Genomic DNA, 115,343 nt, shown 5'->3' on the forward strand with positions numbered 1-115,343 from the left:
GAGTTCTAGGTTTAATTGCATGGATAATTGGTGGTCTAATGGCTCTCTTATTTGGATTATCATTTATGGAAATTTCATCAGCAAAACAAGATTCAAATTCAGGTATTGCTTTGTATGCAAAGATGTTCGGGGGAAAATGGTTTGGTCGTGTAGTGAGAAACGCTATGAACCATATTTATATTCCGTTAACAACTTTTACTGTTGCTTATTATACAACAAAAGCTTCAATTTGGGCTTTTGGTGGTGGTTTGACCGCAGAAATCGTATTTAGTGAAAAAGTTGGAGGTTATGCTAATTATCAATTAATTTTAACGATTTTTTCAATTATTTATACTGTTTTATTAATTTATATTTGTACTTATTTAGAAAAAACAGGAAAATATATTCAAATGACAACCGTTGTTTTAAAATTAATTCCATTAATTTTAATTGGGTTAATTGGAATGTTCTTTTTTAACAACGACCCTAATGCATTAAGTAAGAGTGGTTTAGGTGATCTTGATAAATATAAATTAATTGCAAATAAAACTGGATTGGAAATGATTTTAATGGCTTTGCCAGGGATTCTATTTTCATTTGATGGTTTTTTATCAACAACATATATCCAAAAGGATGTTAAAAAACCAGAGCGAAATATTCCATTAGCTTTAGTATTAGGTTTAGCATCAGTAACAATATTTTATTTACTTGTTTCAATTGGAACTTTAAATTTAGATGCTAAAGGAAGTGTTGTTGCTGCTGCGGGTAAAATTTTTAGTGATCCGATTATTAATAAAATTTTTGAACGAATTATTTTCTTCTTTATTTTAATTAGTGCTTTTGGAACTTTAAATGGATATAGTTTTTCTTTAGTTAAGCTAAGTCATTCATCAATTGAAGATAATTTTATTATTGGTGCAAAACTATGGAATAAAATTATGAAAAAATATAGTATTAATTTTGCAATTTTTTTAGCATCAGTTATGATTACATTAATATGAGGACTAATTATGGGTATTCCAACTATTTTTGCAAAAGAAACTTATAATTTTTACGATTTTATTAGTAATGCAGGTGTTGTGATGGCATTTCTAATGTATGGAACAATTATTGCTTTGGGAATATGAAATCGTTATCATCAACGGATTGCAACAATTAAAAATTGATATTTTCTTCCAGCTGCAGTTATTAGTGTACTTTGTATTATTGCTATTATTGGATATAATATCTATTCATATTTTTTAAATGCTATTGTAATGCCAGAAAAAACTGGTTCCATTTTAGCAATTGCATTATTATTGCTAATTTTAGTTTTGCCATGATTTGGGATATGAATGAAAGATAATGATACAATTAATAAAAAGTTAACTATGACAATGCCATTTAATGATAAAAATTCTAGTAAGGATTTAAAAAGAAATTTAGTAGAAAAGTCAGATACAAAAGAAAAGGATAAGACATAAATAATTTATTAAATGCTATAATGTTTTATTAATGTTCAACTTTGTTATAATAAAATAGTATTAATTTAAAGTTATATTAAAAAGAGAAAGGATATTATTTCATAAAAAAAATACTAGCTTTTTTAGGAACAATTAGTATAATTCCTAATGTAAATACCTGTAATAGGTGCTGTAAGTATGTATGATAAACTAACAAGTTTAGCACAAACTAGTAGTAAAAGTAGCATAAATAAAATTACATATTCTTATAATTTTTTTTACGGAAACAACAATTTTATATGCTGTTTTTGAACCCTCATTTTAAGAACATATTAAAGTTAATTATAGTATTAATAGCAAATTAGGTTTTAATAATTTGTTGATAAATAGAATGTTTAAATCTGTTGAAATTGATTCAAATGTTAATGAAGAAAAATATCTTCTTGGATTAACAGAACAAATATATGATAATTGAGAGACTATTAATTCTGTTTGAAATAATAGTGATAAGTTGTCTCCTATTAAAATAGAAGTTTCAATTGCAAAACGAATGAATTCAGATTGATTTGACCTCCATAACATATTTTATGTTTCAAACTATATTTCTACTACAATACAATCTAATTAACCAGTTTTTATTGTTAGGTTATTAAAAATAAGAGTACTAAAAATTTTAATGTATTCTTATTTTTTTATTAATTATGTTTTATTTAAATTATTTTCGTTATAATTAACATAAGAATAAAATTATGAGAGGCTAAGGTGAAATTATTTAAAAAGGATAAAAAATATTATTGATTTAGGAATTTTATTACTTTAAGTCTTATTTGATTTATAAATTGTTAATGTATGTGTTAAAAGTCTTAAATTTATAATTTAGGTAAAAATATTTTTTAAGAAAGGGGTCTTGGAATGGCAAAAATAATAACTAAATTTAAGGGAAATAATAAAGAGTTTAAGGAGCGAAAAAAAGAAATTGGTTTTTTAAAAACTGATGAGATTAAACAAATTTCCCATTTTTCTCAAAGCGAAATTTTAGAACATTTTGAACTTAAAAATTTTGGTTTAACTTATGATGAAGCAGAAGAAATGGGTAAAAAATATGGTGATAATTCACAAGAAAAAATGAAATTTCATTGATTTAAACATTTTTTAAAAGTATTGTTAAATCCTTTTAATATTGTTTTGGCTTTAATTGCGACCTATAATATAATTAGTTATTTTACTTTAGGTGGCGATAGTTTTGAAGTTATTGGAGTGATTATTATTGCTATTATGATTATTATTAGTACTACAATTGCATATGTTCAAGATATCCGCAGTTTTTTCGTGACAAAAAAACTAACAGATTTAGTTAGTAACACAATTACAGTAATTCGATTAGAATATGATGAAAAAGTTTCTGAAGTATCAGTTAAAAATAATACTAGTTTAATTCGAGAAGTAAAAGAATTAGAAATTCATGAATTAGTACCAGGTGATTTAATTTATTTATCAAGTGGGGATATGGTTCCTGCTGATGTTCGAATATTATGAAGTAATGAACTTTTTATTAATCAATCCAGTTTAACCGGTGAGTCGTTACCTGTTGAAAAACATGCTAGTTATAACCGTCATAAAGCAAGTTTACTAGAGTTAGAAAATATTTGTTATACGGGAACAAGTGTTGTTTCAGGTAGTGCAATTGCAGTTGTTATTGGTGTGGGAACAGAAACATATTATGCGACAATTTCAAAAACATTACAAGTTAAACCACCAGAGAATAGTTTTAATCGTGGAATTAAAAGAACGACTTGATTATTATTATCATTTATGTTTGTAATGGTTCCCATTGTTTTTATTATCAATGGAATTACAAAAAATGATTGGTTATCTGCTTTATTATTCGCTATTTCAGTTGCTGTTGGTTTAACTCCAGAAATGTTACCAATGATTGTGACTTCTAATCTTGCTCGTGGTGCCAGTCGAATGAGTAAAGCCAAAGTAGTTGTTAAAAAATTAGAAGCAATTCAAAATTTAGGGGCAATTGATGTTTTATGTACAGATAAAACAGGAACTTTAACAAATGATAAAATTGAATTGGTTGATTATCAGTTATTAGATAATAAAAAAGATGATCGTTTATTAACATATTTATATTTAAATAGTTATTTTCAAACGGGATTAAAAAATCCTTTAGATAAAGCAATTATTAATTATATTGATAATCATCATTTATCTAGTTTTAAGGATGATTATCAAAAAATTGATGAAACCCCCTTTGATTTTAATCGGCGTAAATTAACGGTTGTTGTTTCAGGTAAAGATAAGCATCACACTTTAATTTGTAAAGGGGCAATTGAAGAAATTATTAAAAATTGTACAAGAATTGAATATAAAGGAAAAGTTGAAAAGATAACAGAAGAACATTTACGAATGATTTCTGCAACAGCAGAACGAATGAATAGTGAAGGATTAAGAGTTATTGGATTAGCATATAACCATGGTCATGATGCCGATACTTATTATTCAACAAAAGATGAGAAAAATTTAATTTTTTATGGTTTTGTTTCTTTTCTTGATAAACCAAAACCTTCTGCAGCAAAAATGATTCAATTATTGCGAAAAAATGGAGTACAATTAAAAATTTTAACGGGTGATAATGAACAAGTCACAAGAGCAATTTGTGATCGAGTTCATTTAAAAATTCGTGGTGTTATAACTGGCGATTATATTGAAAAATTAAGTGAATTTGAACTCCGTGATGTTGTTGAACAAAATAATATTTTTGTTAAATTAAATCCATTACAAAAAGCAAAAATTATTATAGCTTTAAAACAAAATCAACATGTTGTCGGTTTCATGGGTGATGGAATTAATGATGCACCTGTTTTACGCCAAAGCGATGTTGCAATATCTGTTGATAATGCAACTGATATTGCAAAAGAAGCATCAGATATTATTTTATTAGAAAAGTCCTTATTAGTTATGGAAAAGGGAATTATTCAGGGACGACAAATTTTTGGAAATATTTTAAAATATATTAAGATTACAATAGCTTCTAACTTTGGAAATGTTCTGAGTATTTTAATTGCTTCAGCATGATTACCATTTCAACCAATGATGCCAATTCAAATTCTATTTCAAAATTTATTATATGATATATCCCAATTGGCAGTAGCATTTGATAAGGTTGATGTAGACTTTTTATCAAAACCACAAACTTGAACAACAAAGGATATTTTACCGTTTGTTTTTGTTAATGGACCTGTCTCCTCAATTTTTGATATTTTAACTTTTGTTGTTATGGGCTATTATTTTGGGGTTCTTGCCAATCCACAACACATCACAGCTGAACAAATTACTTTATTTCAAACAGGTTGATTTGTTGAAGGATTAGTGACCCAAACCTTAATTGTTCAAATGTATCGAACAAGAAAAATTCCATTCTTTCAATCAATGCCATTATGGCAATTATTGGTATCCAGCATTGCCGTCATTTTGATTGGAATGACCTTACCATTTACATCATTAGGGCCAAAACTAAGTTTAGTACCATTACCTGCAATGTATTTTGCTTTCTTTGCTGCATTAGTGATTGGATATTGTTTAATGAGTCAAGGAGTCAAAGATTTATATATTAAAATTTTTAAGCGATGATTATAGATTTACTTTTAGTAAATCTATTTTTAATGCAAAATAAAAAAAACATCTTGCTTTTACAAGATGTTTAAAATTATTCTTTAAATAATTCAAATAATGTTTTAATCATTACTCCAGTTCCACGCCCATCTTTAGTATCCGCTGTCCCAGCGATGTCTAAATGAATATATGGTTTTTCTTCTACAAATTCACATAAAAAGGCAGCAGCAGTTGAACTACCAGCAAAGCGTGAACTTTCAGCATTTGTTAGATCAGCAATTGGTGTTTTACGCATTACAGCAGTATGTTCTTCTAAAATTGGCATTCTTCAAATTCCTTCATGAGCTTTAGAAGCTGCTTGTGCAAATTGTTCATATCATGCATCATTATTAGCAAAAACACCAGTTAATCATTTTCCTAAAGCTACTAGAATTGCACCAGTTAATGTTGAGGCTTCAATTAATTTATCCACATTTAATTTACGTATAGCATAAGTAATACCATCAGCTAGAACTAATCTTCCTTCAGCATCAGTATTATCAATTTGAACAGTTTTTCCGTTCATTGATGTAATAACTGATTCAGTTAAAGTTGCTTTTCCTCCAATTCGATTTTCTGTTAAACAAGCCACCGCAGCAATATTTGTTTTAACTTGTGCTTTTGCTAAAGCTAATACTGTTGAACAAACAATAGCTGCTCCTGACATATCAAATTTCATTCCAGTTAATGCTGTTGATGGCTTTAAGTTATATCCACCACTATCAAAGGTAATTCCCTTTCCTATTAAGCCAACTTTTTCTTTTTTATTACTATCACCTAGATATTCTAAGATAACAACTCGCGGTTCTAAATAGCTTCCCGCATTAACAGCTAAAAGTAAACCCATTTTTTCTTTTTCAATTTCTTTTTTATCTAAAACTGTTACTTTTAAATTTGGGATTCCTTTTGCCATTGTTGTAATTTTTTCAGCAAAAAATTCTGGATACATTAAATTTGGTGGTGTATCTTGTAACATACGAGCAAAATTAACAAATTCCATTTTAATTTGAATTTCTTTAAAAATAGTAGGTGCCTTGTCACAGTTATGGATTAAATTAATTGTATAAACTGATTTTTCTTTTTTATCTGTTTTTAAATTATAATTATCATTTAAAGCATATAATATTCCTTCTGCTAGTGCTTTAAAAATATGAGTATTTGCTTCAGCACCTTTTTTGAAAGTGTTAATATCAATATTTAAACTATATTTAATTGTTTTCATAAAATTTTGGATAAAATCTTCAACATTTTTAAAAGTTAATGCTTTTTCGAAATAAGCATAAATTGTTTTTTCTTCTGAAATTAAAGTTGTTGCACCGTTTTCTTGGACAACTAATGGGTTGATTTCATCACCCTTAAAAATTGCTTTTAGTGTTAAATCTTGTTTTTTGTCATTTAATAATACCATTGTAAAATTCCTTCTTTCTATATAGATAATTATATACACAATATTATAACATTATCTAGAATAACAATAAAAATATTTTGTTTTCCGTTATAATATAAAAAGGTAAATTTAGAAGAAAGAGGAGAAAAGAATGAAACGAAATGAAGCACCAGCACAATATAAATGAGATTTCAATCATTTATATTCCAATCATGAAGCATGGAAAAAAGATTTAGCAAAAATTGTAAAAAAATTAGAAGAAATTATCACCTTTAAAGGAAAATTAAATCAAATGGCTGTTTTTAAAAAATATATTTTTTTAGATGAAGAAATTGATTTAATTGCAAATAAAATGGGACAATATTTACATATGGGTGATATTAATACAACTGATTTATCATATCAAGAATTAGCAGGAACTTATTCAAATACTTTAAATCAAATTTCAAGTCAATTAGCTTTTGTTGCTCCCGAATTAAAAACAATTGGTGAAAAAACAATTATGACATGAATTAAAGAAGATTCTGCATTAAGTGCATATGAATATAGTTATCGTAAGTTTTTTAAAAATGCAAAATATATTTTATCAGAACGTGATGAAGAAATTTTAGCTTTAGTAACACTGTCACGAAGTGTAGCTTATGAATTGTATGATTTATTAGCATATGCTGATAAAAAGCCAACTTTTATTGATTATCAAGGAACAAAAACAGAATTAACAAATACTGTATATAGTGAAATTATGGAGAAATCTGATCCATTAGGTGAACAAGAATTTCGAATTAAAACAGCACAATTGTTTTCTGAACATTTAGTTGATAAAAAACATTCTTTTGCACGAATTTATGAGGGAATCATTCAATATAGTGTTGAATCTGTTCGCTTACGTGGTTATAAAAATACTTTACAAGCATCATTAAATAATGATGATGTATCTGAAGAAATTTATGCAAGTTTAATTAAATATGGTCGTGAAAATAGTCATTTATTTGTTCAATATAATGAGTTATTAAAAAAACATTTTAAATTTAAAAAGTTTTATCTAACTGATCGTAGTTTGAAGTTAGTTAAAAACATTGCATCATTAGATAAGAAATATACTGTTGAAGATTCAAAAAAAATGATACGTGAATCCCTACAACCATTAGGAAATGAATATTTAACCCAATTAGAGTTAGTTTGAAGTGATCATCGCATTGATTACTTTGAAGATACTAATAAACGTAGTGGTGCTTATTCATCTGGTGGTTCAGGAGTTCAACCAATTATTTTAATGAATTGAGATGATACAATTGGTTCAGTTAATACATTAGCACATGAAGCCGGTCATTCTGTTCACACATTATTAGCAGATTTAAATAATAAATATCCATTAAATAGTTATCCAATTATTTTAGCAGAAGTTGCTTCAACAGTTAATGAACACTTATTATTTGATTATTTATATAAATATGCTGAAAGTAAAGAAGAAAAAATTTATTTATTACAAAATCGAATTGATGAAATTATGGCAACTTTCTTTCGCCAAATTCATTTTGCTGATTTTGAATTATCTGCGCATAAAATGGTTGAAAATAATGAGCCATTAGATGCTGATAAATTAGCAAATCTTTTTGATCAAAAATCTAATGAATTTGGTTATACTGTTTTTGATAAACATGAGTTACAACAAAAGACATATAGTTGACCACGAATTTTACATTTATTTCATTCACCATATTATGTTTATAAATATGCAACTTGTATTGTTGCTTCATTTAAACTTTATAATGATGTCATTAATGGCCATCCAGAATATTTACTAAATTTTTTAAAACAAGGTGGTCGTAAAGAACCATTAGCAATTTTAAAAGATATTGGAATTGATTATACTGATGCTAATGTTTATAATGGCTTGATTACAAAATTAACAGAAATGATTAATAATCTTACTCAGTTATTAAAATAACGTTATATTAGTTATATTATATAAAAAAATTTATTATATTAAAAATAAAAATAAAAAATATTTTGTCAAATTATTTTTAAAAATATTTGTTTAAATTATAAATAATTTGATAAAAATTAATTTTATTTTTTTTTTGTAAATTGTAAATGCAAATGCATCACTTTATTGAAAAAGAATAAAGTGCTTTTTATTTTGTAAAAAATACTTATATTTATTGGATTAATCGTTAGATAGTATCTTTTACACTTAATAAAATATGTTTTTTCAGAAAAATCCATCCTTTCTTTTCTTAAAAAATTTTGAATAATTGTTTTATTTAGTTGTTAGTTAATTGTTAAATATAGTTACTAAAAAATATATTTAATAAACAAAGAATTAAAAAAGATAATGAGATAAAAAAATAAAGATACTATCTAACGATTAATCCAAAATTCAATCTTTAAAACTTAATATTTTTTGATGCTTAAAGATGGATAACTCATCTATGGCACGAAGTTTTAAAGAAAGTGTGAAAGCGATTGGATTTACTACTCCTATTTATTTCTTTTAATTCTTAGCAAGATTAATCACTTGTGAAATGTCAGAGCATGTGTTTTTTGGCTTGTTTTCATAAAAAGAGTGCTGTTAAACCAAAAAAAACAATATCGGATACTAAAAAACAAGAGGGAGGAGCTCCAAAAGGTTATTTTCTTTATATAAAGTTGTGTAGGGATGGATGAAGCGTAATTAATAACTAGGTAATTTTTTTTGTTTATTTCCGTATGGGGTAAACTCTATCAAAATATCCTATCCGCCCCCGCTCACCTTCAAAGTGAAGCGGGCGGCGAAGTAATTAAATACTAAAATAAATTATTTACTAAATATCAAAATATTAACTAATAAGGGAATATTATGTTTTTTTACAAAAAGGAAAATATTTGATGAAAAAATGAAATAAAAAAATTAAAAATAAATTACAAGAATTAATGATATTAGCTTATCCAGTAATGGTAAATAATATTAATGATGAAATTTGATCAACAAATAAAAAAATTAAGAAGTATATATAATGACAGAATATAAAAGTTTGTATATTAATAAAACTTGAAATGAAATAACAACATCTTTTGATTGAGTTAATTGTCAACCTATTAATTGTCGTATTTCACATCATAAAAAGCATTATGATTTGCAATGTTTAGAATGAGCAAAAATGTACTTAATTTTATTTGAAAACAAGTGAGATATTATTGCTTCTTATATGCAACATTACAAAATTAACGATATTTTAGATTTAGCATCAGATGGATGAAAAATATTACAAATTGACAAAAAAATAAACCAGATAAATTAAAATATATTATTGCAATTGACCCTGCTGGAATTGGTCAAACTGGTATTATTATTTATAATGTTTTACAAAATAAAATAATTAATAATATTACTTTTAATTCCAAAAATGAAGAAGAAGCAATAAATAATATGTATTTAATATTAAATGAGTTTAAAAATAAAATTTGTTCTTATTTAAATAAAGTTATTGTAATAATTGAAGATTTTCAATTTCACAAAGGTTTAAAAATAAAAAATCCATTATCTACTCCTAAATTCATTGGTGGTTTAAAAGTTTTATGCAAATATCTATTTAATTTAAATTATGTTTTACAATCACCAGTTGTTAAGAAAAATTATATTTATAAAGGAAATATTAAAATGACAGAGCACGAATTAGATGCTTGAAAACATTTACAATATTTTTTAAAAAAGGAAGTGATAAATAATGACAATAACAGAATCAATTAAATTTAACAAACTTAAAGAAGAAAATGAAACACTTAAAAAAGAACTTGCTGAAAAAGAGCAAGAAATAAATAGTTTTAAACAACAAATAGATATGGCACATAATTTTAATCAAAATTTAGGTAGTGAAATTGAAGAATTAAAACAACAACAATTATATAAATAATATTTTTACAAAAATCCATATTCAACAGGTTCTATCGATTGAATATTAGTTGACAGTTCAAAATATGACAAATTATCTAATAAGGATGTTAAATAATGTCTCAAACAAAAAGTAATTTACTTAAAAAATCAATAACTAATAAACCTAAAATAAAAAATAAAAAAGTTAATAAGTTAGAATTAACTGTTAGATTACATGAAAATCCTATTAAAACAAAAATTAAGGCTCTTGTTGCTGGTGGCGTTGAAGTTGATTCTTGTTTGGCTAAATGTCAGTTAGAAGGATTAAATTACTCAACATTATCAATATATAACCCATCTGTTTTAACTGAGTTTTTGAAATTAAAAAAAATAATGAGATAAAAATTAAAGGCTCAGTATTTAATCAGTTAAATATAAAAACTAAACGCTATTTTTTGTCTTTTAGAGTAGATAGTTTTGAAATTATACAAAAAGCGATTAGAAAAAGAACAAATACAAATATTAAAAAATAGGAGGAAAAACAATGGCATTAAAAAATGTAAAATATGTTCTTATTGATGAAAATAGTGAACCTATTAAAAATGAAGATGGTAGTTTAGATATTAAAACTGCTGAAATTATTTTAGAAAATACTGCTGAAGTTGAAGAATTTAATTCAAGTAATTTAGAAAATAATAATCAGCAAATCAACGAACTACAAGCAAAAAATACTGAGTTAACTTCACAAATTGAACAACAAACAATTCAACTAAAACAAATTGAAGTAATTGATTTTATTAATTCTTTAACTGATAATGAAGATTTTAAAAATGTTTTATTAAAATTTTATGATATTACTGATGATATTGAAATCATTAAAACACAATTGCAAAGTGTTTATGATGAATTAATTAAGGTACAAACAGTTAATACGGGGGCGTACCAAAAGTAGAAAACAAAAAAAACAATATTTTAGATACAGACAATGTATTTAATAAATAGAAAGAAGGAATAAAAATATGGATCCAAAAAGAATTTTTGGCGATATTGTTAACCAATCAACAGTTAATGATAGAGAAACGTTTGAAACTTGATATTTACAAACTTATCAACAAAAATTAAGTTGAGAAGCTTTATTTGCGTGAAAAGAAGAAAATAAATTTGGTTTAACATATAAAAGAAAGAAAAATATTAAATATAATGAAGGTTTGGGAAAAGATGGACAAGTATTTAATATCAATGATAATCTTCTAAAATATTCAACAGTAGAATTTGAAGATGGAGTTGTTGAATTAGATATAATTTTAACTTTTGCTCGTAAATTAGACCCTGTAGAAAATGATTTTAATCCTAATCTTTGGGCTGCCGATATTGAGCAAGTAATGGATACTGAGGTTGCTTATAAACGCAATAAAATTTTAGAAATTATTAATAAAGGAACAGTTACAACTATTCAAGGCAAAAAAGCAGATGATACAAATGCTTTACAAATTCATGATGAAATTATGGATAAAATATATGAAAACGGCTTTACTCCATCAGAAACAATTGTTTTAGGTTCGGCTGATTTTATTCGTGGAATTCGTAATAAATTACAGTTACAACTTGGAGCAAACGACCAAATAAATAGTGTAATTAAAACAAGTGGAGCAATGAAAACTGTTGAAGAAACAACATACTATATGGTTCCTAAAAAATTACCAATTATTAATAAAGATGGTTCAGAAGGAACAATTGAATTATTATCAGATGGTGTTAATGCAATTACCCTTAAGTTTAGCAAAAAATATGACCCTCTTATTTTACGCAAAAAAGATCATACTCCGTTAAGAGTTGGTGCTGCTGCGTTAGGTACTGGAATGGGTAATACTTTAATTATGGAAAGAGTTTTATATTTAGGTGGAGCAGTGGTTGAACCAAAAGGAATTATTAAACATATTGTTTCAAAAATTGATATTAGTAAAATTAATAAATTAGATAAACCAACTATTCATGTTGCAGACCCAACAAAAACAACAGCCGAACAGTTAAAACCACAATTTAAAGATGTTGTTTTAAAAGCAGTAAAAGCAGTAAATAGTTCTTTAACTGAAAGTGATTTTGATTACTTTATTGAAAGTGCTGGTGTTGATTGACCAATAAATATTACAAATGATACCAATCTTTTTGTCCAAATTGAAAGTAAAAACAACGCTACTGGTCAAACAAATCCGATTGATGTTAAAATTAAAAATTCTTAATAGTACTAAAAAATAGTAATTTTTCGTTTGATAAATGATATGCCAATTGGAACATCTAAAACAGCCCTTATTTATGCTGTTAAAAAAATCCAACTAGATTGTCAATCCAACAACAAGAAAAAAGTTTTGGTTTACAGTTATTAGAATTTTTAGGAATTCAAGTTTTAGTTCTTGGTTTATCAGTTTTAACTGGTGGTATTGTTTCGGCTGTTGGTCTTGGTGCGGGATTATCTAATTTTGCCGCAGCATTTATCTCGTTTGGAGTAGAAACAGCAACCGATTTTGCCGTAAATCAAATATATGATAAATTAAAATCAGAAGTAACAGCAAAAAGTACCGCCTTAAATTTATTACCAGCAATTGGTGGAATTGGTAAATTAACGCGTGCTGTTCGAACAACTAGAATTTTAAAATTAGCAAAAGAAACTAAACTACTTGAAAAATTAGGTGTAATAACTGCTAATAATTTAGAAGATGTTGTAAGGCAAGTTACAGGTAAAAAGATTTTATCTGATAAATTAATATTTGATTTTACAAAGCAGGATAATAATTAAACTTTATTATATACAATTGGAAAATTAGCCCGAAATGATTTTTATAAAGGTTTTAAAGTTTCTAATTTAGAAACAATTAATAATTTATTAAAAATTGAGAAAAATATTCAAAAAATAAGTCCTAAATTAGTTCAAAAAATACCACGCGTGAATGAAAAAAATGCTAATAAATGATTGTCTGAATATGGATTAAATATTGATAAAATAAGTAAAATTAATACTAATGAGTGATATAACATTATGACTAATCTTCATAAAAAAGGTGTTGGTAAAAATCTACTATTAAATGCTAATTTAATGCGTGGTAGCAAAGTATACAATAATAAATTATTAAATATCTTGCACCAAACACCAATTAAATTAAATAAAATTTTAAATCATTTAAACCCAAATTTTTATATTCAAAAATTAACTAAAAAATTATTAGCCCAAATTGAAAAACAAATAATTACTATTAAACAAAAAGTAATTAATAAAATTATTGATAAAACTAAAAAATATTGTCTAAATTTAAAACTAAGGCTATTAAAAAAGGCCAATTATTACCTTTTGCTTATGGTTTTGATGTTTTTTAGCAGTAAAAATTGTTCCTTTATCAGTTGCGGGTGAAGTTGCTTTAACAATATATTATAAAAATCCTAAATATGCCCCATTGTAGTTATGACAACTTTAATCAAAGCAGAACAGTTTGTTTTGGCTCCTGAACCGTTTAAATTCTATATGAACAGTGAATGGTTTATTGGTTGGGGATTTAAAAAAACAAGTTTGTTTAATTTAGTTTCTTTTGTCCCGCTTGCTTATCAGCAAGTAATAAAAGATAGTTTTAAAATATATCGGACAATTGCTAAGATATTAAAAATGCAAGAACAATTTAAAAATAACTTTAATAAAGATAAATTGTTAAATACGCTAGAAGATAGTGCGGTTACTAGTTTATTGGGTAATGGACTAGTATTTCAAGCATATAAACAACTCAGAACAAAACAAGATTTAAACAAAACAATTAAAACAAAAACACTATTAAATAGTAAAAAGTTTATTTTAAATAAAATATATTCTAAAAAAATAAATGATAAGGAGATGATTAAATGTTAAATGAATTATGACAAAATGTTACTTTGGAAAATTATAATAATTTTATTCCAATAACAGGTAAAATTACACAAGTTCCAGTTCGTTATAATAAGTTCTTTAAAGGTGATGTAGAATTATGATTTAAAACATTTGCTTTAAGAGCCCAAAATATGATTAATTCTTACTTAAACTATCCATTTTCAAAACTAAAGTTTGAAACATTTAAAGATCTATTATTAAAGAAAATTTGTATTAATATGGTGTGTTTATTACGATTGAGCATTGAACATTTAACCGCATTCCAATTGAATTTTTTACTTCGGCAAATATGAGTGTTGGTGATATTAATTATTCATCGCAAAATGACCATATGATTACTTGACAAGGTTTATTGCCTACCTATGCAAAATCATTGGCTAATTTAACAACTTTAAAGAAAATTTTTCGTACTTTTCAAGAAGAAGGTATTGATTTAACTATGATAGATTTAGAAGCATATTATATACAATTAGAAGTTGATGCTTTATTAGAAAAAGAAAAAACTGAAAGAATAGAAAATGATGATAAATTAGATAAAAAAATTGATAATTTATCAAATGAAACAAAAGAAAATTTAGATAAAAAACAAGATAAATTAACAAAAAATTCTAATATAGAAATTGATTATATAACTTGTAAAAGATATGTTAGTTCTAAAAATATATACATATATGGTGATTTAAGTTTTTATAATGACCTAAAACCCGAAGATATACCAAGATTTACAAAAATAGTCAGAGAAGTACAAAATAATATTCAAGTACCAATAACAAAAATCATTAATGATAAGTCAATAGATGAAGAAGTACCAACATCAAAAGCAGTCTACAATTCCATTACATATGATAATAATCATTTATGGAAAAAATTATTAATCATACCATGGAATTAATTAATGATAAATTTTATGTAATAGTATTAAAAGAATTAAATTGAATTAAATTTTCTGGTTTATTTCAGAAAAATTCAAAATTTTGAATATCATATTTATCTTGTAAAACACAACCATTTAGCGAATTAATGTTTGGTATCGCTCCTAATTCTTTATATTTTAAATTTAGTAATGATAATGGCAAAACTTGAAATGATTTATCTGGTTTTGACCCTAGCATTTATTAATATCATAGTGAAGGGACACCTATATAGAAAGGAGATGTTATTATGTCAAAATTAGAAGTTAAAGATGTAATTATGTTTTTGAAAATCTTTGGAGTTTCATTATTGTTTTTTATCGCAGGAATTATTATTTGTTTTATAGGATCTACTAAATTAGGAATTGGTTGACCCGCATATGTAATTATTGGTTCAATTCTTAATGGTTTTGGAGTTATTGTTTTAATTATTGAAACAATTAGATTTATCAAAACACATAACAAACAACAAAAACAAGATAGTATTGAAGATGTTATTAAAAAAGAAGATACAAAATAAAGAGGTGTTATAAATGGAATTATTACCAGCAAAAAAGAAATTAAAAAAAAGAATATGATATTGATAGTTATTATCTTAATTTAGCATCAACGATTACTAATCGTAAAAATGTTACTGTTCAAAAACATAATGAGATTTTAGAAAAAAGAATTTGTGAAGATAATGCTAATTTTTTAAATCCGCGAGATTTAGAAATTAGCATTTATAATCCACTTACTAATCAAAAAATAGATACTAAATTAATTAATAGCTTTTTAAAAATGCAGGACTTTACCAATAAGAATTGATATAACGAATATAAAATTAATAAGAATGGTAAAGGTGCATATTTTATTTTTGCTAATAATTCAAAACTTAATTTTATTACTATTGATTTTTACAATGACCAATATGATGAATTAGGTAATTTAGTATCTTGTACTTTTGATTATGACCCTTATATTAAAAATGACCAGAGTATTTTTATTACTGAAAAATTAGAAATTGATTATGTAACTAAACAAGTAAAAGTTATTAGAAAGTTAAAAACACAATTATACAGTACTATTACCGACTTATATATTGATGATGCTAAATGAAATAACTATACAACTTTACAAAGAGAAGAAATATTACCACTTAATTTTATCCCGATTGAAATTATTCCTAATAACCCTAATTTTGAACCTTCTGCTCATTATGGTAAACAATTTGCTAGTATTTTAGATATTATTGCTGAAAAAATAATGCTACACTCATTATTAAATAGTGGTAAATTTACCATTAATACTAATGGAGTGACTGGTGTTGTTGACCAAGAAATTAGTAAAATGTTAGCTTCATTTATTGAAAATGACTTGTTATTAGTTGAAGGAGACCCTGATAGTAATTTTTAACCAGTAGACTATATTGCTGGTAATTTTAAAGGTGAATAATTAACCAAAATATATGATTGATTATTAACAAATTACTATAAAATAAATCGTCATCATGTTTCCGCAATTGCTAAGGGAGTCCAACAAACACAAGCTGAAGTTGCTGGTGTAAATATTTAAACAAACGCATCATACGAACAAATGATATATATTAGAGAAATTAAATTAACTGAATTTATTATTAAGTTAATTAAATATGATAATGCTATTTTAAACAGTAGAACATTCAATATTAAAAATATTGATGAGTTAATTATTGATGTTCGCTTACCAGTAAATGCTACTTTAAACAGACAACTAAAAAACAACGAAACTATTATCAATATGCCCAACGAAGAAGGAAAACAAAAATAATGTTAAAACCATCTGAAAAAATGTTAGCACAATTAGCGGAAAATGATGAACCAATTGACTATTCAATCGATAGTATTCCGTTAGATTTTGCTAATCAATCTCAGTACAGCGATCCTGATTTAGCACAATTATTTAGTGAAGACCGTGCCAGAACCTTATATATTTATAAAATTAATAATCTTGTTAAGACAAAGCAAAAACCAATCTTAAACTACTCTTAAAATAGCGTTAAAATAGGTTTTATTGATAAAGATAAATATATTAAGATTATTGGTTATGAAATTAGTGACTTTAACTTTAAATTACAAGTTCAACAAAATACCACAATTCAAGACAATAGCACAAGTTATGTAATGATTGATGAAAAAGATATTTTAATCAATGATATTTCAAAACAAGACAAAGAATTTTTAGAGTCTTATGACTTAAAAATAGTTTCCATTAATGAACCAATTAGCGAAGACAATAAAAATGAATGTTACATCATTGAAAAATATAAACATCCTTATTCACCAGACGGGGTTGATATTATTAAATCTACTCATTTAGTTAAGGTGACTGATTTTAAATGAAAAAATCAAAATAACATTCATTTAATATTACAAAAATCATTACCAGAAGATACAATATTTACTGGGATTGAAATTAAATATCCTAAATCAATGTTATTTGGTAATATTAAATGTTGAGGCAATGTCAATGGTGTTTATTCTTATCCATCATCAAATATTGAAAATGCTAGTTTAGTACCATTGTTATCAATGCCAATTCAATTGAAACAAATCCTACTTTAAGAGTATTTCAATATTGATTTACCGAAAGTTTTTTACCGTGAAACATTGCCAAAAACTATATTCAAGGAAAAGATATTTTAGATTTATTAGATATTAAAGAATTAAATATTGTTTTGTTAAATTATTTAACATATCGTTATAACTATGATCGAAAATTTCAAGGGGCAAAATACGATGAAAAAGATAATCCTACTAATAAAGCAGCAGAATTACGCCAAAAATTTGAAGGACAAAAACAAGAAGATGTAATTGATGGTTTATTTGAAAACTGAAAATTAGACAATCCAACCCTTATTAATGATAATATTGTCAAAAGATTTAAACAAATTATTTATATGTTATTAAATTACACATATAGCAAATATGCAATTAATAAAGGTTATAATGATGATGTTAAGTTACTTTCACCTTATTATTTTGAATTAATTTCATCACCAAATCCAAAAGAAAATAGATATTGAGAATTTGAACATTGTAAAGTTAAATTAAATTCATCATATTTTAATTTTTCAGGTTGAATAGGACCACCACCTGAACCAATAAATTATTGAAAAGAAGTTGAAGAAAGTGATAAATCATTTATAATTGACAGTAAATATTATATAGTTGTTGCTCGAAATAGTTTAAATAGTGATTGAAAGATATTTAAATTAAAAAATAATGGTGAAAAAGGTAGTGGTTTAAAAACAGATTGATGTGAAAGACCTGTTGGCTGGATTTTTACTTCTAATGGTATTTATTTAGCTACAGGTAATTTGCTAGATACTTCAATGGAATATGTATGAGGTAAAAATAAAAAATATGAAAGTTATATTAAATCAGTTTACCGCTGAGATGCTATAGATGAACCAAACACACCATTTATTTCACCTAAAACAGAACAAATTACTGATTGAAATTTAAAACAACAACTAAATGTTAATAACAACAAAGATAATAAAATTAAAGTAAGTTTTAAAAACAAAGATATTTCAGAAAACCCAATTTATCAATTAGAAGCAAATTATTTTAATTGATTATCCATAACAAATGAATTATAAACAAATAACATTCCTTCCCTTATTCCTGCTGAAATTAAATTATCTGATGGTGAATATGGCAAGTATTTAACTAATTTAATTGTTTCTAATGACAAAATAGAAGAATATTTAAACTATTTTTCACAATAATATAGTTTGCTTTATTCTAAGGCAGTTTGAATAAATATAACTAAAAATTTAGTTGAAGATAATATTAAAATAACTTATGATGAAAAACTATTATTTTTAAATCAAATTGAAATATCGGGTATATGAGGTTATGGAAACTATGATATTAATATTTTTATTGAAAAATCAAATGAAAAAATTATTGAAGGAAAAGATATTAACTTAGAATTAATTAAAAATTGTCCTATTTTAACTAAGGCCAGTGAAAAAGATAGAAATACATATTTAGAATTAATAAAAGATGATACATGATATTTGTATAAAAATGGTGTTGAAGATGAAAAATCTTATTCAAATAAAGCGGTTGCTGATTTTTTAAAACAATCAAATAGTATAATATTTTCCTACCCACCCACAAAAGAATAAATTAATATTAATAATTTACAACTATTTAATATAAATAATGAAAAATTATCATTAATTACATTAGAAATATAAAAAAATTTTTAAATCTTCTAAAAATTTTTTATTAAAGTGTTATTTCACCAGTTTTATTATTTACAGCTAAACTAGGAATATTTTTATTTAAATTTCAACGGTAAACTGATTTAATATAACTTTCATATTTTTTATTTTTACCTCATACATATTCCATTGAAGTATCTAGCAAATTACCTGTAGCTAAATAAATACCATTAGAAGTAAAAATCCAGCCAACAGGTCTTTCACATCAATCTGTTTTTAAACCACTACCTTTTTCACTATTATTTTTTAATTTAAATATCTTTCAATCACTATTTAAACTATTTCGAGCAACAACTATATAATATTTACTGTCTACTGTATTAAATGGTTTTTCTTGTGGTGCTATTCATTCTAAGTTATTTTTAATTTCTTGATTAACAGTATCTATTTTATGTTTTTCTTTTTCTTTTTTTTAAATCATCTTCGCTATATTGTGTTTTATTACAAGCAACTAAATTTGTTGTACTTGTTCCGATTAAAATGATTGTTCCAATAAAACTTAATAATCTTTTCATAATTAATTATTATATAATCTAATACCATTACCTAATTTCATGTGACAATTAAGTGATGCACCAGAAGCTCATCATTCACAATATTGTAATCCGAATACTTTTAAATAATATTTATTATTTTCTCAATATCAAGTTAATCCAAATCTTTGATTAATTTCTATTTTTGCTTCACCATCTTTATCTCAAAATTTTTGTAATTCTTGTTCTTTATTTTGTGGTACGTTATTTTTTGTGTTTTCAATTATATTTTTAAAATTGTTATTTTTATCTTTTAAAAATCTATTAATATCTTGACCTTTTAATTTTTTAACTTTTCCTCAACTTGCTTTACAATTGTTTGTATAAACTCAACTTCCTTAATTTACCGTAGTTCCTCAACAATTATTATCGGTATCTCCTAAAAATTCTATTTTATTAAAATTTTCAACAGGGTTAATTTTATCTAAATTTAGTAAAAATGATTTTGTATTTCAATAATTATGTAATGTTGATTCAAAATCTAACTTTTTATTTTCTTTATTTTTATCATAATATAATTTTAATTCTTTTTCTAAGTTAGAACTTTCAGCATTTCACAATATTTCTCCTATAATATGTTCATCATTTATAAGTTTTGTATTTAAAAAATAAACTTTTTCGTTATTTGTAGAAACATAAAAATTACCGTTGTCAAATTCTTTTATACTTGTTATTTCGGTATGGTAATTTTTATCATTATCAATATTATCTACTTTTAAAACTACTCCATTTTTGCGAATAAAATAAAGTCCTTCAGTTGTTCCAACAAAAATATCTCCACTTTTTAAATTGTCACCTTTATTATTTTCATCTAAAATTTTAACAAAAGTTATTTTTTTATTTTTTAAAAGGTAATTTTGTTCTGTCCCTTTAATCGCATCACAATATTCATTTTTTATATTGTTATTTATAATTCTTGTTCTTCTATCACAATTTAAAGTTGGTTGCATAAGTAACCCAAGAATAATTCTAACATCTGTATTTGCAAGAGCCTGAGCAATTGTATTCAATGGTAATTGTGATAATAAATTATAAAATGATTCATTAATAACTTCGTTGATATTACCAAATCTTGCTTGAATATTATTAATTGCGTCAATAATATTATTGCTTATAGATTGTCAATTTGTTACAATAGCACGAACATTGGTATGACCACTATTTTCTGCAGGATTTCAATATATATTGCTATAACCTTCGATTATTTTATTTAAAATTAAATTAAAAACACTTCTAAATCTTAAAGCTTCTGAAGTTACTAAAATTATATATCCTAAAGCTTTTTTTATTAAATTATTATTACTATTATTATTTCTTCAATTATGTAGAGTAGTAAATGCATTTTGAATAGAAAATCAATTAATTGAATGACTACTATCGGCACCTCCTAAAAGAATATTATAATGTCCATCAAATTGGAGAGGAAAATCAGCTGCAATAGTATTATCTATATGTCTTAATTCTAAATTGGAGTGATCAGAGTCGGATAATCAATAATAATTTATAATAATATTTTCTTGAAAAATACCTATAATGTTAATAAAATCAACAATATAAAAATAGTTTAATCTAATAACTAACTCAATTTCACCTCCCGCTTCATTATCAATTATAGAAACAGGCAATATAATATAGTGATTACTATTTAAATAACTACTATTTAATGCATATATTTTTGAACTATTATTTTCAAAAACTGATATTAAAATGTTTTCATTTATTAAATAATTAATAATTTCATTTAAACTCGATTTATATTTTTTTTGGATCATTATTATCAATAATTAGTTTTTTATTATATTTTATAAAATTATTATTTTGTCTTTTATTTCTATTTAAAGTTTCTAAATTATTTTCTTGATTTTGATAAGGACTAGCGGCAATTGTTGTTGGTATTGCGCTTCCACTAATTGTTAATACACTTAATAAACTTAAAAGTTTTTTCATTTTGTATAATTTCCTTTCTAATCTTAAAACTTTTTATCAAGATTTATTGACATTATATATATATATATATATGCAAACACTTTTTAAGCATATTTTAGAAAGGAAGTTATTTAAATGATTATTATTGTGATTATATTGTATTAATCTGGGCTCGCGGTGATTTTCATAAGTTTGTGAAAAATGCCTTAAAGTTTAAAAAACTTTTGCCGCGCTTTTCAAAATAATTGGAAAAATTCTAAGCGTTAAGCGAAGAATTTTATAAAGGTTCCCAAATTTGTTTGAAAGAACCTCAAAAGTTTTTTAAACTTTAAGGAATTTTATCACAAAAATTTAAGAAAATCAACCACTAACCCAAAACCTCAAAAAACTATATAAGTAACTTTGTATATAAAAGAAAGGATTTTTTAAAATGGATAAAACAAAGCATCATTTTACTTTTAAAGAAAGAGTAATGTTAAAAGATTTATTAGAACTTGATTTTTTAAAAAGAAAAAATGGTAAACCCAATATATCTAAAATAGCAAAAATATTGCATAAAAATCGCAATACAATTAGATGAGAAATAAAAAGGTTAAAAGATAATGAATATGATGCTAAATTAGCACACGAAGATTATTTACAAAAACGACAAAAATGTTTTAAAAAATCATCATTATTGCTAAATATTTTAGAATGACTAGATGAAAAATATAACAAATTTCATGATTCACCAGAACAAATCTGTAAAAAATATGAAAAAGAGTTTGGTATTAAATTTCCGGTATTTTTTAAAACTTTATATAAATATATTCATTTGGGATTTTTAAATTTCAAGAAAGATAATTTGTATTTTCATGATAGAAAATATAAAACAAAAAATAGAATTGATAACCGTGGAAAAATAAGAAATTTTAGAACTATTGAAGAAGCAAAACATGATAAATATGAATTTGGTTGATTTCAAATGGATACTATGATTGGTAAAAACAATAGTGTTTGTTTAGTTTTAATCGAAGAATTAACCTAATTTAAAATCATTGAATCATTAAAAGAAAAAACAACAAAAGAAGTTACAAACGCAGTAGAACGAATTTTTTCTAACAGATTTTTCAAAGATAGATGCAAAGGAATAATAAAAGATCAAGGCAAAGAATTTGCTGATTGAGAAAAAATTGAAAAAATAACAAATGCTAAAGTATATTTTTGTGATGCTGGAACTCCAACACAAAAACCCAAAGTTGAAAGAGCAATCCGCGATTTTAGACATTGATTTTCCAAAGGAATTGATTTAAGTATTTATTCAAGAAATTATTATCAAGAAGTTGCTAATATAATAAACTCTAAACTTAAAAAATCTTTACATTAACTATCTTCAAAAGAAGTTTTTATAAAAATGTTTAATTTTTAATCATTTTATTTTTCAGTGTGCCAAAATTCATAAATTTAAAACAAAACTACTAAATTTTTTTAAAATAAATTATATTGAACATTTATTTTATTGGTGTTATAATGAAATCAAATAAAGTGCTACACTTCATAGTACAATTTACAAAAATATTATCAATATTTTAAGTATTAATTTAATTATTAAGTTTTAGAAAAGGGAAAAATACTGAAAAATGAAAAAATTATTAAATATTTTAGGAATATGTGGATTAATTAGTACACCCGGAGGAAGTTTAACTGCTTGTAGCGATAATAAAAAACTGCAATATTTAGAAGAAACAATTCCTGAAACGACAAATCAAGAGCAAGAAGATAATATCAATAATGTTGAAACAACAATTCATCTATTAAATGATAAAATTAATATTTTAAATCAAAAAATAAACATAGAGAATCAACAAATAAACATAAAAAAAATCAAAAAATTACAAAATAATATTTTGCAACTAAAAGAAAAAATTAAAGAACTTGAAAAAACATTGGAACAAGCTGACCTTAGAAATATCAAGGAAATTAATTTGTTAGATTTAAAAATTAAAGTTGGTGATATTGAAAAAGTAAAAGAATCAGAAATTAGACCATATTTACAAGCAGCAATTTTAACAGCAATAAGACAACAATTAAATGCGACAATAACAGAAAATGATTTTTCTTTTAATTTCAATGATTACTTTAATCAGAATCAACCGCAAACAATTAATTTAGCAAAGACTGTTAATAATTATGTTATTAATATTGTAGGATATAATAATGCTAAGAATAGTATTAAGTTAGAAATTTTATTTCCAAAGGCAGTATATAAAATTGTTGATTTTACAAGTTTTACAAAAATTGAAATTCCAAGTCCTGAAGATAGATTGCCAAAATATCCAAATGATTATTTTACAGCATGACTTTTAGAAGAAAAAATTAGAACACAATTTTTAAAACAAATTCAAAAAATTGATCCTAATTTAAGTGAAAATGATTTTACGATTGTTTTTGAAGCTGAGCCTTATAAGAGTCGCATGTTTAATTTAAGAAAAGTTTTTATTAATGATGCTTCTAAAAATAAAACATTTGATATTACTATAATTGGTCACAAAAATGCTAAAGGTAAATTTACAACAACAATTAATTTAATAGATTTTTATAGTATAGAATAATTGTATTAATAAATAAAATTGTATTTAAAATAATGGTTGTCTAACTACCATTAAATTATTTAGTACTTTTTTGAATACTTATTTTTAAGTGAATGTGAAAATTAAAAATTAATTTAAAATAAGTATAAAATTATATCGAATAAGTAATATTTTATTCATATATAACTTTGCTTACTAAATAAAAAAGGACTGATTAAAATGACAAAAAATTCAAAATATAGTTTCTTAAAAGGGAATCTGACCAACAACTGAACTAGAAGTTCTAGAAATCCACATTATAATTTAACAATTACAGATCAAAATGAAGAAAATTATCAAGTAAATATTAATGTGCGGTCAAGGATAGCACCTTATGATGTTGAATATTTTATTAAGGAAAATATTAATCATCCAATTGTTGAACGCTGTTTTCAACTTATAGATAAAATGCATGTAGATTTAGAAACAGGTATTGATGGTTATTGTATTGATTATTTAAGTGGTAATTTTTTTGATTGCAATTATAAAACTATTTTACCATTTGTTAAAGATGATGAATTATCAAAACTTGAAACTATTTTTAACAAAATAGTAACTCCAGCATTAAATAATTCAAAATACAAAATTGGGTTTTGAGGAATGTTCTATGTTAATAATGGAATAAAAGGCATGCATGACATTCATATGAATTAAGGTAATGATACTAAATTTAAATCTGAAAACGGAATTTGACAAGATGGTGCATTTGCAATTTATAATGAGGAAAATAAGATTGTTGAACATATGATTTTTATAATGTTTCAATCTCAGTGTACAAATACTGACAATTCAGGAAATTGTATAAAATAATTTGATATTAATTTAAATATTGTAAAGCATAAATAACATTGGAAAAAAGATAATATTATTTCTTATTATCTTTTTTTTTATTTTTTATCAATTTATTGCTTTTTAGTCCAAAAATTTTCATAATTATATTTGCTTTTGCATTGTTATGAACATATTTTTTATCCTTATGTTGATTAAATATGTAGTGTCAATAACGATATTTTAAAAAAGTTATATGATTTCTACTGATTGATATATAGTATTTATTTTATTTAACTATATTTTTTCAAGTTTTAATTTACTGATTATATTCTTATCAAATTAATTGTAAAAGATTTTTATAATTTTACAACTAATTTGATAAAGACTAAATTTGTTTTAATTTTTTCAATTTTTTTATAAGATATTAGCTATAGTTTAATTTTTAATTATACTATTAAAATTTTAGGAGAAGTTAAATAATAAAATGAAAAAAATTATTTAGTATTTTAAGTGTAATAACATTAATAGAATCTGTTTGTTTAAATATATCATATCTTGTAATAATTAAAATACTGAAAAAAATAAAGAAAATATTTATTTACAAATATTGAACTAATAAATAAAATTAAAACAACAATTTATGATATTAATAAATTATTATATTTAATAAAAAATGTATCTTAAATAATAACAAAAATAAGTTATTAGTAATTTTAAGATTAAAGAGAACATTGGATTTAAAAAAAATACTTTAGTTTTAGAATTAAATTTTACTTTATTAATATGTGTACAAATTATTTACTTAATTTAATAATATTTTTTCATTTTAAAATATAAGTTTTATTTTATAGAAGGGAAAAAATATGAAAAAAAAATCAAAAAAGTGATGAATATTAAATTTCAATTTAATTTTTCTGGTTGTTTTACTTTTAAGCTTTATTTTATATGTATTATATTCTACTTATGGAAATTCAAAATTAATAGCTGAATCAGTAAACCATCCTATTTTATTAAGCTCAATGATTACTGAAAATGATTTAGGAACAATTAATACAAATGGGTTTCCTGTTCCAACAGAAAATCATATAAAAGATAAATTAAAAACAAAATATCATGATTTAAATATTGATGATATTAACGTAACAAATATTACGCAATGAAATGCAATAATTACAGCAAAAGATAGTAGTCTTTATAATGGGGAGTTACCAATTAAATATGCATGTAGTTGATGTAAAAAAAATGGCGAGTTGTTAATTAAAGACTATTGCTAATAACTTTATTTTTAATGTAGTTGTATCTAAAATTTTTAAATAGCATAAAATTTTAAGTATTTGCTTATGACAATTAAGAAAATATTATGAAACTATTAATTTATCTTTTTAAAAAAGTTAATTTAATATTCAATTCCTTTACGAGCAGGAACTTTTTGATAAAAATAATGTTTTGTTGCTTGAACATGACTAACTAAGTCAACAGCATTAATTAAATTATTAGTAATATGATGACCAGAAAAAGCCATTTCAATATTTGGAACTTTTTTTTTAATAATGCAGTATACCACACACATTTTGAAGATTGCAAGAAAACAAGAAAAAATAATAAAAAATATAATTTAAAATATAAAAACATTATTAAAAATGATATATATAAATAAAAATTCTAAAATTAACACACTAAAAAATAGTTTAAATAAAACTTTATAAATTTAAAATTATTTAATTAAATTAGTTAAAAATTCAAATGGTGTCTGAAAATTTAAAGATTTGTGCACTCTTTCAAAGTTATAAAAATAATAGTATTCATTTATTTTATTTTGTAAACCAACTGCATCCAATATTTTTTCTTCAAATACAAATAACTTAGTATAATTTTGATGAAATCTTTCAATTTTACCGTTTGACTGCGGAGAACGAACGGGTGTTGTTTGATGTAAAATATTTTTATCTGTTAAAAATTGAGTAAAAGTAGTTTCTTTAACGCTACTTTTTTGATTATTCCGATAACTATTAATAAATTCAGAACCGTTATCAGTCCTAATTTGTGTTATTTTAATGCCAAATATTTTTTTTAAAATCACTGATTGCTCTTTTAACAGCATCAATAGCATTCTTGGTGCTTAATTTATCATAAATATAACCGAATACTCCTCTTGTTCTTTCATAAATAAAATCATAAACATAATACTTTTTATCAACTGGAAATTTACTTGGCATAAAATATTTTGCATCCATTTGTAATAATCCTAATTCTTTAACTTCATATCTTGGATGTTGTCTTTTAATTTCTTTAATTTTATTTTTTATTTTTAATCAACACTTATCTTTTTTAAATCAACGAAAAAATGTTTTTAAATTTTTAGGTGCTTTATTTTTTAATTCTTCGCCATGAATTCCTTTTTTTAAATTATAAAACAATGATAAAACACCCCCAGCGTGTTTATCACAATATTCAAAATATAAATCATAGATATTTTCACGAACATCATTATTATATTGATAATTAATATTATTAGGAACTGTTGATTTTAATAATAAATCTTCAAAATTATTATTTGCATATGCAACTAAAATTTTATTCGCTCAATAATAAAAAGTTGAAAATTTATTTTTAAAATATTTTTTAATTAAGTCTTTTAATAACAACTTAGTTTCAAGAAAAAACTCCTTACATAAATTAATATATGCAAATATTTTCTTTTTTATTCTTTTATAATATTTATTTTGATAGTTTTTACTTAAAAAATCTTGCAATTTTGCTTGTAGATCGCTTAAATTAGAATCATTAATAATATATTTCATTAATTCACCTCATTTTTTTAAAAAAATAATATACTATAGTTATATCATTTAAATTAATTTTTATAAAACTTCAAACTTTTTTAAACAATCACAATAATAAGTAAAATATCGTTTCTAAAATATATTTAAAAATGCTTGTATATATAATGTCAATAGAATTTAATAAAAAAGGAGTAAAATATGAAAAAATGACTTAGTATTTTAGGAGCAATCGGATTAACAGCAACAAGTACAACATCATTAAAATTAGTTGTGATAAACCAAAATCAGATAATAATAATGAAAACGGTAAGGATAATAAACCTGAACCTACACCAGAACCAAAAAAACCACAAGAACCACCAAAAAATAGTAATTGAAAATTAGTTAATGGTTTTGTTAATGAAAAAAATAATAAAAATAAAAATTATATTGGTATTATAAAATTTGAAAATGGTTGAAAAATTATAAAATGAATTGGTAAAAGAATAGATTATAAATATCAATATAAAAATATTTATCGTTGAAACGGTGAAAGTATCCCATCAACCCCAAATATTAATAAAAATACTGGTGAAATTACAGATTGAAAAGGCTAAAAAGGAACTTAAAAATAGTTCCTTTTTAGCCTTTTCAATCTGTAATTTCACCAGTATTTTTATTGATTGTTGGTATTTGTGGTTCGCTAATGTTATCTCAACGATATAAACCTTTAAAATTATTATTATTTATATAAGTTTGTATACCCATATCGTATTTACTATTGTGTTTAAATTTTTTTATTTCTCATTCTTTTTCATTATAATGTTTTCAAATAACAAAATAATATTTATTATCAAAATTATTTTTAAGTCAATTAAAATTATTAAATAATTTTCAATTACTATTTTTTGGTGGTTGTTGTGGTTCTGGTTTATTATTTCCGTTTTCACTATTATTATTTGGTTTAGGTTTATCACAAGCAACTAAATTTGTTGTACTTGTTGCTGTTAATCCGATTGTTCCTAAAATACTAAGTAACTTTTTCATATATTTATTCCTTTCTGTAAAATGTTATAATTATTTTAATTATACTATACATTAACGAAAGGAAATAATAAAATGTTTAATTTTAATAAATTTAGTGCAAATATTTATGAAAATGCTTTAAATCAGTTAAAAGAAAAGATAGAAAGAATTGATAATATAATTTTTAAAAAACGAGATAAAATAAAATATTTTGTAAAAGAAATAAAAACTAGAAAAATTAAAACAGAATTTGGAATATTAATTTATAATAGAAGAATTTACAAATATCTTTATAAGGGTAAGTGAAAATATGTTCCTCTTGTTGATAAACAATTTGGAGTTGAAAAATGACAAAGAATAATTAATGATTTAAAATTAAAAATAATTGCTGAAATAGTAAAAAATAAAAGATATAGTGATATATTAGATATGTTTAATTGTAAATTGCATTTTTCATCTGTTTTGCGTATTTTACGAAAAGCATTAATAAAAAGAAAAGATAAAAAAATAGATTTAAAAAATTGATAAAATTTATATATCAATTTGGATGATGCACATGTAACTTTAAAAAATAAAAATAATAAATCTTTAAATAAAAAATATTGTTATTTTTTTCTTAATAAGAAAACTCGAGGAGCAGAATTTAATGCTTTATTTATTAAAAAACAAATTCAAAAATTTTTTAAAAATTATGAAAATATTAAATTAATTATTGGTGGGGATAGTGCTAAATGAATTAAAAAAACTGCTAAAATTTTAGATGGTATGTTTATATTTGATAGATTTCATGCAATAAGAGAATTAAAGAATAATATATATTGTGGTAATTGTAGTAAAGAATCCTTTAAAAATTATTTACACGCGAAGGAATTATTTTTACAAGGAAAATACGACGAATTTATAACTTTTTTAAAATCATTACAGAATGAAAGAATTAAATTAAGGTATTTTATTAATTTAAAAAATGGTATTTTAAATCAAAATAAAGAGTGAAATATTGGCGTATCTGCTGAAAGTGATGTTTCAAGAGTTGTAAAATCTTGTTTGGGATATGGGAATAAAACATTTTCATTTTCAACATTTAAAAATATTTTGGATTTAAAAATTATGAGATTTAATTTTAGTTTTTAAACTATTTTTTAATATTTTAAAATATGAAATTATTTTTTGTATTTTTATTTTTTTGTGTTATTATTTTTTTATAAAAGAAAAAAGTTTCTTGTTTTTAAATAAATTAAGTAATATCCGTTTATATGCAACACTCCCTTTTTTATAATGGAGAATAAGGCGATAGATTAATTTTGAAAAATTATAAATATAGTCTTAATTAAATAAGTATCAATAATGTTATTCAAAAGAAAGAGAAGGAATTACTAATGTTTACTGCTTATATTTTTAGATACTTATATGATATAGTTATTAATTTTTTTACTACAAAATGAATTTATCTATTTATTAAACAAAATAATCCTCCTCCGGCACTATTTTAATTTTATTCTAAAATAAAAAAATTAAAGTGCAAGAAATAGGAGAAAAAACATGAAAAAATTATTAAGTGTTTTAGGTGCTGTAACTTTAGTCGGCACTGGTGTGTCAAATATTGTAACATGTCATACAAAGACTAAGACGAAAAAAGAAGATACAACTGCGCGTGATATTGAAGTATTATCTGAAATTCAGAATAAAGCAGTTACTGCAATTACTGAGAAAATAAAAGAAAAGATGTATGTCGATAGTGGCAAAAATAATTTAGCAAAAATTTATGCAAAAGTTGACAATGTTAATTCAATGTATCAATTGAATTTAAACAATGCTGAAGATAAAAAATTAGCAAATTATTTTATTAATGATTTTACGAAGATTTTTGAAACAGTAAATTATAATTTACAGAATGAATATTCAAATTATTTTCCTAATAGTATGCCATTAAATTTTGATGAAGAGCGTAGTGTTATTAATGTTAATTTTGTAAATGTTGAAGCGATAAAAAATAAATTTCCTGTTGATATTAATCCAGAACCATTTAGTGCTGTTCGAATTGATTTTAAAGCTGTGGTAAGTATTAATTTTAAAACATTATTTTCAAGTTTTGAAATTTCTACAATCTATAATGTTACTGAGAATACAACCGCATTAAAAGTTCTTTCTGACAGAGCAACAACTTTTTTAATTAAAAATATTCAAGAATATTTTAATAACTTAGAAAACGCTGATTTTAGTACAAATGATATTTTTAAGCCTTTATATGATAATGTTCAATGAGATTTTTCGGAAAAAACTACAGCTTTAGATGAAAGATTAAAGTTTTCATTTAAAGAATATATTAGTAGTAAAAAAGAATTTCAGAATATAGAAATAACTTATAATGCTGTATCTTTGGTTGACCAACTAACAAAAGGAACTTTGTCTGTTCAAAAGAAAGGTTATGATATTATATCGGATAGTAGAAATATTCATGACTTGGAATTATCACAATGATTTAAATATGCGGACAAAAATGGTTGAAAAACTAATAGGGGTGTAACAGAAAGTGATTTTGTTAATTTTTATAAGAATAAAATTGGTACTGGTTTAAATATTAATGAAACAGATTATTTAAGTTTAGGAACTTTTAAAATTAATTTAACCTATATTAATATTTATGGTATATGTTTGTCAGGTTATGCCAAAAATAATGATGGTGAGGATTTAATGGTAAGTTTACAATTGTCAAAGGCGGCAATTGATAAAAAATTAAATAATTGAGGGAAAATTATTATTGCTTTTTGAAAATATATTACCAATAATGAGTCAATGTATGTTCGTTATGGAGTAGTTCACGTGGTAGTACCAAAATTATTATTTCAAAAGTTATTAGATAAAAATCAAAGAGATGGATTAAAAGGAACTTTGAAAGTATTAGTAGATAGTTTTAAAAGTTCTGAAGAAGCAACGGATTTAGAAGACATTGAATTATTTAATTTAATATCACATCCATTATTTGAAAGAGTAAAAGGAACGAAAAATAGTGCGAACAATAATCTTTTAGAATGAGTTCATCTATATTTGAAACAAAATTGAGCTGCTTTATTTACTTTTGGTGAAAAATTAGAGCATGGTTTATATTATTCGTTTGTAGGAGAAAAAGAAAAAAATGGGGTATATTTACAAATATGAAAGCAAAAGTAAATAATTAAATTTATAAAAAATAGGAGAAAAAAACTATGAAAAAATTATTAAGTGTTTTAGGTGCTGTAACTTTAGTCGGCACTGGTGTGTCAAATATTGTAACATGTCATACAAAGACTAAGACGAAAAAAGAAGATACAACTGCGCGTGATATTGAAGTATTATCTGAAATTCAGAATAAAGCAGTTACTGCAATTACTGAGAAAATAAAAGAAAAGATGTATGTCGATAGTGGCAAAAATAATTTAGCAAAAATTTATGCAAAAGTTGACAATGTTAATTCAATGTATAAATTGAATTTAAACAATGCTGAAGATAAAAAATTAGCAAATTATTTTATTAATGATTTTACGAAGATTTTTGAAACAGTAAATTATAATTTACAGAATGAATATTCAAATTATTTTCCTAATAGTATGCCATTAAATTTTGATGAAGAGCGTAGTGTTATTAATGTTAATTTTGTAAATGTTGAAGCGATAAAAAATAAATTTCCTGTTGATATTAATCCAGAACCATTTAGTGCTGTTCGAATTGATTTTAAAGCTGTGGTAAGTATTAATTTTAAAACATTATTTTCAAGTTTTGAAATTTCTACAATCTATAATGTTACTGAGAATACAACCGCATTAAAAGTTCTTTCTGACAGAGCAACAACTTTTTTAATTAAAAATATTCAAGAATATTTTAATAACTTAGAAAACGCTGATTTTAGTACAAATGATATTTTTAAGCCTTTATATGATAATGTTCAATGAGATTTTTCGGAAAAAACTACAGCTTTAGATGAAAGATTAAAGTTTTCATTTAAAGAATATATTAGTAGTAAAAAAGAATTTCAGAATATAGAAATAACTTATAATGCTGTTGAATTAATAGAACAAGTTATGAAGGGAGATTTATCTGCTAAAAATAAAGGCTTTGATAGTTTGAAAGATAATCGAAATATTAATAATTTAACTTTAGCTAATTGATTTAAAGGCGATGAAGGATCAAAGACTATTGAAAATGTTACAGAAGGTGATTTTGTTAATTTTTATAAGAATAAAATTAGTCCTGGTTTAAATATTAATGAAACAGATTATTTAAGTTTAGGAACTTTTAAAATTAATTTAACCTATATTAATATTTATGGTATAGGTTTATCAGGTTATGCCAAAAATAATGATGGTGAGGATTTAATGGTAAGTTTACAATTGTCAAAGGCGGCAATTGATAAAAAATTAAATAATTGAGGGAAAATTATTATTGCTTTTTGAAAATATATAAATAGTTTAAAAATTACAACTCAGGAAGTTGAACTTAAAGTTTCTAATTTACTATTTAAAAAATTATTAGATAAAAATCAAAGAGATGGATTAAAAGGAGTAACAAAAATTTTATTGGATGATTTTAAAAGTTCTGAAGAAGCAACGGATTTAGAAGACATTGAATTATTTAATTTAATATCACATCCATTATTTGAGAGAGCAAAAGGAGAAAAAATAGTTGATATTAATAAACGAGAAGGCTCATTTTTAGCATGAAAATATTCTGAAAACAAAAGTTGAGCTACTTTATTTACTTTTGGTAAAAATTTAAATAGTGGTTTATATTATTCTTTTGCTGGGATTGGGAAAAATAAATTACCAAGTAATTGTGTTTTATTTCTAATATATCCAATAGTGAAATAAATGATTAAAAAATATATTAAGAATAATTTATTGTTAAAGATAGATAAATTTAAAAACTTAATCTTTTAATTGATCTTTTAATTCAGATAGGACAATAAATTATGAAAAAGAACTTAGAATTATTATTACCTAGATTTTTTTGTTAAATACTAATTCATTTTATAAAATAAGAAAAAATAGAAAAAAAATAAATTTAATAAAAAGAAAAAATAATATAAGTAAAAAAATATTATTTGTGAAAAAATTGAATTAAAAACACCTGTAACTAAAGTTGATGGTTTTGCAAGAATAAATTCTAGTTAAAATGTATTTTTTGAACTAAAGAATTATTCCCTAAAAATAAATACTCATTATTTCAAATAAAAGAATTATCAAATAGTTATGAAGGATGAGCAGAAGGAAGTAGTTTTGACTCACAAACTAGCACTGGTTGGGTGAATTTATTTTCATTTGACTCTTCTGATAAAATAGTATTGGGAATACCTTTAGTAAGCGAAATAAAATTAAAAAGAAAAAATATTGGTAATATTTGATATACAGCTGATAAAGATACATATGTTATCGCATATGGCGAATTATTTTTAGATTTTGAATATGTTAATAATACTATTAATGTTAAATTAACAGCTAAAGCAACTGCTGCTAATCCGACCTTCTTGGGTTGAACCAAGACGCAGACAAAATTTTACTTTGAAATTATAATTTCTTAATTACATTATTTAAAAACAAATTATTAACTTAATTACAATGTGTTAATAAATCAAAATAAAAACTAAGCATTTTAAAGTTTAGTTTTTTCTTAGTATATGATATTATGGCAAAAGAATTAACTATGAAAATATTAAATTTATAATAAAAAAATTAAAGGAAAACATAAATGAAAAAAATATTATGTTTAATAAGTGCAACAGCAATTGGAATTAATGGGATGTCTTTTACAGTTGCTAATAATTCATATGAACATATAACTACTAACAAACAATTAGAAAAATTAAAACCAAACCAAATTATTAATTTAACTAAATATGATGATCAAAAATTAAGCAGATCAGAAAGAAAAACACTAGAAAAATTTGAAATAGTTTCATCTTCGGCACGCCCTATTGTAGAATTAGAATTAGATAAACAATTAGCAAGGTTAGTGCCAAAAGTAATGCCAAAATTATTAACTGCTAACCAGTATTCTTTTCAAAAAAATGCTCTTGAAAAATATTATAAATTTTTGTCATCGGAATTATTAAAATTAACACTAACAGCTAAGACTTGAATGTAAATAGTTGTTTTATTTATGTTAAATTTAAAAGAAGATTTTATAATTAAATTGAAAAATGGAATTGCTAATTTTCATAGAGAAGATCATAGTGCATGATAAAATTCAATTACAGACAATGATATAAATTCTTTTGCTGATTTAATTTGAGAAAATTTTCCTTACTATTATGACTTATTTCTTAATTTAGACCTTGATTATCAAGCTGTAAAAATTACTTCTTATTCTGGATATACATATTATTGAGATCAACAAAATCCTTGAAAATATAATGATATTTTTGGTAAAAGAACAGAACTAAAAAATAATCAAGACGACCTTACCTTCCAGCAGGAATTGAATACAACTGTTCAAGAAAGATATAGATATAATAATAACCAATGTATTGGAAAAAATAATGTTGTTGAATGATCAACAAGAACAAAAATTAAAATTAAAATTAACAAAATTATTTGAGAGAAAATAAATACAATTTTCTTTTCCAATGGTAAATATGATTTTATTAGTAAATTAACAAATTTATTATCAGTCTTTCCTCCTGTATATAATGATACTAAATATAAACTTAATTTAAAAGAGTTAAATTCTTTTGCTGATTTAATATGAGAAAATTTTAGTTATTATTATAATAGTTCTTTAAAATTAAAAAATAATGAGTCAATTCGAATAACTTCATATATTGGATATAAAGGTGGTTTTTGACAACGTGATTATTTTGAATATTATAATGAAATTGTTGATAGCAATAATGATATTGTTGAATGAAAAAAATTAATGGAAGAAAAATACAAAATAGTCAAGTTAAAATAATAGTGAAAATACATGATGAATTTTGGAAAAAAAGACAAACAACAGAGTACCCTGATATGACTACTCCTTCAACTAGTGGGATGACACAGTCAAACTTAGATGAAAAATTAGCAAAAGTGTTAACAATGACAATAAATAAGTCATTAAGTGCAGAGCAAAGACCTTCAACAAGTGGAACTTCTTCAATTTTAAATAAAATTGATAATTATTTAGATTAGACAGAAACACAAGAGGATAAAGGATCAAATGAATTAGAAGATTCTATGCTTCCTTTAATAATAAGTGAAATTGATAAATATTTTGAAAGTTCTGAATGTGAGTTGGTATTATTAAAAAATGAAATTAATAAAAATTTTGATAGAAGAGAAAGGATTGAGGCAGGCTTAAAAAATGAAATTGATAATTACTTTCGCAATAGAGGGAGTGTTTCAGCTTCACTACGAGATAAAATTAATCAATATTTTAGTGATAAGGAAATCCAAAGTAAAAGTATTTGAAAAAAAATGTATAAAAATATGAAAAAACCATTTAAAACTATAAAAGAGTTAATTTCAAGAACAAATCAAGAATATGAATCAATGAGTTGCAGTTAAAAATATTTTCGTCAACATGAAAAGATTGAAATTAAAGATGACATAACGCCATTGTTACCAGTAAGAAATAATTTTATTTTAAAATTTATAATATTAGCTATCATTAGTGATATATTAGGTGCCAGAGTATTAAAAGATTTAAATTTGATTTAAAAAATAATTTAAAATAGTTAATAGAATATGCATCTAAAGAAGTCAGTATCCTCAAAAAATTTTACGAACTTTTTAAAAGAGATGCATTTTTATTTGGAGAAAATTAATTACAATAATAATTTGATTATATTAATGTTACTTATTAAATTTATATAAAAAAAGTTAAAAAAGTTTAACTTTTTTTATGTTTAGTGTAAGATATAACTAATAGTTTTTAAATAAAAATAGTATTATAGTAAAAAAGAATGGATTAGGGAAGTATAAATATGGCAGATCAGGTTACCACAGATCAACAGTTATTACAAAAAGAAAAAAATGTAAAAAATGAATTAGATACTATTCGTACAAAACGCCGCATTATTCTGGGAATTATGTATGGATTAATTTCTGCAGTTGGGTATTCTATTGTCCTATTAATGCTATATATTATTCCAGAACAAGGACCATATGGTAATTTAGCAGCGCCAATTAATGCCACTTTTTATGTGACAGTTCAAGAAATAATGGCAACTTTTGTGATGTTTATTTTTTATAAGCCAAAAAATTTTATTAATTTTTTAAAATTACTTCGTCACAAAGAAACTTGACTAATTGTATTATATGGTTTTTTAGGTGGTCCGGTTGCAATGGTATTTTTTCAGTTATCAGTTTTATTAACAATTAATCATCAAGGTGGTACAGATGGAACTGTTCCAGGATTATTGTTAAATTTAAATGTTATTTTAACGTCAATTGGAAGTGCTATTTTCTTTCGTGCTCGTCAAAGTAAGTATACCTGAACTGCTTTAGCAATTTCTACATGTTTAATTTTAGGAATGTCAATTCATTTTGCAATTAAAGAAGGATTAGCTTGATCATCGATTGGAGGGATGTGTTTAGCTTTAGTGACCGCTGGCTTTTATACAATGGAAGCATTAGGAATGTCCCATTTAATGAGTTCTTCAAAAATTAAATTTACAAATCATGAAACAGTATCAATTAAAACTAGTTCTTCAGCGATATTAATGTTATTATTAGGGACACCAATTGCCGCAGTTTTTTCCTATCAAAGTTTCTTAGATGGTTATAAAATTTTTGCTAATTTTCAATATTATGATTATGCATTAATTGTTATTGCTGGAGGAATTATTATGGGTAGTTCTCGAATGCTATATTATGCATGTTTAGCAATGTCTGGACCCACTTATACAACTTCAACCCAATTATTAATGTTTTTTTGAACCGCAATTTTTCAATATATTTTTATTGCAGTAAATGTTCCAAATAAAATTTCAGAACCAACATGATATTATTGAGTGTATGTTATTCCAATTGTCTTTTGTACTTTTATTATTTCTAGCAATGAATTTTTAGTTCATGCTAGTAAAGTTGGATGAAAGCGGGTCTTTCATGAATTATTTGGTAAGATTCCAAAACAAAATACAAACTAAGGTTAATAAAAAATAAAAATGTAAGGTATTTTACATTTTTATTTTGGAAATTATATGATTAAATATTAATAGCAAGCAAAGGAATGAACAATGGAAACAAATAGTCTTTTATTTTTACGTGCGGTCCAGTTAGCTGTGATTGCTTCATATGAATTGGTTGGTAAAAATGATAAAAATATGTTAGACCAAAAAGCAGTTGATATTATTAATAAATTGTTAACAAGTAATGATGTTAAAGCAAAAATTGCAATTGGCGAAGGTGAACTTGATGCAGCACCAATGTTATATCAAGGGCAAACTTTTTCTCATCAACAAGCAATTACGATTGATATTGCAGTTGACCCCATTGAAGGGACAATACAGGCTAGTAAAAATGAACCGGGTTAAATTTCATGTATTGCTGTTGTTAAAAATAATACAATGTTACAAATCCCAGAAATGTATATGGAAAAATTGTTTTTATCATAGGACTTAGCTGTAATAGTTGATTTTAATCAACCAATTAAAGCAATTTTATTGACTTTATTAAAAATTAAGCAAAATTTATCATGTATTATTTTAAATAAACCGCGTCATCAAAAAATAATAAAAACAATGCGTCAATTAGGCATTAAGGTTGAATTAATTAATGAAGGAGATGTATTAGGAGCAATTGATGTTGTTTTAAAGAAGGCTGATTTTTTGTATGGAATTGGTGGTGTACCAGAAGGAGTTCTAATGAGTGTATTAGCAATTGCAACTAATTATAAAATGTTTGCACGTTTAATTCGGTATGAGCAAATTTGACCAAATGAAAAAGAAACAGCATTACGAATGAAAATTGAACAGCAAGGTTTAGAACAGAAAAAAATTAGTTACAACACAATTTTTTCTGAACAAAATTTAGTTGCTGATAAACAAGCAATGTTTTTTGCCGCTAGTTTAACAGGTGGAACAGTTTTAAAACCATTACAAATTATTGAGAAAGAATATGTTGTCCATTCTTTTATTGGTTATAATAATATTTATCATCAAATTATATCAAAATATCCAATAACAGATAATGTTGAAGAGTTATTAAAACAATATAGTAAATAATTGGTCGTATAAAGAAAATTGGGGTTTTTTATAAAAACAAGAAAAAAATGTCTTTATTTTATTGAACTAAATAATATTTAAAAACAAAAACCCAATCTTTTACATGCGACCAAATAATTTTAGAGGAGGTTAGAACAATGCCATTTCGCTTAGAGAAAATTTCATTTGGAACTTTATTTTTTAAAAAAGAAGAGGCGATTATTAATGCTTTACAAAATGGTTATAAAATTATTGATACTGCTAAAGTTTATCAAAATGAAGAAATTGTTGGACGAGCAATTAAAAAATATTTAAATTCTAATAACCAAAGGCGAGAAGATATTACTATTGAAACAAAAATTTGATGTGATGATATTGAGGCAGAAAATAATATCAATGCTGTGTTAGAGTCGTTAAAACGATTAAATGTTACTTATTTAGATATTGTTTTAATTCATCGCCCAAATTTAAATTTTTACAAAACTATCAAAGCCTATACCGAATTGCTACAATGCAAAGCGAAAGGGTTAATTAATGTTGTTGGTGTAAGTAATTTTGATAAGGATATGATTGAAATTTTGTTTGAAGAAACGAGTATTTATCCAAATTTAAACCAAATTGAATTTAATCCTTTTAATCAAAGATGAGATCGTGTACAATATTGTCAAAATAAAAACATTTTGGTACAAGCATATTCCCCAATTGCTAATACAATGGAAAATCAAATTCTAGTTGCCGAAGCTAAAAAATATAATTGTACTGTTGCTCAATTAGAGTTTTAGCTTGAATCCAATATTTTAGTATTCAACCAATTGTTAAAGCAGAACTATTACGTCATATCCAAGAAAACAAGCATAGTGAAAAGATTAGACTAACTAAAAAAACAATTCAAATCTTACAGAGTCTCAATATGTATGATAATATTTATCTCGAAACATTTGATAGGTTTTAATGAAAAATATTATTATTTTTATAAAATAATAAAAAACAATAATATAAATTATTTTTTTTATTTATAAATTTAAGTATATTCTTTCTTAGTGCAAAAAAATTGAAAGAATTTTTAAATAAATTATTAATTATTAGTGTTTTTTCGTTTCTTATTAAAAAGTTTGTTATTTTAAAGGATTGTAACATTTTTCCTTGGTGAAGTATTTAATTTTTGTCATTTTTTGAATTTTTGTTATCTGTATTTGTTTTATCTTTTTTTTAGGTCTTTTGCGGTATTTTGAGTTTGCTCTGGTTTTTTACAAGCTGTTAAACTTGATGCTGATACACTAAATATTCCAATTGCACCTAAAAATACTAAATAATCTTTTCATAGATTTAAAATGGGACATCCTTTCTAAAAATAATAGTTTAATTAAAAATTAAACTATTAGTAATATCTTATAAAAAAATAATAAAATCAAAAGTAAATTTTGTTTTTATCAAATTATTTGTAAATTAAATTTATAATTTTAAAAATAATTTGATATTTTTTTTAAATATCTTATTTTTAAATTTCTATACTAAAATTCACAATGGTAATGAAAACTTAAAAAATGTTATAATATAAGTATAGGTAAATAGGTCCAAAATGAAGGTCTAGAAAATGGCAGAAAAAACAATGGCTGAGATTTTAGCTATAGCTAAAAGAGTTAAAACATCAATTGATTCTCCCCAAACTTTAAATAAAGAAGAACCTTTTGATTTTAGACATTTAACCCTTGAACAAAAGTTAAAATTAAGACAAGCGGCTAATAATCCAAAAAATCCAAATTATAAAATTTGACTACAATTAAATCACGAAAAACAAGCGTATAATTGAATTAAAATTGATAAAAAGAAAATAAAAGATTTAATTGAAGATGATAATAATTGATGATAATAATTAATAAAATTTTATTAAACTAAAAAATAGTTTCTAATAAGGTAATGTTATTATCAAGTTGGTTATTAGAGAGATCCTAATAGTCATAATCATCTTGTTAGTATTAATATTTTAACATCCGTACCTCACGGATGTTTTTAATTAGAATTAAATGAATGTAATTTTTAATTTAGATAATATTTTGTTATAATATAATGCTCTAGTGCGATGTAATATTTTATTAACTTTAAATTATGAAAAAATATTTTTATACCTATCAAAATTAATTTTATTTAAGGAGAAAGGTTATGAAAAAAATGAAGATATTACAATAATTATTATTTTAATAACTAGTGTAATAATTATCTTTTCTATTGGAGGATTATTTTTATGTGTTTTAAAAGGCGATAATGAAATTGACTATGCTAAACATAGTGATTGTTTACTATACCGTAATTATTATAGTAAAGAAAAAATAAATTTATCTAATTTAAATAATAACCAATTAGTAAAAGGAACATTACAATCTTTTAATAGTAAATTTTTAAAAAAAAGATATCGTTAACTGATGAAGATTTTGCATTTATTCATCATTGTGAAAATAATATGACTTATCAAGCAAGCCAGATGTCAATTAACAATTTTAACAAAAAGAAAAAATTTAACCATTTTCAAACATTTGATAATGTTGTGCATGGAGTAACAAATAATCAAGTTTATTCTTATCAATTTGCGGAAATGGTTACTGCTGTTGCTTCTGATAGGCAAAAGTTATTTATTAATAATTTAATTACTTTTGCTAATTTATTTGTTAATATTTATGGTTTTCCAATTTTTCAAAAATTATGATATAGTATTGAATTTAATAATGATATTATTAAAAGTAATGGCAATAACCCTTTAGCAGTAACAAAGTTAAAAAAGAATGGCCATTATTTAGCCCAATGTATGATTATTAGTGGCCGAACATTGCAAGAGCATGTAAACAAAAAACAATATGAAATTGGTTTTTATTCAACAGCAGATAATATTTCAACAATTATTCATGAAATAGGATATGCCATTGCAAATTATGCATCAGTTTGGCCCTCTGATCGAATTTATTTTAATCATAATATTAATGTTGATACTGGTAAATGTATTTGTGAATCTAGTAGCGAGCAACTAAATATTCGTGCATTTATTACTAATCCTGGTGATTTATTAGTTCAATATTTAGGACATCAAGTTGGAATTAGCAATAATACTCCGTTTCAACAACAATTATCAGCATAGTTGTTTATTCAATCTGGTTATGGACGAACTAGTGATAATGATGAATTATTTGCAGAAGGATTTGCCCAGTGAATGTTAACACCTGATGAAGAAAAAGGACTTAATTGAGAAATTTTAAATGAATTTTATAGTACGTACTTTAGAAATTATTATTATTTAAATTAAAAACCAACTCTTTCTAGAGTTTGTTTTTAATTTACAAAAATCATAAAATAATTTAGTTAAATCCTAAAGGTTTCTAATAATATATAAGGAACTTTGGTCTCAATAGTCGTTAGTTGTTGTTGATAAAACTAATTCATCGTTTTCATTCATTTGTTGATATTTTGTATGAAAATCAGAATAGTGCTCATATATTAGATTAGTAATAGTTTGAATATTATCATTTGTAATTGATCCTCCCGCACCAGAATGATCTTCTTCTGGGATATTTCAAATAGTTGCATTTAATCAAGCCATAAATTCTGACTTATCTTTATTTTCAAATTTATTTATTATTTCTTCAACTTGGTAAAAACTTAATTTAACTTTTAAAACATCGGGTGCTAAAAATTTATATCATTTTTCAAAAATTTCATCTTTCATCATTTTGTTTTTGTTTATTAATAAGTAAATATCATCAAAATATTGTTGAATATAAATATTATTATTTATTTTATCAAAATAATTTTTTTTATACCTTTTTCTGTTATTGAATCTAATTCAATAATATTTACTTCGTTATTTTTTAAATAATAAATCATATCATTTTCACCAACAAGATAAAGAATATTGTTTGCAGTTGTTATTAATGAGATTTTTCCTCTTACCTCATTTATTTGCTCTGGATTTGTTTCGTCATTTTTTAATACATAAGCACCAAAATCAGTTCCAAAATAAATATCATTGTTGATAATTTAAATTGTTCAAACATTTTCATCAATACCATTTATTTTAGTGGTAGTTGTTTCCCCATTTTTTAAAACATAAAGACCCTGATTCGTTGCAAAATATACATTATGATTTTTATCAATTTCTAATAAATGAATACTTACATAGTCAAGTACATTTATTTTAGTGGCGGTTGTTTCGCCAATTTTAATATTATAATTACCAATATAACTGTAAACATAGATTTTATTATTATCAATTTTTAATTCATGATTAGTAAAAAAAATAAAATTATTTATTTTAATAGCGGTTGTTTCCCTATTTTTTAAGATATAAGCGCCTTTCTCAGTTCCGATGTAAGTAATATTTTTATGAAAAGTAATAGTTTTAACCAATTCATTAATTACATTAATCTTTTGTTTTTTTGTATTCTTATACTGCAAATAATAAAGTTCATTTTTAGTGCCTATAAAACTATTACCTTTATCGTCAAAAGCAATAAATTGTACTGTTTCTGTATTAATTTTTATTAACTTAGCATATTCAGTTTCAGTATTAATAAAGTTTGTTAAAATTTCATTATTATTAGGTTTAATAGCAGTAATTGTGCTTATTCCATTTAAAATAGCTGTTGATATTGTTAAGATACTTAATATTTTTTTCATATAATTTTCTGCCCCTTTCTTTTGCTATATTAATCAAAATTATTTTTAAAAAAGTAAAAATAACAAATTATTTTCATAGAAACAAAAATGATATAGGTGTTATTATAAAATTTTATTATGAAAATATTTATTATTCTTAAATATTCAATACTTCCAATTTTAATTTAATTAATATAACAGCCTAAATCATTTTTCTGATTTAGTAATTGTATTTTAGCATTAAAAAAATGAAAATATTTTTTAATTGTTTTAAAGATAAAAAAAGAAATGTTTTTAAACATTTTCTCCTTTTAATAGTTTTTGTAAATAATCACCAACGCCGCCTTCATCATTAGTTAAGTGTGTAATTCCCCGAGCATTAGTTTTTAAATTGTCATTTCCATTTTTCATTGCGATTCCATAACCAACATTTTGCAATAGTTCTAAGTCATTCATTTCATCACCAAAGGCAATAACATCACGAATATCAACGTTATAATATTGTGCTAAAATATTAGCTGCAAATCCTTTTGAAACAAGTTTATTTGTAATGTTAATCATTATTTGCACCTGACCGCTACTATAATGCCTAATGTTAACTTGGACAGAGTTTTTAAAATTTTCAAAAATTCGTAAAATTTGATCTTTTTCATTAACATTTTTTAAATATAAGGCCATATTACTAGCTGGACCTTTTCAAGCAGTATAAGGATTGGCAATAAAATATTCATCATCATCCACATCATCAAGATGAAAGTAATTTTCAATTGCCTCATCTTTTTTTCAACAAATTGCTTTATCATAATGTTCAATTAAGACATTTGCAACAATATTTTTTACATCAGGATGGTTGATAATACTCATAATAACATCATAAGAAATTGGAAAAACTAAACGTTTAAACTCTCGTTTTAATGGGTCATGAATGTGACCACCATCAAAGTTTGTTAATAAGTTGTCTAACCCTAATTCACGATAAAAGCGAATACTTGCTCGATGAGGGCGACCAGTTGTAATACATACTTTATGCCCAGCTTTAACAGCTTCTTTGATCACATCTTGTGTTTTTGGATGGATTGTTTTGCCATCATTCATCAATGTTGTACCATCTAAATCAATTAGAATTAAACGTTTTTTATTTAGGTGTTGTAATTTCATGGGACTCCTTTCTAAAAAAATAATTATGTTTCTAATCCCTGTATCTCTTATTATATCTAATATTTTTATATTTATATTATTTTTAAAAATTTAGCAGTATTTAATTGACTTTGCTAATTAGTATGATAATATATAATTGTAAAATTAGCAAACAAGCATATAGAGTGCTAAAAATTAAAGGAGGCAAAAGTATGGATTTAACACAACAATATGAACCAGGTAAAGATCCAAAAGTTCTTGAAAAATTTGCCAAAAATCTTAATAAAGAGGCTCTTGCTGGAAAATTAGACCCAATTATTGGACGTGAAGATGAAATTAATCGAGTAATTCGAATTTTATCACGAAGAACAAAAAATAATCCGGTTTTAATTGGTGAACCTGGTGTTGGAAAAACAGCGATTGTTGAAGGACTAGCACAGCGAATTGTTAAAGGTGATATTCCTAGTAATTTAAAAAATAAAACAATATATGAATTAGATATGGGAGCATTAATTGCTGGTGCGAAATTTCAAGGTGAATTTGAAGAACGTTTAAAAGCAGTTTTAAATAAAGTTAAAGAATCAAATGGCGATATTATTTTATTTATTGATGAGTTGCATTTAATTGTGGGAGCTGGTAAGACACAAGGTAGTATGGATGCTAGTAATTTATTAAAACCAATGTTAGCGCGTGGTGATTTGCATTGTATTGGTGCAACGACTTTAGATGAACATCGTTTATATATTGAAAAAGATGCTGCGTTAGAGCGACGCTTTCAAAAAGTAGTTGTCAGTGAATCAACCATTGATGAAAGTATTTCAATTTTACGAGGTTTAAAAGAACGATTTGAAACCTTTCATGGGGTTAAAATTCATGATAATGCTTTAGTTGCATCAGTTAACTTATCGTCTCGGTACATTACTGACCGGTTTTTGCCAGATAAAGCAATTGACTTAATTGATGAAGCTTCTGCAACAATTAAAACAGAAATTGCATCAGTTCCAACCGAATTAGATAATTTAAATCGGCGAATTGTTCAGTTAGAAATTGAAAAAGCAGCTTTGCAAAAAGAAACTGATAAGGCATCTAATGAACGGTTAGTTGATATTGAAAATGAATTGAAACCATTAAAAGCAAAACAACAAAAATTAGATATTCAATGAAATTCAGAAAAAGAAAGTATTACTAAATTAAAAAACTTAAAATCACAAGTTGAACAATTAAAAAAAGAGTTAGAGCAAGCGCAATTAAGTGGTGATTTTAATCGTGCTGGTGAAATTCAATATGCTTTATTACCAAAACTAGAAAAACAATTACATGAACAAGAAAAACAAGCTTCAGGTTCACATCTTTTGAAAGAAGATGTAACTGAGCGTGATATTGCTGCAATTGTTGGAAAGTGAACTGGTATTCCAGTTGACCGTTTAATAGAAACAGAAAAGGCAAAATTATTAAATTTAAGTAAGATTTTACGACGTCGTGTTCGTGGTCAAAACGAAGCAATTCAAGTAGTTGCTGATGCAATTATTCGTAGTCGAAGTGGAATTAAAGACCCAAATAAACCAATTGGTAGTTTCTTATTTTTAGGACCAACAGGAGTTGGGAAAACAGAAGTTGCCCGTAGTTTAGCATATGTTCTTTTTAACTCAGAAAAACAAATGGTACGATTAGATATGTCTGAATATATGGAAAAACATTCAGTAAGTAAATTAATTGGGGCGCCACCAGGTTATGTTGGTTATGAACAGGGTGGACAATTAACCGAGGCTGTTCGTCGAAGCCCATATTCAATTGTTTTATTTGATGAAATTGAAAAAGCACATCCTGATATTTTAAATATTTTGTTGCAAATTTTAGAAGATGGTCGTTTAACTGATTCATTAGGTAAAACTGTTGATTTTAAAAATACAATTATTATTATGACTTCTAATATTGGGTCAGAATATTTATTAAATGAAAATAATGATGGTGTTGGTTTATTAATTCAAAAAGAATTAGCTAGAAAATTTAAACCAGAGTTTTTAAATCGAATTGATAATGTTGTGACCTTTAATGCTTTATCAAAAGATGTTATTAAAGAAATTATTGAAAAAGAATTAGCTGAATTAACACAACGAATTGAAAATAGTAAAAACATTTGTATTAGTTATTCTGAAAAAGTATTAGAAAAAATTTTAAACGAAGGATATGATCGTGAATTTGGAGCACGACCAATTAAGCGATATATTCAACGAAATCTTGAATCGTTAATTGCTCATGCTATTATTTCAGAAGAAGTTCAAGAGAGTAAATCTTATACAATTGATGTAGTTAAGAACGAAATGGTTATTAAGAATAGCACAAAATTAAATTAGCACTTGCATTCTTTAAATGATAAATTTATAATATTAAGTGTTAGCACTATTTAGTGTTAATTGCCAAATATTTATAAGAATTGTAGAATGGAGGTGCTGCTGGTGTTAACCCAACGACAAGAAAACATTTTAAAAGTAATTGTAGAAGAATACACAAAAACAGCACAGCCTGCTGGAAGTAAAGCTATTATGGCTTCGTTCTTAATAGATTCTTCTTCTGCAACAATTCGTAATGAATGTGCAATTTTAGAAAAAGAAGGTTTTTTAGAAAAAGAACATGCTTCATCGGGAAGAATTCCATCAACAAAAGGTTATCGTTATTATGTTGATAACTTGATGGTTGAGAAAAATATTGATGATATTAAAAACCGGATTGAAGCCTTATTTGTTAATCGAAATATGTCAATTAATGATATTCTTGATCAAACAGGCCAAATTTTAAGTGAAATGACAAATTTAACAACAGTTGTTGTTGGTCCAAACTTTCAAGAAGAATTATTAAAAAAAATTGAATTATTGCCAATTTCTGAAACACAAGCAGTTGTTGTCTTTGTTTTAACAAATGGGCATGTTGAGAATAAAATGTTTACAATTGATAAAAATAGTTCAATGAACGATTTAAAAATTTCTGTTGAATTATTTAATACACGGTTAGAAAATACTAAAATAACTGATATTCCAACAAAATTTGAGGTAATTCGTCCAATTTTAAAACAACAAGTAAAACATTATGAATATATTTTAAAACAATTTGTTAACGCTTTAACAAGTATTGTTAAACCAAGTTATTCAACTCATGGGATTCAATATATGCTCCAAAATCCGGAATATAATAACCCAGAACGAATTAAACAAGTTATTTGCTTAATTGAAACAATTTCACCGTTTGATTATTTTAAAAAACAACAGAATAACCCAAGCGAAAATCTTGTTTCAATTCAAATTGGGAATGAAACAGGGTTTAACAATGATGATATGGCTTTGTTGACAACAACTTATAAGGTTGATGATATGCAAGAAGGAGGAATTGCTTTAGTAGGGCCAAAGCGGTTAGAATATGATAAGCTTTATGAAGTTCTTGAATGATTAGCTTATCGGATTAAAGAAGCATATCAAAAAGAAGATAGAGAGGGTGAGATTAATGAGTAATAAAAAAAATGATAAATCTTCGCCAAACCAATTAAAAGAAAAAATTCAACAATTACGGAAAGAATTAGCAAATAATCAACCTGCTGATTCACCGTCAGAATCAGGGAAAACAGCAACAGCACCGACAGCTGAAGCAAATAATTTGGCAATTATTGAAGATTTAGAACATGAAATTGATTTATTGTTAAAAGACAATTTACGCTTGCGAGAAGAAAAATTATTAGCTTTAGCTGATGGTGAAAATTTAAAGAAAAGAATTCATAAAGAAGTTGCTGATATTAAACGTTATCGTGCAGCAGGGATGGCAGAAAAATTATTGCCAACATTAGATAACTTTGAACGTGCTTTGCAAGTTACTAATGTAACACCAGAAGTGAAAAACTTTTTAACAGGGTTTGAAATGATTTATCGTATGTTTAAAACGGTTTTTGAAGAAGAAGGTATTACCGCAATGGAGACAAAAGTAGGAGAACACTTTAATTCTAATTTCCATTCGGCAATTGAAATTATTAAAACAACTGATGTTTCATCAGGATGTATTGTTAAAATTTTACAAAAAGGATATATGATTCATGATCGTGTTTTACGTCATGCATCAGTTCAAGTTGCAAAATAATTAATTTAAGAGAGGAAGGTATGATAATATGGCAAAAATTATTGGTATTGATTTAGGAACAACAAATTCATGTGTTGCTGTGATGGAAGGAAAAGATTTTAAAGTTTTAGAAAATCCCGAAGGGCAAAGAACAACACCATCAGTTGTTTCATTTAAAAATGAAGAAATTATTGTGGGAGATGCGGCAAAACGGCAAGCAGTAACAAACCCAAATACAATTAGTTCAATTAAACGTAAAATGGGGACATCAGAAAAAGTTCATGTTAATAATAAAGATTATAGTCCTGAACAAATTTCTGCTGAAATTTTACGTTATTTAAAAAACTATGCTGAGAAAAAATTAGGACAAAAAGTTTCAAAAGCAGTTATTACTGTTCCAGCTTATTTTAATGACGCACAACGACAAGCAACAAAAGATGCTGGAAAAATTGCTGGATTAGAAGTTGAAAGAATTATTAATGAACCAACTGCGGCAGCATTAGCTTATGGAATTGATAAAGTTGATAAAGAGCAAAAAGTTTTAGTATTTGACTTAGGGGGAGGAACTTTTGATGTTTCAATCTTAGATTTAGCAGATGGAACATTTGAGGTTTTAACAACTGCTGGGGATAATCATTTAGGAGGAGATGACTTTGATGAAGTTATTATTCAATGAATGGTTGATGAATTTAAAAAAGATAATGGTATTGATTTAAAAACAGATAAAATGGCAATGCAACGATTGAAAGAAGAAGCAGAAAAAGCGAAAAAAAATCTTTCTTCACAATTACAAACTGAAATTGCAGCACCATTTATTACTGCGCGTGATGGAAATCCATTACATTTAAACCTAACATTAACAAGAGCAAAATTTGATGAAATGACAAAAAGCCTTGTTCAACGAACAATTGAACCAGTTCGTAAAGCATTAGCTGATGCAAAATTAAAACCCAGTGATTTAGACCAAGTTTTACTAGTGGGAGGAAGTACGAGAATTCCAGCGGTACAAGAAGTTATTAAACATGAATTAGGAAAAGAACCAAACCGCACAATTAATCCTGATGAAGTTGTTGCAATTGGTGCAGCAATTCAAGGGGGAATTTTAGCTGGTGATGTAAAAGATGTCTTATTATTAGATGTTACACCATTATCATTAGGTATTGAAACATTAGGAGGAGTCTCAACTGTTTTAATTCCTCGTAATACCACAATTCCAACATCAAAATCACAAGTGTTTTCAACCGCTGCTGATAATCAACCAGCTGTTGATATTCATGTTTTACAAGGGGAACGTAAAATGGCAGCAGATAATAAATCATTAGGACGATTCCAATTGTCTGGGATTGAACCAGCACCAAAAGGAATTCCCCAAATTGAAGTTAAGTTTTCAATTGATGCAAACGGAATTGTATCAGTTACTGCAAAAGATTTAAAAACAAGTAAAGAACAATCAGTTACCATTACTAATGGTGGTGGTTTAACAGAAGAAGAAATTCAACGAATGATTAATGAAGCAGAACAAAATAAAGATAAAGATGAGCAAAAATTAAAAAACATTGAATTGCGTAATAAGGCAGAGTCATATCTTTCAACAATTACACAAGCTTTAGAAGGAAATAAGGATAAAATGGATCCTGAACAGTTAAAAGCTTCTGAAGAAATGGCCAAAGAAATTAAAGAATTGTTAGAAAAAGAAGATTATACTGGTTTAGAAGCAAAAATGGCAGCATTAGAACAAGCAATGACTGAAGCTTCAAAATTTATGAATGACCAACAAGGTGATAAATCTGAACCAGAAGTTACGAATGATGATGACAAAAAAGATAAATAAGACAATAATGATGACTAAAATTCTTTTAGTTATCTTTTCTTTAAAAGAGAAAGTAGGAAGATGGTAATGGGAAAACGAGACTATTATGAAGTATTGGGCGTTAATCGTAATTCCACTGATGATGAAATTAAACGTGCTTTTCGACAATTAGCAAAAAAATATCATCCTGATGTTTCAAAAGAGAAAGATGCCGAAGCAAAGTTTAAGGAAATTAATGAAGCTTATGAAGTTTTATCTGATCCAAATAAACGTCGCAATTATGATCAGTTTGGTCATGCTGGAACTAACCTCAATGGTTTTGGTGGCTTTAGTCATGGTTTTAGTAGTACGGGAGATTTTGAAGATATTTTCTCTGGTGGTTTTGGTAGTTTTGGTGATATTTTTGAAAACTTTTTTGGCGGTGGTAAAAAACGCCGTGGTTTTAGTAATCAACCAATTAGAGGGGAAAATATTGCTGCACGTGTTACATTAACGTTAAAAGAACAAATGTTTGGGAAGAAAATAAACCTAGATTTAAATATTGATAAAAAATGTGAAATGTGTGATGGAACTGGAGCAAAAGACCCTAAAAAAAACATTCATACTTGTACAACTTGTGATGGTTATGGTTATGTTAACCTTGAACAGCGTAGTATTTTTGGTGTGATTCAATCACAACAACCTTGTCCTGATTGTAAAGGGCGCGGAAAAGTAATTACTAATAAATGTTCAAAATGTAAAGGTCAAGGGAATTATCGTGGGAAAGAAACAGTAGAAATTGAGTTACCGAAATCAATTTATGAAAATCAACAGTTGCGAATTCGTGAAAAAGGAAACTACGGTCTAAATAATGGTCCACGGGGAGATATTTATTTAGAAATTTCAGTAAAACCAAATAAATATTTTAAGCAGGTTAATGATAACCTTCATTTAAATTTACCAGTATCTTATTTAGATGCTTTACTAGGAGCTGAAATTAAAGTTCCAACTTTTGATGGGGATGTTCATTTGAAATTACCACCAAATACAAAAACAAATAGTATTTTTAATATTCCAAATCATGGGTTTTTCAAATCACCAACATCTACAAAACGAGGAGATTTAATTGTTAATGTGATTGTAGCAATTCCAACAAAATTATCGCCAGAAGAAAAAACAATTTTACAAAAGTTAAGAAATAATAGTTCGTTTAAAATTACTGATGATTTCTATGAGGATTTATAATTATTAAAAAAAGTTTTAATTATGATATTAATATCATAATTAAAACTTTTTATTTTTTTGTTTCTTGTTCTTTTCAACGGTAATAACCATAAATCCCAGTTCTTAAAACATAAGCATTATGATATCCTAATTGTTGTAGTTCTAATGCTGCTTCACTACTGCGATTACCACCATTGCATAATGTAATAATTAATTGGTTTTTGTCTGATAAGTAACGCGATGGATCTTGGAGCAAATCAAAAACATAAACATTGATTGAATTTGGAATTTGTCGTAACGCTTTAAATTCAATCTCAGTGCGGACATCTAATAATAAAGCTTGTTCTTTTTGTGTTTCAAAGATTTCATTATCCATATAGACTGCTTTTTGGTTCATTATGTACTCCTTATTTTTTTTGTATATTTATATCATATCGTAAATATAAAATAATGTGTGATAAAATTAATAAGATTAAGTATCACAGAAAGGAATTAAGAGTTTTGATGGCAAAACAAGTATTTAAAAAAATAATAAATAATCAGGAACTAATTGTTGAGCATGGCCAATTAGCAAAACAAGCAAGTGGTTCAATTTTAGTACGTTTTGGTGATACTGTTGTTTTAGTAACCGCAACAGTTAATAACAAACTTAGTGAAAGTGATTTTTTTCCTTTAACAGTTGTTTTTCAAGAAAAATTATATTCAGTAGGAAAAATTCCGGGTGGATTTTTAAAACGAGAAGGGAAACCATCTGAATATGGTACTTTATCAGCACGAGTAATTGACCGTGCTTTACGGCCATTATTTTCAGAAAATTTTCGTAATGAAGTTCAAATTGTTATTAATGTTCTTGCTGTTGATAATGATCATGATGTGCGGGTGGTTAGTTTATTTGCGGCATCATTAGCACTTAGTATTTCTAAAATTCCATTTGCTGGTCCAGTAGCGGGAGCATTGGTAACTGTTGATCAAAATAATAATATTATTATTAATCCAACATTAGAACAAATTAATAATGGCAAAATGGAATTAATTGTTGCTGGAACAGCGGAGGCAATTAATATGGTTGAAGCGGGGGCAAAAGAAGTTTCTGAAAGTTTAATGTTGCAAGCAATTTTAGCGGGACATGATGTTATTAGACAATTAATTATTTTTCAGCATGAAATTATTGCAAAAGTTAGGGTACCAAAAATGGAAGTTGAGTTGTTTCAAATTCGCCCTGAAATTATTACTTATGTTAATAACAATTATGCAAAAGAGTTAATTACAGCTGCTCGAATTAAAGAAAAAACAAAACGTTATGAAACAATTGAACATTTAGTTGAACAAGCAATTAATAGTTATTCTATTCCAGTTCCACTTTCAGAAAAAGAACAGAAAAAATTGACTCTAGAATTAAAAACAGCTTTACATAATATTATTTGTCAAGAAGTGCGTCGCCAAATTTTAATTGATAAAACACGCTTAGATGGCCGAAAATTAGATCAAATTCGCCCATTAAGTAGTGAAATTGATATATTACCAGTTGTTCATGGTAGTGCTTTGTTTACTAGGGGTGAAACACAAGTTTTATCAGTTGTAACATTGGGTGCATTAGATGAAAATCAAATTATTGATGGAATTATCGATGAAGAAGGTAAACGTTTTATGCATCATTATAACTTTCCACCATTTTCAGTTGGTGAAACTGGGCGGATTGGTCCTCCTTCACGACGAGAAATTGGTCATGGCGCATTAGGAGAAAAAGCATTATTACAAATTATTCCTAGCGGAAAAGTGTTTCCATATACAATTCGAATTGTTTCCGAAGTTTTAGAATCAAATGGTAGTACTTCCCAAGCATCAATTTGTGCTGCTACATTAGCTCTAATGGCGGCTGGAGTGCCAATTACAGCGCCAGTAGTTGGGATTGCCATGGGTTTAATCAAAGAAAAAAATAACTATACTATTTTAACTGATATTCAAGGTATGGAAGATTATCTTGGTGATATGGACTTTAAAGTAGCCGGAACTGCAAAGGGAATTTGTGCCTTACAAATGGACATTAAAATTGCAGGAATTAATAAGGCAATTCTCCAAGAAGCTTTAGAAGCGGCAAAAGAAGCACGGTTAACAATTTTAGATAATGTTTTAACAACTATTTCTAAACCACGAGCACATTTAGCACCAACAGCACCAAAAATGAAAACATTTATGATTCCTGTTGATAAGATTCGGGAAGTTATTGGTCCGGGTGGTAAAATGATTACAGCTATTATTGAAAAATCAGATGATGTTAAAATCGATATTGAGGATGATGGCCAAGTGACAATTTACCATAGAGAAAGCACAGCGATTGAAAAAGCATATCAATTAATTAAAGCAATTGCAATGCCAATTATTGTTGGTGAAGAAATAATTGGACCAGTTGTTAAAATTGAAAAATTTGGTGTTTTTGTTAATTTAAAAGAAAATCTTGATGGTTTAATTCATATTTCTAAATTAGCTAAACAACATGTTGAAAAAGCACAAGATATTGTTCAATTAAACGATATTGTTAAAGTTAAAGTAATAGAAATTGATGGGAAAGGGAAAATTAAGTTACAATTAATTGAAATATTACCTAAAAAGTAACTTAATTTTTTAATGTTGGTTCTTAAATAAATAACTAAAATATTTGTTATAATTAAATAAGGAGTTAGGAGATTTAATTATGAGTAAAATTGCAATTGATATGATGGGAACTGATTTAGGCATTAAACCAATTATTCACGCTTTGAAAGTTTTTATGAAGAAATATGACGATGTTACTTTTATTTTAATTGGAGCTGAGAAGGAACTGAAGGCTGCCACCGCAGTAGCAAAGTTAGATAATACAAAATATGAAATTTTTGCTACAACAGAAGTAATTGCAATGACAGAAGGTATGATGCAAGTTCGTCGTAAACCAAATAGTTCAATGGTTCGTGGAACTGAATTATTGCGTGATCAAAAAGTAGATGCTTTAGTATCTGGTGGTTCAACTGCAGCTTTTTTAGCAGCGTGTCATTTTATTGTGGGAGAAATTTCCGGAGTTTCACGACTAGCTTTTATGCCTTTTATTCCAACAGTTAACAAGGGAAAGTCTGTTTTAATGCTAGATGTTGGTGCTAATTTAGAAAATGATGCCCAAGATCTTGTTAATTTTACAATTATGGCTAGTGTTTATGCGCAAGAAATTATGCACAATCCAAAACCAAGTGTGGCAATCTTAAATATTGGTGAAGAAGCATCAAAAGGAAAAGATTATCATAAAGAAGCTTATAAATTATTAGCAAATAATAAAAATATTTTTTTTAAAGGAAATATTGAGCCACGTGATATTACTAGTGATGTTGTTGATATTATTGTAACAGATGGTTTTACTGGTAATATTGCTCTAAAAACATTGGAGGGAATGACTAAAAATTTAATGGGTGTTATTAAACACGAATTAACAAAGAATTTTTATCGAAAATTAAAAGCTTTTTCGTTACGAAAAGCTTTTCGGGGAGTTCGTGAAACCTTTGATTATCGAAATAATGCAGCAGCATTAGTCTTAGGATTAAGAGCAATTGCTGTTAAAACGCATGGTAGTAGTGATGAAAAATCATGAATTAGTACTTTAGAATTAACTCGCACCGCAGTTGTCAATGATTTTGTGCAAAAAATGACAGTTAAATTGTTAAAGGGGGATTAATTATACGATGCAGTTTATAAACAAACAGCCAGAACAACTTTTTTTCGAGTTAAAAGTTTTTTTTAAACAGTATCATGTTTTTATTAAAGAACCACAATATTATTTAGAAGCCTTAACTCATAATTCTTATGCAAATGAAAATAATTTAAGTTATACTTATCAACGAATGGAATTTTTGGGTGATGCAATTTTAGCAAAAGAAATTTCCTTATACTTATTTTTAAGTTTTCCTGATAAAAATGAAGGTGAAATTACTAATTTACGTAGTAAAATTGTTCGGGAAGGAACATTAGCAGAATTAGTTCGTCGAATGAATTGAGCACCTTTCTTATTATTAGGAAAAGGAGAAATTAAAACAAAAGGATATGAAAAAAATCGTATTTTAGCTGATATTTATGAGTCAATGATTGCTGCATTATATCTTGATTTGGGTGAAGAAGTTGTTCGTAATTTTATTAATGACACCCTTATTCAAATGGTTTCTAATCCTGGTTTTTTTGATCAAATTCGAGATTACAAAACTGAATTACAAGAATTTTTACAAGCTGGTGATGTGCGAACATTAGAATATAAATTAATTAAAGAATCACCACCATTAGAAGGAAATCGAGTTTTATATACTGTGGTTTCAGAAATTGGGGGAATTCGTTATGGCGAAGGATGCGGTTATACTCATAAAGAAGCTGAGCAATTAGCTGCTCGTGATGCACTACAAAAATTAGCAACAAAATCAAAATATCATTTCGAAAATAAATAACAATGTAATATAACTAAACTAATTTAAGTATATGGAGATGAAAAGTAATGATGATAAGAGATTTGTTTAAGAATTTTTGATTAAGTTTTACTAGAAATAGTTTACAAGTTTTAGGCCTATTTTTAATGTTAGGAATTATTATTACCTTGTTTTTGGGAATGATTATGTCAAGCAGTTTAAGTACGGTTCAATTAGAATTAATTGGTAATGACTTGTATGATACTAATATTTCATTTCAATTTAATTATAATTTAAAAATTGTTTCAAACCATCAAAATTTATCATATGGTTTAAACAATATTAATTATATTAACGAGGATGGAGATTTAGACAATAATAAAGTAGAAAGTCCTTATTTTCAGTTAAAACCAAATGTCAAAGATACTTATCAAATTGTATTGGATTCAGAAAGTAACCAGTCAGGAAAATGGCTTGCTTCAAATAGTTCAAATTCATATTTTATGGAACAGTTAAAGGAAAACGGTGAAGTAATATTAAACTTTAATACTAATATTGTTCCTGATAGTGTTTATTTTTTTAGTAATGCTGATTATCATGAATTGGTTAGTTATTTATAAAATCCAGCAAACTTGATTCCATTCGTAAGTTCACCAGATAATCCTAGATTAGTCATAGATACATTAATTTTTACTAATGCTTATAAGGATTTTAGTACAAATCAGAAACAAATTTATGACTTACAAACTCGTCTTTTAAATTCTGTTATTATTGGTTCAGTTGCTGATCGTGCTCTAATGAGTGAAACAATGCGACTTTACGATATTTTTAAAGCAGAAAACTTTTATATTCAAAGTGTGCAACCATATTATTGGACAACACCAATTATGGTAAAAGGAAATTATCAAGATTTTTTAAATTATCAGGTAAGCGATGATTATCTTCCAATTATTATTAATAATTCTTATGCTTCACATAATAAAATCAAGATTAATGATCTTTTTAATATTTATGGTTACCAATATCGTGTGATTGGTTTTGCCACAAATGCTTATGTTAATAGTGCAGCAAATGAGTCATCTTTTATTTATAACCCATATTTATGACTTCGTGGCCCTGAATATACAAATTTATTAACAAAAATCACTAATGATGCACCACAGCTTATTAACAGCATAATTAGTATTCACGCTGCTTTTGCATCAACAGAACTAAATCCTGGTTTTTTGCATGCTCAAAATATTTGAAGTGATATTGCAAATGTTTATGATAATGCTACTTTTTCACGTTCTACAGTTGTTTATACACCATTACATCATATGAAAGAACTTATTAAAAATAAAGAAGATATTATTTGGTCAATTTTAATTGCAATTTCATTATTATTAATAATTTCATCTTTCATTATGATTAGTATGATTGTTAATAAACTATTATTATTAAACCGGGGAATTATTGGTAATTTAAAAGCACAAGGATACGGAACGGGAACAATTGCGTTTTTACTTCTTTCTTGTTTTTTATTATTAATGTTTATTATTTCTTCATTATCATTAATAACAAGTTGAATCTTCTCTTTTATCTTAAATATTACTTATCAAGGTTTTTTAGAATTTACTACTTATATTTCAGTTCCTCCTTGGTGATTAATAGTTGGAACATATTTGTTACCTAGTTTTGTTGTTTGTTTCTATGCTTTTTTATTCATTATTATTGAAGTGTCACGACCAACATTAGTTTTACTAAAACCAAAAGTAGTTAAAACACGAATTCCAAAAGGTCATCATTTATTACATTTAAACTTTAAATATAAAATTAGTCTTAAATTTGCGTTAGATGCTAAGTGAAAATTATTATTAACACTTGTTGTAACAACGTTAACCGTAGCAATGTTGTTTACAGGATTAACAACAATTATTAATTTTAGTCAAATTAATCTTAATTTAAAAACAAATGCAAATTGGAAGTATGTTTATCGTTATGATAATAATTATAATTATGGTGCTAGTGAAACACCACCATATGATTATTTAGTTTATGAAAATCCCGAGGCAGTTAAAGAACCGGATGTTTCTGGATATTATTTATTACAACCCGAAATACGACAATTTACAGAAGAATTAGTATTAAAAAAATATAATACTTTTGGTTTTGGTGATCCAGTATGTGGGCCATTTGTTGGTGACAGTAATATTATTAAGTCGTTTAAATACAAATGATTTAAAGCAAGATCTTATGAATGATATGTTGAAAATTGTAAAGATACCCAGTATTATGAACAAATTACCAAATTTATTAAGGGAACAGTTTATGAATATTTTATTAATCAACTAAGTAAGGAAGATGGAATTATTACGATAGGTTATCAACCAATTATTTATGGTCCATATCAATCAGAAATTTTTGCAAATACCGAAAATTTATATGCACGAGAAGCAATAAACTATAGTTTATTAGAACAGTTTTTAAACGAATATCAAATTGCTAACACAAATTCAAAAATTGATTTATCAATTCCAACCTTTTATCGGAATTTTATTAGTCATAGAAATTTAAAAAGTCTATATGGTAGTGCTATTGAATTTTATGATTATAAAAATAATACAACGTTATTTTACCCAAATGTTGAGAAAAAAACAGATATTAATTGATTCTTTAATAAAATTAAGAGTTTTGATCAACCTGATGATGATAGTTTATTACGAGCAGCACAAACTAATCGTTTTAGTCCAGTTGTTAATTATGCGATTTTGCAAGTTAATGAAATGAAAAAATTAATTCAAAGTAAAAAAATGATTTCATGGTAAAAATCCCAATTGAGATCCAAAAAATTATCGGATTCAATTATACCCAATTATTATTAATCATGCTTATCGTTATTTAAATAATATTAATATTGGTGACATTTTATTAGATAATTTTAATGATCGAAGTGCGATATTTTATATTGTTGTTGATCAATTTGATAATGGAATGAAAAATATGTTTTTAATTAATAAGTATAATAATCAACGCTTAACGCCAAAACGTTTAGCAAACCTATATTCAGCATTACGCGATAATGAAACATATCATTATATTGGTGTTTATGATAAAAATAATAATTATGATGCTTCATTTAAAACAGAGTATGAACCATCACCAATTTATAATGGAACACAAAATTTAAAAATTTTATTGCAACAAACAGTTAATTTACAAATTATTTTATTCTTAATTTATTTATTAATTTTAGTTGCTTCAATTGTGGCATGTATTTTCCAAATTTTTATTATTACAAATATCATTTTAAAAGATAATTTAAAAGTTTTGAATAGTTTTAAAGCACTAGGGTATTCTGATTTATGAATTTTTAATCGGATGTTCTTGATTTATTTACCAATTATTTTAATTAGCTGAGTAATTTCAATTCCCATTGGGATAACCATTATTGGTTTAATTCGCTATCAAATTATTTTTAATATGTTATCATATGTGTCAGGAACTGTTAATATTGGTGATTATTTGATTAGTTTTTTAGAATTACTTGTAATGTTTATTATTGCTTTTGTTTTAAATAAAAAATTTATGGACCATAGTTATCCAATTTTAAAAACAATGAATTGAAATTAATGAAGAGATTATTTATATTTTGTTATTAATGTTTAAAAGGAGAGTTGAATGGATACATATTTATTAAAACAATTGCAGATTTTAGCAACCGATGAAAAAAATTTAACAAATCAAACAATTGCTCGTTATATTTTAGATAATATTACAACAATTAGTAAGTTAACTACAAATGAATTAGCTAATCATTGTTTTACTTCAACAGCGGGTATTATTCGATTCTGCCAAAAATTGGGATTAGAGGGAATTAATGAATTAAAATTTAAATTAAAATACTTAACAGAAAATGTTACATTAAATTCGCAACAATTTAGTGCAAATAAACAATTAGTACAAAATGAGACATCTTTTTTTGATGAATATTTGAAAATTAAGATTGAATCTGCACAAGATTTACATGCTAATTTTTTTGAAACTGATTTATCAGTTTTAATTGAAAAAATTATTACCGCAAAAACAGTTTTTATTTTTGCTTTTAATTTAGCATATAATGTTTCCCGGAATTTTGTTCAGAGATTACGGTGAATTAATAAAAATGTTATTCATCAAAATGATTTAAATTCAATTGAATCATATTTGCCAATGATTAATGAAAATGATATGGTTCTTTATATAACATTAAGTGGGCAATCAATTTTCATTGCAACAATTGCAAAACAAGTTAAACCGATTGTGTATTCATTTGGTATTATTGGGAAGAAAACTGAGTTAATTACTAGTTTAAGTGATTATTTTGTTATTAATTCTCGGGAAAATAATATTTGAGATGTTTTTTCAATTCGTTCACAAACTGTTATGCAGTTTTTAGATTATTTATATGCAAAAATTATTCGAAAAAATATTTAATAAAATTAATTACATTTTTTAGAACTATATTTCAAAATATAGTTTTTTTCTTGTTAAAAATATTGTTTTTGCTTTAATAAAAGAAAGAACAAAAACAGTTTAATATTTTAATTTTAGGAGGTCAATATGAGTAATAAAAACAAAAATAATCTTTTTTCATTAGAACAAATTATTTTAAATTCATCTGCAAAAAATCAAGATGAAGCATTTCATGAATTAGCAGCAGTAGCGTATCAAGCGGGTTACATTGATAATTCCGAAAAATTAGTAAAAGCATTATGAGAGCGCGAACATGAAACATCAACTGGTTTAGAAGATGGTTTTGCAATTCCACATGCTCGAATTAAAGACATTAAAAAGCCAGCTGTTATTTTTGTTCGCTATCAAACTGGATTAGTATGGTCAACTTTTGATAATACAAAGGTTCAAGTTGCCATTGCACTAATTATTCCGACTAATAAAAAAAATGACATTCACTTAAAAGTTTTAAGTAATGTTGCTAAAAAATTATTAAATTCAAATATACGTCAAGTTTTAAAAACATCAACTAATAAAATTGAAATCTTGGAATTATTACAGGCAGTTGATAATGAAAAGATAGTTAACAATGAAAGTTATCAAGGTTATGTTTTAGGAATTACAGCTTGTCCAGCTGGAGTAGCTCACACTTATATGGCTGCCAAAAAAATTGAAAATGAAGCGAAAAAATTAAGATATGCTGTAAAAGTTGAAAAACAAGGTGCTAATGGATATGAAGATAAATTAACACCAGAGGATATTTCAAATGCTAATGTTTTAATTATTGCTGCTGATATTGCAGTTGGTGAACAAGAACGATTTGTTGATATTCCTATTTTAAAAGTAGCAGTTACTGAACCATTACATGATATTGAAACGGTTTTTCAAAAAGCCACACAAATTATGCGACCATTACCTAACCAACAGATTCCAACTAAAGAATTTAAAAAAGAAAAAAAAGAAAAAGGATGATTTAAATTACATTTTAAAGCTGGCGCTGTTAGTTTAAAAAATGCTGTTTTAACAGGGATTTCCTATGCAGTGCCTGTCATTGTTGCTGGAACAGCAATTCAATCTTTAATTACAATTATTACTCAAATTGCTGGTATTGATTATATTAAGGAACATGTTAATTGATTAAATAATTTAAGTGATGTTGCTGGTAAAAGTTTAAGTATTTTATTAGCTCCAGTGTTAGCGGCCTATATTGCATATGCTATGGCAGATAAGCCAGGTTTAACACCAGGTTTTTTAGGAGGATTAGCTTGTGTTTATGTAACAAAAACCGCCAATGATGGCACTGTAATTGTTGATGGACTAGGTTTTTTAGGTGGTTTAATTATTGGCATTGTTGTCGGTTATATGATGAAAGGATTTAAAAAGTATCTTGTTAGTAAAAAAATGCAAGGTGTCTTAACTTGATTTGTTTATCCTGTTTTAGGATCGTTAATTAGTATTTGTTTAATTCTCTTTGTGATTGGTCAACCAATTACCTTATTAATTAATGTTATTTTTAGTGGATTGACAACTTTACAAACTTCAAATTTAGCAGCAATATTGGGAATTATTATTGGAATGATGTGTGTTTTTGATTTGGGGGGTCCTTTTAATAAAGTGGCATGAGCTTTCTCATTTGCATCATTTTCACAAGCTTTTACAAGTGGACAATTGACTAATCCAAGCTTGTTAGTTCCATATGCATGCTTTTGAGCTGCTGGAATTGGAACTGGATGAACGACTACTTTAGTAACTTTTATTGGTCGTCGGTTTTCAAATCAATATGAAAAAGAAGCTGGAAAAATGTCATGAATCTTATCTTCGTTAGGAATTACTGAAGGAGCAATACCATTTGCTTTATCAGACCCATTCCGTGTTATTCCTTCTTTTATGATAGGAGGTGCTGTATCTGGGGGTTTATGCGCAGCTTTTAATTTAGGTTCAACCATTACGGGAGGTGGTTTTATTACAATGGCAGGAATCCAATCAACAACAGGAACTGTTTCAATTGGTGTTGCCATTCTACTGTGATTAATTTTTGCAATTATTGGTTGTGCAATTTCAACAACATTATTATTGGGATTAAAATATATTAAAACAAAACCAGTTTTAGAGCAAAAAGTGCATACTTGGACAATTAATATTATGTCATTAGGAATTGCTCCAAGTATTAAAAAACAACAATTAAAAAAATATAATAAATTATCATCAAGTGAACAAGAAAAATATTTAAATCAAAAACAGAAAAAAACAAAGATTAAAGTAGAAAGGTAAAGGTAAATTTGCGATGAAATATAATTTTGATATTATCATTGATCGAACAAAAAATTCCGAACGAAAATGAGATCAAACATATATTGCAGATAATTATCATTTAACTGGTGATAATATCATTAATTCATCAATTGCTGATTTAGATTTTCTTACACCACATCCAATTACCAATGCTATTTTAAATCGTGCAGAAAAAGGAGTATATAGTTATACTTATGTTAGTAATGATTTTTATGAAGCGGTAAGTACTTGATATTATTATCAACATCAACTTACAATTCCAAAAGATAAAATCAAACTTGTACATGGGACAGTTAATGCTCTTCATCAACTAATTCAATGTTTAACTGATGTTAATGATTATGTTTTAATTCAAACGCCAGTTTATGGCCCCTTTGGGCGGGCAGTTTTAAATAATAACCGTCAATTATTAACAAATCAATTAAGATGAGAGGATAATCGTTATCAAATAGATTTTGTTAATTTTGCAAACATTATAAAAAAATATCAACCAAAAATATTTATTTTATGTAATCCGCATAATCCTGGTGGGCGTGTTTGAACAAGAGCGGAATTACAAAAAATAATTGCAATTTGTCAACAATATCATGTTTTAATAATATCAGATGAAGTACACGGCGATTTAGCATTACCAAATGTTAAATTTAATTCGTTACTATCATTTTCAATTCAAAATAATGAGGTTATTGTTTGTAATTCTCCAAACAAAGCTTTTAATCTTGGCGGATTAAAATCATCATATTTAATTACATTTAACAACAAATTACGAAAGAAAATTAATGAACAATATGAATCTGCTTCGATTACATCACCAAATGTTTTTACAATTCCAGCTTATTTAGCTGCATATACTAATCCAAAAGTATTAACTTGAAAAACAACTATGTTAAAATATATTATTAAAAATTATATTTTTGTAAAAACAACCTTAGAACAAATTCGGGGGTTAAAAATAATGCAGTTAGAAGCCTCATATTTGGTTTGAATTAATTATGAAGGGACTAAAATGTCATCGCAGGAAGTTAACAAATTATTATTAAAATATAAATTAATTGTTAGTAAAAATGATGATTTTGTTGAAGCACCAATAACTTGCTTTCGAATTAATATTGGGACTTCATTTGCGATGGTAACAAATATCATCAATATTTTAACAATGATTTTTAAAAAGTCAGAAAGGAATGATTAATTATGAGTAAAAAAATTATTTCAACACATTTGGCGCCAAAAGCAATTGGGCCATATTCACAAGCAGTTAAAATAGGGAACTTCTTATATATTTCTGGTCAATTGCCATTAGATTCAACAACAATGATGATTGAAGGAACAACAATTACAGAACAAACAAAATGTGCTTTAGAAAATTTAAAAGCAATTGTACAATCAGCAGGTTACAGTTTAACAGATGTTGTTAAAGTTAATATTTTCTTAAAAGATATTAATGATTTCCCATCAATGAATGAAGTTTATCAAAAATATTTTACAGAAAATTTTCCAGCTCGTTCTGCTTTTGCAGTTGCAAATTTGCCTAAAAATGCTTTAGTTGAAATTGAAGCAATTGGATGTTTAAGAGAAGAAAATTAAAAAACTATGTTTTGAAAAAGAGAAAATTCAATTTTCTCTTTTTTATTTTTAAAATGTATTCATTAATGAAGTTATAATCTAATGACAAATTATTATTTAAATTTTCTTCTTATTTTGCAAATAATTTGATAAAAATAAATTCTAACTTTTTTTTGTTTAACTTTTTTATATAATTAATTATAAGTAATAGTTTAAATTATTTATGCTATTAAATTTTAGAAAGGAACTTATATTTTATTAATGAAAAAACTATTTACATATTTAATGACCTTAGGAATAATGAGCATAAGTGGAATAACAATTGTTTCTTGTGCTTGTAGTTATCCAAAACAAAACAAATTGGAAGAAGAAAAGCAAAGAAAAGATTCAGATAGAGCTCCTTTGTTACAAATAAATAATAATAATACAAAAAAAGAAGAAATAAAATTACAATTTCCAATTGATATTAGTGGTATTACTAAAATTAACCCAATTAAAAAAGTTAATGTTAAGAATATTAAAGATGTTCAGTTTTCTGAATGATCAGAGACAATTCGTGATGCAATTTTAGCAACATTGCATGCAGAACTAAGCACTAAATTAACAAAAAATGATTATGATGTAACTCCTATCTTCCCAAAAGAGTTTTATATCAAAGATAATAAAATTGATACTCTTTCTTTTAATTTAACAATTCCAAGAAAAATAGAAATTACCTGTTTGAGAAAAAATAATTCAAAGGGTAGATTTAATACATATATCATACTACCAATAGGTACTGTAAAATAATGATAAATTAATGAAAGAATATAAAAAAATAACATTTTAAAATGCTGTTTTTTTTAAATACAGTATGATTGATATATATATGGGAGAGGAACGTGATTAAAAAATGTTTAATTTAACGCAAATAACAGGATTAGTTTATTTTATTTTTATTATTGTAATTGGACTGTTTTTTGTAGGTTGATTAATATTTGGTCTTATTTTATTAAGGTTTAAAAAGAAAAAAACAACATTAAAAACACGGATGTTATTACGGAAAATGTTAGATGACAATGATTTACAAGATATTAATATTGGAGAACAAAACCATATTGTTAAAGCACGGAATTTTTCAAAAATAAGTAATGCTGTTATTATTCGTCGTACTGATGATAAAGACCAAAATATTGTAAAAATTTATGATATGATTTTTCATTTTTATTATGTTTATAACCAAAAAACAAAACAATCAAAATGCTTTTTTTGATTAAAATTTTTGTCATGATTTTTGTTGTTTACAATATTTTTATTTATTGTAGCAACAATTTTAGTTATTTTAATACAGTTTTTAAAAGACAATACTGTTATTAATGCAATTGACATTACAATTCAAATTTTATCTATTATTGGTATTGTTTATTTGATTTTGGGATGATTTTGTTGAGCGAATTTAGTAGAAAATTATCGTCAAGATTTAATAGCATTAGCAATAGACTATTTACCAACAGAATTTATCAAGTCTTTTAAAACTTATACTAGTTTTAAAGCATTTTTTCCTTTTTCTGAAAATGTAATATGTTTTTATTAAAGGGATTGTAATTTTTTATGAAATTCGATATATTTAAAAAGTAAATGTATTAAACAATTCCTATATATGCTAGTAATATGGTCTAGTGTTTCTACGTCTTACCATTTATAAGAAGACTCTATAGGTTAATGCTTCATTTTGCATTAACTTATGTTAATTAAACAAGGTTAATGTTTTTTATTTTTACAAATAGAGCTAGATGGAGAAATAAATTATATGTTTAAAAAAAGATTGAAGCTTTTTTTAGGTTTGGTGATTTAAAAACAACTTTTAAAAAAGAAATTATTGGTGGCCTAACAACATTTTTAGCAATGTTATATATTTTATCAGTGCAACCTAATATGTTATCTTCTGCACCAGATATTAATCATCCAAGTAATCCAAGTCAAAATATGGCGTTTGGGGGGATTTTTATTTCCACGGCAATTGGTGCTTTTATTGCTACTTTAATTATGCGTTTATCAGCGAATATGCCAGTTGGATTAGCACCTGGAATGGGGCTAAATGCTATTTTTACTTTTAATGTTGCTAATAATGGATTAGGATATCAAGGGGCTTTAATTGCTGTAATGCTTTCAGCAATATTTTTCTGCCTTATTTCAATAACTAAATTACGAACAATTATTATTAATGCGATTCCAGATTCATTAAAATTAGCAATTGGTGCTGGAATTGGTTTTTTATTGCTTATATTGGTTTACACAATATTGGATTTGTTGGCGATAATGCCGTTGCTCCAGGTGGGGTTGTCGTTAATGGCGGAATTCCGGTTGCAACATTAGGAAATTTAAAAACTAACTGACCAATAATTTTAATGGGATTTGGTGTTTTAATGTTAATTTTATTTTTACATTTTAAAAAAATTCCGGGAGCCATTGCCATTGCAATTTTGGGAGGATTAGGAGTTTCTTTGATTGTCGGAAATGTTGTTGATAATGATTTCATTCGCCACAATTTTGCGCATTGAAAGGGATGAAGTTATAGTGATTTTAATGGTTTTAATACCACTTTAAAATCAACATTTGCAGCATTTGCTAATCCAAAAATTTAAACATCACCAACGATGTATATTTCAATTTTTGTTTTTCTATTTGTTGATTTTTTGATACAACAGGAACGTTATACTCTGTTTCAACTCAAATTTCATTAACAACTGGTGAAAAATATGAATTAAAATCACGTGCTTTAATGGCAGATTCATTAGGAACTTTAACTGGAAGTCTTTTAGGCTGTTCTCCGGTTACTAGTTTTGTTGAATCAACAACGGGAGTTTCTCAAGGAGCTCGAAGTGGTTTTTCTGCTATTATTACAGGGTTAATGTTTTTAGTAGCAATTCCACTTTTTCCAATTTTTAAATTAATTACTCCGGCAATTGTTGGAGCTGCCGTGATTTTTGTTGGTACATTAATGGTTAGTCAAATTAAAGATTTGAGTGAGTTAAACCAGAATTTGGAATTTCAGCCTTCTTTACTATTATCATTATGATAGTTACATTTTCAATTACAAATGGGTTGGCACTTGGATTTATTGCTTATGCCTTTATTTGTTTAATTACTAAAAAAGCTAAAACAATTGCCATTCCAATTTACATTTTAGATCTTTGTTTTATTGGCTATTTTATTGCTTTTGCTTTTGTCCAAACTGGTTAAAAACAAAATAAGATAAATAATGATTTAATATATAAAGATTATTTTAATTAATTTTCTATAAATAACAATGTTTTATAATTTTATTATGGCTAATAAAGTAAGAAAATATTAATAAATTAGGAGCATTATCCTGATTTTATTTTATTTAAATAACTACCTCAAATTAAAAAACCAATGATGCTATTTGCAATAAAAAAACTTGTTTGAATTAACATATTAATATTAATTGTTATTGGATAATTAGCACCAATACTATTAACTCCTGCAAACATTGCAAGTTGTAAAATATTTGAAAGTAATCATAAAATTCATTGTTCTTTTAGTCGTAAAAACATTAAAATTGAAGCAATAATTGCGATGCTATTGATTGTACTGTCAAAAATATGAGCAATAGGTTGGTTTAAATAAGCATAATCTGTTTTTACTAATGCATAATGAAAAGCTGGAATTTCATAATATCAAGCAATCGCAAGAATAGCACAAATACCTAAAGAAATTGGTAAAATTATTCATCATTTTGAGTTTCGAATGTTTAATGAGGAATCTTGTTCAAAAATAAAATTTTTTTGTCATGTATATCAACCAATAAATTGAAATGGTAAATAAAAAAATAAATTTAATTGAGCATAACCAGTATAACCAAAACCAAATGAAAAAAAACCAAATGTAGTCACACTAATTAATCCTCAAAAATAATTGCTCATTTTACCAAAACTAATTAAAACAACATTTAAAATACTTGTAAAACTGACTAAACCACTTAATGAATAAAGTGTAGCGTCAATTCATTTAGGAATATTTCCTAAATAAGGTTTGGAAGTATTTAAGATATTAACAATACTAAAAAAAGAAGGATTATGGTTAGCATCAATAAAATGATTAAAATCAAAAAAAGATAAAAAAGTAACAATAATCCCAATGCAAATTAAAAGAATTTTAAAAGTTTTTGGTAACTCTTTAATATCTTTACCAATTGTTTTGATTCCTAAAAAGTTAATTGGTTTTGTAATAATAAATCATTTTTGCTGTTCATTTTTCATTTTTTGTATAAGTATCTTGTTTCTTTCTTTCATTATTTATCAATTCTATAACTATATCTTAACAAAAAATAATATGTTTTATTCTTTTAAATGATATCTTTTTGAAGATATAACTCATAAAAAATAAAAAAATCCTAAAAATAGTTTCTTGTTTTTTCATTTTTAGTATATAATGAGTAAGGCTAAAAAGATATGCCATGCCTAGTTAGCTCAGTCGGTAGAGCACTCGGCTGTTAACCGATCGGTCGCAGGTTCGAGCCCTGCACTAGGCGCCATTATTTTTTTGAAAATTTTTATTGATATTTACCGGCCTGTTGGTGAAGCGGTTAACACACATGCCTTTCACGCATGCATTCACGGGTTCAAACCCCGTACAGGTCACCATTTTCGGGTGTTAGCTCAGTTGGGAGAGCGCCTGCCTTACAAGCAGGTGGTCAGCGGTTCAAGTCCGTTACACCCGACCATTTTTTATATTAATAAGCTGGCTTAGCTCAATAGGTAGAGCAACTGACTTGTAATCAATAGGTTGGGAGTTCAATTCTTCTAGCCAGCACCATTGCCTGTCTCCTGTTAGCTCAGTTGGTAGAGAAACTGGCTTTTAACCAGTGGTAAAAGGTTCAAGTCCTTTACAGGAGACCATTTTTAAAACAGAGTAACCGGGTGTGGCGGAATTGGCAGACGCACCAGACTTAGGATCTGGTGGGGTAACTCGTGGGGGTTCAAGTCCCTTCACCCGGACCATAATTAAAAAACAAATTAGCACTTTCAGAGTGTTTTTTATTTGTAAAATTATGAATATAAATACAATACTTAAAAAATAATTTAGATCATTATTTTAATTTAAATACATATAACAATTATAGCCTTTTGAACAATTAATATTTTATTAAATAATAATAATTTTAACGAAAGGGAATATCTAAAAATGAAAAAAATAGTGAATTTATTAATCGGTATTAGTTTAATAGGAAGTAGTTGACCAATGGTCAATGCTAATAGTAGTTATAATCCACAAGTACAAATATTAAACCGAAGTAAACGACAAGGAAATTTTAAAGCATTAAATGAAGAAATTAAAAATTGAATCTTAGGTGAGTTAGTTGATAATTTGCCAGAAACAATTTTAAAAAAAATATATAAATTAAATAAAAAAATTAAAAAAAATAGTTTAAGAATAATTAATGTTAGGGAAAACGTAGCTAGAATAATTTGAGATGAAAATATTGATAGCACAACAAATTTTACTGATGTTTATTTTACAGTTTATGATTCAAGTAATTCAGTATTTTATAATGATAATCCAAGTTTAGGAACTTGTCAGTCTTTAGCGTCTACTTCACATGAAGAAACTAACAAAAATCAAATTGGAGAATCAATTTATGCAACAGTTTTGCCAAAAAGTCAAAGAAATAAGCAAGATAATGTTGCGCCACTGGTTCCACTTCGAAAATTAAATAATCTTTTATTAAATACAGAATTAGGTGATTTACCGGATAATTTACCAGAAACAATTTTTGAAAGAGTAATATTTTTAAATACGGATATTGATTTAGATGAGGTTGTTATTCATGACATTACACATGATTTAGCAATAATTAGTAGTAATTCAAATAGCACTAGATATTATGGCAGAGTTATTGTTCATTTTACTTTAAATAATAAGGAAGTAAAAACAATTAAAGAAAATAAAAATAAACAAGATTCAAATTCGGATGCTAATGATAGTGTTAATAAATTAATTAGTAAATTTAATAAATTATGTTCAAATAACGAAATTAATAATTTAAATCCTAAAAAAGTTCTAACGGGAAATACTAGTGGTGGTCGTTTACATGCAAGAGATATATATCTTGGGACAAACAATGGTATTTATTTAAAACATGGTCATGGTCAAATTGACAAGTTTGATGACTTGGAGTTTCTTATAATTGCAATTGAATTAATAATAAAGGAATCGCTTATGTTTTAAACAATACTGGTAAAATTTATCATTTAGATTTATATGGTTGAGAACATTACCAAGTGTCAAAAATAATCACAAACAATATAAACTTAAATTGAAAAATAATGGGGCCAATAACAGATGATACAAAAGTATGAGAAAAAACAATAAATTTAATTAAATGGTCAGACTATGCTAATAGTTTGCAAGAATTTAAAGAAAAATACAAGTATATTGAAATTAATAATGTTGATTCTTCTGCAGGTGGTCAGGAGACAACAATTTCTAATATTAAAACAAATATTAAGTTTAATACAGAAAATATTAAGGAAAATTGAAATTATAATCAAAATCATGTTTCTCTTTTAAAGTACAATTATTCTGTCTTTTTTCCTTTTGTTTATGTTGAACAAAAAGCAGTGTTATATATTAAAGGTTTATGATTTGAAAACGAATACTTAAAACTGAATTTAGTGTCATATACTTTTTCTTTTTGTGCTGTTTATCATGTTTGAACAAATTTAAAAATTAATCAAGTTAAAGTGTATTAGAAAATGGTGTATCATAAAATATATTGAAAACTGAACTTCAAAAAGTTTGTTTAATTACTTTTTAAAATTCAGTTTTTTTTAAAAATTAACTTAAAGTTTATAATTTATAAAAAATTTTTAAATTTAAGTATTTTCTACTATAATTATTAAAAATTATTAAAACTATAAAATTAATGTTTGATCAATATTTCTAAATAATATAATCATACAAATTTTAAGGAAAAAGAAATGAACATAAGTAGATGAAAAAAGCAGTTTTTTCTGATTTGGATGGAACTTTATTAAATGATAATCATCGGTTTAGGTCGGTTAACAAAAAAACAGTTAATTCAATTCAAAAAAAAGAATCCTTTTTGTTGTTACAACAGGGCGCCTAGCTAATGATGCAATTCGTCAAGCGCGAAAACTAAAAGTTCATAAGTATGATGGTTATGTTTTGGCAAATAATGGAGAAAGTGCTTATTCTTTTAAGACTAATAGTTTTTTATGAATGATGATTTTTACAACAGCAGAAATTAAAACCATTTTTGATTCTACTTATCGCAAATATAAAGTTCATTTTTTTAGTAATAATAGTACTTATGTTTACAAATATGGTGAGAATTCTTATTATTGATCAAAAATAATGCGAACAAAATATAAAATTATCACCAAGGTCGCTGATATTACATAAGATATTACACATGCTAGTGTTATTGCCCATCAGTCCTTAGATGATAAAGGTGCTAGTTAATTAATGACAAAGTTACGACAATTATTACCGCAATTAGATATTACTCAATATAATAATCGTGTTTTTGAAATTGCTTGCAAGGGGATTTCAAAAGGTAGTGCCTTGCAATTTTTATCCCATCATATTAGAATTGATATTAGTCAAACTTATTCATTTGGTGATTCTTATAATGATCTTGAATTAATTCGCCAAGCTGGAGTTGGGATTGCGGTTAGCAATGCGATTGATGAGTTAAAAACAATGGCAAATGAAGTAACATTATCAAATCGTGAAAATGGGCCAGCAAAATATTTGTAACAGTTTTTCTTAAAAAAATAGTACTTTTATGATATGATAAAAAAGCAAGAGAATTCAGTAAAGGAGAGAATTAAAATGGCTGTAAATGAAGTAAAAAATATTGATGAATTCGAAAAAACAATTGGTGATGCAAAGTTAACTTTAGTTGATTTTTATGCTGATTGATGTGGACCATGTAAAATGATTACTCCAATTATTAATGAATTAGCAAAAACGCGTAGTGATGTTAATTTTATTAAAGTTAATGTTGATGTTTTACAAGATCTTGCTCAGCATTATGGAATTTTATCAATCCCAACATTAATTACCTTTCAAAATGGAAATGAATTAAAACGTAAAACAGGATTTGTAACTGCTAACGAAATTGAACAAGATTTATTAAGTTAACAAAGTTTTTACTAATAATTTAAAAAGGAGAAGGTGAATAAAAAATGGCAATATCAATGAAGAAACGTCGTCGTTTAATGGCAGAGAAAAAAGCGGCGAAAATCTTGACTCGTAAAGAAGCTGCAAAAAAACAAAAAGAAGAAACAAAAGTTTCAAAGTAGGATATTTAATCTTTAATGGATAATGTTTAATTTAATGAAGATATAGTAATGAACTTTTTAAATCAAAAATTTATTAAATCATTAATTGTAACCTTAATTTATCTAAGGATTTTTATAAAATTAAAAAATATTTTACAATAAAAAAACACTTAATTATGTTAAATTTTTTAAATATAATTAAGTGTTTTTTTATTTAAAAACAGTTTATAAAATAGTAATAATTTAAAATAATAAATTTAGAAATAAAAAAGTAGTTTTTATTTTATCCTAAAATAGAAAACACAACAGCAGAAATTAAAGCAAAACCAAAGTTAATTCCAAGCGTAGCAAGCAGAATAAAACCTTTTTTCTTTAAATATCAGACATAACCATTATATTCAGTTTTCAAATGTGAATATTTTGTAATAATATGAAAACCAAGGTCTGCTTGTCAGGGTGCTAATTCTTTTGTTGTATTTAGTTTTCTGAGTGGATTTTTAACTAAAATTCAGTTAGTAATAAACATTACTAAAATAATAATAATTAGAATACCAAAGAAAATTTGCGATAAGTCACTATTACTTAACTGTAATTGTTTTTGACATAATATTAGTGGCGTCATGATGCTAACTTGGATTAATAAAAAAATAATATTAGTAATTAAACTAATAATTCAAAAATTTTTAAGAGATGTTTTCATTAGTTAATTAAATTTTTTAGGAAAATTTTTATTAAGTAAGTTTAAAAATGCTAACAAATTCATCCTCAGCAATTCGTAAGCGAGGGAAACTTGTTTCTTTAACATTATCATCATAATATCCAAATAGCATTCCTAATGATAAATGTCATTTTGTTGGATCCACAATATTATGTTCTGTAAAAAATGAGGTTGCTTGCAGTGGCGTAATTCCGCCCATAATACTTGATCCAATTTTTAATTCAGCAGCTTGTAATGCCATAAAACTAGCGACAAGATGTGTTTGTTCATCCGAAAACATATCTGGACTTGGATAACTTTTTAAGTAATTATTCATTCCTCGCACATTTGTTTTTAATGTTTCACCACTAAAAATTCGTTCTAAGCGATTGGTTAAAAATTCTTCAGATGTTAAATAATCACCATTTGCTCCTAATAGTAATGCTAAAATTGGGGCATCCTTTACTTTTTGCTGATTGCCAGGCATAAAACAGTTTAATGCTGCTTGTTCTTTTAATTTCTGATCTTTGATAATAATAACTTTTAATGGTTCTAAGCCATTAGAACTAGGTGCTAAGGCTCCAGTTGTTAAAATTGTTTTTAAATCACTTTCACTAACTGCTTTTGTTTTATCATAGATTTTAATTGCTTTTCGAAACTTTGCTGCTTCTTGTATGCTCATAATTTTCTCCCATTCTGTAATTTATTTATAAATTTATTATACGCTAATAAAAATGTAATTAAAAGTGCTTAAATTACTAACAAATTTTGGAACAATGTTATAATTAAAAAGATAAAAATTTAGAAAGGGTAATAAAGATGGAATTTTCGCATAAAGCAATTGAACAAAAATGACAACAATATTGAGAAGAACATCAAACTTTTAAAACAACAAATAATTCAGAGCAGAAAGCTTATATTTTAGATATGTTTCCATACCCATCAGGAGCAGGTTTACATGTTGGACATCCAAAAGGATATGTTGCAACTGATGTAATTAGTCGTATGCGAAAATTGCAAGGTTATGATGTTTTGCATCCAATTGGTTGAGATGCATTTGGTTTACCAGCCGAACAATATGCTTTACAAACAGGGAATGATCCAGCAGAATTTACTTTGCAAAACATTGCTAATTTTCGTAACCAATTAAAAGCACTTGGCTTTAGTTATGACTATGAAAAAGAAGTTAATACTTCTTCACCAGAGTTTTTTAAAACAACACAATTAATTTTTGAATTATTATATAAAAATGGATTAGCTGAGATGCGTGATGTTGATGTTAATTGATGTCCTGAATTAGGCACAGTCTTAGCTAATGAAGAAGTCTTAAATATTAATGGAAAAATGGTTTCTGAACGTGGACATTTTCCAGTTTTTAAAAAACCAATGCGACAATGGGTTTTAAAAATTACTGCCTATGTAGAAAAATTATTAGCAGGATTAAATGAAGTTGATTGGCCAGAATCAGTTAAAGAGTTACAACGAAATTGAATTGGAAAATCAGTTGGTGCTGAAATTAAGTTTGCGGTCCAAAATAATCCAGAAATTATTAATGTTTTTACAACCCGTGCTGATACAATTTTTGGTGTTGAGTATCTTGTTTTAGCACCTGAGCATCTATTAGTCTCAAAATTAACAACACCTGAATATAAAGCTGCTGTTACAAAATTTTTAGCAGCAACAAAAGCAAAAACTGACTTAGATCGGCAAGATATTAGTAAAGAAAAAAATGGAATGTTTATTGGTAGTTATGCTATTAACCCAATTAATGAAAAACTTATTCCAATTTGAATTGCTGATTATGTGTTACCATTTTATGCAACTGGTGCTGTGATGGCTGTGCCAGGTCATGATGAACGGGATTATTTATTTGCTTTAAAATATCATTTACCAATTAGTTATGTTATTGAAGGAGAACATCATAATAAATTACATAATAAAGATGGTAAACATATTAATTCTGATTTTTTTAATGGTTTAATGACAGAAGAAGCAACAAAAAAAGCAATTGATGTTTTAACAGCAGCTGGAAAAGCGAAAGTTAAAACTACTTATAAACTTCGTGATTGGTTATTTTCTCGTCAACGATATTGAGGAGAACCTTTTCCAATTATTCATTGAGAAGACGGTTCAATTAGTTTAGTTGATGAAACAGAATTACCGTTAGAATTACCAAAAATGACAAATATTAAACCATCACAAACGGGAGAATCACCATTAGCTAATGCCACAGAATGATTAACTGTTATTGACAGTACTGGAAAAAAAGGACGCCGAGAAACTAATACGATGCCGCAATGAGCGGGTAGTTGTTGATATTATTTAGCTTATATTTTAATGGAAGATAAGCAACTGTTAGACTTACGTAGTGCTAAAGCACAAGCTTTGTTAAAAAAATGATTACCAATTGATTTATATGTTGGTGGCCAAGAACATGCTGTTTTGCATTTATTATATTCACGTTTTTGACATAAATTTTTATATGACCAAAAATTAGTTCCAACTTCTGAACCATTTTATAAATTAGTTAATCAAGGAATGATTTTAGGGACAGATGGTTCAAAAATGAGTAAATCAAAAGGAAATGTGATTAATCCTGATGATATTATTAAATCACATGGGGCTGATACATTACGTTTATATGAAATGTTTATGGGACCAATTGAAGCATCATTGCCTTGAAATCCAAATGGGTTAGATTCAGCACGAAAATGATTAGATCGCGTTTATCGTCTTATTAAAAATAATAATTTTTCGCAAGATAATAATCATGAGTTAGATTTTGTTTATCATAGAATGGTTAAAAACAGCACAGAAATGTTAGAAAAATTAAGTTTTAATACAGCAATTTCACAACTAATGGTCTTTATTAATGCTTGTTATAAAATAAAAGATCCAATTTATCAACCGTATTTTGAAGGGTTTACTAAAATGTTAAGTTTGTTTGCTCCACATTTAGCAGAAGAAATTTGAACAAAATTAAATCAACCATCATCAGTTGCATTGTCAACATGACCAACATATGATGAAAAATATTTACAAAAAAATGAGGTTATAATTGCAGTTCAAGTTAATGGTAAATTACGTGCTAAATTAGAAGTACCACTTGATACATCAGAAGAAGAATTATCAGCTTTGGCTAAAGCTAATAGCAATGTTCAAACCTTTTTAGATAAGCATGAGATTATTAAAGAAATTATTATTAAAAATAAAATTGTTAATTTTGTTATAAAATAAATAGAAAAGATATTAATTATTTAATCAAAGGAGAAAAGTAATGCAATTTGTTCGTTCTAGCAATGTACCATGAGGTTTTTTTGATCCAGCAGGTTCATATCTGCCAGGGGCTGATTGAACTGACCAGTGATTTTTTAAAGGTCATAATTATGTCTTTCAATTAGTTGGCATTAGTATTTTTGTTTTAATTATTGGTTCATTATTTGTTTGCAGAAAGTATTATACAAAAACTGTTAATTGACAATGGTTTCGGATTTCAATCGGGATTTATCAAATTATAACTTATTTCTTAACATATGCGATTTGAGTAACTTATTTAGCAGTTGTTTTAAAAACAGAGTGAATTTGAGGACCGGTGGGACCTTCACAAATTCGTGGTTTAAGTGAAATTATGCCATTACACTTATGTAGTTTACACCAGTTATTATCGGGCTTTATTTTAATTTTTCCCAGTCGAAAATTTTTTGAAGTTGTTGCTCCTTCAGCAATTGTTTTACCAATTTTAGCAATTATAACGCCGGTTAATGGTTATTGAAGTTTAGATAATTTCTTTTACTATAATTACTTTATTCTTCATACATTAATTATTTTTGCTTATTTATATGTTTATAAATATGGTTTAGTGGGAAAGCCTTATAGTGGTTTATTATTTAAATGACAGTTATTATGATTAACATTATTTTCTGTTATTGCAGTAATTTGAGACTGAATTTTTAAAACAAACCAATTATTTGTGGGGCCAAGTAGCGGTGAACCATGGAACAATGGTGGTTTTAATGTTGGTGGTTGAAATACAAACTTTATTGGTGCAAAATATATGTGACCATTTGTTTGATTACCAATGTTTTTCTTAGGGATTGTAATTGTTTCATTAACCCATATTTTATTATTTTATCTACCACAAAGTTTTTTATATGATAAAAAAACAAAAAAATTAGAATCTGTTCCTCGCGGCGTATGTAATAAATTTCATACTAAAGAAGGATTAACTTACATTACTTTTACTTTTAAATATATTTTTTGATCAGATAATAAAATTCATTATCATCTTAATCAAACTAATTTATTAAAATTTACTGATATTGAATTATTAATAATTCGCAATAAGAATCATAGTTAGCAAAGCTAACTATTTTTTATTTAATTAAGTTTTCAATTTAAAATAAAGGTATAATATAGCTAAATGAAAGAAAAGGTGGCAAGAACAATGGTTAAATATGCAATTATTGCAAATGATTATCAAGAATCAACACAGTTAGTTAATAAAATTAGTAAACTTTTACAAGAAAATCAATTAAAAGAAGATCTTAGTAACCCACAGTATGTTTTTATCATTGGCGGGGATGGAACTTTATTAAGAGCAGTTAATAAATTTCAAGATATTATTGATAAAGTTTTTTTTATTGTAATTAAATCTGGTTCATTAGGATTTTATGCCAACTATGATGAAAATACTTATCCTAAAGCAATTAAAACAATTATTAATAATAAAGTTTATATTCGCCAAATGCCATTATTAGAAATTAAATATAATGGTAATCTTATTCGCTATGCATTAAATGAAGCAAAAGTTGTTGACCATGTTAAAACAATTCGTATTGACATTTATGTTAATAATGATTTATTGGAGCATTTCCGAGGAAGTGGGCTTGTTTTTGCAACTAAAACTGGTTCAACAGGTTATATGCGAGCAATTAATGGTTCCATTATTGCATCTAATATTTCCACTCTATGGCAATTAAAAGAAATTGCTCCGGTGGCAAATTCAACTTTTTCCACAATTAACGCTTCAATTATTTTAGACCAAGATCAAATAATAAGGTTAAATGGTGAGTTGAAAGGAAAAATTTTAGTGATTGATACTTATGAATCAGAAATTTTAAGTTCCGATGTAGAGTTAAAAATTAGTCAAAAAACATTGAACTTATGCTATGATAAAGAAAATGATTTGAGTCTAATTGCGAAGATGAAGTTATTATTTGCTCATTGCAATGATAACAGAGGAGATGATTAATAATGCAAACTAAATATATTATTATCATTGTTGTGGTAATGATTTTAATGCTGTTGTTTATTTTAATGATTATTTTTCGGAAAAAGATTTTTAATTTTCAAAAAATTATTGTTCCAAAACAAACGATTTCTTTTTCTATTAATGATTTAATTAGTATTTTAGGAACAAAAACAAATATTACAATGGTTAAAGCAACCTTAACTCGGTTGCGAGTAACAGTAAAAAATTTAGACGAAGTTGATTTGGTTTTGTTAAAAACTAAATTTAAATTAAAAAATATTGATATTGTTGCCCAAACTGTTATTTTGCCATTTGGCAATATCAGTTTAGCAATAAAAGATGAAATGAATAAAATTATTGGAACATAATTATTACAATTTTTCATTATTGTTTATTTTTATCTGCAAATAATTTGTTAAAAGCACTTTCGTGCTTTTTTTTTGTTACTTTTAAGAGATAATTTAATTATAAAGTGGAGGAAGAATTGCAATGATATTTGAAGAGTTTATTTTTTATGTACCAGCGTGAGGACGATTAAAACAACCTTTCAATAAAAATTTAATAAAAATCGACGCCACTATAAAGACAGACATGAAGAAGCAAGGAATGTCGGAAGACAATTATATAATGATTGAGAAAATAAATTAACAAAAAATGAGAAAAAGGAATTCAAGGAGTATTTGGAACAATATACCGGAAGTCATTATGAACCAATTAATGAATATTTATGAAAGACAAATGGAAAAATATATCATGATATTTAAGCTATTCCAACTGAACTTAAATTTACAAAAAATTATTTAAAGAAAGTTAATGATAAAATTTTAAAATTAGATAAATCATTTCAAAAAGCAAAAACAAATGAAAAATTAGTTGTTTTTCGTCGGGTTAGTGGCTATCAATTTTCAGACCATGACCTTAATTTACGTGATGCAAATAATAAAATTAATCGTGATTTATTTATGCAAATTCGGCAAGACTATACTGGTGAAAAATTTACGCAACATAGTTTTTTAAGTACTTCTTTATCAAAAGACTCTCATAAATCATATTCTGAGGAGCGTTATCCAATTTTGTTAAGAATTAGTTTACCAAAAGGAACAAAAGCAATTTATGTTGATGAAATTAGTAAGTATTATGGTCAAAATGAATTATTGTTAAATCGTGATTATACCTTTCGTTATCATAACTTCCTTATTGTTAAAGATAAAACCACGGGTAAAGGAAGTATTAAAGTTGAGGTTTCTTTAGCACGAGAAGATAAAAAATTTTAAATAATAAAGCAAAGAATGAAAAGGAGAAGTAAATATTATGGAAAAAAATACAGATATTGATAATATTAAACAACAAAGTTCTTGCCTTAACAGTGATTGTGAGCATGCGTTAGATAGTGATAATGATGGCATTCCTGATTGTTGATAAATCAATGGTTATACAGTTGAAGGGGGATTAATTGTTCCTTGAGATGATAAAAAACACAAACCAGGTAAATTTATAAAATATAAATCAGACCCGTATAATAGTCATACCACGAGAGATCCTTATTCGGATGCTGAAAAAATATTAGGAAAAATTGACCAAGGAGTTTTGCCAGAAGCACGTCATCCGCTTGTTGCTGCTTATCCTAAAATTGGAGTAATGATGAATAAAATGATTTTATCTAACAATTTTAATGTTACAAATGAGCAAGGAAGATCAGTTGGCCAACAAAAAAGTAATACTATTAGTGTTTCAACTTCTAGTAGTAATACTGAAGCAACAACTGTTGGAGCATCGGTTTCAGCAGAAATTTCTTTTTTTCCGAGTCTTTCTGTTAGTACTAATATTTCACATGAATGATCTACTACGGTATCTTCTGAACATTTTAGTTCTAATACATCATCGCAAGAACAAGGACAAACATGAACACATTCATTAGGAATTAATACTTCTGAAGTTGCATTTTTAAATGGGAATGTTAAGTATTTAAATGTTGGAACAGCGCCAATTTATGAAGTTCGTCCAACGCTTAATTTTGTATTAGGAATTGGTGAATTATCAAATACAATTACTACAATTATTGCAAAAAGTAATACTACAGTAAATGTCATTTTACCAGGAGCAATTTTCCCTGATAAAGTTCAAAATTCAATTACTTGAAATACCATTGATGATTTTAATTCACAGCCAATTAAATTGAATTATGAACAAGTTGAAGCATTACAAACTGGTGTCCCGTTACAGATTCAAACAATTCAAACATCAGGATTGTATAAAACATATACTGCTGATATATTACCAATGGTGAATGAATATCAAAAATGAGAACATATTATGGTGGATATTTATAATCGTACTGCTTGTTTAAGCTTAATTTTTGAAAATGGTGATATTCAAGAAAGACGGGTTTCTGCTCGCAAAGAAGATAACTATGATGACCAATCCCAACCAGAATTGACTTTAGGTGAAGCATTTGAAATTGCTTTTAATAATACCAAAGTTAATAATGATGTTTTAGTTTATCTTGCAAGGTAATATTGATATTATTTTAGATGAAAGAACTTTAGCTTTATTAAAAAAACAAATTAAAAAAATATGATTTGAAAAATCTTTTTAAGATTAGATTAATACAAGGAATGAAAATTATTTTTAAAGAAAATAATGACAAAGACACTATGGTTAATAGATATTTTGCTGAAATTCGTTCAATAATTAAGGAAAAAGTTCATGTTTTAGCACTTATGAACCTTGTCAGCAAAGAAAGTCCAAAACTGCGAGGATTAATGTATATTAAAAAAATAATTCAAGAAAATAGTGGTGATATTACTCAACATTTCCTTGATGAATTAAAAATTAATATTCAATCTGACTTTAAGGTAGGTTTACAATATAAAGATAAACATAGTGAAACTTTTTCATTAAAAAATGAACTTGATGATTTGTTTAGTTAATTACGTAATTGGAGCATTATTTTAATATAATTAACTTTTTACTGGAATTTAATGTAAGTTAAATTCCAGTTTTATTTTTTTATTAAGGACCGTTGCAAAAATACGGGTTGTTATTTAAAAACAAGACATAATCTTGTTTTTAAATAACAACCCGTATTTTTGCAACGGTCCTATATTAATACAAAAGGATTAGAATTAGACCAAAATGGTATGACCATTAAATTAAATTATTTGCATGGTGATGAAACTATGTTTAAACCCGCTGATAAATATTGGGCTCAATTGCAAGTTAATAGTGGTTTTACAGAAAATATTTTTAAATTAATGCGTGCTATTGGTAATTATAGCCCAACAGAAGTTATTAAAACTTTAGAATATTTAATAGAAAACATTCCTCAGTTTTGATCAACATATAAACAAAATTTTTTAGCTGGACAAGTGTTATATACATTTACCCAAATTAAAACTGCTTTGGTTCATTCTGCCCTACCAGAGGTATTAGGTACTTCAATGTTTTGAGCTTTTGCGCAATTAGATGAATCAACTAATACATATTATTTAACTAGTCGTGATTTTAGCAATTATTTAGAAAAAATTTTATTAATTATTAGTCCTAATACTTCAATTGGAAAAGTAATCTTAGACTATGTTGAAAAAAATCATCCACAATATTATGAAATTGTTAAAAAAACATTGGAAGTAATTGAAAGCGAAGGGAAACAATTTATTGATGGCTTTGTTCGTGAGATTTTTCCTAATTTGGATGAACATATAACTTGACCAAAATATAGTGCAAGAGCACAACAAGTAATTCGTGATTGAGCAAATTTAAATTCATCAATTTTTCAAGTTCCAGTTAATATTCAAGGTTACCAATATTGGGAATATGGAATTGGTTTAGGTGAATTTTTTATAGCGATTGCAATGTGAGTGGTGTTTTAATGCAAACATTTATTTTTAACCGTACTTGTCGAACAAAACGAGCTCGTTTATATCAACACTATTTTTCAAAATTATTACTAATGTTAATTACAACAGTACTTCAAACCACAATTCTTGCACTTTCATTAGCGGCATTGGGTTACAGTCGCTTGAAAATTAGTTTTGGTTTATTGTATGCCTGATTATTATTTTGTAGTATTACTTTTACAATCATTGAACATGCAATATGATTTGCTCCTAGTGATGGGAATGTTGGAAAATATTTAATTGTTATTTATTTAATTTTAAATTTAACGGCAGGTTGGGGAACTTTCCCAGCCTTTATGCAAGGAACATTCTTCCATTTTATTTCGTTTATTACACCGTTTAAATATGCAATTCATGGAATGGGAAATATTATTTATGGCATTGGGACAGGTGAAGGTTCTTTAGTACAATATCAAACGGAAATTTTACAAAATGCTGGCATTTTATTAATTTGAATTCCAATTTTATTAATAATTAGTTTAGGACTAACTTATTTATGACGGCAAAAAGAATTATATGGAACTTTCAAATTAAAAGTTTTACAAACTGTTTTATTTGAAAGAAAAATTCCAATTCAGAAAAGTATTAATTCTACTTTAAGAAGAGTATCAAATCAAGAAGTTGAAGAAATAAAAAAAACAAATTTTAATTGATCAACAAAATATTTTTGAAAAGCAGCAACTTAAAAAGATTGATAAAATGCAAGCAAAATTTGAAGCAACAAAAGATCCAAAATATTTATATCGAATTAAAAAAATTAAAGCAAAAACTTTTACTGTTGAAGTAGAAGAAACAGACCGGGATAGTATTATGTAAAGATAATTAAGGAGAACAGTTATGGGTACCAAAAAAAATTATCAACTTTTAAAGAAGTTTTTAAAAAAGAATGGCATCAACAAACAGTTAAAAATAAAACTCGCATTATAAAATTTATTGCAATTTGTATTGTGCCATTTTTATATGGCTTCTTTTGTGTTTGAGCTTTTTGAAATCCATTTCTTAAAACTGACCAAATTCCAATGGCAATTGTTAATCGTGATGCTAATTTATGTGTGATTTATAAACCCAAAAATGATAAGGATCAATCAATTGCTAATGCAACAGAAGTCCGTTATTTAACAGCAAAAGATGAAACAACTTGTTTAGCAACCGTTAAAGAAAATGAAATTGCACGTTATACAAGTATTAGTGATAATCTTATTGTGGGGCCACATTATTATGATAAGGAAAATGATAATGTTAAAATTAATATTAGTAGTATTACTTTAAAATTAAATTATTTGAAAAATGAAGCAACTGATTTTAATCCGACTGATAAATATTGAGTACAATTACGAATTCCAGAACATTATTCAAGCCATTTAATTAGTATTTTACGCAACATTGGGAGCAATATTTTAGATGCTGACCAGTTTTTGACAGATATTACATGAATAATAAATAATCCAACTAATCTTTGGGCTACTTATAAACAAAATTTTTTAATTGGTTATTTTGCGACAACATTTACAAATTTACGAGAAAGTTTTGTTCGCGAAGCAGCTCCACAATTAATTTTACCAATGCTTTATACAATTTTAGCTAATCCAGATGGTTCAGTTAACCGCTCTGTTTATCAAGAATATATTGAAAAAATTAATACAAGAAATTTAATAGATGAAACAAATAAATTAGTAACGGAAGGGAAGTTAACTACAGAACAAGGAAAAATTATTAATTCATTATTAAAAGTTTATGGAATTGTAAAAGGAAGAATGCTTTCATTTATTTTTGGTGCAGAAAATGTTGTTAGTAAAGAAAAATATTTTACGAATAGTAATGAGTTAGGGAAACATTTAAAGGATGTTGGTAATATAATTGATATTCCATATAATATACAAGGCCATGAATATAACCAGTATGGAATTGGCTTAGGTGAATTATTTATGTTAATTGGTATTTGAGTTGGAGCTTTAACGCAAACATTTGTGTATGACCGTAAAGGAAGAACGAAAAATACTTTGTTTTACCAACACTATTTTAGTAAATTGTTATTAATGTTATTAACATCTTGGATTCAAGTAACATTAATGATGCTTTCCTTATTAATTTTATGATTTGGCGAAATTGGGCCAGTTTATGTTTGACTGTGACTATGGCTCTTATTTTTAGGATCAATTTTTAATATTATTATTTGTTCAATTTGATTAGCAGTTCCTAATGAAATGTTGGCTTGTTTTATTGCTGTTGTTTACTTAATTATTAATTTATCAGCAGGTTGAGGAACTTTTCCTTCCTTTATGCAAGGAAAATTCTTTGATATTTTATCGTATATAATACCCTTCCGCTATGGATTGCATAATATTGGAGCAATAATATATGGTTTATCATCGCCAACAACTGTAGGGATTAGTGAATATCAAATTGAAATTATTAAAAATATGGTAATTTTATTTATTTGAGTTATTATTTTTGCTACAATAGGGTTAGTAGGAACCTATTATCGTTTTTTAAAAATAAAATATGGGACATTTAAGATAAAAGTAATTTATGAAGTAATGAATCATATTGATAGTGTTAAAGATTATAAAAAAAAATACTAGTACGTTAAATTATTTGACAAAAGAAGAACAAACTTTAATAAAAGCAGAGGTTTTTGCACAATTAACTACAAAACAACAGAAAAAGAAATTAAAAAAAACAGCATAAATAATTAATTTTATTTTTAAATATTTTATCCTTTTGTTGTTAATGATAGTTTGAAATGTATTATTAAACTATCAATTTATTCCAAGAAAGGTATGACAAATGCATTTTAATTTATTACTCAGTTCAGACAATAGTAATCCATTACATGATTTTTTATCAATTTCAACTTGACAATCACTTATTAGTATTCTTATTTTCTTTGGAGTGATGTTTTTATTATGATTTTGAATTAAAAGAACAAAAATGCGATTTATTTTTCGTGTTTTATTAGGGTTAGTAATTGGTTTAATTTTTGGGATTATTATTCAAGCAATTAATGGTTTTCCATATAATGCAACGGAACCATCAGGGTCAATGATTAATCCAGAGATTCCAGATCCAAATAATCCGGATAAAACTATTCCAAATAATATTTATGTTTTATGAGTACATGAGTTTTCAATTTGAGTTAATTTATTTAGAATGATTTTCTTAAATGCAATTTTATTAATGACTGTTCCTGTTGTATTTTTAGCAATTGCAAGAGCTGTTTCAAAACCAGGAAAAGATTCATCTTCACGAAGAGGAACAATTATTACAATTACTATTTTATTATTAAATGTTGCAGTAATGTTTATTATTACATTATTTATTGGGATTGCATTTAATATTGGTAGTGGATTTATAATTTCCGGAAGTGGCAGTTATGAAAAAGATGCATCAAAGCCATTGCCAGAAATTATTTGAAATTATGTTCCGTCTAATTTTGTACAGCCATTTCTTTTAGCAACAATTATTCCCGTAATGGTAATTGCTGGTTTAATTGGGTTAGCTGTTAAAAAATCAACTAAGCGACATCCAGAAGATATGCAAAAGATTCGTGATGGTTTTGACCGTTGATGAACAGTTATTATGTCATGTTTAATGTTTATTATTAAATTAATGCCATATGCTGTAATGTCAATGATAACTTATGCTATTATTTCAAGACCAATTGGATACTTAGCACACATTGGAATTATTGTTGGAGTTGGTTATTTATGTTTAATCATTGCTTTAATTTGGCATTCATTATTATTAACATTATCAGGAGTAAATCCATTTAAATGATGGAAGTTTGCTATCAAACCGGTAATTCAGGGTTTTACAACTCAATCTTCTAATACAACCTTACCCGTAACAATGGAAGTTTTAAAAGATGATATAAAAGTAAAAGAGAATCTTGTTGGAATATCTGCTCCTTTAACCACAACATTGGGGTTAACTGCTTGTGCAGGTGTACAAGCAGGAATTATTGTTTCTTTTATTTCAACAGCTTGTTTATATGATTTAACTATTGCTAATTTTTTTATTGTTTTATTGGTAGTAGTTGTTGCATCGTTAGGAATTGCTGGTGTGCCAGGGACAGCAAGTGTTGTTACTGCTGGTGTTTTAGGAGGAATTGGATTAGGAACATTGTATGTGCCAGTTTATGCAATTATTGGTGCTCTAGATGGTTTATTTGATATGGGACGAACAGCTGTTAATGTTGCGGGGGGATTACAAGCAACAACAATTTCTGCTCATTTAACTAATTCATTAGAAAATGAAGACTTAATTCTTTTTAAATGGTCAAGATTGCGAAAAAAACGAAAACGGGAAAAAAGAAAAAACAAAGAATAAAGGCTTAGTCCTTTATTTTTATTTTAATAATCTAAGGTTATAATATTACTATAGAAGAAAGAGAGTTGAAAAATATGAAAGTAATAGTAATTGGTGGTTCAACAGCTGGCATGACAGCAGCAAGTAAATTAAAACGTATGTTAAAAAATGATGTTGAAATTATTGCTTATCAAAAGTTTAAATATCCATCATTAGGAGCTTGTGGAATTCCTTATTATGTTGGAAAACATTTTGACAATGCAGAAATAATGATTGCACGAACTGTTGAAGAATTTCAAAATCGAGGGATTCTTGTTAAAACTAGTTGTGAAATAACACGCGTTGATTTTAAAACAAAAACTATTTACGGAATTAACTATAATACAAACCAAGAATTTATTGATAATTATAACAAATTAATTATTAGTGTTGGAGCAACACCACGTTGTTTAAATTTAGCAGGAGAAGACGCTGTAAATGTTTTTACAGGGACAACCTTGGAAGCTGCCATTGAATTACGTTCACGTTTAAAAAAAGTAAAAAATGTTACTATTATTGGCGGAGGTTTTATTGGATTAGAATTTTGTGAAAGTTTTGGCTTGGCAAGAAAAAAAATTACATTAATTGAAGCTGACAAATGAATTTCACGAAAATTGCTTGACGAAGATATTGCACATTTATTAGCAAATGATTTAGAAAAAAAAGGAATTAAAATTAAAACAAATACCAAAGTAACAGAACTTGTTGTTGAAAATAATAAGGTAACAAAAATTAAATTATCACCGGAAGAAGAAATTGCAACAGATTTAGTATTAGTTGCAATTGGGATTACTCCGGCAACTAATTTTTTAAAAACAACAGATTTAAAAATGAATGAATTTGGGGCAATTTTAGTGAATAACCAATTTGAAACAAATATTAAAGATGTTTATGCTGTAGGTGATTGTGTGATGACAAAAAATATTATTGATAATAAATTAAATTATATGTCGTTAGCAACAATTGCAGCCAAAAATGGTAAGGTTCTAGGTAATATTTTAGCGGGAAAGAAAGATCATTTTCCTGGTGGAATTGGAACAAGTATTATGCAGGTTTTCGAAAGTGAAATTGCTCGAACAGGATATACAAAAGAACAAGCAATTTTGAATGATTTTAATGTGAAAGAGGTCGTTGTAAATGGAACAGATCACACACACTATATTGCTGATGCGAAGCCAATAACAATTAAAATTATTTATGACCAAAAAGCTAAAATTATTGTTGGTGCACAAATTTTTGGTTATAATAAAGCTAGTTTAAGAATCAATGCTTTAATCCCAATTATTTGAACAAAAACTAAAATTGGTGAAATTGAGTATTTAGATCTACCATATTCACCTCCTTTTGCAAAAAGTGTTGATGTATTAAACGTTGCTTTGACAAAAATTAATGAGTAATAAAAATTAAAGGAGATAATAATATTAAATGACAGTAAAAAACGCAATTAATTGACGAAAAACTATTAAAAAATATATAATAGTGAAAAAGTAATTAATCAAGAAGATTTAACAGTAATACTTGAAGCAGGGCGCTTAGCACCTTGTTCATTAGGAATTGAAGTAACTAATGTTGTTAGTATTACAAATCAAGAATTAAAAAAGAAATTTGCTGATGAAGTAATGCTTGGCTGAAATCAAGAAAAAGTCAAAAATGCTAGTTGTATAATGCTTATTACGGGTACCAATCCATCTTATTTAGTTTCAACTGAATTTTTAACAAAACGCTTAGAACGAGTTATTAATCAAGCAGATGATTTAGAAAAGGCAATTAAAAAATATCAAACTTTTTTGCAACAAAAAGAACATTTTTCTGCATTTGTTTCAGAACAAGCTCATATTATAACTAGTTTTATTACAATTCAAATTGCTGATTTAAGAATAGGAACTACTATTATGGGTGGTTTTGATGCAAAAAAATATGATGAGTTATTAGCAAAACATTGTACGTTTGATCAAGGAAAATATCATACAGTCTTAGCTTTAGCGTTATGATACTATGATGAAGATGATGATAAAGCAACAATGCCACGTGTTAGAATTGATTTTAATGAATTTGCAAAGATTATTAAATAATCTTTGTTTTTGTTTAAATATGTGTTATCATTATTTACGTGCAAATAATATGCAGTCATATTATTAAAAGTGAGGTGAGTTATATGGCAAGAGAAGGAATCCATCCAAAATATTTTGATACTAAAATTATGTGTACAACTTGTGGAACTGAGTACATAAGTGGTTCTACTAAAGGAGAAGAATTAAAAGTTGATACTTGTTCTTCATGCCATCCCTTCTATACAGGAAGTCAACAGTTTGCTAATGCAGCTGGACGTGTTGAACGATTTAAATCTAAATTTAATAAAAAAGAAGAATTAGTAAAACAAACAGAAAAAGCATCAAAAGCACAAAAAGAACTTAACAAAAAAACAGCGAAACCAAAATCTGATGAACAAAAAGCAGAATAATTGGTAAACCTTTATCTTAAAAAAGATAAAGGTTTTTTTGATATTTTGTAATGTAATTTTATTAAATTAGAAACATAATTTTTCAAAAATTAGCGGAAATATAAGTTTAACTTAACAATAACTATTTTTTATTATTTTTATTTGGGTATAATAAAATTAATTGGGAGCGTGGTATTTTAATGGGATTGAAAATTAATAATTTAAAGTATAAACGATATAAAAAAATTATTTTTAGTAATTTAAATTTTAGTGTTGATAGTCAAGAAGTTTTGGGGACTAATTTTGAGAATAAGTTTTCACAATTATATTTTTTAAAATTGTTATTGGGAAAGAAAAAACCACGTAATGGAAAGATTTATTTAAACAATAGAAATATCACAACTTTATTACCAAAAGAACGTAGAATTGGTTATGTATCACCCGGTCCATTAAGATTAGCTTTTTTACCAACAAAATTACGTTTGGCTTATCATATTTTAAAAACGCCAAAATTTTTACATGATAGTTCATTAAAATATAATAAAAATAAATATTTTTATAAAAATTTAGTTTTTATTGGTAATGATTTAAATAAACAAGATTTAATATTAAAAATAGATAAAATCATTAATGAATATTTTAATTCAATTCATATTAAAGAAGAATGAATTGAGACTTATTTAACTCAAATTAGTGAATTCCATAAAAAAGAAATTAGTAAAATTTTAGATGATGATAAAGATTCAATTTTTATTCAAAGTTTACATACTTATACTTATAAAAGAGAAGAAATTCGTGTATATGAAGGTTATCTTGCATTTTTACAAGCTTTATGAGATAAAATTTATTATATTTCTGACTTAGATTATTTGTGTGATTGTTATGAAATTGCTAAAAAAAGAAAACTTAAAGATAAAAGTTTTGGTTTTATTGGGGCAAAATTAGTTTGTGAAAAGTATTTAAAAATATTGCAGACTGAAATTACATATGAACGTTATCTTTTAATTAAAACACGAAAAGCATTAAAAAAATATCGTCTTAATGTTATAAATATGGTTTTAAAAGATAGTAAACATAAGAGTGTTATTAAAGGAATTTTAAATAAAAGTAATTCCTCAAATATAATTACTTGAACAAAATTATCAGAAGATCAATGATTTAACTATAATCAAAAACAAGAACAATTAATTGCAAATTTATTACCAGATGAAGCAACAATTATTAAGGGAAAAGTTTTAGAATATTTTCATAAATATCATTTGGAATTATTAAATAATACATTAGAAACTCGTGAAAAAGATAATTCACGTACTATTGAAGAAGCAAATGAAAAAGTTGTAACAGTTTATAATCAAGCTTTTGAAGAAGTTAAAAAATTAATGAGTAATTTAAATATTAAAATGAATTGATTTAAACTTACTAAAAATTTAAGTAGTTTTGATCATACTAAAATTAGATTGATTAATGCCATTTTAAGTAAGAAAGAATTAATTATTTTACATAATACTTTTGACAATTTAACTCATAATGAAGCAAATGAATTAAATGAAATTTTACTTAGTTTAAAAAACTATAATCCACAGTTAACTTTTTTAGTTTTAACAAAGAACATTGAGAATATTAAAAATTATGTTACACAATTATTATTTTTTGATAAGGATAATAATTACAAATTGATGTCAAAAAATCATGCTGAATTTTTACCTAATACAATTAATTTATATCAAATAATGTATAATAGTTCAGAAAATGTTTTTAGCATGAAATATTCTATAACAGAAAATGTTTTAGAAAATGAAAAAATTAAGATTAAATTACCTAAAGGAACTAAATTAATTGATCAAAAAGAATATTATTTAGCAGTTAATCCAAAATTAATCTCACTCCAAAAGACAAAGGAATTTAACAAAGATTTACATTTATTATATAAAGGACATGTTAAGTCAATTAAAAAAGTCTTTAAATCAATTGTTTGCTTTTTTGAAGTTAATGATGAAGTTATTTTTAAAATTTTAGTGTCAGAAAAAGAACTAAATTTAAAAAAAACAACAACAATATATTTTGAAAAGAATGCATTATTAGTTTATGATAAAGTTAACAATAATTTAGTTGCTAACATATAAGCGAGGAAAACAAATGCAAGATTTAAAAGTAATTATTTTACAAAAAATTAAAGATTATAAGACAATTATTTGTTTACGTCATATTTCACCAGATGGTGATGCATATGGTTCAGCATTTGGATTAGCACAATTCATTAAAGATAATTTTCCAAATAAGAGGGTATTAGTTGATGGTGCACCAAATGATTTTTTAGCCTTTTTAGCAACACCTGATCTTCTTCAAGCAGAAGATTATAAAGATGCATTAGTAATTGTGACTGATACAGCTAACATTGAACGAATTGATAGTAAATATTGGCAGAAAGCAAAAGAAATTATTAAAATTGATCATCATCCTAATGTTACGTCATTTGGTGATATACAATGAATTGATGAAACTAAAATTGCAGTTTCAGAAATGATTGCTGAGTTAGTTTTAACATCAAAATTAATAGTAACACCAGAGGCAGCCAAATTAATTTTTACTGGAATTGTAACAGATTCAAATCGTTTTATGTATAGTAAAACTTGCCACAATACTTTTATGTTAGCAGGGCAATTAGTTGCGACAGGTTTTGATTTGCAATCAATTTATCAAAATTTATATGAAGAATCATGAGTTAATGTATGCTTTAAAAATTATTTGTTATCGCAAGTAGTTATTTATGATAAAGAAATTAGTTATGTTAAGATAACTGACGAAATGTTAAAAAAAAATAATATGAGTTATGAGACTGTTAAACCATGGGTTAATATTATGAGTAATATTAAAGAATTTAAAATTTGAATGTGAGTAATTGAAAATAAAGCAGAGAGTTATATAAACCTTAGCATTCGTAGTAATACTTATATTATTAATAAAGTAGCAGAAAAGTACTGTGGTGGTGGTCATCAGTTAGCAAGCGGTGCAAAAATTTATCAGTGAGAAGATTTAAAACGAGTTTTAAAAGACTTAAGTTTTGTAATTAAAAATAACATTAAATATATGGGAGGTTAAGAATGTATTTTTTAAATAATAAAGCTCAAATAGGCTGAATAGAAGTTATCACTGGTTGTATGTTTGCTGGAAAAACCGAAGAGTTTATTCGCCGCTTAGTTCGCCTAGGTTATGCTAAATTTGAAATTCAAGTTTTTAAACCAACAATTGATAATCGTTATAGTGAAAACCAAGTTGTTAGTCATAGCAAAAAAGCAGTTGAAGCAATATCAGTTAAGAATTCTGAAGAGTTATTAACAAACCTTAAACCAACAACAAATGTTGTTGGGATTGATGAAGTCCAATTTTTTGATAATAATATTGTTAAACTTGCTGATTCTTTAGCAGATAAAGGAATTATTGTTATTGTTAATGGTTTAGATAAAGATTTTCGAGGTGAAGCTTTTATTAATGTTGAACAATTAATGACACGAGCAGAAGAGGTTAAGAAATTGCATGCAATTTGTGTTAAATGTGGAAATTTAGCAAATAGAACCCAACGTTTAATTAATGGGAAACCAGCTAATTATTATGATCCAATTGTTTTAATTGGTGAAAAGGATAAATATGAAGCTCGCTGTCGTCATTGTCATGAAGTAACATACTAATGTAGGAGGAAAAAATGTTAACAAAAAGTGGATTAAATGCTGAAGTTTATTTTATTATAAATAGTAAGCCAAAAAATATAAAAAAAATTAAAGCTCATTTTGTTGAAAATTTGCCAATTAATTCCAAAATAATAATTTTAGAAGACTTATTAATTAAGGAAAATGACAATGTGATTGTTAATGGTAATTTTTTTAAAATTAGCCAAAAAATTATTCATAAACATCCCATTAAAAAAAATAAAAGTTGCGAATATCGTTTAACTTTAGTTGACCAATTAAAAAATTTACCAAAATTTAAAACATTAATTTCAAATCAGTAAAAAGTCATTAATTATTATGATTTTTTTATTATAATGAATTAAATTAATCATTATTATTTAAAATATATTATAATTGTTAAGTGTCTAAAAAAGAGGTGAAGCAAATGAATCAAAAAACAATTGAACGATTAGAAACGATGTTAAAGCGGTGAAATTTAATTAATGAAGAATTAACAAAACCAGAAATAGTTAATTATGTAAAAAAGTTAACTAGTTTAGCAAAAGAACAAGCACAATTAGAGGAAACCGTTGCTTTATACTTAAATTATAAAAATGTTTTAAATAATATTAATGAAGCAAAATTAATTTTAGAGACAGAAAAGGATTATGAGTTAATTGAATTAGCAAAAGAAGAATTAAAAACCTCAGAAATAAGAAAAGAACAACTTACAGCAGAGTTAAAAGTAATGTTATTGCCAAAAGATCCTAATGATGATAAGAATGTTATTTTTGAAATTCGTGGAGCAGCAGGTGGTGATGAAGGAAACATTTTTGCTGGTGATTTATATCGAATGTATATAAAATATGCAGAACAACAACATTGAAAAGTAGAATTAATTGAAGCAAATGAATCAGAAGCAGGTGGCTTTTCTACAATTTCCTTTATGGTTAAAGGAGATCGTGTTTATTCAAAAATGAAATTTGAATCAGGGGCACATCGTGTTCAACGAATTCCAAAAACAGAAAGTAAAGGGCGAGTACATACATCAACAGCAACCGTTGCTGTTTTACCAGAAATTGAAGAAGTTGATTTTGAAATTAAAACTGCTGATTTAAAAATTGATACTTACCGTGCTTCAGGAGCAGGGGGACAACATGTTAATACAACTGATTCAGCTGTTCGAATTACTCATTTACCAACAGGAGTTGTTGTAACTTCCCAAGATGGCCGTAGTCAACATGATAATAAGGCATTAGCAATGCAACATTTACGAAGTAAATTATATGAAGAACAGCAACGTAAAATTAATGAAGAGCGTGGAACATTAAGAAAAGATGCAGTAGGAACAGGCGACCGGAGTGAAAAAATTCGAACATATAATTATCCTCAGAATCGGGTTACTGATCATCGTATTAATTTAACACTACAAAAATTAGACCAAATTATGGAAGGTAATTTAGATGAAATTGTAGTAGCATTAATTAATGAAGAACAAAGATTGAAAATGGAAGGAAACTAATGACAGTTAATGAATTAATTCAAAAGTCAGAAGATTATTTGAAAGACTCGAATAATGCTAATTATCTTGTCGATATTAAAATTTTAATAGCATTTTTTATGAAAACTTCATTAGCAAAATTATATGCAATTCAAAATGATAAAATTAATTTTAAGATTGATGATTATTGACAACAGTTAATGGCATATCGTAATGGAAAACCAATCCAACATATTACTAATTTACAAAATTTTTATGGATATGATTTTTATGTTGATTATAATGTTTTAATTCCTCGCTATGAAACAGAAGAATTAGTTGATAATATTAATATTATAATTGATGAAATATTGCTTAATAATGGTGATAAACCATTAACTTTAATTGATATTGGAACTGGGAGCGGAGCAATTGCAATTAGTTTAGGCTTAGAAAATCCAAGTTTAACAATTTATGCTAGTGATATTTCAACTGAAGCATTAAAAGTAGCAAAAAGAAATATTAAGCAGTTAAATTGCAAAAATGTTAAATTATTGGAAGGTGATATGCTAGAACCATTTATTAAAAATAAGATTAAAGCTAATCTGCTAGTTTGTAATCCACCTTATATTCCAAAGAATCAAAATATTAGTAATCGTGTTAAAAATTATGAGCCACATGTTGCTTTGTTTGGTGATATTGATGGCCTATATTTTTATCGAGAAATTTTTCAAAATTGACAGAAGGTTGTTAAAAAAAATGGCATTTTATGTTTTGAACATGGTTATGACCAAAAAAAAGATTTAGAAAAATTAGTAAAAGAATATTTTCCAAATCAGAAATATTATTTTCAAAAAGATATAAATAAAAAATGACGAATGTTATTTATTAATATTTTGTAGTAAAATAAAAGAAACTTAAGTGTGAGGTGTAGGATATGGAAGATAAACTTAAAAATATTAAAAGAACTCGCATTATTAGTATTGCTTTTTTATTAGTTTTATTTATTATGGTCCCATATTTTACTTTTATATATGTATCACATAATGATCAACTTTTAAAAAAATACTTTAATTTTATTGCAACAGTACCTAATGATGTTTTAACAACATTTACAACACCTAATCTACCAAATGAGTTTTTAATCTTTGGTTTGCCATATATTGCATTAGGAACATTAGCAGGTGCTATTATTAGTAGTGTTTTTTACATTCATCATCAAAAACGAACAGTTAATTTTAATAATAGAATGTTGTTAATTGGAACAGTTTTTATTATCTCTTTTTTATTTAGTGCTTGTTTATTATTTTCACTTGCAGAATATTATTATGATTTATTTACAGAGTGATGTCGTTCTTTAAGAGGTGGTTATACTGGTCCTGAGTTTGTTAAAAATATTCAAGATATGATTCATAAAGATATTCCAAATCGAGATGCAATTGTTAAAGCATTAATTAATTTAGCAACAGGGCCTGAAACAAACAATAAATATCCATTAACATGAATTGGTCTTAATGCTATTTGATGAATTACAGGATTACAAATGATTTTTATTATTTTTATTATGTTGAAAGTTAGTTTTAAATTAGAATGATTATTAAATGATAATATTAATCCAACTAAAAAAGAAGAATTATTTGTTTTAAAAGATACATTTAATCAAAGTCGTCTTAAAAAGTTTATTAGTCTATATTTAATTCCAAATGAATTTAATATTTCACTATGAGTCGTTTTTTTTTCAAGTATGGTTTTTATTCCCCAATTTGTTTATACAATTATTATTGGCAGTAGTTTTACTGATGCAAACCGGTTTTTTTTATTTTCTTACTTTTATCCACAATTAACAATTAATGCTATTATACCGAATACAACTAGTATTTTAGATCAACCAAATATTGATTATTTTGAGATGACAATGAATATGCCTGGGTCAGAAATTTTTATTAGTGTTGTACCAATTGTTTCTTCTGCTTTAATTATTTCAATGTTATTTGCATTTACTTTTGTAATGTTGAAAAAACCAAATTTAACTAAAAAAGGTTTTATTAGTTTTTATGTTAGTTTTTTAATTGTAACTGGGACTTCACTAGTAATGTTTCTGGTTTCTCAATATGAATTAACAAAAGCAGTTGATTATTGAAATAGTCAAAGTGATAATTTTAAAGAAACAGTAATGGAGCCACTTTTTAAAACAACACATTTAGATTACTTTTGATTACAAGGAAATGAATTATTAGCAAGTGGTATTCTATTATCTGCTTTCATTACTGTTTTATCAATTATTGCTCTTTCACATATTTCAAAAATTAAAAGTAATCATATTAGCAATGAACAAATTAAATCAAATTCAAAGGGTTCATAAGAAAGGAGGCTAATTATATATGAAAGTATATACTGTAAAAGATCGCAAAGAGATTATTGCTGGTTATTTAGCAGAAAAAGTTATTATTGTTCCAACAGATACTATTTATGGCATGACGTGTATTATTAGTTCATCAGTAGCAAAAGCGAGAATTTTTAAAGTTAAAGGACGATCAGAAAAAATGTATTTATCAGTTATTGTTAGTTCAGTTCGTATGGCGAAGAATTTTATTGACTTACCACGTGATGATTTAAAACTCTTTAAAAAGAATGAAACTATTACTATAATAGGTAACATAAAAGATGATATTAATAAGCTTTATAACATTACAGAAGATAATACAATTGGGATTAGAATTACAAAATCAAAATGATTAAAAAAAATTATTAATAAGGTTGGGCCAATTTATGGGACAAGTGTAAATATTAGCGGTCAAAATTATGCTAAAGAATTTAATGATCTTCAAAAATTTAATGTTGATATTATTGTTGACGTTGGTTATTTAGATAATCGTCCTTCAAAGATTTATAATTCTTTAACAAAAGAATTTATTAGATAAGGAGGCAAAAAATGGCAAAAAAAAATAAATAAAAAACAATGATCATGATATCGAATTATTAATGTTGTTGTTTTATGTATCTTAATTTTGTTAACATGTATTTTTACTGTTTTATTTATTATTAACCAAGAAAAATATATTGTTGCTTTCTTAATTACAATCTTATTTTTAGGTGTATGAGTTATTGGTTACTTTATGGAGCATTTCTTTTTTATGAATAAAGATAATCTTCGAATTGGGACAAGAAAAATAATGAGGGACTATCGTAAAAAAGATGATGATGGTAGCAATCCATCCTTAGGAAAAAAGGAAGAAAGAATTAAACAATTAGAACAAGAACTTGCGGATTTAAAGAAAGAGCACAATGGTTAATTTTAGAAAAGGATAATATCATACCAAATTGCATTTCATAATGCAATTTTTTTATAATTTTTTTTTAGAAAAATGATATAATTTAACTATAAATAAACGAAGCAGGAGGACTACGCGATGTACATCAATCCATTCGAAAGAATGAAAAATATGAAATTAAATACTGATGAAACAAATACAATAAATATGAAAAGTAATGGTCGAAATATAAATTTATTACAAGGTAATAATGAAGATGGGGAACTGACAGAAGACTTTTTAAAGAATAGTAATCATAATATTAAAACTAATGAACTTAAGATTGATGGAATTACATTATCAAGTTTTGAAATTATTCGTGATTTAATGAAAATTTTTAAAGAAAAAAATAACGAAATGCAATTTTTCTTAGCAGTTATGGATAAAGGAAATTGTGATTCAATGTCTGAAATTGCTACTTCTTTTTTTTCAATGCCGCTTGTTAATATTGATTTATTACGTATTGAGTTATATGCTTCACCATTTTTATTTTTACTTAAAAAAATTATTAAGGGAATACCAAAAGTTAGTTTAGAGGATAAAAAAGTTTTATGAGATCGTGTTAAATTATTTGCACGAACTTTAAAACAAAGTGAATCATTAGAACAAGTTAATGATTCTAATTCAATTGTAATTGTTAATGAGTTAGAATTTGATGATCCATTAGAGTATATTAGAAGAGAATTTGAAGAAATTTTACGTGCTTATGACATCACAGAAAATATTGTAGTAATTTTTAATAATATTGATTTAGTGAGATATGTTAAATTTAAACAAATATTTAGCTTAGTACAAGCTATTTTTAAAGGAATTTTACAGTTTAAATTTATTGTTGGATTAAATCCACTTTTAATTGAAACTTATGTTAAACAGATGTATGGCAATTATGCAACAGACCAATTGGTTGCGCATGAAGTTAGTGCTTATAACAAACGATATATTATTAAAAATGAAAATGATAATATCGTTACTAAAGAACCAACAAAAGAAGCAGTTGATTCTTATCATCCAATGTCAAATTTTGCTTATGTTGAAACAGAAGATGAGGATGATGAAACAATTGGCTTTGATTATTGAGCTATGCGCGGTGGAAAGTAGATAGAGGAGGATAATTAAAATGTTTGTGTTTTTAGTAACATTAGGGTGAAGTTTAATTATAATTGGAGCGATAGTTCAAATTTTTACTGCTATTTTAAACTTTTTGATAATACAATCTGTTGCGCTTCCATCAATTTTAAATTCAATGAATGATATTTTTCAAACATCAATTTTTAAACAAGAACAAATTTTAAGTTATTTGACAGGAGATATTTGATGATACACAATTATTGCTTTAACAATTTTTGTTGCATTATTAGTTATTACACTAGTATCAGTTCAACTGCATCGTGTTAAAAAAGGACAATTAATTGCAAAACCATATATTAAAATAATATTTGTTACATTAATTATTGCAGCATTAATTTATGGAAAAGTAGCAGTATTAATATTAGCAGCATTAATGTTTATTGGTTTATTGTTTATTGAATCATCATTATTTGATGTTGAGTCTTTACAAAATTTTGTTGAAGAACGAAATATGATTGTTATTTACCACCAAGATAAAAAACTTGAAAGAGAGGTAAATAAAGAGGGAAAGTATCATGGAAGCGCAACTTTGGGAGTTGACGCGACTATCGCAGGGATTGGAGAAACCGAAAGAGATTTCAAAAACAATGATTACGCAAAAGAGGATGATAGTAAAAAATTATCTTATCAAAAATCAAATTCGATTTTTTCATCAAATGAATTAAATAATTTATTTAATTCTAATAAAAATGATGTTGATGAACATGAATTAGCAAATTTAATTAATGATATGACACAAACTATGACAAATCCACAGAAACTAGCGGTTTTTGAAACAAAATCAAATACAACGGAAACTGATTTAAAACAAAGTAAATCAAAAGAATTATCAAAACCACCAGTTGTTAATGAAGTTAAGCAACAAGAAAAATCAAACTTGGAATCAGACCAATTAGAAGATCAAAATTCAGCAAATGATGCTCCACAAAATGAACGAGTTGAGGAAATTCCTGCTCCATTCTTGGATGTAAAATCAAATGCTGATTATAAGTTTAATGCTGATATTAAAATTTTTGCTGATAAAACAAGCGCTGTAAACGAAAATGCTGATTTTAATGCAGCAGAAGATGAAAAACCAAATTTTTCTTTTTTAGATGATGAATTTTTGAATTCATCATGAACATCAGAGAAACCAATGACAAGAAAACAAAAAAAACTTTATAATAAATGAAGTGAAATGTATCAACAAGCACTTAATATTAAACAAATGGTAGAAGAAGAAGTAGAAATAGCAGAAGTAAAACCTAAATTCATTAAAAAGAAAGCTAAAATTTATAATGTTCTTGCTAAACAAGCAAATGGATTAGTAAGAAAATTAAAGTTAGAACCAGAGCATGAATTAAAATTAATGCGTATTGCTGAAATATTTAGTAATAATTCACAAGCCACAGTTGATTTTCTTAATGATCAAATTTTAGCAACAGATAATAATGTAATTGATAATGTCTTGAATGAAAACATTAATGAATCATCAGAAAATATTAGTTTAGAAATTAATACTTTTAATAATGTTGTAGATAATGGTAAAACAAAAAAAGAGATAGAAATTATGAACAACAATATTAAACTAGCAAACCAAGAATCACAACGGACAGGAATTATATTTATTCCATCTGATCATAATATTGATAAATTAAAAGAAGAATTATTACCTGATATTAAAACATCAGATGATGAAGAAACAAAAACAGATAATGTACCAGATAATTATGATTACCCTTTTGCTGAACTAGCCGGGTTAGATGATTCACAAGTTGGGCATCTTGATGAAATTGATTCAGTTGCAAATGAAGATAATTATGATGATGAAATACAATCTTCTGAAAACAATGAGCTTTCAGACCTATCAGTTGAACAACAAACAGTAGAACAAATAGAAAATAATATGGCAACGCTAGTTGAAGATGAAATCTTAAGAACTAATGAAGTAAAACCCGAGCATGAGATAAAAAATGATGCAATTAATTTAGAATTAACTCCTGAACCACTAGATACAACAGAACCAAACAATGTGGGAGCAGATATGTTTAATATCTTAATGAATGAAAAACAAAATACTATTTTAACAGAAACAGAAGATAGTGTACCTGCAGAAATATTTACAACAGATGTTAAAGGAACAAATCAATTAGAAGTTAACGCAGATGAATTAAATAAGAATAAAATAGAAGATCATCAAGGTTATTTATTACATGATGTTGTTACAAATGAAACAAATAAATCGTTGCAACCAGAAATTCGACCAATTTTAAAAGACGAAGTATCGTATAGTTTAGATGAATTAGATGATAAAATTATGAATGGTGATTTTTCAAATTTAGATGATGAAGTAATTGAATACTTTAATCAGGAAAAGCCAGAACCAATTAAGGAAACACCATTTGTAGAAGAACCACCATTACAACAAGTTATTTCAAATGATTTTGAATATCGTTTTGAAAGAATTGAAGAATTAATTAAGGATTCAATTAACTTACATACAACACACACAAAAACATTAGGAGAAGTGCAAAATCACTTAAAAAATTTAACTTTAAAAGTTGAATCGTTAGAGGCAAAATCAGCAGATTTTGCAAAAAAAATTAACGATGTTGAAACTAAAAAATATATTAAGTATCACGGTGTTGTACCAATTGATCAGTTTTATCCTCAAATTAGTGATATTAACTTAGTATCAACACGTTATAATTTATATAATAAAAAAGGTTATTCTAACACATATGGTGTTGCTAACTCAAGTGAAAGTTCATATGGTTTGGGCAATTATTATCGAACTAAAAATAGTAATTCATCTCAAGAAGAAATAAGGGCAAATAATAATCAATTTGCTGATTATAATCATCTTAATTTACATAATATTTCTAAATATACTAAACAAGATATTCCATTTGAAACAAATTGTCCATTTTGTAAAAAGATTAACAAATAAAAATTATTATTTTATTGGTTAATATTATAAATAAATTTATTAAAAAAGTTAAACTTAGGTTGATTAAATTTAACTTTTTTTATTTAGAAAGTAGTTTTTTTCTTTTCATTTATTTAAAAATATGTTAAAAATAAATTGGCAATGAGATATTACATTGTTAGGGCATTAAACATAGTAATTTAAGTATGAAAGGAAATATTCAATTGCCGAATAATAATTAATTAAAAAATATAATTTATTAGTAATAAAAAGGAGGAAATAAACAATGAGAAAATTGCTCAGTGTTTTTGTAGCAGCAACTTTGATAAATGGTTCGAGTCTTTTTCCTGTTGCATGTGCTAAAAAATATTATTTTGATAGTAATATTTGAGTTATTACCGATGCTTTTATTGTGACCGATGCATCGTTTAATGAATCAGCATGAGATGGAGCAAGTAAATATGTCATTTCACAAAAGGATAAAGAAATTTTACCATCAGAGTGAAAAAAAAGTCACCATCGAGCTAATTATTATGAACCAGCAAGTCAAACACCATCTGACCTTAAAACAGCTTATTTAACAGCATATATTTCTGGCGCAAAAACATTAATTTTGCCAGGTTTTGTGCATGGTAATACCATTGGATGAGGTGCAGAAATAGTTGATAATTTAATTTATATTGATGGAAGTAGCCAAAATATTCATTTAGGAATGGATCCCAAAAAACCATTAGCAACAAATGTTGTTGGAATAAATTATGAAGCTGAATCATCGGGATTTTTTGCAGGAATTGCAACAGCATTATGATTAAATGCTAATCAAAGCAAATATCCTTTAGGTTTAAAAATATCTACATATGGTGGAATGGATAATCCTAGCGCTGTTTCAAATTATATGTGAGGATTTTTAGTGGCTGCTGATATTTTTAATGCAATCATTAGTAACAGCAATTTACCAAACTTATTTAACATTAGAACAGATCTTTTAGCACAAGTTAAAAAAATGAATCCAGCAGTAACTGATTTACAAAAAATTGAAAAAGTACAAAATGTTATAAAAAATAATGAATCATGATTTTCACAATCATTTGAAATTGGACATGGGAAAGATATTTCAGATGAATTACTTTCTCGTGGAGCAAGTATTATTTTCCCTGTTGCAGGTTTGCAAACCCAAGATACTATTGGCCGAATTAAATATAATAAATCACCAGCTAAAGTTATTGGTGTTGATACCGAACAATCTAAAATTTATGGAGAAGACATAATCGTAACAAGTGCCTTAAAAGAAATTGCAACTTCAACTAAAGAAGCTCTCAATAATATTTATTCAGATAAATGTGGTTATTCATCTAATACTAATACTTGAGACAATAATCATGTGACACCGGAATGTTGAATTAATACTGATCAATCATCAATTCATTATCCAACTTGGATAGGGATTGAAACAACAAAGTCAATTAATGAAGATACTGTTAATTTTATTCATAATAAAACTGATGATTTAACAAAGGATACAGCATTTGATAAAATTATTAAAGTATTACAAGATGTTTATTCCCGAGGAATTGATGATGTCCCTCCTGTAGCAGCAAAAGTATTTACAACAACATTAGCAAATACTTATCAAAATAGTGATACATTGAAAACTTATATTTTAAATGCAATTGAAACCGCTTTGCAATAGAAGGAAAGGACATAATATGAAAAACAATAATGAATATGCAATAGAAATGAATAATATTACCAAGGTCTTTGGTGATTTAATTGCAAATGATGATATTACCTTAAAAGTAAAAAAAGGTGAAATTCATGCTTTAATTGGCGAAAATGGAGCAGGAAAATCAATATTAATGAGTATTTTATTTGGTTTGTATGAACCAACAAAGGGAGAAATCCTTATTAATGGAAAACCAGAATATATTAATAATCCTATTAAAGCGAATCAATTAGGAATTGGTATGGTTCATCAACATTTTAAATTAGTTGATATTTTTACTGTACTTGATAACATTACATTAGGATATGAACAGTTAAAAGGGAAAGTATTTTTAGATCGTTCAAAAGAAACACGTGATATTAGTCAAATTGCAATTAAATATAATTTGCAAGTTGATTTTAGTTCAAAAATTGCAAATATTTCAGTTGGAATGCAACAACGAGTTGAAATTTTAAAAATTTTATATCGTGAAGCAGATATTTTAGTTTTTGATGAACCAACAGCTGTTTTAACATCACAAGAAATTGAAGGCTTATTAAATATTATGTTAGATTTAAAAAAAGATGGGAAAACAATTATTTTTATTTCCCATAAATTAGATGAAGTGAAAAAAATTGCTGATCGGGCAACAGTTATTCGACGTGGAAAAGTTGTCGAAACTTTTAATGTGCAAGATAAAAATGAGAAAGAAATTGCTGAAGCAATGGTTGGCCATAATTTAGTTGAAATTAAAAATTCAGGGCAAGCACCACGAGAAGAAGTTTTATTAAGAATTGAAAATTTATCAGTAAAGAAAAGAGGCCTAACGCGTTTAATGGCTTTAGATGATTTTAATTTAACCGTTCATTCAGGAGAAATTGTTGCAATTGCTGGAGTAGAAGGAAATGGACAGACTGAATTAGTAAATATTCTAACCGGATTAGAAAAAGGAGCCTCTGGAGAAATAATTTTTAATGATATTAATGTGACCAAAAAAAGTATTTATGAACGCTATCAAAATGGAATGTCTCATATTCCTGAAGATCGTCATAAATATGGTTTAATCTTAGAATTCAATGCAATTGATAATGTTGTTTTACAAAATATTAATCAAAAACCATTTTCAAATTATTGTTTATTAGATAAAGGAGCAATTCAATTATATGCTCAACAAATTGTTAATAAATATGATGTACGAGATGCAAATTCTGGTTTTGCTGTTACACGCAGCTTATCAGGAGGTAATCAGCAAAAATTAGTTATTGGGCGAGAACTATCACGACAACATAATATTTTAGTTGTTGTTCAACCAACAAGGGGTTTAGATGTTGGAGCAATTAAATATATTCATAATAAAATTTTGGAAGAAAAAGCACAAGGGAAAGCAGTCTTATTAGTTTCATATGAATTAGAAGAAATTATGAGTTTAGCTGACCGTATTGTTGTTTTACATAATGGACGCATTACTGGTGAAGTTACTGGCAATAAAATTAAACGTGAAGAAATTGGTTTAATGATGGCAGGAAGATATCATAAGAAAGGAATAAAAATTAATGCAAACACAAATTAAAAATTATGGATGATTATTAAAACAAAAAACAAGAATTTTCTTTCGTTCAAATGAATTTAAAACTAAAATGAACTATTTTAAGGCATCTATTTTTGCAATTATTGCAGGAGTTCTGCTTAGTTTTATTATTATCGGTGCAAATGCATCAGATCCATTATTATTTTTTAGTTATGTTTTTCGACTAGCTTTTCACCCATTATTAAAAGATTCGACATTAACTTATTGAGCAATTTATATTGTTGCGGGATTAGCTGTTGCGGTTGGTTTTAAAGCTGGATTATTTAATATTGGTGTTCCTGGACAAATGTTATTAGCAGGTAGTATGACAATTGTTTTAGGTTTAAAGAACCCCACAATTAGTCAAGGAGCTGGCGTAATTGGAGCTTTATTTATTTCAATTCTTGTTGGTGCAATGTTAGCAGCAATTGTTGGAGCATTAAAAGCTTATTTTAATATTCATGAAGTTGTTTCAACAATTATGTTAAATTGAATTGTTTGGTATGTTATGAAATGAATGTTTATGAATCCAACGCATGGGATGTGAAATTCAAATCAAAATTCAACAATTGATATTGTTAAAACAGCTCCAAATTTTAATTTAGTATTGAATGGGCAATTATGAATTATTCCATTTATTATTGCAATGTTATTATTAGGAATAATTATTTTTATTATGAATTATACTGTTTTAGGTTTTCGAATTAAAGCGGTTGGAAAATCAAAAAATGCTTCTTTATACGCTGGAACAAATGTTAAAGCATATACTATTGTTTCAATGGCATTATCAGGTGCTTTAGCGGGCGTGTTAGGAATGTTATATTATATGACACAATCAACAGTATTACAATTTACAACTGATGCATTACCAGTTGTCGGTTTTGATGCAATTGCTGTTGCATTAGTTGCTTTTACAAATGGGTTTGCTATTTTACCAATTGCTTTATTATGAGGAATTATTAAAACAGCTGCTTTGCAAGCAACGCAATTACCTGATTTTCAAATGTCAAAACAAATGGGACAATTGATTTTCGGAATCATTATTTATATGTCTGCAATTTCTACATTATTTATTTACTTTAAACCGATCTTTTGATTGCGTCGTTGATGAAATATTCAACACAATGTAGAATGAAAGCAAGAATATAATAAATATCAAAAACAAATTAAGGACTATCAAAAACAAATTAAAAATACGAATAAAATATATCGAATTAAAATGCAAGAATTAAAAAAAGAAGGAACTAAAGAAGAAATTAAAGCATATCGGAATGAAATTAATGATCAATTAACGTTATATGCCGGGAAAATTACCACTTTAAAAACAGAAATTCGTTTTTTTGAAAATTTAAAATATAAGGAAGCAACAAAAATTAGGCAACGTGGTCTTAAAACAAAATATAAATTAGCAACATTTATTGCCCTTGGTTCCGCATTAGACCATTTTGTACAAGTGAAAAATGAATATTTATTAAAAAAACAAGAAATTAGTTTTTTAAAAAATAATTATTATCAAGCCGTATGAAAAGTAAAAGGGCAAGTAAAACAAGAATTATCACAGTTTTATAATTTTCCGAAAAAAGAATTATATGCTAAATTATCACATTTACAGTCGCAATATGGTGATTTAGTTTTAAAGCAAGAGGAAGCTATTAAAAAATTACGTGAAAGTTATTATCCTATTTTTAATCAAATTCAACAAAAATATGGAAATGATTTTAAAAGATTGCAAAAAGAAGAAGCACTGATTACTAAAAAATTAAATCAAGAAATTAAAGCATTAAAACGCCAACAACGTCGTGAAATGTATCAATTTAAAATAGCAAATTATCAAAGTAAGAAAAAAATTAAACGGGAATTAAGAATAATTAATCGTCAAGTAAAAGCAGATGTTAAGATTCAACAGGAAGTGGTTGTGTTAAAACAAAATTTAAAACTGCAATTAAAAGAGATGAAACAACAATTTAATCTTGAATATCAAGCTATGCGCAAAAAACATAAAAGAGAGATGCCACAGTGGAAAAAGGAATTAAATCAAAAATTAAAACATATTCGAAAAGTTGTTTCAGAAGATAATAAAATTTTAAAAGCAAAATATCATCGTCAAAATGCCGCTTATCAAATGCAAAAAGGAGGAAAAAAATAATGGAAGCAGTTTCACAATTATTTGCTAATGGTTCAATTCTTTTTGCAGTATTGTTAATTGCGGCAATGGCTGGTTTGTATTCAGAACGCGCAGGAGTTGTTAATATTGCTATTGATGGAATTATGATTATTGGTGCGTTAGTTTATGCGTTACTTGGTAAAGTATTATCACAATATGGTAATGGAATGCAAATTATTGCTTTATTAATTGCCACAATTTGTGGTGGGACTTTTGCCTTATTACATGGTTTTGCTTCAATTACTTTAAAAGCACAACAAGTAATTTCTGGAACAGCGTTAAATTTATTAGCAACTGGAATCGGATTATTTTTTGTAAGCATTCCATCCTTAGCGGCTGGAAATATGATTCAAACAGGTTTTAGTACAATTGGGATTGATTCATATCAAATTATTAATATTTTCTTAATTATTGCAATTGTTTTAGCAGGTTTTACCTTTATTTTCTTTAGATTTACAAAAACAGGACTACGCTATGTTGGATGTGGTGAGAATCCTAATGCAGTTGATGCAGCTGGAATTAATGTAATTAAAACAAGATATAAGGCAGTTATTATTTCTGGATGCTTAGCAGGCCTAGCAGGGGCAATGTTCACTCATTATGTTTCTGGGCAATTTCGTGGTGACGTCCAAGGACAAGGATATATTGCCTTGGCAATTATGATTTTTGGGCAATGACGAATTCAATATATTACATTGGGAGCAGTCTTATTCAGCTTTTTAATTGCTTTAGCAGGAATATTATGACGTTTTGTAGGTTGAAATATTGCTGATCCATCAAATCAGTTATTAAAAATTTTACCATTTGTCTTTGCATTAATAACAATGGTTATTTTCTCAAAAAATTCAAAAGTACCAAAAGCATCAGGAATTCCATTTGATAAGTCATTACGATAAAAACAACCGATATCGGTTGTTTTTATTTACATTTTCTTATTTTTTTTCTATAATTAATGTATTCTGAGGATATATTCTGTAAAAAATAAGGGAAAAAACTATTTATGAAAAAACTATTCATTATTTTTAGTGTTGTCGGATTATTTACCACTGGGATAACTAGTAAAATTACAAGTTGTCGAATGATAAAATATCGTGATACTAATTATACTAATTCAAATTTACAAAATGAGATGTTAATTTGAATGAAAATTGCCAGTGATGTTAGTAATGAGATAATAAATTATGATAGCAATGGAAATATTAAAAATTCAAACGAATTTCCAGAATCAAATCAATTTTATGATTTAGTTAATCAACGTAACCAGTTGGTTGTTCTTGACCGTTCAAATACGCAGATTAATTTAGGATTAAAAAAATTTCAAAATGAATGTAAAGAAATATTTAAGAAATTAAATGTTAAAATTAGTGAAACATATCCAAATTATTTTAATACTTTAAAGAAAAAACCATTGTATCACCTTGAAGAAGCAGATAAATTTACTTTAACTTATGTTGATTTAGATAAAATTAATAAATTAACTAATACTACAACGACTGGTGTTCGGGCAGTTCAAATTCAGTATGAATTTATGTTAGATTTAAGTTTTAAATCCTTAAGACAAATGCGCCCATTTACAGTTACTTATGTTATTACAAATGAACCAGATGAAATTAAAAAAATTTTAGAAAAATCAATTGCAAAAATCAAAAAATATTTAATTAACTTTTTTAAGTAATTATGAAAATGTCATAATTGATCAAAACAATGAATTCAAATCAATTTATGATGATTTTGAAATTAATTATAATACTAATGTTAAACCATTAGATAAAATTTTTATTCAACAATTTAATGAAAAAATTAAGAAAAATAATGTAATTAACCAAGAAATTCGTGCGGCAATTGCTTTTGATAAAACTGGTAATAAATCTTTAATGCGCTTAATTTTAGGAACGGTAACAGCTGAAAATTCAGGACAATTACTTGAAACAGCTGACATTGGTAATTATCAACCAGCCTTATGGGCAGGAGAGGGAATAAATCCATCGGGCTTAACAGCTGAAAATTTTGTTACAGCTTATAAAAAAAAGTTTACCTATTTTTAATGTCAGTGATAATCATATGATGTTAGCTAAATTATGTGTTAATTTAAATTTTATTTCACTATATGGTTTACCATTAGCTGGAACATTAAAAATCGATGGTAAAAATTTTGAAAGTAATATTTTAATTAGTCGTCAAGGTTTAGATATTAAATTAATAAATTTTGGAAAAATAATTGTTGCGTTTCATAAATATTATCAAGTTGAAATTAAAAAACGAGTTTCAACTTTTAAAGATGAAATTAATTTTAAGCATATTAGTGTATTTCATGTTGGTGAAAAGTTATTTAATAAATTTAAAAGAAATACACATAATGCTAATGCAATTTTTAAAGAATTATTAAGTAATTTTAAACAAAGTTCAAATGTAGAGAATTTACCTGATCTTAAGTTATTTAATGCTTATAATTTGGTCAAAGATAAAGCCGTTTGAGTTGGAAATAATAATAATAATGAAACCGTTCGAAATCGAATTGTCTTCAATTATTATTGAGGTTCATTTTGTTTAGCATTTACATTTGGTTTAAATCGAACAAATTCAATTTTCTATGTAGCCTACGGTTCAAATGGTGACGATATTGATGTTACTCATGGATGATGAGCATGAATTTTAATTGATAAGTAATTTAGTTTTACAACTTTTAATAAAAAGAATTGACTTTTGTGTCAAACCAATATAAAATTTATAAGCGTATATTGTGAAAAGTGAGGTTAATAATTAATGGCATTAAAAGAAAAAGAATTTGGGCATTACGCTAAAAGAATTGATTACACAAAAGTAAGTGGGAATTTAGATTTACCAAACTTAATTGAAATTCAAACTGAAACATATGATTGATTCAAGAAAACAGGGATTAACGAAGTGTTCGGGGAGGTATTTCCGATTGTTGGACATGAAGGAAATATCGTTTTAGAGATGTTAGATTGAGAATTTAGAGAGCCACGAAGAACAATTTCTCAAGCAAAAGATGAGTCAAAAATCTTTGAAGCACCAATTTATTCAAATTTAAAATTAACAATTAATTCAAAAGATTTAGAAGTTGAAAAAGCAATTGTTAAGGGAGAACCCGAATTAATTAAAGCGTGAATTGAAGAACGTGTTGGGCATATGATTACAATTTTAAAAAAATCAACTGATGTTATTTATTATGATATTCATTCTGGCGATGAAACAGCAACATGTACAGTAACAATTAAAGAAAGATTAGATGATAAACTAATTATTGATATTACAATTGAAAAAGAAGGCGAAGTCTTTTTTGGTGATTTTCCACTAATGACAGGAAAAGGAACTTTTATTGTTAATGGTTCAGAAAAAGTCGTTGTTTCACAATTAGTTCGTTCACCAGGAGCATATTATAAAATTGATTTAAATCGTAAAAATGGAGAAAATGTTTACTATGTTGATTTAATTCCATCACGAGGGACATGGTTAGAGTTTGAATCAGATCATAAAAAAATTAAAGTTGGAAAAGAAGAAAAATTTGAGAATGTTTTTTATGTAAAAATAGATAAATCTAGAAAAGTATCGGTTGCTAATTTCTTAACGGCGTTAGGATTTATTAAAGAAGATGCTCTAGAAATTTTTAGCGATAATAAATTAGTAAAAAGCACCTATGAATTAGATCCATACACAGGTGATATTTCATATGACCAAAGTATTGCTGTTCAAGAAATTTATAAAAAAATTCGTTCAGGAGAAACAGCAACTCCAGATGGTGCGACAAAATATTTATATGGATTATTATTTGATAAACGTAAGTATGATTTAACCAAAGCAGGACGTTTTAAATTAATTCAAAAATTATCAGTTGAAAATCGAATTTATAACAAAATATTAGCTGAAGACATTAAAGATGTAAATGGTAAAGTTGTTTTTATCGAGGGAACGTTAATGAATAAAGAAGCTATTAACAAATTAAAAGGAATTTTAAAAGTAGGAGCTTGTTTACAAGAAGTTAAATTTAGTGATGAAATTATTTGTTCTAATAAAATCCAAAAAATTAAAGTGTATGTTGATAATGAAGTTCGTTCACGTGTAGCGAATATTATTGGAATTGATCCTAATGCAACTGATGAATATGTAACAGTTCCTGATGTTTTGGCGACATTTTCATATTTATTAAATTTAACAGATGGAATTGGGGAAGTTGATGATATTGACCACTTAGGAAATCGTCGTGTTCGAACAATTGGGGAATTATTACAAAATCAATTTCGAATTGGTTTACTAAGAATTGAAAAAAATGTTAAAGAAAAAATGTCAACTTCAAATTTATTTAAAATAAAACCTTCAAATATTATTAATAATAAGCCATTATCAGCAATTATTGGTGAATTTTTCAATTTATCACAATTATCACAATTTATGGATCAGACAAATCCTTTAGCTGAATTAACAAATAAACGTCGATTAACAGCCCTAGGACCAGGAGGATTATCAAGAGAACGTGCTGGGTTAGAGGTCCGAGATGTTCACTACTCACATTATGGTCGTATTTGTCCAATTGAGACCCCAGAAGGGCCTAATATTGGGTTAATTAATAACTTAGCAACATATGCCAAAATTAATTCATATGGATTTATTGAAACACCATATCGTCGTGTTATTGGTTGCAAAGTTACAATGGAAAATGATTATTTAACAGCTGATGAAGAAAAAAATTATGTTGTTGCACAAGCTAATATTCGTTTAAGTGATAAGGGTGAAATTTTAGATGAACAAGTGGTTGCACGTTTCCAAGGAGAAAATATTATTGCTTGACGAAACGATGTTGACTATGTTGATGTTTCACCAAAACAAATTGTTTCAATTGCAACAAGTTGTATTCCATTTTTAGAAAATGATGATGCCAATCGTGCTTTAATGGGTGCTAATATGCAACGACAAGCAATTCCTTTAATTGCGCCAAATTCACCATATATAGGAACAGGAGTTGAATATGCTGCTGCTCGTGACTCGGGATTAGCAATTGTTTCACAATATGATGGAAGTGTTGATTTTGTTGATGCAACAAGAATTGTTTTAAAAACAAAAGAAGGGTTAAAAAATTATAATTTAGACACTTTTGTTCGTAGTAACCAAGGAACATCATTAACTCATGTCCCATTAGTACGTCAAGGACAAAAAATTGAAAAAGGACAAGTTTTAGCTGATGGACCATCAATTGATAAAGGAGAACTAGCATTAGGACAAAATGTAGTAGTTGCTTTTACAACATGAAATGGTTACAACTATGAAGATGCAATTATTGTTTCAGAACGGTTAGTATCCGAAGATGTTTTTACATCAATTCATATTGAAGAATATACAATTGAACGTCGTCAAACAAAACAAGGTCCAGAAGAGATTACTCGTGAGATTCCGAATATTTCTGAAAATGCACGAAAATTTTTAGATGATGATGGATTAGTTATTATTGGGACAGAAGTTAAACCCGGTGATATTTTAGTTGGAAAAGTAACACCAAAAGGACAAACCCAATTATCACCAGAAGATAAATTATTACAAGCAATTTTTGGTGAAAAATCAAAAAATGTTAAAGATAATTCATTACGAGTTCCAAATGGTGGTGAAGGAATTATCCAAGCAATTAAACGCTTTCCACGAGAAAAATATGAATTATCAGCTGATGTTTTAGAAGTTATTAAAGTTTATATTGTTCAAAAACGAAAAATCCAAGAAGGAGATAAAATTGCTGGTCGTCATGGTAACAAAGGGGTTATTTCGAAAATTTTACCGTTGGAAGATATGCCACATATGGAAGATGGAACACCAATTGATATTATGTTAAATCCATTAGGGGTACCATCACGAATGAATATTGGACAGGTGTTAGAAATTCATTTGGGAATGGCAGCGAAAAAGTTGGGACAAAAAATTTCAACTCCTGTTTTTGATGGAATGACAAATGAAGAATTAATTGAAATTATGGATAAAGCAGGAATGAAAAACTTTGGGAAAGAAGTTTTAATTGACGGTCGAACAGGTGAAAAATTTGATAATCCAGTTTCGGTAGGAGTAATGTATATGTTGAAATTATCACACATGGTTGATGATAAATTACATGCAAGAAATGTTGGACCATATTCATTAATTACACAACAACCATTAGGAGGAAAAGCCCAAAATGGGGGACAACGTTTTGGAGAAATGGAAGTATGAGCGTTAGAAGCTTATGGTGCAGCTCATACATTACGTGAAATTTTAACAATTAAGTCTGATGATATTAAAGGAAGAACACGTGCTTATGAATCAATTGTGAAAGATAAAAAGATTTCAGAACCAGGAATTCCAGAATCATTTAATGTGCTAACTCGTGAAATTCAAGGGTTAGGATTTAATATTCATATGATTGACGAAAAAGGAAACATTAAAAATATTAAGAGTTATGATGAGACAGATTATGTTGATGAAGACTTATTAACAGATAGTGATGAATTTGAAGATGAATTTGATATTGATAACTTTATTTTAAGTACTAATCGTGAGCCACAAAAAAATGATAATTTAGATGAATTTGTTAAAGTTGAAGATAGTTTTGACTTGGTAGATAATTTAGACGATGATGAGTTAGATGACATTGATGATGAACTTGATGAAATTAATGATCAAGATGAATTAGATTAAGGGGGAAGAAAAAATGATTGAAAATAATGAAAAAAATAATCGTATGATTAAAATCGGCTTAGCAAACCCTGATGATATTCGTAGTTGATCATATGGGGAAGTAAAAAAACCAGAAACAATTAATTATAAAACATTAAAACCAGAACGCGATGGATTATTTGATGAAAAGATTTTTGGTCCAACCAAAAATTTTGAATGTGCTTGTGGGAAGTACAAAAAATCAAAAAATAAGGGAAAAATTTGTGAACGTTGTGGAGTAGAAATTACTGAAGCGATTGTTCGTCGTGAACGAATGGGACATATTGAATTAGAAGAACCAGTAACACATATTTGAATGTTAAAAGCAGCACCTAGTCGAATTGCTTTAATTTTAGATATGAAAACAAAAGAACTTGAAGAAGTTGTTTACTTTGTTTCATATATTGTATTAGATGCTGGTGATGCAAAATCATTGAAACAAAAAATGGTATTAGATTTAGGAAATGCTAAAACATCAGCACAAACACGTCAACGATTAACAAAGACATTGCGTGAAATTTTAGATACACTAGAACCTAACACAATTGCTTATGAAGTGGGAGAAACAATGATTGAAGATTTAAAAAATACTTCATTGCCATTTTCAATGGATGAATGTGCTCAGTTCATTAATCGTCATACTAATGCACGATTTGGAATTGGAGCAGAAGCTGTTGAAGTATTATTAAAAAATCTAAACATTGATGATGAAATTGAAAAAATTAAGCAAGATTTAAAAGATAAAAAAACACAATTAGATCAAAATAAATTAATGAAACGTTTAGAAGTTTTAGATTCATTAAAAAAATCAGGTTCACGACCAGAATGAATGATTTTACGAGCAGTGCCAGTCATTCCACCAGATATTCGTCCAATTATTCAATTAGATGGTGGTCGTTTTACAACATCAGAAATTAATGATTTATATCGTCGAATTATTATTCGAAATGAACGATTAAAAAAAGTTAAAGCAATGGGA

The 115,343-nt window shown here is 26.1% G+C and carries 121 protein-coding genes, 6 tRNA genes, 3 pseudogenes and 1 riboswitch (2 of these 131 cut by a window edge); of the genes and pseudogenes, 111 read left to right on the forward strand and 19 right to left on the reverse strand.

All coding sequences use genetic code 4. The features are described 5' to 3' along the window. The 3 genes from ABNT63_RS00365 to mgtA form a co-directional block, all read left to right on the forward strand. Positions 1-1,442: the 3' portion of an APC family permease gene (locus ABNT63_RS00365; RefSeq protein ID WP_348735921.1), read on the forward strand. Its footprint begins 124 nt before the window's first position; only the last 1,442 of its 1,566 coding nucleotides appear in the window; its start codon lies off the left edge, out of view; the stop codon is at positions 1,440-1,442. 370 nt (positions 1,443-1,812) lie between these two features. Next, positions 1,813-2,049 carry a hypothetical protein gene (locus ABNT63_RS00370; RefSeq protein ID WP_348735922.1) on the forward strand — a complete coding sequence of 79 codons (237 nt, stop codon included), beginning with the start codon at positions 1,813-1,815 and terminating at the stop codon, positions 2,047-2,049. Positions 2,050-2,333: 284 nt separating this feature from the next. Beyond that, entirely contained in the window at positions 2,334-5,066 is a 2,733-nt protein-coding gene (gene mgtA / locus ABNT63_RS00375) for a magnesium-translocating P-type ATPase (RefSeq protein WP_348735923.1), read from the forward strand. A gap of 70 nt (positions 5,067-5,136) precedes the next feature. Here mgtA and ABNT63_RS00380 read toward each other — a convergent pair whose 3' ends face one another. After that, positions 5,137-6,489 (reverse strand): M17 family metallopeptidase, encoded by a 1,353-nt coding sequence (locus tag ABNT63_RS00380; protein ID WP_348735924.1) that lies wholly within the window; start codon positions 6,487-6,489, stop codon positions 5,137-5,139. A gap of 130 nt (positions 6,490-6,619) precedes the next feature. Here ABNT63_RS00380 and pepF point away from each other — a divergent pair, with 130 nt between their 5' ends. The 13 genes from pepF (at position 6,620) to ABNT63_RS00445 (ending at position 15,120) form a co-directional block, all read left to right on the forward strand. After that, the gene (gene pepF / locus ABNT63_RS00385) at positions 6,620-8,416 is read left to right on the forward strand and encodes an oligoendopeptidase F (protein WP_348735925.1); all 1,797 of its coding nucleotides are present in this window, start codon (positions 6,620-6,622) and stop codon (positions 8,414-8,416) included. A 920-nt stretch (positions 8,417-9,336) separates the two neighbouring features. Next, positions 9,337-9,465 carry a hypothetical protein gene (locus ABNT63_RS00390; RefSeq protein ID WP_348735926.1) on the forward strand — a complete coding sequence of 43 codons (129 nt, stop codon included), beginning with the start codon at positions 9,337-9,339 and terminating at the stop codon, positions 9,463-9,465. Further along, positions 9,465-9,749, forward strand: coding sequence for a hypothetical protein (locus ABNT63_RS00395; protein WP_348735927.1), 285 nt, complete (start codon positions 9,465-9,467; stop codon positions 9,747-9,749). Before ABNT63_RS00390 ends, ABNT63_RS00395 begins: the two co-directional genes overlap by 1 nt. Continuing rightward, complete coding sequence (locus ABNT63_RS00400; protein ID WP_348735928.1) at positions 9,704-10,198, forward strand: hypothetical protein; 495 nt, start codon at positions 9,704-9,706, stop codon at positions 10,196-10,198. Before ABNT63_RS00395 ends, ABNT63_RS00400 begins: the two co-directional genes overlap by 46 nt. Further along, a complete protein-coding gene (locus ABNT63_RS00405; protein WP_348735929.1) occupies positions 10,176-10,361 on the forward strand; it encodes a hypothetical protein in 186 nt (61 codons plus the stop codon). Before ABNT63_RS00400 ends, ABNT63_RS00405 begins: the two co-directional genes overlap by 23 nt. Positions 10,362-10,456: 95 nt before the next feature. Then, complete coding sequence (locus tag ABNT63_RS00410; protein ID WP_348735930.1) at positions 10,457-10,723, forward strand: hypothetical protein; 267 nt, start codon at positions 10,457-10,459, stop codon at positions 10,721-10,723. Positions 10,724-10,865: 142 nt separating this feature from the next. Beyond that, the gene (locus tag ABNT63_RS00415; protein ID WP_348735931.1) at positions 10,866-11,273 is read left to right on the forward strand and encodes a hypothetical protein; all 408 of its coding nucleotides are present in this window, start codon (positions 10,866-10,868) and stop codon (positions 11,271-11,273) included. Between the two features lie 67 nt (positions 11,274-11,340). Then, positions 11,341-12,561, forward strand: a complete 1,221-nt coding sequence (locus ABNT63_RS00420) for a hypothetical protein (protein WP_348735932.1) — start codon at positions 11,341-11,343, stop codon at positions 12,559-12,561. Positions 12,562-12,659: 98 nt separating this feature from the next. Further along, entirely contained in the window at positions 12,660-13,115 is a 456-nt protein-coding gene (locus tag ABNT63_RS00425) for a hypothetical protein (protein WP_348735933.1), read from the forward strand. 147 nt (positions 13,116-13,262) lie between these two features. Continuing rightward, positions 13,263-13,748: a hypothetical protein gene (locus ABNT63_RS00430; protein ID WP_348735934.1), complete on the forward strand. Its 486-nt coding sequence runs from the start codon at positions 13,263-13,265 to the stop codon at positions 13,746-13,748. A gap of 27 nt (positions 13,749-13,775) precedes the next feature. Continuing rightward, positions 13,776-14,210, forward strand: a complete 435-nt coding sequence (locus ABNT63_RS00435) for a hypothetical protein (protein WP_348735935.1) — start codon at positions 13,776-13,778, stop codon at positions 14,208-14,210. Next, entirely contained in the window at positions 14,204-14,614 is a 411-nt protein-coding gene (locus ABNT63_RS00440; protein ID WP_348735936.1) for a hypothetical protein, read from the forward strand. Before ABNT63_RS00435 ends, ABNT63_RS00440 begins: the two co-directional genes overlap by 7 nt. Beyond that, a complete protein-coding gene (locus ABNT63_RS00445; RefSeq protein WP_348735937.1) occupies positions 14,518-15,120 on the forward strand; it encodes a hypothetical protein in 603 nt (200 codons plus the stop codon). The genes ABNT63_RS00440 and ABNT63_RS00445 overlap by 97 nt, the downstream gene beginning before the upstream one ends. Positions 15,121-15,133: 13 nt before the next feature. On the opposite strand, the gene ABNT63_RS00450 is transcribed toward ABNT63_RS00445, so the two are convergent. Then, the gene (locus tag ABNT63_RS00450; protein ID WP_348735938.1) at positions 15,134-15,340 is read right to left on the reverse strand and encodes a hypothetical protein; all 207 of its coding nucleotides are present in this window, start codon (positions 15,338-15,340) and stop codon (positions 15,134-15,136) included. Positions 15,341-15,389: 49 nt separating this feature from the next. Between ABNT63_RS00450 and ABNT63_RS00455 the strand changes: the two genes are divergently transcribed. Further along, a complete protein-coding gene (locus ABNT63_RS00455; RefSeq protein ID WP_348735939.1) occupies positions 15,390-15,659 on the forward strand; it encodes a hypothetical protein in 270 nt (89 codons plus the stop codon). 70 nt (positions 15,660-15,729) lie between these two features. Here the strand turns inward: ABNT63_RS00455 and ABNT63_RS00460 are convergent, their stop codons facing one another. Continuing rightward, positions 15,730-15,861 (reverse strand): hypothetical protein, encoded by a 132-nt coding sequence (locus ABNT63_RS00460; RefSeq protein WP_258272988.1) that lies wholly within the window; start codon positions 15,859-15,861, stop codon positions 15,730-15,732. A gap of 58 nt (positions 15,862-15,919) precedes the next feature. Here ABNT63_RS00460 and ABNT63_RS00465 point away from each other — a divergent pair, with 58 nt between their 5' ends. The 6 genes from ABNT63_RS00465 to ABNT63_RS00490 all read left to right on the forward strand — a co-directional run bounded on the left by ABNT63_RS00465 (position 15,920) and on the right by ABNT63_RS00490 (position 19,295). Continuing rightward, positions 15,920-16,534, forward strand: coding sequence for a hypothetical protein (locus tag ABNT63_RS00465; RefSeq protein WP_348735940.1), 615 nt, complete (start codon positions 15,920-15,922; stop codon positions 16,532-16,534). A gap of 180 nt (positions 16,535-16,714) precedes the next feature. Then, positions 16,715-16,927: a hypothetical protein gene (locus ABNT63_RS00470; RefSeq protein WP_348735941.1), complete on the forward strand. Its 213-nt coding sequence runs from the start codon at positions 16,715-16,717 to the stop codon at positions 16,925-16,927. Beyond that, positions 16,927-17,148, forward strand: coding sequence for a hypothetical protein (locus ABNT63_RS00475; RefSeq protein ID WP_348735942.1), 222 nt, complete (start codon positions 16,927-16,929; stop codon positions 17,146-17,148). The genes ABNT63_RS00470 and ABNT63_RS00475 overlap by 1 nt, the downstream gene beginning before the upstream one ends. Positions 17,149-17,280: 132 nt before the next feature. Beyond that, entirely contained in the window at positions 17,281-17,721 is a 441-nt protein-coding gene (locus ABNT63_RS00480; RefSeq protein WP_348735943.1) for a hypothetical protein, read from the forward strand. Between the two features lie 113 nt (positions 17,722-17,834). Further along, entirely contained in the window at positions 17,835-18,761 is a 927-nt protein-coding gene (locus ABNT63_RS00485) for a hypothetical protein (RefSeq protein ID WP_348735944.1), read from the forward strand. Positions 18,762-18,896: 135 nt separating this feature from the next. After that, complete coding sequence (locus tag ABNT63_RS00490; protein WP_348735945.1) at positions 18,897-19,295, forward strand: hypothetical protein; 399 nt, start codon at positions 18,897-18,899, stop codon at positions 19,293-19,295. A 103-nt stretch (positions 19,296-19,398) separates the two neighbouring features. Here ABNT63_RS00490 and ABNT63_RS00495 read toward each other — a convergent pair whose 3' ends face one another. The 4 genes from ABNT63_RS00495 to ABNT63_RS00510 form a co-directional block, all read right to left on the reverse strand. Then, the gene (locus tag ABNT63_RS00495) at positions 19,399-19,524 is read right to left on the reverse strand and encodes a hypothetical protein (protein WP_348735946.1); all 126 of its coding nucleotides are present in this window, start codon (positions 19,522-19,524) and stop codon (positions 19,399-19,401) included. 259 nt (positions 19,525-19,783) lie between these two features. Beyond that, positions 19,784-19,909 (reverse strand): lipoprotein, encoded by a 126-nt coding sequence (locus ABNT63_RS00500; protein WP_348735947.1) that lies wholly within the window; start codon positions 19,907-19,909, stop codon positions 19,784-19,786. Between the two features lie 356 nt (positions 19,910-20,265). Then, complete coding sequence (locus ABNT63_RS00505; RefSeq protein ID WP_348735948.1) at positions 20,266-21,699, reverse strand: ribosome-inactivating family protein; 1,434 nt, start codon at positions 21,697-21,699, stop codon at positions 20,266-20,268. Next, positions 21,680-21,874 carry a hypothetical protein gene (locus tag ABNT63_RS00510; RefSeq protein ID WP_348735949.1) on the reverse strand — a complete coding sequence of 65 codons (195 nt, stop codon included), beginning with the start codon at positions 21,872-21,874 and terminating at the stop codon, positions 21,680-21,682. Before ABNT63_RS00510 ends, ABNT63_RS00505 begins: the two co-directional genes overlap by 20 nt. Positions 21,875-22,283: 409 nt before the next feature. Between ABNT63_RS00510 and ABNT63_RS11330 the strand changes: the two are divergent. The 4 genes and pseudogenes from ABNT63_RS11330 (at position 22,284) to ABNT63_RS00530 (ending at position 26,507) form a co-directional block, all read left to right on the forward strand. Continuing rightward, a pseudogene (locus tag ABNT63_RS11330) lies at positions 22,284-23,219 on the forward strand (IS30 family transposase). Between the two features lie 253 nt (positions 23,220-23,472). Continuing rightward, positions 23,473-24,444 carry a hypothetical protein gene (locus tag ABNT63_RS00520; protein WP_348735951.1) on the forward strand — a complete coding sequence of 324 codons (972 nt, stop codon included), beginning with the start codon at positions 23,473-23,475 and terminating at the stop codon, positions 24,442-24,444. A 198-nt stretch (positions 24,445-24,642) separates the two neighbouring features. Continuing rightward, on the forward strand, positions 24,643-25,116 hold the full coding sequence (locus ABNT63_RS00525; protein ID WP_348735952.1) for a DUF2278 family protein: 474 nt from the start codon (positions 24,643-24,645) through the stop codon (positions 25,114-25,116). Between the two features lie 1,136 nt (positions 25,117-26,252). Next, positions 26,253-26,507, forward strand: coding sequence for a hypothetical protein (locus ABNT63_RS00530; protein ID WP_348735953.1), 255 nt, complete (start codon positions 26,253-26,255; stop codon positions 26,505-26,507). A gap of 122 nt (positions 26,508-26,629) precedes the next feature. Here ABNT63_RS00530 and ABNT63_RS00535 read toward each other — a convergent pair whose 3' ends face one another. From ABNT63_RS00535 to ABNT63_RS00545, 3 genes are all read right to left on the reverse strand, one after another. Continuing rightward, positions 26,630-26,803 (reverse strand): cob(I)yrinic acid a,c-diamide adenosyltransferase, encoded by a 174-nt coding sequence (locus ABNT63_RS00535; RefSeq protein WP_348735954.1) that lies wholly within the window; start codon positions 26,801-26,803, stop codon positions 26,630-26,632. 144 nt (positions 26,804-26,947) lie between these two features. Beyond that, positions 26,948-27,313, reverse strand: a complete 366-nt coding sequence (locus ABNT63_RS00540; RefSeq protein ID WP_348735955.1) for an integrase core domain-containing protein — start codon at positions 27,311-27,313, stop codon at positions 26,948-26,950. Then, positions 27,285-28,034: a hypothetical protein gene (locus tag ABNT63_RS00545; protein ID WP_348735956.1), complete on the reverse strand. Its 750-nt coding sequence runs from the start codon at positions 28,032-28,034 to the stop codon at positions 27,285-27,287. Before ABNT63_RS00545 ends, ABNT63_RS00540 begins: the two co-directional genes overlap by 29 nt. Positions 28,035-28,214: 180 nt before the next feature. Here ABNT63_RS00545 and ABNT63_RS00550 point away from each other — a divergent pair, with 180 nt between their 5' ends. Next, on the forward strand, positions 28,215-28,400 hold the full coding sequence (locus tag ABNT63_RS00550; RefSeq protein WP_348735957.1) for a lipoprotein: 186 nt from the start codon (positions 28,215-28,217) through the stop codon (positions 28,398-28,400). 237 nt (positions 28,401-28,637) lie between these two features. Here the strand turns inward: ABNT63_RS00550 and ABNT63_RS00555 are convergent, their stop codons facing one another. Further along, the gene (locus ABNT63_RS00555; RefSeq protein WP_348735958.1) at positions 28,638-29,042 is read right to left on the reverse strand and encodes a lipoprotein; all 405 of its coding nucleotides are present in this window, start codon (positions 29,040-29,042) and stop codon (positions 28,638-28,640) included. Between the two features lie 72 nt (positions 29,043-29,114). Between ABNT63_RS00555 and ABNT63_RS00560 the strand changes: the two genes are divergently transcribed. The 4 genes from ABNT63_RS00560 to ABNT63_RS00575 all read left to right on the forward strand — a co-directional run bounded on the left by ABNT63_RS00560 (position 29,115) and on the right by ABNT63_RS00575 (position 33,862). Further along, positions 29,115-29,549, forward strand: coding sequence for a UPF0236 family transposase-like protein (locus ABNT63_RS00560; protein ID WP_348735959.1), 435 nt, complete (start codon positions 29,115-29,117; stop codon positions 29,547-29,549). Positions 29,550-29,564: 15 nt separating this feature from the next. Further along, entirely contained in the window at positions 29,565-30,152 is a 588-nt protein-coding gene (locus ABNT63_RS00565; protein WP_348735960.1) for a UPF0236 family transposase-like protein, read from the forward strand. A gap of 408 nt (positions 30,153-30,560) precedes the next feature. Beyond that, entirely contained in the window at positions 30,561-32,189 is a 1,629-nt protein-coding gene (locus tag ABNT63_RS00570) for a lipoprotein (RefSeq protein ID WP_348735961.1), read from the forward strand. Positions 32,190-32,224: 35 nt separating this feature from the next. Further along, entirely contained in the window at positions 32,225-33,862 is a 1,638-nt protein-coding gene (locus ABNT63_RS00575) for a lipoprotein (RefSeq protein ID WP_348735962.1), read from the forward strand. A 379-nt stretch (positions 33,863-34,241) separates the two neighbouring features. Here ABNT63_RS00575 and ABNT63_RS00580 read toward each other — a convergent pair whose 3' ends face one another. Beyond that, entirely contained in the window at positions 34,242-34,532 is a 291-nt protein-coding gene (locus tag ABNT63_RS00580) for a hypothetical protein (RefSeq protein ID WP_348735963.1), read from the reverse strand. A gap of 207 nt (positions 34,533-34,739) precedes the next feature. Between ABNT63_RS00580 and ABNT63_RS00585 the strand changes: the two genes are divergently transcribed. The 11 genes and pseudogenes from ABNT63_RS00585 to ABNT63_RS00635 all read left to right on the forward strand — a co-directional run bounded on the left by ABNT63_RS00585 (position 34,740) and on the right by ABNT63_RS00635 (position 42,466). Further along, on the forward strand, positions 34,740-35,135 hold the full coding sequence (locus ABNT63_RS00585) for a hypothetical protein (RefSeq protein ID WP_348735964.1): 396 nt from the start codon (positions 34,740-34,742) through the stop codon (positions 35,133-35,135). A gap of 333 nt (positions 35,136-35,468) precedes the next feature. After that, entirely contained in the window at positions 35,469-35,942 is a 474-nt protein-coding gene (locus ABNT63_RS00590; RefSeq protein ID WP_348735965.1) for a hypothetical protein, read from the forward strand. 2 nt (positions 35,943-35,944) lie between these two features. Then, complete coding sequence (locus ABNT63_RS00595) at positions 35,945-36,160, forward strand: hypothetical protein (protein ID WP_348735966.1); 216 nt, start codon at positions 35,945-35,947, stop codon at positions 36,158-36,160. 45 nt (positions 36,161-36,205) lie between these two features. After that, positions 36,206-36,535, forward strand: a complete 330-nt coding sequence (locus tag ABNT63_RS00600) for a hypothetical protein (protein WP_348735967.1) — start codon at positions 36,206-36,208, stop codon at positions 36,533-36,535. A gap of 419 nt (positions 36,536-36,954) precedes the next feature. Then, positions 36,955-38,118 (forward strand): hypothetical protein, encoded by a 1,164-nt coding sequence (locus ABNT63_RS00605; protein ID WP_348735968.1) that lies wholly within the window; start codon positions 36,955-36,957, stop codon positions 38,116-38,118. A 90-nt stretch (positions 38,119-38,208) separates the two neighbouring features. Then, positions 38,209-39,195, forward strand: a pseudogene (locus ABNT63_RS00610) (fructose-bisphosphatase class II). A 137-nt stretch (positions 39,196-39,332) separates the two neighbouring features. Then, positions 39,333-39,956 (forward strand): aldo/keto reductase family protein, encoded by a 624-nt coding sequence (locus ABNT63_RS00615; RefSeq protein ID WP_348735969.1) that lies wholly within the window; start codon positions 39,333-39,335, stop codon positions 39,954-39,956. A gap of 812 nt (positions 39,957-40,768) precedes the next feature. Next, positions 40,769-41,044, forward strand: a complete 276-nt coding sequence (locus tag ABNT63_RS00620; protein WP_348735970.1) for a hypothetical protein — start codon at positions 40,769-40,771, stop codon at positions 41,042-41,044. A 205-nt stretch (positions 41,045-41,249) separates the two neighbouring features. Beyond that, positions 41,250-41,591 carry a hypothetical protein gene (locus ABNT63_RS00625; RefSeq protein WP_348735971.1) on the forward strand — a complete coding sequence of 114 codons (342 nt, stop codon included), beginning with the start codon at positions 41,250-41,252 and terminating at the stop codon, positions 41,589-41,591. A gap of 41 nt (positions 41,592-41,632) precedes the next feature. Next, positions 41,633-42,301: a hypothetical protein gene (locus ABNT63_RS00630; RefSeq protein ID WP_348735972.1), complete on the forward strand. Its 669-nt coding sequence runs from the start codon at positions 41,633-41,635 to the stop codon at positions 42,299-42,301. Further along, entirely contained in the window at positions 42,302-42,466 is a 165-nt protein-coding gene (locus ABNT63_RS00635; RefSeq protein ID WP_348735973.1) for a hypothetical protein, read from the forward strand. It begins immediately after the preceding gene. 63 nt (positions 42,467-42,529) lie between these two features. On the opposite strand, the gene ABNT63_RS00640 is transcribed toward ABNT63_RS00635, so the two are convergent. From ABNT63_RS00640 to ABNT63_RS00650, 3 genes are all read right to left on the reverse strand, one after another. Beyond that, entirely contained in the window at positions 42,530-42,889 is a 360-nt protein-coding gene (locus tag ABNT63_RS00640) for a hypothetical protein (RefSeq protein ID WP_348735974.1), read from the reverse strand. A gap of 308 nt (positions 42,890-43,197) precedes the next feature. Further along, positions 43,198-43,836, reverse strand: a complete 639-nt coding sequence (locus tag ABNT63_RS00645) for a hypothetical protein (protein WP_348735975.1) — start codon at positions 43,834-43,836, stop codon at positions 43,198-43,200. Positions 43,837-44,109: 273 nt separating this feature from the next. Continuing rightward, positions 44,110-44,973 carry a Cof-type HAD-IIB family hydrolase gene (locus tag ABNT63_RS00650; protein ID WP_348735976.1) on the reverse strand — a complete coding sequence of 288 codons (864 nt, stop codon included), beginning with the start codon at positions 44,971-44,973 and terminating at the stop codon, positions 44,110-44,112. Positions 44,974-45,164: 191 nt separating this feature from the next. On the opposite strand from ABNT63_RS00650, the gene ABNT63_RS00655 reads away from it, so the two are divergent. From ABNT63_RS00655 to dnaJ, 5 genes are all read left to right on the forward strand, one after another. Continuing rightward, on the forward strand, positions 45,165-47,306 hold the full coding sequence (locus ABNT63_RS00655) for an ATP-dependent Clp protease ATP-binding subunit (protein WP_348735977.1): 2,142 nt from the start codon (positions 45,165-45,167) through the stop codon (positions 47,304-47,306). A gap of 102 nt (positions 47,307-47,408) precedes the next feature. Beyond that, positions 47,409-48,455: a heat-inducible transcriptional repressor HrcA gene (hrcA, locus tag ABNT63_RS00660; RefSeq protein WP_348735978.1), complete on the forward strand. Its 1,047-nt coding sequence runs from the start codon at positions 47,409-47,411 to the stop codon at positions 48,453-48,455. Further along, positions 48,448-49,071, forward strand: a complete 624-nt coding sequence (locus tag ABNT63_RS00665; RefSeq protein ID WP_348735979.1) for a nucleotide exchange factor GrpE — start codon at positions 48,448-48,450, stop codon at positions 49,069-49,071. Before hrcA ends, ABNT63_RS00665 begins: the two co-directional genes overlap by 8 nt. Positions 49,072-49,099: 28 nt before the next feature. Next, on the forward strand, positions 49,100-50,881 hold the full coding sequence (dnaK, locus tag ABNT63_RS00670; protein ID WP_348735980.1) for a molecular chaperone DnaK: 1,782 nt from the start codon (positions 49,100-49,102) through the stop codon (positions 50,879-50,881). Positions 50,882-50,947: 66 nt separating this feature from the next. Beyond that, entirely contained in the window at positions 50,948-52,084 is a 1,137-nt protein-coding gene (gene dnaJ / locus ABNT63_RS00675) for a molecular chaperone DnaJ (RefSeq protein ID WP_348735981.1), read from the forward strand. 49 nt (positions 52,085-52,133) lie between these two features. Here the strand turns inward: dnaJ and ABNT63_RS00680 are convergent, their stop codons facing one another. Further along, entirely contained in the window at positions 52,134-52,460 is a 327-nt protein-coding gene (locus tag ABNT63_RS00680) for a rhodanese-like domain-containing protein (protein ID WP_348735982.1), read from the reverse strand. Between the two features lie 107 nt (positions 52,461-52,567). On the opposite strand from ABNT63_RS00680, the gene ABNT63_RS00685 reads away from it, so the two are divergent. From ABNT63_RS00685 to ABNT63_RS00760, 16 genes are all read left to right on the forward strand, one after another. Beyond that, complete coding sequence (locus ABNT63_RS00685; protein WP_348735983.1) at positions 52,568-54,676, forward strand: polyribonucleotide nucleotidyltransferase; 2,109 nt, start codon at positions 52,568-52,570, stop codon at positions 54,674-54,676. Positions 54,677-54,755: 79 nt separating this feature from the next. Next, the gene (gene plsX / locus ABNT63_RS00690; protein WP_348735984.1) at positions 54,756-55,760 is read left to right on the forward strand and encodes a phosphate acyltransferase PlsX; all 1,005 of its coding nucleotides are present in this window, start codon (positions 54,756-54,758) and stop codon (positions 55,758-55,760) included. Positions 55,761-55,767: 7 nt separating this feature from the next. Further along, on the forward strand, positions 55,768-56,517 hold the full coding sequence (gene rnc, locus ABNT63_RS00695) for a ribonuclease III (protein WP_348735985.1): 750 nt from the start codon (positions 55,768-55,770) through the stop codon (positions 56,515-56,517). 47 nt (positions 56,518-56,564) lie between these two features. Further along, the gene (locus ABNT63_RS00700; protein ID WP_348735986.1) at positions 56,565-57,095 is read left to right on the forward strand and encodes a hypothetical protein; all 531 of its coding nucleotides are present in this window, start codon (positions 56,565-56,567) and stop codon (positions 57,093-57,095) included. Positions 57,096-57,107: 12 nt separating this feature from the next. Next, positions 57,108-59,282 (forward strand): hypothetical protein, encoded by a 2,175-nt coding sequence (locus ABNT63_RS00705; protein WP_348735987.1) that lies wholly within the window; start codon positions 57,108-57,110, stop codon positions 59,280-59,282. A gap of 166 nt (positions 59,283-59,448) precedes the next feature. After that, positions 59,449-60,087 carry an FtsX-like permease family protein gene (locus ABNT63_RS00710; RefSeq protein ID WP_348735988.1) on the forward strand — a complete coding sequence of 213 codons (639 nt, stop codon included), beginning with the start codon at positions 59,449-59,451 and terminating at the stop codon, positions 60,085-60,087. A gap of 48 nt (positions 60,088-60,135) precedes the next feature. Beyond that, positions 60,136-60,930, forward strand: coding sequence for a MurR/RpiR family transcriptional regulator (locus ABNT63_RS00715; RefSeq protein WP_348735989.1), 795 nt, complete (start codon positions 60,136-60,138; stop codon positions 60,928-60,930). Positions 60,931-61,056: 126 nt separating this feature from the next. Further along, entirely contained in the window at positions 61,057-63,219 is a 2,163-nt protein-coding gene (locus tag ABNT63_RS00720; protein ID WP_348735990.1) for a fructose-specific PTS transporter subunit EIIC, read from the forward strand. 13 nt (positions 63,220-63,232) lie between these two features. Next, positions 63,233-64,429, forward strand: coding sequence for a MalY/PatB family protein (locus ABNT63_RS00725; RefSeq protein WP_348735991.1), 1,197 nt, complete (start codon positions 63,233-63,235; stop codon positions 64,427-64,429). A 2-nt stretch (positions 64,430-64,431) separates the two neighbouring features. Then, a complete protein-coding gene (locus ABNT63_RS00730) occupies positions 64,432-64,824 on the forward strand; it encodes a RidA family protein (RefSeq protein ID WP_348735992.1) in 393 nt (130 codons plus the stop codon). Between the two features lie 240 nt (positions 64,825-65,064). Then, positions 65,065-65,592 carry a hypothetical protein gene (locus ABNT63_RS00735; protein WP_348735993.1) on the forward strand — a complete coding sequence of 176 codons (528 nt, stop codon included), beginning with the start codon at positions 65,065-65,067 and terminating at the stop codon, positions 65,590-65,592. A 103-nt stretch (positions 65,593-65,695) separates the two neighbouring features. Next, complete coding sequence (locus ABNT63_RS00740; protein ID WP_348735994.1) at positions 65,696-66,376, forward strand: hypothetical protein; 681 nt, start codon at positions 65,696-65,698, stop codon at positions 66,374-66,376. Between the two features lie 40 nt (positions 66,377-66,416). Continuing rightward, positions 66,417-66,517: riboswitch (purine riboswitch) on the forward strand. Between the two features lie 170 nt (positions 66,518-66,687). After that, positions 66,688-67,158 carry a hypothetical protein gene (locus tag ABNT63_RS00745; RefSeq protein ID WP_348735995.1) on the forward strand — a complete coding sequence of 157 codons (471 nt, stop codon included), beginning with the start codon at positions 66,688-66,690 and terminating at the stop codon, positions 67,156-67,158. Between the two features lie 32 nt (positions 67,159-67,190). Further along, positions 67,191-67,427 carry a hypothetical protein gene (locus ABNT63_RS00750; RefSeq protein ID WP_348735996.1) on the forward strand — a complete coding sequence of 79 codons (237 nt, stop codon included), beginning with the start codon at positions 67,191-67,193 and terminating at the stop codon, positions 67,425-67,427. Between the two features lie 95 nt (positions 67,428-67,522). Beyond that, positions 67,523-67,864, forward strand: a complete 342-nt coding sequence (locus ABNT63_RS00755; protein ID WP_348737114.1) for a solute carrier family 23 protein — start codon at positions 67,523-67,525, stop codon at positions 67,862-67,864. After that, on the forward strand, positions 67,858-68,025 hold the full coding sequence (locus tag ABNT63_RS00760; RefSeq protein ID WP_348735997.1) for a hypothetical protein: 168 nt from the start codon (positions 67,858-67,860) through the stop codon (positions 68,023-68,025). The genes ABNT63_RS00755 and ABNT63_RS00760 overlap by 7 nt, the downstream gene beginning before the upstream one ends. Before the next feature lie 125 nt (positions 68,026-68,150). Here ABNT63_RS00760 and pnuC read toward each other — a convergent pair whose 3' ends face one another. Then, positions 68,151-69,065 (reverse strand): nicotinamide riboside transporter PnuC, encoded by a 915-nt coding sequence (gene pnuC, locus ABNT63_RS00765; protein WP_348735998.1) that lies wholly within the window; start codon positions 69,063-69,065, stop codon positions 68,151-68,153. Between the two features lie 199 nt (positions 69,066-69,264). On the opposite strand from pnuC, the gene ABNT63_RS00770 reads away from it, so the two are divergent. The 12 genes from ABNT63_RS00770 to trxA all read left to right on the forward strand — a co-directional run bounded on the left by ABNT63_RS00770 (position 69,265) and on the right by trxA (position 72,975). Then, positions 69,265-69,340: transfer RNA gene (locus ABNT63_RS00770), tRNA-Asn, on the forward strand. 33 nt (positions 69,341-69,373) lie between these two features. After that, a tRNA-Glu gene (locus tag ABNT63_RS00775) sits at positions 69,374-69,449 on the forward strand. Positions 69,450-69,453: 4 nt separating this feature from the next. Next, positions 69,454-69,529: transfer RNA gene (locus ABNT63_RS00780), tRNA-Val, on the forward strand. 16 nt (positions 69,530-69,545) lie between these two features. Next, positions 69,546-69,621: transfer RNA gene (locus tag ABNT63_RS00785), tRNA-Thr, on the forward strand. Between the two features lie 8 nt (positions 69,622-69,629). Beyond that, a tRNA-Lys gene (locus tag ABNT63_RS00790) sits at positions 69,630-69,704 on the forward strand. A 17-nt stretch (positions 69,705-69,721) separates the two neighbouring features. Then, positions 69,722-69,806: transfer RNA gene (locus tag ABNT63_RS00795), tRNA-Leu, on the forward strand. A 184-nt stretch (positions 69,807-69,990) separates the two neighbouring features. After that, positions 69,991-71,034, forward strand: coding sequence for a hypothetical protein (locus ABNT63_RS00800; protein ID WP_348735999.1), 1,044 nt, complete (start codon positions 69,991-69,993; stop codon positions 71,032-71,034). A 98-nt stretch (positions 71,035-71,132) separates the two neighbouring features. Next, positions 71,133-71,558 (forward strand): hypothetical protein, encoded by a 426-nt coding sequence (locus ABNT63_RS00805; protein ID WP_348736000.1) that lies wholly within the window; start codon positions 71,133-71,135, stop codon positions 71,556-71,558. A gap of 242 nt (positions 71,559-71,800) precedes the next feature. Beyond that, the gene (locus tag ABNT63_RS00810; RefSeq protein WP_348736001.1) at positions 71,801-71,935 is read left to right on the forward strand and encodes an HAD hydrolase family protein; all 135 of its coding nucleotides are present in this window, start codon (positions 71,801-71,803) and stop codon (positions 71,933-71,935) included. A 59-nt stretch (positions 71,936-71,994) separates the two neighbouring features. Then, positions 71,995-72,231: a hypothetical protein gene (locus ABNT63_RS00815; RefSeq protein WP_348736002.1), complete on the forward strand. Its 237-nt coding sequence runs from the start codon at positions 71,995-71,997 to the stop codon at positions 72,229-72,231. Between the two features lie 63 nt (positions 72,232-72,294). Further along, positions 72,295-72,588 (forward strand): HAD family hydrolase, encoded by a 294-nt coding sequence (locus ABNT63_RS00820; protein WP_348736003.1) that lies wholly within the window; start codon positions 72,295-72,297, stop codon positions 72,586-72,588. Between the two features lie 75 nt (positions 72,589-72,663). After that, the gene (gene trxA, locus ABNT63_RS00825) at positions 72,664-72,975 is read left to right on the forward strand and encodes a thioredoxin (RefSeq protein WP_348736004.1); all 312 of its coding nucleotides are present in this window, start codon (positions 72,664-72,666) and stop codon (positions 72,973-72,975) included. 423 nt (positions 72,976-73,398) lie between these two features. Here the strand turns inward: trxA and ABNT63_RS00830 are convergent, their stop codons facing one another. Both ABNT63_RS00830 and ABNT63_RS00835 read right to left on the reverse strand, forming a co-directional pair. Continuing rightward, entirely contained in the window at positions 73,399-73,815 is a 417-nt protein-coding gene (locus tag ABNT63_RS00830; RefSeq protein WP_348736005.1) for a hypothetical protein, read from the reverse strand. Positions 73,816-73,846: 31 nt separating this feature from the next. Then, on the reverse strand, positions 73,847-74,494 hold the full coding sequence (locus tag ABNT63_RS00835) for a nitroreductase family protein (RefSeq protein ID WP_348736006.1): 648 nt from the start codon (positions 74,492-74,494) through the stop codon (positions 73,847-73,849). A 137-nt stretch (positions 74,495-74,631) separates the two neighbouring features. Here ABNT63_RS00835 and leuS point away from each other — a divergent pair, with 137 nt between their 5' ends. The 35 genes and pseudogenes from leuS to rpoC all read left to right on the forward strand — a co-directional run. Further along, complete coding sequence (gene leuS, locus ABNT63_RS00840) at positions 74,632-77,049, forward strand: leucine--tRNA ligase (RefSeq protein WP_348736007.1); 2,418 nt, start codon at positions 74,632-74,634, stop codon at positions 77,047-77,049. A 40-nt stretch (positions 77,050-77,089) separates the two neighbouring features. Further along, the gene (locus ABNT63_RS00845; RefSeq protein ID WP_348736008.1) at positions 77,090-78,169 is read left to right on the forward strand and encodes a hypothetical protein; all 1,080 of its coding nucleotides are present in this window, start codon (positions 77,090-77,092) and stop codon (positions 78,167-78,169) included. A gap of 87 nt (positions 78,170-78,256) precedes the next feature. Beyond that, positions 78,257-79,063 (forward strand): NAD(+)/NADH kinase, encoded by an 807-nt coding sequence (locus ABNT63_RS00850; protein ID WP_348736009.1) that lies wholly within the window; start codon positions 78,257-78,259, stop codon positions 79,061-79,063. A 2-nt stretch (positions 79,064-79,065) separates the two neighbouring features. Further along, on the forward strand, positions 79,066-79,431 hold the full coding sequence (locus tag ABNT63_RS00855; RefSeq protein WP_348736010.1) for a PTS transporter subunit EIIB: 366 nt from the start codon (positions 79,066-79,068) through the stop codon (positions 79,429-79,431). 462 nt (positions 79,432-79,893) lie between these two features. After that, a complete protein-coding gene (locus ABNT63_RS00860; protein WP_348737116.1) occupies positions 79,894-80,337 on the forward strand; it encodes an ADP-ribosyltransferase in 444 nt (147 codons plus the stop codon). A 178-nt stretch (positions 80,338-80,515) separates the two neighbouring features. Then, a pseudogene (locus ABNT63_RS00865) lies at positions 80,516-80,620 on the forward strand (binary toxin-like calcium binding domain-containing protein); the annotation flags it as partial. Positions 80,621-80,650: 30 nt separating this feature from the next. Then, positions 80,651-81,577 (forward strand): hypothetical protein, encoded by a 927-nt coding sequence (locus tag ABNT63_RS00870; RefSeq protein ID WP_348736011.1) that lies wholly within the window; start codon positions 80,651-80,653, stop codon positions 81,575-81,577. 101 nt (positions 81,578-81,678) lie between these two features. Then, positions 81,679-81,993, forward strand: coding sequence for a hypothetical protein (locus tag ABNT63_RS00875; protein WP_348736012.1), 315 nt, complete (start codon positions 81,679-81,681; stop codon positions 81,991-81,993). Positions 81,994-82,152: 159 nt separating this feature from the next. Next, positions 82,153-82,935: a hypothetical protein gene (locus ABNT63_RS00880; RefSeq protein WP_348736013.1), complete on the forward strand. Its 783-nt coding sequence runs from the start codon at positions 82,153-82,155 to the stop codon at positions 82,933-82,935. Beyond that, positions 82,935-83,648 carry a hypothetical protein gene (locus ABNT63_RS00885; RefSeq protein WP_348736014.1) on the forward strand — a complete coding sequence of 238 codons (714 nt, stop codon included), beginning with the start codon at positions 82,935-82,937 and terminating at the stop codon, positions 83,646-83,648. The genes ABNT63_RS00880 and ABNT63_RS00885 overlap by 1 nt, the downstream gene beginning before the upstream one ends. Before the next feature lie 261 nt (positions 83,649-83,909). Next, a complete protein-coding gene (locus tag ABNT63_RS00890) occupies positions 83,910-85,544 on the forward strand; it encodes an ABC transporter (RefSeq protein ID WP_348736015.1) in 1,635 nt (544 codons plus the stop codon). Between the two features lie 205 nt (positions 85,545-85,749). Further along, positions 85,750-87,291, forward strand: coding sequence for a dicarboxylate/amino acid:cation symporter (locus tag ABNT63_RS00895; RefSeq protein ID WP_348736016.1), 1,542 nt, complete (start codon positions 85,750-85,752; stop codon positions 87,289-87,291). Positions 87,292-87,365: 74 nt separating this feature from the next. Next, positions 87,366-88,706: an FAD-dependent oxidoreductase gene (locus ABNT63_RS00900; RefSeq protein ID WP_348736017.1), complete on the forward strand. Its 1,341-nt coding sequence runs from the start codon at positions 87,366-87,368 to the stop codon at positions 88,704-88,706. Positions 88,707-88,823: 117 nt separating this feature from the next. After that, entirely contained in the window at positions 88,824-89,381 is a 558-nt protein-coding gene (locus tag ABNT63_RS00905) for a nitroreductase family protein (RefSeq protein WP_431607836.1), read from the forward strand. A gap of 83 nt (positions 89,382-89,464) precedes the next feature. After that, positions 89,465-89,770 (forward strand): 50S ribosomal protein L31, encoded by a 306-nt coding sequence (rpmE, locus tag ABNT63_RS00910; protein ID WP_126821167.1) that lies wholly within the window; start codon positions 89,465-89,467, stop codon positions 89,768-89,770. 179 nt (positions 89,771-89,949) lie between these two features. Next, positions 89,950-91,872: a hypothetical protein gene (locus tag ABNT63_RS00915; protein ID WP_348736018.1), complete on the forward strand. Its 1,923-nt coding sequence runs from the start codon at positions 89,950-89,952 to the stop codon at positions 91,870-91,872. Between the two features lie 13 nt (positions 91,873-91,885). Then, positions 91,886-92,848, forward strand: a complete 963-nt coding sequence (locus tag ABNT63_RS00920) for a DHH family phosphoesterase (protein WP_348736019.1) — start codon at positions 91,886-91,888, stop codon at positions 92,846-92,848. A gap of 2 nt (positions 92,849-92,850) precedes the next feature. Then, positions 92,851-93,435, forward strand: a complete 585-nt coding sequence (locus tag ABNT63_RS00925; protein ID WP_348736020.1) for a thymidine kinase — start codon at positions 92,851-92,853, stop codon at positions 93,433-93,435. A 14-nt stretch (positions 93,436-93,449) separates the two neighbouring features. After that, on the forward strand, positions 93,450-93,755 hold the full coding sequence (locus ABNT63_RS00930; RefSeq protein WP_348736021.1) for a hypothetical protein: 306 nt from the start codon (positions 93,450-93,452) through the stop codon (positions 93,753-93,755). 104 nt (positions 93,756-93,859) lie between these two features. Beyond that, positions 93,860-94,936, forward strand: a complete 1,077-nt coding sequence (gene prfA, locus ABNT63_RS00935; RefSeq protein ID WP_348736022.1) for a peptide chain release factor 1 — start codon at positions 93,860-93,862, stop codon at positions 94,934-94,936. Then, positions 94,936-95,796 (forward strand): peptide chain release factor N(5)-glutamine methyltransferase, encoded by an 861-nt coding sequence (gene prmC / locus ABNT63_RS00940; protein ID WP_348736023.1) that lies wholly within the window; start codon positions 94,936-94,938, stop codon positions 95,794-95,796. The genes prfA and prmC overlap by 1 nt, the downstream gene beginning before the upstream one ends. A 35-nt stretch (positions 95,797-95,831) precedes the next feature. Then, positions 95,832-97,256 carry a polypeptide chain release factor methylase gene (locus ABNT63_RS00945; protein ID WP_348736024.1) on the forward strand — a complete coding sequence of 475 codons (1,425 nt, stop codon included), beginning with the start codon at positions 95,832-95,834 and terminating at the stop codon, positions 97,254-97,256. Positions 97,257-97,275: 19 nt separating this feature from the next. Further along, complete coding sequence (locus tag ABNT63_RS00950) at positions 97,276-97,815, forward strand: L-threonylcarbamoyladenylate synthase (RefSeq protein WP_348736025.1); 540 nt, start codon at positions 97,276-97,278, stop codon at positions 97,813-97,815. An 87-nt stretch (positions 97,816-97,902) separates the two neighbouring features. Then, entirely contained in the window at positions 97,903-98,187 is a 285-nt protein-coding gene (locus ABNT63_RS00955; protein WP_348736026.1) for a hypothetical protein, read from the forward strand. 117 nt (positions 98,188-98,304) lie between these two features. Further along, positions 98,305-99,303 (forward strand): hypothetical protein, encoded by a 999-nt coding sequence (locus tag ABNT63_RS00960; RefSeq protein WP_348736027.1) that lies wholly within the window; start codon positions 98,305-98,307, stop codon positions 99,301-99,303. Between the two features lie 19 nt (positions 99,304-99,322). Next, positions 99,323-102,262, forward strand: a complete 2,940-nt coding sequence (locus ABNT63_RS00965) for a hypothetical protein (RefSeq protein ID WP_348736028.1) — start codon at positions 99,323-99,325, stop codon at positions 102,260-102,262. A gap of 265 nt (positions 102,263-102,527) precedes the next feature. Further along, a complete protein-coding gene (locus ABNT63_RS00970; protein ID WP_348736029.1) occupies positions 102,528-103,931 on the forward strand; it encodes a BMP family ABC transporter substrate-binding protein in 1,404 nt (467 codons plus the stop codon). A gap of 16 nt (positions 103,932-103,947) precedes the next feature. Continuing rightward, positions 103,948-105,513, forward strand: coding sequence for an ABC transporter ATP-binding protein (locus ABNT63_RS00975; protein ID WP_348736030.1), 1,566 nt, complete (start codon positions 103,948-103,950; stop codon positions 105,511-105,513). Next, complete coding sequence (locus ABNT63_RS00980) at positions 105,497-107,656, forward strand: ABC transporter permease subunit (protein ID WP_348736031.1); 2,160 nt, start codon at positions 105,497-105,499, stop codon at positions 107,654-107,656. The genes ABNT63_RS00975 and ABNT63_RS00980 overlap by 17 nt, the downstream gene beginning before the upstream one ends. Continuing rightward, on the forward strand, positions 107,656-108,570 hold the full coding sequence (locus ABNT63_RS00985) for an ABC transporter permease (protein ID WP_348736032.1): 915 nt from the start codon (positions 107,656-107,658) through the stop codon (positions 108,568-108,570). Before ABNT63_RS00980 ends, ABNT63_RS00985 begins: the two co-directional genes overlap by 1 nt. 104 nt (positions 108,571-108,674) lie before the next feature. Then, on the forward strand, positions 108,675-109,349 hold the full coding sequence (locus ABNT63_RS00990; protein WP_348736033.1) for a hypothetical protein: 675 nt from the start codon (positions 108,675-108,677) through the stop codon (positions 109,347-109,349). A 199-nt stretch (positions 109,350-109,548) separates the two neighbouring features. Next, positions 109,549-109,719, forward strand: coding sequence for a hypothetical protein (locus ABNT63_RS00995; protein ID WP_348736034.1), 171 nt, complete (start codon positions 109,549-109,551; stop codon positions 109,717-109,719). Between the two features lie 19 nt (positions 109,720-109,738). Beyond that, positions 109,739-110,341 (forward strand): hypothetical protein, encoded by a 603-nt coding sequence (locus ABNT63_RS01000; protein WP_348736035.1) that lies wholly within the window; start codon positions 109,739-109,741, stop codon positions 110,339-110,341. Between the two features lie 96 nt (positions 110,342-110,437). Further along, positions 110,438-114,346 (forward strand): DNA-directed RNA polymerase subunit beta, encoded by a 3,909-nt coding sequence (locus tag ABNT63_RS01005; RefSeq protein ID WP_348736036.1) that lies wholly within the window; start codon positions 110,438-110,440, stop codon positions 114,344-114,346. Between the two features lie 13 nt (positions 114,347-114,359). Next, positions 114,360-115,343 carry the 5' portion of a DNA-directed RNA polymerase subunit beta' gene (rpoC, locus tag ABNT63_RS01010; RefSeq protein WP_348736037.1) on the forward strand. 2,769 nt of this gene lie beyond the right edge of the window, so the window shows 984 of its 3,753 coding nt (coding positions 1-984); its start codon is at positions 114,360-114,362; its stop codon lies beyond the right edge, outside the window.

This window comes from Spiroplasma endosymbiont of Ammophila pubescens (genome assembly GCF_964020965.1).
In the GTDB taxonomy this organism is placed as follows: domain Bacteria; phylum Bacillota_I; class Bacilli_A; order Mycoplasmatales; family Mycoplasmataceae; genus Spiroplasma.